Annotated in this window: 99 protein-coding genes and 1 pseudogene (2 of these 100 cut by a window edge); 33 read left to right on the top strand and 67 right to left on the bottom strand. The window is 70.8% G+C overall.

The window, feature by feature from the left end:
• Window positions 1-206, top strand: partial view of an alpha/beta hydrolase gene (locus KFLA_RS14690; protein ID WP_012920586.1) — the end only. 1501 nt of this gene lie to the left of the window's left edge; only the last 206 of its 1707 coding nucleotides appear in the window; its start codon lies off the left edge, out of view; the stop codon is at window positions 204-206.
• A gap of 501 nt (window positions 207-707) precedes the next feature.
• Here KFLA_RS14690 and KFLA_RS14685 read toward each other — a convergent pair.
• From KFLA_RS14685 to KFLA_RS14620, 14 genes are all read right to left on the bottom strand, one after another.
• Window positions 708-3200 (bottom strand): ATP-binding protein, encoded by a 2493-nt coding sequence (locus KFLA_RS14685; protein WP_012920585.1) that lies wholly within the window; start codon window positions 3198-3200, stop codon window positions 708-710.
• 164 nt (window positions 3201-3364) lie between these two features.
• A complete protein-coding gene (locus KFLA_RS14680; protein ID WP_012920584.1) occupies window positions 3365-3805 on the bottom strand; it encodes a tetratricopeptide repeat protein in 441 nt (146 codons plus the stop codon).
• A gap of 12 nt (window positions 3806-3817) precedes the next feature.
• Window positions 3818-4564, bottom strand: a complete 747-nt coding sequence (gene dapB / locus KFLA_RS14675; protein WP_012920583.1) for a 4-hydroxy-tetrahydrodipicolinate reductase — start codon at window positions 4562-4564, stop codon at window positions 3818-3820.
• An 87-nt stretch (window positions 4565-4651) separates the two neighbouring features.
• Window positions 4652-5098, bottom strand: coding sequence for a GNAT family N-acetyltransferase (locus KFLA_RS14670; protein ID WP_012920582.1), 447 nt, complete (start codon window positions 5096-5098; stop codon window positions 4652-4654).
• Window positions 5099-5103: 5 nt separating this feature from the next.
• Window positions 5104-6105: an ABC transporter ATP-binding protein gene (locus KFLA_RS14665; protein WP_012920581.1), complete on the bottom strand. Its 1002-nt coding sequence runs from the start codon at window positions 6103-6105 to the stop codon at window positions 5104-5106.
• Complete coding sequence (locus KFLA_RS14660; RefSeq protein ID WP_012920580.1) at window positions 6102-7100, bottom strand: ABC transporter ATP-binding protein; 999 nt, start codon at window positions 7098-7100, stop codon at window positions 6102-6104. The genes KFLA_RS14665 and KFLA_RS14660 overlap by 4 nt, the downstream gene beginning before the upstream one ends.
• Window positions 7097-7993, bottom strand: a complete 897-nt coding sequence (locus KFLA_RS14655) for an ABC transporter permease (protein WP_012920579.1) — start codon at window positions 7991-7993, stop codon at window positions 7097-7099. The genes KFLA_RS14660 and KFLA_RS14655 overlap by 4 nt, the downstream gene beginning before the upstream one ends.
• A complete protein-coding gene (locus KFLA_RS14650; RefSeq protein WP_012920578.1) occupies window positions 7986-8912 on the bottom strand; it encodes an ABC transporter permease in 927 nt (308 codons plus the stop codon). Before KFLA_RS14650 ends, KFLA_RS14655 begins: the two co-directional genes overlap by 8 nt.
• On the bottom strand, window positions 8909-10513 hold the full coding sequence (locus tag KFLA_RS14645) for a peptide ABC transporter substrate-binding protein (RefSeq protein ID WP_237706808.1): 1605 nt from the start codon (window positions 10511-10513) through the stop codon (window positions 8909-8911). Before KFLA_RS14645 ends, KFLA_RS14650 begins: the two co-directional genes overlap by 4 nt.
• Window positions 10514-10813: 300 nt before the next feature.
• A complete protein-coding gene (locus tag KFLA_RS14640; RefSeq protein ID WP_012920576.1) occupies window positions 10814-12565 on the bottom strand; it encodes an ATP-binding cassette domain-containing protein in 1752 nt (583 codons plus the stop codon).
• A gap of 70 nt (window positions 12566-12635) precedes the next feature.
• The gene (locus KFLA_RS14635) at window positions 12636-13949 is read right to left on the bottom strand and encodes a M16 family metallopeptidase (protein ID WP_012920575.1); all 1314 of its coding nucleotides are present in this window, start codon (window positions 13947-13949) and stop codon (window positions 12636-12638) included.
• Window positions 13946-16174 (bottom strand): polyribonucleotide nucleotidyltransferase, encoded by a 2229-nt coding sequence (locus tag KFLA_RS14630; RefSeq protein WP_041289329.1) that lies wholly within the window; start codon window positions 16172-16174, stop codon window positions 13946-13948. Before KFLA_RS14630 ends, KFLA_RS14635 begins: the two co-directional genes overlap by 4 nt.
• A 288-nt stretch (window positions 16175-16462) precedes the next feature.
• On the bottom strand, window positions 16463-16735 hold the full coding sequence (gene rpsO, locus KFLA_RS14625) for a 30S ribosomal protein S15 (protein ID WP_012920573.1): 273 nt from the start codon (window positions 16733-16735) through the stop codon (window positions 16463-16465).
• Window positions 16736-16904: 169 nt separating this feature from the next.
• Entirely contained in the window at window positions 16905-17876 is a 972-nt protein-coding gene (locus KFLA_RS14620; RefSeq protein WP_012920572.1) for a bifunctional riboflavin kinase/FAD synthetase, read from the bottom strand.
• Between the two features lie 116 nt (window positions 17877-17992).
• Here KFLA_RS14620 and KFLA_RS14615 point away from each other — a divergent pair, with 116 nt between their 5' ends.
• Window positions 17993-19024: an SGNH/GDSL hydrolase family protein gene (locus KFLA_RS14615; protein ID WP_012920571.1), complete on the top strand. Its 1032-nt coding sequence runs from the start codon at window positions 17993-17995 to the stop codon at window positions 19022-19024.
• A gap of 196 nt (window positions 19025-19220) precedes the next feature.
• Here KFLA_RS14615 and KFLA_RS14610 read toward each other — a convergent pair whose 3' ends face one another.
• From KFLA_RS14610 to KFLA_RS14600, 3 genes are all read right to left on the bottom strand, one after another.
• The gene (locus KFLA_RS14610; protein ID WP_012920570.1) at window positions 19221-20105 is read right to left on the bottom strand and encodes an NAD-dependent protein deacetylase; all 885 of its coding nucleotides are present in this window, start codon (window positions 20103-20105) and stop codon (window positions 19221-19223) included.
• Between the two features lie 76 nt (window positions 20106-20181).
• Window positions 20182-20829, bottom strand: coding sequence for a hypothetical protein (locus KFLA_RS14605; RefSeq protein WP_012920569.1), 648 nt, complete (start codon window positions 20827-20829; stop codon window positions 20182-20184).
• Complete coding sequence (locus KFLA_RS14600) at window positions 20826-21398, bottom strand: hypothetical protein (RefSeq protein WP_041290111.1); 573 nt, start codon at window positions 21396-21398, stop codon at window positions 20826-20828. Before KFLA_RS14600 ends, KFLA_RS14605 begins: the two co-directional genes overlap by 4 nt.
• A 433-nt stretch (window positions 21399-21831) precedes the next feature.
• On the opposite strand from KFLA_RS14600, the gene KFLA_RS39315 reads away from it, so the two are divergent.
• The 3 genes from KFLA_RS39315 (at window position 21832) to KFLA_RS14585 (ending at window position 25078) form a co-directional block, all read left to right on the top strand.
• On the top strand, window positions 21832-23016 hold the full coding sequence (locus KFLA_RS39315; protein WP_012920567.1) for an ice-binding family protein: 1185 nt from the start codon (window positions 21832-21834) through the stop codon (window positions 23014-23016).
• 143 nt (window positions 23017-23159) lie between these two features.
• Complete coding sequence (locus KFLA_RS36675) at window positions 23160-23780, top strand: class F sortase (protein WP_202797125.1); 621 nt, start codon at window positions 23160-23162, stop codon at window positions 23778-23780.
• Between the two features lie 71 nt (window positions 23781-23851).
• Entirely contained in the window at window positions 23852-25078 is a 1227-nt protein-coding gene (locus KFLA_RS14585; RefSeq protein WP_012920565.1) for a PEP/pyruvate-binding domain-containing protein, read from the top strand.
• Here KFLA_RS14585 and KFLA_RS14580 read toward each other — a convergent pair.
• The 7 genes from KFLA_RS14580 to rimP all read right to left on the bottom strand — a co-directional run bounded on the left by KFLA_RS14580 (window position 25050) and on the right by rimP (window position 32822).
• Window positions 25050-25994 (bottom strand): phosphotransferase family protein, encoded by a 945-nt coding sequence (locus tag KFLA_RS14580; RefSeq protein WP_012920564.1) that lies wholly within the window; start codon window positions 25992-25994, stop codon window positions 25050-25052. The two genes, KFLA_RS14585 and KFLA_RS14580, sit on opposite strands and share 29 nt — an antisense overlap.
• Window positions 25995-26105: 111 nt before the next feature.
• Window positions 26106-27005: a tRNA pseudouridine(55) synthase TruB gene (gene truB / locus KFLA_RS14575; protein ID WP_012920563.1), complete on the bottom strand. Its 900-nt coding sequence runs from the start codon at window positions 27003-27005 to the stop codon at window positions 26106-26108.
• Window positions 26992-27423, bottom strand: a complete 432-nt coding sequence (gene rbfA / locus KFLA_RS14570) for a 30S ribosome-binding factor RbfA (protein WP_012920562.1) — start codon at window positions 27421-27423, stop codon at window positions 26992-26994. The genes truB and rbfA overlap by 14 nt, the downstream gene beginning before the upstream one ends.
• A 119-nt stretch (window positions 27424-27542) precedes the next feature.
• Complete coding sequence (gene infB / locus KFLA_RS36670) at window positions 27543-30800, bottom strand: translation initiation factor IF-2 (protein WP_012920561.1); 3258 nt, start codon at window positions 30798-30800, stop codon at window positions 27543-27545.
• A 173-nt stretch (window positions 30801-30973) separates the two neighbouring features.
• Window positions 30974-31249, bottom strand: coding sequence for a YlxR family protein (locus KFLA_RS14560; RefSeq protein WP_012920560.1), 276 nt, complete (start codon window positions 31247-31249; stop codon window positions 30974-30976).
• A 44-nt stretch (window positions 31250-31293) separates the two neighbouring features.
• Window positions 31294-32286, bottom strand: a complete 993-nt coding sequence (gene nusA, locus KFLA_RS14555) for a transcription termination factor NusA (protein ID WP_012920559.1) — start codon at window positions 32284-32286, stop codon at window positions 31294-31296.
• Window positions 32286-32822, bottom strand: a complete 537-nt coding sequence (rimP, locus tag KFLA_RS14550) for a ribosome maturation factor RimP (protein ID WP_012920558.1) — start codon at window positions 32820-32822, stop codon at window positions 32286-32288. Before rimP ends, nusA begins: the two co-directional genes overlap by 1 nt.
• A 174-nt stretch (window positions 32823-32996) precedes the next feature.
• Here rimP and KFLA_RS14545 point away from each other — a divergent pair, with 174 nt between their 5' ends.
• From KFLA_RS14545 to KFLA_RS14500, 9 genes are all read left to right on the top strand, one after another.
• Entirely contained in the window at window positions 32997-33545 is a 549-nt protein-coding gene (locus KFLA_RS14545; RefSeq protein ID WP_012920557.1) for a hypothetical protein, read from the top strand.
• A complete protein-coding gene (locus KFLA_RS14540; protein WP_012920556.1) occupies window positions 33542-33964 on the top strand; it encodes a ferritin-like domain-containing protein in 423 nt (140 codons plus the stop codon). The genes KFLA_RS14545 and KFLA_RS14540 overlap by 4 nt, the downstream gene beginning before the upstream one ends.
• A gap of 324 nt (window positions 33965-34288) precedes the next feature.
• Window positions 34289-34681 (top strand): cupin domain-containing protein, encoded by a 393-nt coding sequence (locus KFLA_RS14535; RefSeq protein WP_012920555.1) that lies wholly within the window; start codon window positions 34289-34291, stop codon window positions 34679-34681.
• Window positions 34674-36179, top strand: a complete 1506-nt coding sequence (locus tag KFLA_RS14530; RefSeq protein WP_012920554.1) for a class I tRNA ligase family protein — start codon at window positions 34674-34676, stop codon at window positions 36177-36179. The genes KFLA_RS14535 and KFLA_RS14530 overlap by 8 nt, the downstream gene beginning before the upstream one ends.
• A 3-nt stretch (window positions 36180-36182) precedes the next feature.
• The gene (locus KFLA_RS38330; protein WP_012920553.1) at window positions 36183-38576 is read left to right on the top strand and encodes an FAD-dependent oxidoreductase; all 2394 of its coding nucleotides are present in this window, start codon (window positions 36183-36185) and stop codon (window positions 38574-38576) included.
• Window positions 38573-38950, top strand: coding sequence for an avidin-fold protein (locus KFLA_RS14515; RefSeq protein ID WP_012920552.1), 378 nt, complete (start codon window positions 38573-38575; stop codon window positions 38948-38950). The genes KFLA_RS38330 and KFLA_RS14515 overlap by 4 nt, the downstream gene beginning before the upstream one ends.
• 1 nt (window position 38951) lies before the next feature.
• Window positions 38952-40223 carry an ATP-grasp domain-containing protein gene (locus KFLA_RS14510; protein ID WP_012920551.1) on the top strand — a complete coding sequence of 424 codons (1272 nt, stop codon included), beginning with the start codon at window positions 38952-38954 and terminating at the stop codon, window positions 40221-40223.
• Window positions 40220-41521 carry an MFS transporter gene (locus KFLA_RS14505; RefSeq protein ID WP_012920550.1) on the top strand — a complete coding sequence of 434 codons (1302 nt, stop codon included), beginning with the start codon at window positions 40220-40222 and terminating at the stop codon, window positions 41519-41521. Before KFLA_RS14510 ends, KFLA_RS14505 begins: the two co-directional genes overlap by 4 nt.
• Before the next feature lie 9 nt (window positions 41522-41530).
• Entirely contained in the window at window positions 41531-42775 is a 1245-nt protein-coding gene (locus KFLA_RS14500) for an ATP-grasp domain-containing protein (protein WP_012920549.1), read from the top strand.
• 156 nt (window positions 42776-42931) lie between these two features.
• Here KFLA_RS14500 and KFLA_RS14495 read toward each other — a convergent pair whose 3' ends face one another.
• From KFLA_RS14495 to hisD, 9 genes are all read right to left on the bottom strand, one after another.
• Window positions 42932-43978 (bottom strand): LacI family DNA-binding transcriptional regulator, encoded by a 1047-nt coding sequence (locus tag KFLA_RS14495; protein WP_012920548.1) that lies wholly within the window; start codon window positions 43976-43978, stop codon window positions 42932-42934.
• A gap of 76 nt (window positions 43979-44054) precedes the next feature.
• Window positions 44055-45317, bottom strand: coding sequence for a multiple monosaccharide ABC transporter permease (mmsB, locus tag KFLA_RS14490; protein ID WP_012920547.1), 1263 nt, complete (start codon window positions 45315-45317; stop codon window positions 44055-44057).
• Window positions 45314-46852 carry a multiple monosaccharide ABC transporter ATP-binding protein gene (mmsA, locus tag KFLA_RS14485; protein ID WP_012920546.1) on the bottom strand — a complete coding sequence of 513 codons (1539 nt, stop codon included), beginning with the start codon at window positions 46850-46852 and terminating at the stop codon, window positions 45314-45316. Before mmsA ends, mmsB begins: the two co-directional genes overlap by 4 nt.
• A gap of 29 nt (window positions 46853-46881) precedes the next feature.
• A complete protein-coding gene (gene chvE / locus KFLA_RS14480) occupies window positions 46882-48021 on the bottom strand; it encodes a multiple monosaccharide ABC transporter substrate-binding protein (protein ID WP_012920545.1) in 1140 nt (379 codons plus the stop codon).
• Between the two features lie 434 nt (window positions 48022-48455).
• Complete coding sequence (locus KFLA_RS14475; protein ID WP_012920544.1) at window positions 48456-49877, bottom strand: alkaline phosphatase PhoX; 1422 nt, start codon at window positions 49875-49877, stop codon at window positions 48456-48458.
• 149 nt (window positions 49878-50026) lie between these two features.
• Window positions 50027-50668 carry an imidazole glycerol phosphate synthase subunit HisH gene (hisH, locus tag KFLA_RS14470; RefSeq protein WP_012920543.1) on the bottom strand — a complete coding sequence of 214 codons (642 nt, stop codon included), beginning with the start codon at window positions 50666-50668 and terminating at the stop codon, window positions 50027-50029.
• Window positions 50665-51264 carry an imidazoleglycerol-phosphate dehydratase HisB gene (gene hisB / locus KFLA_RS14465; protein ID WP_012920542.1) on the bottom strand — a complete coding sequence of 200 codons (600 nt, stop codon included), beginning with the start codon at window positions 51262-51264 and terminating at the stop codon, window positions 50665-50667. Before hisB ends, hisH begins: the two co-directional genes overlap by 4 nt.
• A gap of 67 nt (window positions 51265-51331) precedes the next feature.
• Window positions 51332-52453: a histidinol-phosphate transaminase gene (locus KFLA_RS14460; protein ID WP_012920541.1), complete on the bottom strand. Its 1122-nt coding sequence runs from the start codon at window positions 52451-52453 to the stop codon at window positions 51332-51334.
• Complete coding sequence (gene hisD / locus KFLA_RS14455) at window positions 52453-53778, bottom strand: histidinol dehydrogenase (RefSeq protein WP_012920540.1); 1326 nt, start codon at window positions 53776-53778, stop codon at window positions 52453-52455. Before hisD ends, KFLA_RS14460 begins: the two co-directional genes overlap by 1 nt.
• A 217-nt stretch (window positions 53779-53995) precedes the next feature.
• Here hisD and KFLA_RS14450 point away from each other — a divergent pair, with 217 nt between their 5' ends.
• From KFLA_RS14450 to KFLA_RS14440, 3 genes are read left to right on the top strand one after another with little or no spacing between them, the layout of a single operon-like run.
• A complete protein-coding gene (locus tag KFLA_RS14450; protein ID WP_012920539.1) occupies window positions 53996-54664 on the top strand; it encodes an LON peptidase substrate-binding domain-containing protein in 669 nt (222 codons plus the stop codon).
• Between the two features lie 50 nt (window positions 54665-54714).
• Window positions 54715-54951, top strand: a complete 237-nt coding sequence (locus KFLA_RS14445; protein WP_012920538.1) for a ribbon-helix-helix domain-containing protein — start codon at window positions 54715-54717, stop codon at window positions 54949-54951.
• Entirely contained in the window at window positions 54951-55256 is a 306-nt protein-coding gene (locus tag KFLA_RS14440; protein ID WP_012920537.1) for a type II toxin-antitoxin system PemK/MazF family toxin, read from the top strand. Before KFLA_RS14445 ends, KFLA_RS14440 begins: the two co-directional genes overlap by 1 nt.
• 72 nt (window positions 55257-55328) lie before the next feature.
• Here the strand turns inward: KFLA_RS14440 and ilvD are convergent, their stop codons facing one another.
• Window positions 55329-57179, bottom strand: a complete 1851-nt coding sequence (gene ilvD / locus KFLA_RS14435) for a dihydroxy-acid dehydratase (protein ID WP_012920536.1) — start codon at window positions 57177-57179, stop codon at window positions 55329-55331.
• Window positions 57180-57329: 150 nt separating this feature from the next.
• Between ilvD and KFLA_RS14430 the strand changes: the two genes are divergently transcribed.
• The 6 genes from KFLA_RS14430 to KFLA_RS14410 all read left to right on the top strand — a co-directional run bounded on the left by KFLA_RS14430 (window position 57330) and on the right by KFLA_RS14410 (window position 65093).
• Complete coding sequence (locus KFLA_RS14430; protein ID WP_041289326.1) at window positions 57330-58184, top strand: AraC family transcriptional regulator; 855 nt, start codon at window positions 57330-57332, stop codon at window positions 58182-58184.
• Window positions 58181-58600 carry a VOC family protein gene (locus KFLA_RS14425; protein ID WP_012920534.1) on the top strand — a complete coding sequence of 140 codons (420 nt, stop codon included), beginning with the start codon at window positions 58181-58183 and terminating at the stop codon, window positions 58598-58600. Before KFLA_RS14430 ends, KFLA_RS14425 begins: the two co-directional genes overlap by 4 nt.
• A 116-nt stretch (window positions 58601-58716) precedes the next feature.
• Window positions 58717-62040, top strand: a complete 3324-nt coding sequence (locus KFLA_RS14420; protein ID WP_012920533.1) for a S8 family serine peptidase — start codon at window positions 58717-58719, stop codon at window positions 62038-62040.
• Between the two features lie 124 nt (window positions 62041-62164).
• On the top strand, window positions 62165-64003 hold the full coding sequence (gene recQ, locus KFLA_RS14415; RefSeq protein WP_012920532.1) for a DNA helicase RecQ: 1839 nt from the start codon (window positions 62165-62167) through the stop codon (window positions 64001-64003).
• Between the two features lie 116 nt (window positions 64004-64119).
• Window positions 64120-64284, top strand: coding sequence for a hypothetical protein (locus KFLA_RS37940; RefSeq protein ID WP_012920531.1), 165 nt, complete (start codon window positions 64120-64122; stop codon window positions 64282-64284).
• Window positions 64284-65093, top strand: coding sequence for an amidase (locus KFLA_RS14410; protein ID WP_012920530.1), 810 nt, complete (start codon window positions 64284-64286; stop codon window positions 65091-65093). Before KFLA_RS37940 ends, KFLA_RS14410 begins: the two co-directional genes overlap by 1 nt.
• A gap of 9 nt (window positions 65094-65102) precedes the next feature.
• Here the strand turns inward: KFLA_RS14410 and KFLA_RS14405 are convergent, their stop codons facing one another.
• Both KFLA_RS14405 and KFLA_RS37450 read right to left on the bottom strand, forming a co-directional pair.
• Entirely contained in the window at window positions 65103-65474 is a 372-nt protein-coding gene (locus tag KFLA_RS14405; protein ID WP_012920529.1) for a VOC family protein, read from the bottom strand.
• 89 nt (window positions 65475-65563) lie between these two features.
• Window positions 65564-66400: a helix-turn-helix transcriptional regulator gene (locus KFLA_RS37450; protein ID WP_012920528.1), complete on the bottom strand. Its 837-nt coding sequence runs from the start codon at window positions 66398-66400 to the stop codon at window positions 65564-65566.
• Window positions 66401-66478: 78 nt separating this feature from the next.
• Here KFLA_RS37450 and KFLA_RS14395 point away from each other — a divergent pair, with 78 nt between their 5' ends.
• Both KFLA_RS14395 and KFLA_RS14390 read left to right on the top strand, forming a co-directional pair.
• Window positions 66479-67687 carry an MFS transporter gene (locus KFLA_RS14395; RefSeq protein WP_012920527.1) on the top strand — a complete coding sequence of 403 codons (1209 nt, stop codon included), beginning with the start codon at window positions 66479-66481 and terminating at the stop codon, window positions 67685-67687.
• A 10-nt stretch (window positions 67688-67697) separates the two neighbouring features.
• Window positions 67698-68498, top strand: a complete 801-nt coding sequence (locus tag KFLA_RS14390) for an alpha/beta fold hydrolase (protein WP_041289325.1) — start codon at window positions 67698-67700, stop codon at window positions 68496-68498.
• Here KFLA_RS14390 and KFLA_RS14385 read toward each other — a convergent pair.
• Genes KFLA_RS14385 through dnaE form a run of 3 tightly spaced genes read right to left on the bottom strand, consistent with a single transcriptional unit; the run spans window position 68473 to window position 74606 of the window.
• Entirely contained in the window at window positions 68473-70320 is a 1848-nt protein-coding gene (locus KFLA_RS14385; RefSeq protein ID WP_012920525.1) for a DUF3352 domain-containing protein, read from the bottom strand. The two genes, KFLA_RS14390 and KFLA_RS14385, sit on opposite strands and share 26 nt — an antisense overlap.
• A 46-nt stretch (window positions 70321-70366) precedes the next feature.
• Entirely contained in the window at window positions 70367-71011 is a 645-nt protein-coding gene (locus KFLA_RS14380) for a hypothetical protein (RefSeq protein WP_202797123.1), read from the bottom strand.
• A 46-nt stretch (window positions 71012-71057) separates the two neighbouring features.
• Window positions 71058-74606, bottom strand: coding sequence for a DNA polymerase III subunit alpha (dnaE, locus tag KFLA_RS14375; protein WP_012920523.1), 3549 nt, complete (start codon window positions 74604-74606; stop codon window positions 71058-71060).
• A 142-nt stretch (window positions 74607-74748) separates the two neighbouring features.
• Here dnaE and KFLA_RS14370 point away from each other — a divergent pair, with 142 nt between their 5' ends.
• The 3 genes from KFLA_RS14370 (at window position 74749) to KFLA_RS14360 (ending at window position 76727) form a co-directional block, all read left to right on the top strand.
• Entirely contained in the window at window positions 74749-75570 is an 822-nt protein-coding gene (locus KFLA_RS14370; protein WP_041290097.1) for an alpha/beta hydrolase, read from the top strand.
• 68 nt (window positions 75571-75638) lie between these two features.
• Window positions 75639-76262, top strand: a complete 624-nt coding sequence (locus KFLA_RS14365) for a DJ-1/PfpI family protein (protein WP_083792856.1) — start codon at window positions 75639-75641, stop codon at window positions 76260-76262.
• Between the two features lie 3 nt (window positions 76263-76265).
• Window positions 76266-76727 carry a MarR family winged helix-turn-helix transcriptional regulator gene (locus KFLA_RS14360; protein ID WP_012920520.1) on the top strand — a complete coding sequence of 154 codons (462 nt, stop codon included), beginning with the start codon at window positions 76266-76268 and terminating at the stop codon, window positions 76725-76727.
• Between the two features lie 53 nt (window positions 76728-76780).
• Here KFLA_RS14360 and KFLA_RS14355 read toward each other — a convergent pair whose 3' ends face one another.
• Genes KFLA_RS14355 through KFLA_RS14345 form a run of 3 tightly spaced genes read right to left on the bottom strand, consistent with a single transcriptional unit; the run spans window position 76781 to window position 78908 of the window.
• Complete coding sequence (locus KFLA_RS14355) at window positions 76781-77689, bottom strand: RluA family pseudouridine synthase (RefSeq protein WP_041289324.1); 909 nt, start codon at window positions 77687-77689, stop codon at window positions 76781-76783.
• Between the two features lie 17 nt (window positions 77690-77706).
• Window positions 77707-78483: a signal peptidase II gene (lspA, locus tag KFLA_RS14350; protein WP_012920518.1), complete on the bottom strand. Its 777-nt coding sequence runs from the start codon at window positions 78481-78483 to the stop codon at window positions 77707-77709.
• Window positions 78456-78908: a TraR/DksA family transcriptional regulator gene (locus tag KFLA_RS14345; protein ID WP_049797339.1), complete on the bottom strand. Its 453-nt coding sequence runs from the start codon at window positions 78906-78908 to the stop codon at window positions 78456-78458. The genes lspA and KFLA_RS14345 overlap by 28 nt, the downstream gene beginning before the upstream one ends.
• Here KFLA_RS14345 and KFLA_RS38325 point away from each other — a divergent pair.
• Window positions 78907-79080, top strand: coding sequence for a hypothetical protein (locus KFLA_RS38325; protein WP_202797122.1), 174 nt, complete (start codon window positions 78907-78909; stop codon window positions 79078-79080). The genes KFLA_RS14345 and KFLA_RS38325 overlap by 2 nt on opposite strands.
• 481 nt (window positions 79081-79561) lie before the next feature.
• Entirely contained in the window at window positions 79562-82711 is a 3150-nt protein-coding gene (ileS, locus tag KFLA_RS14340; protein WP_012920516.1) for an isoleucine--tRNA ligase, read from the top strand.
• Window positions 82712-82902: 191 nt separating this feature from the next.
• Here ileS and KFLA_RS14335 read toward each other — a convergent pair whose 3' ends face one another.
• From KFLA_RS14335 to mraZ, 18 genes and pseudogenes are all read right to left on the bottom strand, one after another.
• The gene (locus KFLA_RS14335) at window positions 82903-83667 is read right to left on the bottom strand and encodes a DivIVA domain-containing protein (RefSeq protein WP_012920515.1); all 765 of its coding nucleotides are present in this window, start codon (window positions 83665-83667) and stop codon (window positions 82903-82905) included.
• A gap of 208 nt (window positions 83668-83875) precedes the next feature.
• Window positions 83876-84181, bottom strand: coding sequence for a YggT family protein (locus tag KFLA_RS14330; protein ID WP_012920514.1), 306 nt, complete (start codon window positions 84179-84181; stop codon window positions 83876-83878).
• A gap of 38 nt (window positions 84182-84219) precedes the next feature.
• On the bottom strand, window positions 84220-84783 hold the full coding sequence (locus tag KFLA_RS14325) for a cell division protein SepF (RefSeq protein ID WP_012920513.1): 564 nt from the start codon (window positions 84781-84783) through the stop codon (window positions 84220-84222).
• A 72-nt stretch (window positions 84784-84855) separates the two neighbouring features.
• A complete protein-coding gene (locus KFLA_RS14320) occupies window positions 84856-85581 on the bottom strand; it encodes a YggS family pyridoxal phosphate-dependent enzyme (RefSeq protein ID WP_012920512.1) in 726 nt (241 codons plus the stop codon).
• On the bottom strand, window positions 85578-86309 hold the full coding sequence (gene pgeF / locus KFLA_RS14315) for a peptidoglycan editing factor PgeF (protein WP_012920511.1): 732 nt from the start codon (window positions 86307-86309) through the stop codon (window positions 85578-85580). Before pgeF ends, KFLA_RS14320 begins: the two co-directional genes overlap by 4 nt.
• A gap of 677 nt (window positions 86310-86986) precedes the next feature.
• Window positions 86987-87982: pseudogene (ftsZ, locus tag KFLA_RS38320) on the bottom strand (cell division protein FtsZ); the annotation flags it as partial.
• 199 nt (window positions 87983-88181) lie between these two features.
• The gene (locus KFLA_RS14305; RefSeq protein ID WP_012920509.1) at window positions 88182-88922 is read right to left on the bottom strand and encodes a cell division protein FtsQ/DivIB; all 741 of its coding nucleotides are present in this window, start codon (window positions 88920-88922) and stop codon (window positions 88182-88184) included.
• 27 nt (window positions 88923-88949) lie between these two features.
• Window positions 88950-90389 carry a UDP-N-acetylmuramate--L-alanine ligase gene (murC, locus tag KFLA_RS14300; protein WP_012920508.1) on the bottom strand — a complete coding sequence of 480 codons (1440 nt, stop codon included), beginning with the start codon at window positions 90387-90389 and terminating at the stop codon, window positions 88950-88952.
• Window positions 90386-92752, bottom strand: coding sequence for a putative lipid II flippase FtsW (gene ftsW / locus KFLA_RS39775; RefSeq protein WP_012920507.1), 2367 nt, complete (start codon window positions 92750-92752; stop codon window positions 90386-90388). The genes murC and ftsW overlap by 4 nt, the downstream gene beginning before the upstream one ends.
• A gap of 15 nt (window positions 92753-92767) precedes the next feature.
• Window positions 92768-94207, bottom strand: a complete 1440-nt coding sequence (gene murD / locus KFLA_RS14285) for a UDP-N-acetylmuramoyl-L-alanine--D-glutamate ligase (RefSeq protein ID WP_012920506.1) — start codon at window positions 94205-94207, stop codon at window positions 92768-92770.
• Window positions 94204-95280, bottom strand: a complete 1077-nt coding sequence (gene mraY / locus KFLA_RS14280; RefSeq protein ID WP_012920505.1) for a phospho-N-acetylmuramoyl-pentapeptide-transferase — start codon at window positions 95278-95280, stop codon at window positions 94204-94206. Before mraY ends, murD begins: the two co-directional genes overlap by 4 nt.
• A complete protein-coding gene (locus KFLA_RS14275) occupies window positions 95277-96689 on the bottom strand; it encodes a UDP-N-acetylmuramoyl-tripeptide--D-alanyl-D-alanine ligase (RefSeq protein ID WP_012920504.1) in 1413 nt (470 codons plus the stop codon). Before KFLA_RS14275 ends, mraY begins: the two co-directional genes overlap by 4 nt.
• Entirely contained in the window at window positions 96686-98215 is a 1530-nt protein-coding gene (locus KFLA_RS14270) for a UDP-N-acetylmuramoyl-L-alanyl-D-glutamate--2,6-diaminopimelate ligase (RefSeq protein ID WP_148256636.1), read from the bottom strand. The genes KFLA_RS14275 and KFLA_RS14270 overlap by 4 nt, the downstream gene beginning before the upstream one ends.
• Window positions 98216-98280: 65 nt before the next feature.
• A complete protein-coding gene (locus tag KFLA_RS14265; protein WP_012920502.1) occupies window positions 98281-99309 on the bottom strand; it encodes a TRM11 family methyltransferase in 1029 nt (342 codons plus the stop codon).
• 68 nt (window positions 99310-99377) lie between these two features.
• Window positions 99378-101234, bottom strand: coding sequence for a peptidoglycan D,D-transpeptidase FtsI family protein (locus KFLA_RS14260; RefSeq protein ID WP_012920501.1), 1857 nt, complete (start codon window positions 101232-101234; stop codon window positions 99378-99380).
• Window positions 101235-101799: 565 nt separating this feature from the next.
• A complete protein-coding gene (gene ftsL, locus KFLA_RS35595) occupies window positions 101800-102423 on the bottom strand; it encodes a cell division protein FtsL (protein WP_012920500.1) in 624 nt (207 codons plus the stop codon).
• Window positions 102423-103397: a 16S rRNA (cytosine(1402)-N(4))-methyltransferase RsmH gene (rsmH, locus tag KFLA_RS14250; RefSeq protein ID WP_012920499.1), complete on the bottom strand. Its 975-nt coding sequence runs from the start codon at window positions 103395-103397 to the stop codon at window positions 102423-102425. The genes ftsL and rsmH overlap by 1 nt, the downstream gene beginning before the upstream one ends.
• Window positions 103398-103784: 387 nt before the next feature.
• On the bottom strand, window positions 103785-104216 hold the full coding sequence (gene mraZ / locus KFLA_RS14245; RefSeq protein ID WP_012920498.1) for a division/cell wall cluster transcriptional repressor MraZ: 432 nt from the start codon (window positions 104214-104216) through the stop codon (window positions 103785-103787).
• Window positions 104217-104535: 319 nt separating this feature from the next.
• Between mraZ and KFLA_RS14240 the strand changes: the two genes are divergently transcribed.
• The 3 genes from KFLA_RS14240 to KFLA_RS14230 are packed head-to-tail and all read left to right on the top strand — an operon-like array spanning window position 104536 to window position 109152.
• Complete coding sequence (locus KFLA_RS14240; RefSeq protein WP_420167160.1) at window positions 104536-105474, top strand: AAA family ATPase; 939 nt, start codon at window positions 104536-104538, stop codon at window positions 105472-105474.
• A 2-nt stretch (window positions 105475-105476) separates the two neighbouring features.
• Window positions 105477-106763, top strand: coding sequence for a DUF58 domain-containing protein (locus KFLA_RS14235; protein WP_012920496.1), 1287 nt, complete (start codon window positions 105477-105479; stop codon window positions 106761-106763).
• 22 nt (window positions 106764-106785) lie between these two features.
• Complete coding sequence (locus tag KFLA_RS14230) at window positions 106786-109152, top strand: transglutaminase TgpA family protein (protein WP_012920495.1); 2367 nt, start codon at window positions 106786-106788, stop codon at window positions 109150-109152.
• A gap of 132 nt (window positions 109153-109284) precedes the next feature.
• On the opposite strand, the gene KFLA_RS38315 is transcribed toward KFLA_RS14230, so the two are convergent.
• From KFLA_RS38315 to KFLA_RS14195, 7 genes are all read right to left on the bottom strand, one after another.
• On the bottom strand, window positions 109285-109764 hold the full coding sequence (locus tag KFLA_RS38315; protein WP_012920494.1) for a DUF6458 family protein: 480 nt from the start codon (window positions 109762-109764) through the stop codon (window positions 109285-109287).
• 209 nt (window positions 109765-109973) lie between these two features.
• Window positions 109974-110450, bottom strand: a complete 477-nt coding sequence (locus tag KFLA_RS14220; protein WP_237706806.1) for a DUF3040 domain-containing protein — start codon at window positions 110448-110450, stop codon at window positions 109974-109976.
• Between the two features lie 300 nt (window positions 110451-110750).
• On the bottom strand, window positions 110751-111497 hold the full coding sequence (locus tag KFLA_RS14215; protein ID WP_012920492.1) for a class I SAM-dependent methyltransferase: 747 nt from the start codon (window positions 111495-111497) through the stop codon (window positions 110751-110753).
• 796 nt (window positions 111498-112293) lie between these two features.
• Window positions 112294-113307 carry a hypothetical protein gene (locus KFLA_RS14210; RefSeq protein WP_012920491.1) on the bottom strand — a complete coding sequence of 338 codons (1014 nt, stop codon included), beginning with the start codon at window positions 113305-113307 and terminating at the stop codon, window positions 112294-112296.
• Window positions 113304-113858 (bottom strand): RNA polymerase sigma factor, encoded by a 555-nt coding sequence (locus KFLA_RS14205; RefSeq protein WP_237706805.1) that lies wholly within the window; start codon window positions 113856-113858, stop codon window positions 113304-113306. The genes KFLA_RS14210 and KFLA_RS14205 overlap by 4 nt, the downstream gene beginning before the upstream one ends.
• A gap of 944 nt (window positions 113859-114802) precedes the next feature.
• Window positions 114803-115276, bottom strand: coding sequence for an SAV_6107 family HEPN domain-containing protein (locus KFLA_RS14200; RefSeq protein WP_012920489.1), 474 nt, complete (start codon window positions 115274-115276; stop codon window positions 114803-114805).
• A protein-coding gene (locus KFLA_RS14195) for a DUF6504 family protein (protein WP_012920488.1) crosses the window boundary here: on the bottom strand, window positions 115273-115343 show its 3' portion. The gene runs 286 nt beyond the window's last position; only the last 71 of its 357 coding nucleotides appear in the window; its start codon lies beyond the right edge, outside the window; its stop codon occupies window positions 115273-115275. Before KFLA_RS14195 ends, KFLA_RS14200 begins: the two co-directional genes overlap by 4 nt.

Below are 115343 nucleotides of genomic sequence, written 5' to 3'. Positions count from 1 at the left end.
ACGGTGTCTACGGCGGCGTGAACAAGTGCGCCGACCGGCTCGTCGACGCGTTCCTCGCGACCGGCCGCGCCCCGGCCGACGACACCACCTGCCAGGGCGAAGGCCTGCCGGGGCCGCAGATGCCCCACCCGGACGGCGGCGGTGACGGTGCGCCACTGCACCGGATCGCCGGCTTCACCCGGCAGGTGTCCGGCTACCTGCGCTGAGCAGCTCGGCGCCCGGGCCGAACCCGGTCACAGCGCGGTACGAAACACCACTCTGAACCGGGCGATGTCGGCGCAGATTCGGGCACCGAACGGCAGACTCCGGTCACGCTGCGCGAAAACCAGGCGGCGCCTTCGTTGTCAGCACCTGGTTGTCAGGGCGATGTCAGGGTAACGTCCCTGTGCCACAGAGCGTCACCAGGACAACCTGGAGTCAGCGCGGGAGAACCGATCGTCGAAGGGGGCTCGACGGGAGGGGACGTCGCCGACGCGGCTTCGGCCGGCTGTGGAGTGGGGGGACTGCCTGGGGGGTCAGACAGAACACAGCCGGCCGGGACCCGTCGACGTCGGACGGTCCTGCCAACGGTCCCTCGCGGGGTACCTTCGATCCCCCAGGTCGTGGTGCTCCGCGAGGCTGGCTTCGGAGCCGGCGGGGCGGCCGGCTCCGAACCACCGGCCTGGGTCGTGCGTCCTGGTGGTCGCACGACCCAGGACCGGGTCGAGCTACAGCCTGGTGGAGCGGTCCGGGGCCGCGGCCGGGCCGGGATAGCCGTCGGCGACAGCCGAGAGCGGCGTCGCGCGGCCTGCGGACCAGGCGGCCCGGAACGCGCGGCGGTCCAGGGCCCGCTCGATCGCCTGCCGGGTGGCCTGGTGGTCGGCCTTCTCGATCTCCGGCACCGGAGCGCCGATCACCTCGCGGATGCCGTCCGCCGCCCCGAGCAGGAACGCGGCGTACTCCGTGCGGTGGCGTTGCTGAGCGACGGTCGCCAGCTCCTCCAGCACGCTCGCCGAGCGCCAGCGATCACCGAGATCGCGGTGCTCGGCCAGGCTTTCGTCGAGCAGGTGGACCGCGCGTTCGGTGAACCCGCGCCGGCGCTCCACGATGCCGAGCTGGTTGAGCGACCAGGCGACGCCTTCGCGGTACCCGAGCCGTTGGGACAGCGCGAGACTCTCCTGCAGCAGGTCCTCGGCCTCGGTCAGGTCACCGGCGTACTGCGCGATCGCGCCGAGGCTGATCAGTGCCCACGCCAGCCCTTCGCCGTCGCCGAGCACCCGGAAGCTGTCCCGCGCCTTCCGGCAGCGCCGGGCCGCGACCTCCAGGTCCCCGCGCAGCCAGGCGACGAACCCGAGCTGGTTGTGCGCCCAGGCCATGCCCGACCGGTCGCCCAGACTCTCGAACAGGTCGTAGCTGCGGCAGTGCAGGCTTTCCGCGGTCAGATAGTCACCCCGCTCCCGGGCGACGCAGCCGAGCCGCTGCATCACCAGCGCAGTACCGGCGGTGTCGCCGAGTTCCTCGTACTGCGCGAGCGCGGACTTGAGGCGGGTGGTCGCGATCTCGTACTCACACTGCAAGAAGGCGAGCATGCCCGCGCCGAGTTGGGCCTTCGCCTTCGCGGACCGCAGGCCGGGCGCGTCCTCGGCCAGCACGAGCGACCGCTCCAGCCACTCGCTGCCCTCCGAGTAGTGCCCGCGCAGGTAGCAGAACAGCCAGAGCGCACCGGCCAGCCGCACCGCGTCGGCACTGGCCTTGGCCCGCAGCGCCCAGCTCATCGCCGCGCGCAGGTTGTCGAGCTCGCCCTCGAGCCGGTCGAGCCAAGCGCCCTGGTTCGCGCCGCGCAAGTGGGTCTCGGCCTCCTCGGCGAGCGCGAGGAAGAAGGCGGCGTGGTTGCGGGCCACCTCGTCGCCGCGCCCGCTCTCCGCCAACCGGCCGGCTGCGAACTCGCGGATCACCGCGAGCATGTCGTAGCGCGCGATACCGCCCTCGCGGCTGACCCGGATCAGCGACTTGTCCACCAGCCGGCTGGTCAGGTCGAGCGTTTGGGCGCGTTCCAGCGGTCCGGGCGTCGCCGTGCCGGCGAGCACCGCCGCCGCCGCGTTCAGCGTCCAGCCGCCGACGAACACCGACAACTCGGCGAACAGGGTCCGTTCCGGTGCGGTCAGCAGGTCGTGGCTCCAGCCGATCGCGTCGGCCAGCGACTGCTGGCGCGGTTCCGCCGTGCTGGAGACGCCGGCGAGAATGCCGAACGACGTCTCCAGCTCGGCGGCGAGCTCCTCGACCGTCAGCACGTTGGTCCGGGCCGCGGCCAGCTCGATCGCCAGCGGCATGCCCTCCAACCGGCGGACCACCCGGGCCACCTGCTCGATCTGCCCGGTCGGCTTGTTCCCGCGCGCGCTCGCCCGGTCGACGAACAGCCGGACGGCCGGCGACGACTCGGGCTGCTGCTCGACGGCCGGCAACGCCAGCGGTGGTACGACGTACACGCTCTCGCCCGGCACCCGGAGCAGTTCGCGGCTGGTCGCCAGGATCGACAGGTTCGGGCACGACTCCAGCAGCGCGGCGCAGATCCGCGCAGCCTCGGCGACCAGGTGCTCGCAGTTGTCCAGCACCAGCAGGATCCTGCGGCGGCCGAGCTGCTCGGCGACCTCCTCGACCAGGCGGGCACCCTCGATCGGGTGCAGACCGGTCGCGGCGGCGATGGTCGGCGCGATCGCGGCCTGGTCGGCGATCGGCGCGAGCGGCACCCAGCAGACGCCGTCGTCGAACTTGGGCCCGATGCCGCCGGTCAACGCGAGCGCGAGCTGCGTCTTGCCGACCCCGCCGGGCCCGGTCAGGGTGAGCAGGCGGGTCACCCGCTCGCCGAGCCGCCGGCCGGTCTCGGTCAGCTCGTCGCCCCGGCCGATCAGCCGGTTCGCCGGGACCGGCGGCGGGCGCAGCGTCGAGCGGCTGGGGTCGCCGTCGCGCCGGGCGGCCGCGGTGAGCTGGGCCCGGTCGGGCGCACCGAGCCGGAGAGCGTCTCCGAGCAACCTCAGGGTGTGCGGCCTGGGCGCGCGGCGACGACCTCGTTCGAGGGCCGCGATCGCGTCGACGCTCAGACCGGCGAGCTCGGCCAACCCTTCCTGCGACAGTCCGGCGTCTCGCCGGTGCCGGCGCAGCAGATCACCGAACCCCGTTCCCTGAACGTCGTCCGAGCCACGGCGAGACCCGTCAGATGGCACAGGACGGCTCCACCCAGTCTCCGACCCGTGCACGGCGGTCGCCGCGCACCCCTCGAAAGTAGCCTCTCCGCCGCAGGATTGTCAGGCGGTGGAGGCGGTTCGCGCCCAACTGCTGCGAATCCGCGCACGGCCCGCGACCGACGCAATCGTTTGATCGACCGGGCTCAGACGCCGTCGTGGCGGGAGATCGCGGTCCGCATCGACGCCCGGGCCCGTTTGCGGTCGCCGGCCGCGTCGTACGCCGTGGAGAGCCGGAACCAGGCCCGCCAGTCGTCCGGCGCCGCCTCGACCGCCACCTTGTACTGCGTGAACGCGGCATCCGCGGCGGCCCGGTCCACCCGTCCGGAGGGCCGGCGCGGCAGGTCGTCCACCGGCAGGCCACCTTCCAGGTCGAGCTCGTGCGCGAGCTGCTCGGTCCGGCGGCCGAACTGCAGCTCCCGCCAGACCAGGTACGCGCCGACCACCGGGATCACCAGCACCGCGACCCCGAGCCCGATCGCGACCGGCTCCCCGGTACCGATCAGCAGCACGCCGCGCCAGCCGAGCAGCACGGCGTACACGACGAAGACGGCCGCGATCACGAGCGCCGCGCGTTTGCTGGTCATCGGTCGCGGATCTCAGTCGAGGTCGAGGAAGTGCTCGAGACCGACCGTCAGCCCGGGGGTGTCGACGATCCGCCGGACGCCGAGCAGGACACCGGCCATGAACGACTCGCGGTGCATCGAGTCGTGCCGGATCGTCAGCGTCTCGCCGGCGTCGCCGAACAGCACCTCCTGGTGCGCGACCAGTCCCCGCAGCCGGACGCCGTGCACCCGGATTCCGTCGACCTCGGCCCCGCGGGCGCCGTCGAGCGCGGTCGTGGTGGCGTCCGGGACGGGGGCGGCGCCGGCCTCCCGGCGGGCTGCGGCGATCAGCTCGGCGGTGCGGCGCGCCGTACCGGAGGGGGCGTCGACCTTGTCGGGATGGTGCAGCTCGATGATCTCGACCGACTCGTAGTACTTGGCGGCCTGGGCGGCGAACCGCATCATCAGCACCGCGCCGATCGAGAAGTTGGCCGCGATCAGCACCCCGCTCGCCGGCTGCGCGCCGAGCTGGTCGCGCAGCGTCGCCAGCCGCTCGTCGTCGAACCCGGTCGTGCCGACGACGGCGTCGACGCCGTGCCCGATGCACCACTCGAGGTTGCCCATCACCACCTCGGGCCGGGTGAAGTCGACGACCACCTGGGCGCCGGCCTTCGTCAGCTCCGCCAGGTCGTCACCCTGATCGAGCCGGGCCACCAGCTCCAGCCCGTCCGCGTCCTCCACCGCCAGACACGTCTGGGACCCCATCTTGCCCTTGGCCCCCAGCACCCCGACCTTGATCATCCGCACCCTTTCCACACCGTTGCGTCCCGCCCAAGGATGTCACCCACCGTCAGTGGCCGGTCGGCACCCCGGGCGCTGGGAGCACGGTCACGGGAGAGGCTTGGCGTAGCAGAGGGCGGTGGGCTCGTCGACGTACTTGCCGTACGCCGGGATGGGCCGGTAGCCGAGGGACTCGTACAGGCTGACGGCCTCCGGCTGGCGGACACCGGTGGCCAGGCGGAGGGCGGTGGCGCCGCGGTGCCGGGCGACGGCCTCCGCGGAGCCGATCAGGCGGCGGGCGACACCCCGGCCGCGGTGCTCGGGGCGCACGTACATGCGCTTGATCTCGCCGACGCCGTGCACGACCGGCATCAGGCCGATACAGCCGACCGCGTCGCCCCCGGCGCCCGCAACCAGGAACGAGGTGTCCGGGTGGACCGGGTGCGACGTGCTCGCCGGGTACCGGATGAAGAGCTCCTGCAGGGCCAGATCGAGCAGCAGGACCAGACCGAGGTCGTCGCGCGGGCGCGGCTCGATCAGCAGTTGGCTTTGCACGCCGCTCAGGATGGCACGCCCGAGGTGTACGCCGCCTGCGCCCGTTCGGCGAAGTGGCACGCCACGTGCTGCCCGGACTCGATCACCCGCAACTGCGGGACGTCGACCGAGCACCGCGCCTCCGCCTGCAGGCACCGGGTGTGGAACCGGCAGCCCGACGGTGGCGACACCGGCGACGGCGGATCGCCGGCCAGCACGATCCGGCGACGGCCCTGCCGTGCCAGCCCTGGCTCGGCCGAGAGCAACGCCTGCGTGTACGGATGTGCCGGTACGTCGTACACCTGGTGGTGCTCCCCCAGCTCCGCCACCTTGCCGAGGTACATCACCGCCACCCGGTCGGACACGTGCCGCACCACCGACAGGTCGTGCGCGACGAAGATGATGCTCAGCCCGAGCTCACGCTGCAGCCGCATCAGCAGGTTCACCACCTGGGCCTGCACCGACAGGTCCAGCGCCGACACCGGTTCGTCGCACAGCAGCACGTCCGGGTTGAGCGCGATCGCCCGCGCGATCCCGATCCGCTGCCGCTGCCCGCCGGAGAACTGGTGCGGGAACTTCGTCTCGTCCTCGGCCCGGAGGCCGACCAGCTCCAGCAGCTCGCGGACCCGCTTGCGGACGTCCAGGCCCTTCGCGACGTCCACGTGCACGTCCAGCGGTTCGGCGACGATCTCGCCGACCCGCATCCGCGGGTTCAGGCTGGAGTACGGGTCCTGGAACACGACCTGGACGTTGCGCCGCCAGCGCCGCAGCTCCCGGCCCTTCAGCTTGGCCACGTCGACGCCGTCGTACCAGAGCTCGCCGGCGGTCGGCTTCTCCAGCGCGGCGAGCAGCCGGACCAGCGTCGACTTGCCGCAGCCGGACTCGCCGACGATGCCGAGCGACTCACCCTTGCGCAGTACGAGATCGACGCCGTCCACCGCGCGGACCAGCGTCTTGGTCCCGAACGACAACGCCGGGCTGATGTCGTAGTGCTTCACCAAGTTTGTTGCTACCAGCAACTCAGTCATCGGACCGTCTCCTTCACGGCGTTGCCGGTCCGCCGGATGCACGCGGCGTCCCGGCCGGGGGCGACGGTCAGCAGCGGCGGCACCTCCAGCGCGCACTCGTCGATCGCGAGCCGGCACCGGGTCCGGAACGCGCAGCCGGACGGGATCGCCCGCAGCGACGGCGGCGTCCCGGGAATGGTCGGCAGCTCCTGGCCCTTGAGGTCCGCCGACGGCATCGAGCCGAGCAGTCCCTCGGTGTACGGGTGCATCGGCTGCTCCAGCGCGGCGGCCGTCGTGGCCCGCTCGACCACGTGGCCGGCGTACATCACCACCACGTTGTCGGCGACGTCCGCGACCACGCCGAGGTCGTGCGTGATCAGCACGACGCCCATGTCCCGCTCGGCCTGCAGCTCCGCGATCAGCTCCAGGATCTGCGCCTGCACGGTCACGTCCAGCGCGGTCGTCGGCTCGTCCGCGATCAGCACGTCGGGATCCAGCGCGAGCGCCATCGCGAGCATCACCCGCTGCCGCATGCCGCCGGAGAACTCGTGCGGGTAGTCGTGCACCCGCTTGGCCGCGGCCGGGATCCGCACCCGGTCGAGCATCTCGGCGGCCCGCTTCATCGCCGCGCCCTTGGACAGGCCGCGGTGCACCCGGTAGCACTCCGCGATCTGCCTGCCCACCGACTGGACCGGGTTCAGCGCCGACAGCGAGTCCTGGAACACCATCGTGATCCGGTCCCCGACGATCCGCCGGCGCTGCTTGACCGACATAGTGATCAGGTCGTCGCCGCGGTACTTCGCCGTACCGGACACGATCCGCCCGGGCGGCATCTCCAGGATCCCGGTCAGCGCCTGGGTGGACACGCTCTTGCCCGACCCCGACTCGCCCAGGATCGCCAGCGTCTCCCCCGCCCGCACCTGCCAGGAAACCCCGTCCACCGCCCGGACCGGCCCCCGCGGCGTGTCGAACTCCACGCTGAGGTCCTCGACCCGCAGCAGTACTTCGCTCTTCATCGGATCAACTTCGGGTCGAGGGCGTCGCGGATCGAGTCGCCGATGATCATGAACGAGATCGTCATCGTCGAGATGAACAGCGCCGGCCAGATGAACAGGTGCGGGGTGTCGCGGTACGAGGCCGCGACCCCGAACTGCGAGCCCCAGGAGATCGACGGCGGCTGCAGACCGACGCCGAGAAAGGTCAGTGCCGCCTCCAGGCCGACCATGCCGCCGATGCCGAGCGTGGTCATCGCCAGCAGCGGCGCCATCGCGTTCGGGAACACGTGCTTGCGCAGGATCCGCAACGGCGGCACCCCGATCGACCGGGCCGCCAGCACGTACTCGCGGTTGCGGACCGAGAACACCGTCGAGCGCATCAGCCGCATCCCGCCCGGCCAGCCGATCACCAGGATGACGCCGACGATCACCCAGATGCTGCGGTTCGGCACCGAGTTCAGGATGACGATCAGCATCACGATGCCCGGCACGGCGAACAGCACGTCCGCCGTCCGCGAGATCAGCGCGTCGACCGCGCCCGGGAAGTACCCGGCGAGCAGGCCGAGGCCGCCGGCCAGCACGAAGATGCCGAAGCTGGCGATGATGCTGACCAGCACCGACGGCCGGGCCCCGTGCACGACGTTCGCGAAGTAGTCGCAGCCCTGGATGTCGTAGCCGAAAGGGTGCCCGTCGCTGCGCGGCTGCCGGCTCTTGGCCAGCTCGCAGAACCGCGGGTCGACCGAGGTGAACAGCTTCGGGAACGCCGCCATCGTGAAGAACACCAGCAGCAGCAACGAGCAGAGCACGAACTGCGGTTTGCGCAGCAGCGCCCGCAGCAGTTCCCGGTTCGACAGCGCCCGGCCGTCCCCGAGGTCCTGCGCCTCGGCGCTGACGACCGCCTGGACCTCAGACATTGCGCACCCGCGGGTCGAGCAGGCCGTACAGGATGTCGACGAGCAGGTTGATCACGATGAAGGAGACGAACGCCAGGGTCGACAGCAGCACCACGACACCACCTTCCTTCAGCTTGATCGCCTGGAACATGAACTGGCCGAGCCCAGGCAGGTTGAAGATGCTCTCGGTGATGATCGCCCCGCCGAACATGCCGGCCAGGTCGATCCCGATGAACGTCACCACCGGCAGCAGCGCGTTCGGCAGGATGTGCCGCCACAGCACCCGCTGCTCCCCCAGGCCCTTGGCCCGGGCGGTCTTCACGAAGTCGGCGTTCACCGTCTCCACGATCGACGTCCGCATCAGCCGGGCCAGCCCCGCGAACCCGAGCAGGCCGATCACCAGTGCGGGCAGCAGGTACGAGCGCGGGAAGCCCTCCAGCACACCCGACACCGGGAACCACTTGAGTTCCACCCCGAACACGTACTGCGCCGCGAAGTACGCCACCAGCCCCGGTACGGCGAGCAGCACCAACGTGACCAGGAGCAGCGACCGGTCGATCAGCCCGTTGCGCTTGAACCCGGCGTAGATGCCGAAGAACAGGCCCAGCGTCCACTGGACCGCGTTCGCCAGCAGGGTGAGCTTCAGCGTCACCGGAATCCGGAGCCGCAACTGGTCGGCGATGTCCGCGCCGGCGAACGTCGTGCCGAAGTTGCCGGTCAGGATGTCCTTCATCGACAGCAGGTACTGCACGATGAACGGCTGGTCCAGGTGGAACTGGGCGCGCTTCGCCGCCAGCACCGCGGCCGGGATCGGCTTGTCGCCGGCCATTTCGCGCAGGGGGTCCCCGGGCATCGCGAAGACGAGCGCGAAGACCCCCAGCGTGACGATCAGGCCGATCGGGATGGCCGCGAGTCCGCGGCGCAGGACGAACCGGATCACTTGAACGTGGCGTAGAGCGCCGAGACGCCGGTGTACTTCGACACCCGGGGCTCGATCTTGGCCGAGTGCAGGTACGCGTTCTGCTTGTGGATCAGCGGAATCAGCGGCATGTCCTCCAGCGCGATGTCCTCGGCCTCCTGGTACAGCTTGATCGCCTTGTCCGGGTCCGGCTCGGAGTCACCCTTGGCCAGCACCTGGTCGAGGGCGGGGTTGCTGTAGCCGGAGAAGTTGGCGTCGCCGGTGGACTTGAACATCGGCGTCAGGTAGTCCTCGATCGACGGGTAGTCGTGACCCCAGCCGCTGAACCGCAGGCCGTCCAGCTTGCGGGTGTCGGCCAGCTCGCCGATCTCCGAGCCCTGCTTGCCGGTGTACTTCACCTCGAGGCCGAGGTTCTGCCGCAGCATGTTGCCGATCGCCTCGGCGAAGATCTGGCCGGTCGCCGAGCTGGTGTTGTAGTTGATGTTCACCGGGCCGGAGAAGCCGCCGGCCTCCTGCAGCAGCTGCTTGGCCTTGGTCGCGTCGAAGGTGCAGTACTTGCAGGCGTCGGCGCGGTAGCCGTTGATGTCCGGCGCGATCAGCCCGTTCGCCGGGGTGGCCAGACCGACCAGGTCGCCGTAGGCCTTCCGGTCGATCGCCATCGAGAACGCGTGCCGCAGCTTCGGGTTCTTGAACCGCTGGTCCCAGGCCGGGATGACCAGGTAGTTGGCGCCGGAACTCTCCGCAGTCACCCACTGGTCCGGCGCGTCGGTCTTGAACGTCTTGATCTTGGTCGACGGCACGTCCACGAAGTCGACGGTGCCGGCCAGGAACTCGTTGTACGCCGTGTCGGCGTTCGGGATGAACCGGTACGTCAGCGCGTCAGCCTCCGGCGGGTTCGGGCCCTTGTAGCCGTCCCACTTGGCCAGCTTGATGTCGTCACCGGGGTTCCAGTCGGCGGCCAGCTTGTACGGGCCGTTGCCGATCGGCTTGCGCTTGTAGGCGTCCGGGTTCTTCCGGACCTCCTCCGGCAGCGGCGCCAGGCCGAGGTACTGCAGGGTCAGCCCGAACTGGGAGAACGGCACCTTCAACTTCACCGTGAAGGTCAGCTCGTCGACCAGCTTGAGCCCGCTGAGCGTCTTCACCGAGGTCGGCTTCGGCGTCGCACCCTCCGGGGTCGGCGGGTTCAGCGCCTCGTAGCCCTCGACCTTGGAGAAGAAGCCGTTGTTGTCCCAGGCGGTCGAGCCCTGCGCGGTCAGGTTCCAGCTGTCGACGTAGTCCTTGGCGGTCAGGGGTTGGCCGTTCTGGAACGTGTGGCCCGGCTTGAGCTTGACCGTCCAGGTCTGGCTGGTCCGGTCCGGCGTGACGGACTCGGCCAGCACGTTGACGGTCTTGCCGGTGTTCGGGTCGGTGGTCACCAGCGGGGCCCACATCGCCATCGCGATCTGGATGCCCGGGCTGCCGTTCTCGTTCAGCGGGTTGATGTACTCCAGCGGGTCGGCGGCGATCGCGATGGTCGCGCTCTTGGCGCCACCGGTTCCCGAGCCGTCCCCACTGCTGCTGCCGTCTCCACAGGCGCCGAGCACCAGGGCGAGCCCCAGCGTCGCCCCCAGAACACCAGTCACACGTCGCACGTCGAACCAACTTCCTCGGCGGAGGGCCGCTAGGCGGGCGGATGTGCACGCCATGTTGGCTGGTTGTTACTGCGCATGTCAACGTTGTCAGTAACAAAACGCGAGCAAGTAATACACGCGTTACTTGCGAAGACCTCAGAGCACCTAGCCGTTTCACCGGCCGGAACATCGAGACTAGCGCCGGAACCGGGGATAAGTCATCAGACCATAGTCACGTTTCTGCGTTCTCACTTCGAGCACAACTGCACAAAGGGGCTGCGTACGCACTGTGCCGGGCTCTTGACGGAGCGCTCAATCGTCGCCGCGGGCCTGCCCCGCGAAGATCCGCGCGAACCGGCCGTCCCGGACGCCGAGCAGCTGCTCGTACCGGCCCTGCTGCACAACCACTCCGTCGTCGAGCACATAGATCCGGTCCATCTCCCGCAAGGTCCAGGCCCGGTGCGACACCACGATGGTGATCCGCTCGTGCCGGGTCCGCCGGAGCTCGGTGAAGATCTCCCGCTCCGCCTCGGCGTCGATCGCCGACGTCGGCTCGTCGAGAATCCAGATCCCGGCCGCTCGCAAGTAGATCCTGGCCAGCGCCAGCCGTTGCCACTGTCCGCCGGAGACGCCGGTGCCACCCCACTGCTGACCGAGCTGGCTGCTCAGACCGTCGGCCAGCCGCCGGGTGAACGTCTCTGCCTCGGCCGACACCAGCGCCCGCCGTACGCCGTCGTCGTCGACCGGGCCGGGCGCCCCCAGCCCGACCACCTCACGCAAGGAGAACTCGAACTTGCCGAACTCCTGCACCAGCAGCCCGAAGTGCCCCAGCCGCTCGCTCTCACTGAGCACCGCGGCGTCCCGGCCGTCGATCAGCACCCGGCCGGAGCTCGGCGTCAGCATGCCGACCAGGACGTTCACCGCTGTCGTCTTACCTGCCCCGTTGACGCCGACCAGAGCAATCATCTCGCCCCGCTCTGCCCTGATCGACACGCCCCGCAGCGCCTCCTGATCAGCTCCGGGGTAGCTGAACCCGACGTTCTCCAGGCAGACCGACCCGACGTCGCGGACCACGGTCTGCGGCACGGACGCCGGCACGGACGCCACGAACCGCCGGTAGATCCGCGCCTGCGGAGCCGCCGTGATGATGGTGCCGAAGGCGTAGCCGCACAGCCGGATCGCGTTCAGCCCGGAGATCGTGCCGGCGACCGCCGCGGCGGCTCCGGCGCCGGAGGCTCCACCGGCCACGAGTGCGACCAGTGCGGCACCGAACAGTACGGCGGTCGCGAGCGCGGCCGCGAGTTCCCAGAGCATCGCCTTGCCGACCATGCGATCCAGCACCGTTGTCGCCGCGCCTCGCCGGAGCCCCACCAGGGCGGCAACCTTCCGTCCGGAACCCAGCACGGCCAGCTCGGTCCCCGAGCGCTGCTGCACCAGCTGCTCCGTCGCGTACGCCGCGCGGCGGTCCGCCGCAGCGACGTCGGGCCAGCCGCGGGCCTCCATCCGCGCGATCGCGGTGAACGCGAGCACGGTCGGCACCAGCGCGGCGGCGACGAGCAGGCCGGACAGCGGGTTGATCTGCCACACCACCGCGCAGAGCACCACCGCTGTCACCGCGGCGCCGAGCACCTGCAACGTCCGGCCGGCCACGCCGTCCATCGCCGTCGTCGCGTTCTGACTGGCTTCCAGGTCCGTCGTCACATCAGGCCGAGCCAACCGGCTGGGCGGGAGCCGCGCGGCCGCGTAGGCCAATTCGGTGCGGTACTGCAGCCGCAGCCGCAACGCCATCCGCTGGGTCGCCGCGAGCGCGACCTGGCCCAGCGGGTACATCAGGCCCACCACCGCAGTCAGCCCCAGCAACGGCGCCCAGCTCGTACGGCCCTCCGACAGCATCTCCACCACCCGCTCCAGCAGCACGACCTGTGCGCCGGGCAGCACGGCTTGAGCCAGCAGCAAGGCGGCGGAGATCACCAACCACCGCGGCGTACCGGTCGCGGCGTCGGTCAGCGACTCGCCGGCGGTTCGGACGGCGTCCCGGAGGGATGCACGGGTCGAAAGCTCCATCGGGTGTCCCCTGTCATCGCAGGTCGGCTCCCCTGCCGATGCAGCGGCGTCACACGAACCAAGCTTTCGGTCAGAGGGTGAACTTGTCCGTGTTCTCCGCGAACGGGCCCATCACGGTGAGCGCGGGCGTGCCGGCGTACAGCTCGGCGGCCAGAGCGTGCACGTCGTCGAGGGTGACGGCGTCGATGCGGCCGAGGATCTCGTCGACGGTGGGCAGCTCGCCGTAGACCAGTTCGGCCTTGGCGATCCGGGTCATCTTGGCGCCGGTGTCCTCCAGGCCCATCACGACCGAGCCGCGCATCTGGCCCTTGCCGCGGAGCAACTCGTCGGGGGTGATACCGCCGGCGGCCAGCGTGGCGAGTTCGCCCCGAATCACGTCGAGCACCTCGGGCGCCTTCTTCGGCAGGCAGCCGGCGTACACACCGACCATGCCGGAGTCCGCGTACGCCGAACCGAAGGTGAAAACCGAGTACGCGAGCCCGCGCTTCTCCCGGACCTCCTGGAACAGCCGCGACGACATCCCGCCACCGACGATGCCGTGCAGCACCCCGGCGACGTACCGGCGGTCGTCGTTGCGCACCAGCCCGGGCATGCCCAGCACCAGGTGCGCCTGCTCGACGTCCCGGCGGTGCACCCGCACTCCCCCGTACGTCGGGACCCGGCGCCCCGATCCGCGGCGTACCGGCGCGGGCGCCGACTCGGCGCTGACCCAGTGCCGCTCGAACGCCTTGCGGACCAGCCGGACGACGTCCGCGTGCTCGACGTTGCCGGCGACCGAGACGACGATGTTGTCGGGGGTGTAGCGGCGGCGGTACCAGCCGACGACCTGGCGGCGGGTCAGCCCGGCCACCGACTCCGGCGTACCGGTGATCGAGCGGCCGAGCGGGGACGAGCCCCACAGCTGCTCGGCGAACAGGTCGTGGATGTGGTCCGAGGTCTCGTCGGCGTGCATCGCGATCTCCTCGTCGATGACGTCGCGCTCGCTCTCGACGTCCTCCGGCGTCAGCGTCGCCGAGGTGATCATGTCGCAGATCACGTCGACGGCCAGCGGGAGGTCGGAGTCCAGCACCCGCGCGTAGTAGCAGGTGTACTCCTTGCCGGTGAACGCGTTCATCTCGCCACCGACCGCATCCAGGGACGCGGAGATCTCCAGCGCGTCGCGCCGCTCGGTGCCCTTGAACAGCAGGTGCTCGAGGAAGTGCGTGGCGCCGGACAGCTGCACCGGCTCGTCCCGCGAGCCGACGCCGACCCAGACGCCGAAGGTGACCGAGCGAAAGCCCGGCACGGACTGGGAAAGCACGCGGAGCCCGGAGGGCAGGACGGTCCGTTTGACCGGACCGCCCTGCTCCGGGCTCAGCAGAGTGCTGGTGGTGGCTCGTGTCACTCGGCGGGCGCGGCCTCGGACTCGTCGGCCTTGTCGCTGCCGCCGTCCTCACCCTCGACGACCGGGATCAGCGACAGCTTGCCGCGGTCGTCGATCTCGGCGATCTCGACCTGGAGCTTCTGGCCGACGGACAGGATGTCCTCGACCGCCTCCACCCGCTTGCCGCCGGCCAGGCCGCGCAGCTTCGAGATGTGCAGCAGGCCGTCCTTGCCGGGCAGCAGGGAGATGAACGCACCGAAGTTGGTCGTCTTCACGACCGTGCCCAGGTAGCGCTCGCCCTTCTCCGGCATGGTCGGGTTCGCGATCGCGTTGATCGCGGCCCGGGCCGCCTCGGCCGAGGGGCCGTCGGTGGCGCCGATGTACACCGTGCCGTCGTCCTCGATCGAGATGTCGGCACCGGTGTCCTCGGTGATCTGGTTGATCATCTTGCCCTTGGGGCCGATGACCTCGCCGATCTTGTCGACCGGCACCTTCACCGAGATGACCCGCGGCGCGAACTCGCTCATCTCACCCGGGGCGTCGATGGCCTTGGCCATCACGTCCAGGATGGTGAGGCGGGCTTCCTTGGCCTGGGTCAGCGCGCCGGCGAGCACGCTGGCCGGGATGCCGTCCAGCTTGGTGTCCAGCTGCAGGGCGGTGACGAAGTCCTTGGTGCCGGCGACCTTGAAGTCCATGTCGCCGAACGCGTCCTCCGCGCCCAGGATGTCGGTCAGCGCGACGTACTCGGTCTTGCCGTCGACCTCACCGGAGATCAGGCCCATCGCGATGCCCGCGACCGGCGCCTTCAGCGGCACACCGGCCGACAGCAGCGACAGCGTCGAGGCGCAGACCGAACCCATCGAGGTGGAGCCGTTCGAGCCGAGCGCCTCGGACACCTGACGCAGCGCGTACGGGAAGTCCTCCCGCGACGGCAGCACCGGCACCAGGGCCCGCTCGGCGAGCGCGCCGTGACCGATCTCGCGACGCTTCGGCGAACCGACCCGGCCGGTCTCACCGGTCGAGTACGGCGGGAAGTTGTAGTTGTGCATGTAGCGCTTGCGGGTCTCCGGCGACAGCGTGTCCAGCTGCTGCTCCATCCGGAGCATGTTCAGCGTGGTGACCCCGAGGATCTGGGTCTCGCCGCGCTCGAACAGCGCCGAGCCGTGCACCCGCGGCAGCACCTTGACCTGCGCCTTGAGCGGCCGGATGTCGGCCAGCCCGCGGCCGTCCATGCGCACCTTGTCCCGCAGCACCCGCTGCCGGACCAGCTTCTTGGTCAGCGACCGGAACGCCGCAGACAGCTCCTTCTCGCGGCCCTCGAAGTCGGCGGCCAGCTTGTCCACCACGGCGGCCTTGACGGCCTCGGTGGCTTCCTCGCGCTCCTGCTTGCCGGTGATGGTCAGCGCCTGCGTGAGCTCTTCGGTGGCGGCAGCCTGGACAGCGGCGAACGCGTCGTCGGCGTAGTCCGGGAAGATCGGGAACTCGCCGGTCGGCTTCGACGCCTTGGCGGCCAGCGCGGACTGCGCCTCGACCAGGGTCTTGATGAAGCCCTTCGCGGCCTCGAGGCCCTCGGCGACGATCTCCTCGGTCGGGGCCTGCTTGCCGGCCGCGACCGCGTCGAAGGTGCCCGGGGTGGACTCGGCCTCGACCATCATGATCGCGACGTCACCGCTGTCGGTGACCCGGCCCGCGACCACCATGTCGAACACGGCGTCCTCGAGCTCGCTGTGGGTCGGGAACGCGACCCACTGCTTGTCGATCAGCGCGACGCGGGTGGCGCCGATCGGGCCCGAGAACGGCAGCCCGGCGATCTGGGTGGACATCGACGCGGCGTTGATCGCCAGGACGTCGTACAGCTTGTCCGGGTTGAGCGCCAGGACCGTGATGACGACCTGGATCTCGTTGCGCAGGCCGGACACGAACGACGGCCGCAGCGGGCGGTCGATCAGCCGGCAGGTCAGGATGGCCTCCTCGGAGGGACGGCCCTCCCGGCGGAAGAACGAGCCGGGGATCCGGCCCGCGGCGTACATCCGCTCCTCGACGTCCACCGTCAGCGGGAAGAAGTCGAACTGGTCCTTGGGCTTCTTGCTGGCCGTCGTGGCCGACAGCACCATCGTGTCGCCGTCGAGGTAGGCGGCGGCGGAGCCGGCGGCCTGCTGGGCCAGCCGGCCCGTCTCGAAGCGAATGGTGCGGGTGCCGAAGCTGCCGTTGTCGATCACGGCTTCGGCGTAGTCTGCGCCCTCCATGGGCGCGTTGGTGGATCCCGACACGGGATACCCCTCTCTCACAGTCGACGACCGCGAGCGCGAGCTTCCGGGGTGCCGGTCTTCGATCGAGGCCCGCGGGTGCCGCGCCGTCGTGCCGACGGCTGCTCCCGAAAGCCACTACCGAGGACCGGTCGTCCTCCCGCCACGCGCTCCGCGTCGTCTGGTGGTCGTTGCTTGATTCTGACGATGTTCAGTTGTGCCGCGCCCACCGGGCACGGATACGCGAGAAGCGGCCACCCGGGATGCGGGAGGCCGCTTCTCACGACGTCATCGGCGCAGGCCGAGCCGCTCGATCAGGGACCGGTAGCGGTTGATGTCCTTCTTGGCCAGGTAGTTCAGCAGGCGGCGACGCTGACCGACCAGCAGCAGCAGACCACGACGGCTGTGGTGGTCGTGCTTGTGCTCCTTCAGGTGCTCGGTCAGGTCCGCGATGCGGTGCGTGAGCAGTGCGACCTGGACCTCGGGGGAACCGGTGTCGCCCTCGGTCAGGGCGTACTCGCCGATGATCTTCTTCTTCGCCTCAGGATTGGCTGACGACACGTGCGATCCTCTCGATGTCCGTTGCGCGGCGCACCGGGGCTTGGGTCACCCGGGCACTCTCGATCCGCGGCCGTTCAGACGGCAGCGTCCACAGTATCAGCCTGTGGACAGCGCGACGAATTCCCCGGGCCGGTGGCCTGTCGCCGCTGCGGCGGCGCGTCGCCGCTGGTCACTGCGGCGTGTCGCCGGTGAGCAGCCGGCGCGCGGCGTCCACGTCGGCCTTCATCTGCACCAGCAGGTCGTCGATCGAGTCGAACCGGATCTGCGAGCCGCGCAGCCGGGCGACGAAGTCCACCGCGATCCGCGACCCGTACAGCTCGAGGTCGTCGCGGTCCAGCACGTAGGACTCGACCCGGCGGTCGACGCCGTCGAAGGTCGGGTTGCTGCCGACGCTGATCGCCGCCGGGAACGGATCGCCGTACGCCGGGGCGCCCGGTGCCGGGTCGAGCACGGTCAGCCAGCCGGCGTACACGCCGTCGAGCGGGACCGCGGCGCCCGGCTCGGCCGGGATGTTCGCCGTCGGGTAGCCGAGCTCGCGGCCGCGCTTGTCGCCCTCGACGACCCGCCCGGTGACCCGCAACGGCCGGCCCAGCGCCGTCGCGGCGCCCTCGACGTCACCCGCGGCGACGAGCTCGCGGATCGCGGTCGACGACCACGGCTGCCCGTCGCCCTTGAGCGCCAGTCCCTCGACCTGGAAGCCGGCCACCGCACCGGCCTCGACCAGCGTGTCGACGTGCCCGGCGGCCCGGTGCCCGAAGCGGAAGTTCTCGCCCACCACGACCGCCTTGGCCTGCAGTGTGCCGACCAGGACCCGGTCGATGAACTCCTGCGGCGACCAGTTCGAGGTCTCCTTGTCGAACGGCAGGATCAGCACCGCGTCCGCGCCCGCGTCGCCGAGCAGCCGGGCTCGCTCGGCCGGCTCGCTGATCGTCGCCGGCGCGCGGTCGGGCCGCAGGACCGCGATCGGGTGCGGGTCGAAGGTGAGCGCGACGACCGGCAGCCCACCGAGCTGCTCGGCCCGGGCCCGGGCGTGCGCCAGCACCTCCTGGTGGCCGCGGTGCACACCGTCGAAGTTGCCGATGGTGACCACCGACGGACCGTAGTCGGGGCCCACCTCGTCCAAACCGTGCCAGACACGCATAGCAGAAGGATTCCACGTCGCCCGGCGGGTCGGTGCAGCAGGTCCGCGATCACCCCTTGTAATCGGTCGGTGACTCAACTTACTGTGGGCCGCACTGCCACTCCCCCGGAGGTCCTGTGAAGATCCACCGCGTAGCCGCCGCCTTCACCGCGCTGGCCACCCTCGGCGCGCTCTCCCTCGCCGCGCCGGCCCAGGCCGCCGCCCCGACCACCGTCGCCCCGGCGTACCAGAAGTACGTCGCGCTCGGCGACTCCTACACCTCGGCGCCGCTGGTGCCGCTGCCCGAGCTGCTGTCGCTCGGGTGCCTGCGGTCGACCAGCAACTACCCGAAGCTGCTCGCCGGGCTGCTGCGCGTGCAGCGCTTCACCGATGTGAGCTGCGGTGGCGCCGACACCACCAACATGACTCAGCCGCAGCAGACCCCGCTCGGCACGTTCCCGCCGCAGTTCAACGCGCTGACCGCCGACACCGACCTGGTCACGCTCGGGATCGGCGGCAACGACTTCGGAGTGTTCGGCAAGATCGTCGACACCTGCCCGAAGCTGCGCGCCCGGGACACCACCGGCGCCCCGTGCCAGGCGCACTTCACCGTCGACGGGGTGGACACGCTGAAGGCCGACATCGCCAAGACCCAGGCGCGGATCACCGAGGTCGCCCAGGCGATCAAGGTCAAGGCGCCGAAGGCCACCGTCGTACTCGTCGGCTACCCGAAGATCGCGCCGGAGCAGGGCACCTGCCCGGCGATCCTGCCGTTCGCCGACGGCGACTACCGCTACCTGTACTCGGTCGAGCAGGCGCTCAACCAGGCCGTCGAGAACGCGGCGAAGGCGGCGGGCGCGCAGTACCTGGACACCTTCGGCCCGTCCACCGGCCACGACGCCTGCGCCCCGAACGGCCAGGCCTGGATCCAGGGCAAGGACACCAACCTGATCCGCGCGCTCAGCTACCACCCGCGCTTCGAAGGTCAGGCGGCGGTGGCGGCGCTGACCGTCAAGAAGCTCACCGGCCAGCCGCAGACCATCACGTCCGCCGAGCAGACTCGGTTCACCCGCCAGGCCCACGAACTGAGCCGGCAGGCCGGCAAGTCCGGCCTACCTGACACCTACCGGGCCACCCTGAACCGCCTACGGACCGGCGCGCAACGCTGACCCTTTCCATCCGTACGGCGGACGCCGGGCCGCCCCACTTCACGCGTGGGGCGACCCGGCGGTCTTCGTGGCGTGGCGGGTGGTCTCCCCCCGGCCCCCGCCGCCGGCGCGTTCCCTCAGCGCTGGCAGCTTCTTCCACCGATAGCGCCGTGCAAGGCGTCAGTCGTCACCTTGCACGCCAGCCACCGGCGGAGGGTCAGGCCAGCGCCGAGGTGAGGGTGGTGAGGGCGTGGCCCAGGGGGAGGTTGACTCGGTGGGTGGCGTGGGGATCGCCGCGGGTGATGCCCTGGTTGATGATCAGGACCGGTTTCCCGGCCTTCGCGGCGTACCGGACGAAGCGGAAACCCGACATCACGGTCAACGACGATCCCAGCACCAGCATCGCCTCCGCCTCGTCGATCAGGCGGTAGCAGCGTTCGACGCGCGGTTTCGGGACGTTCTCGCCGAAGAACACCACATCCGGCTTCAGCAACGGCGACCCGCACCTGCGGCACGGAACCAGCCGGAACCCCTCGACCGCCTCGTCCGGCAGCTCCACGTCGCCGTCCGGGTTGATCCGCAGGGCCCGCCCCTCGAACGCCGGGTTGGCGGCGCGCAGCCGCCGGTCGAGATCCTCGCGGGGACTCGTCTCGTGGCAGTCCAGGCAGATCACCCGGTCGAGGTTCCCGTGCAGCTCGATCACGTCGCGCGCGCCGGCGGACTGGTGCAGACCGTCGACGTTCTGCGTGATCACGGCGGTCAGGTAGCCGCGCGCCTGCAGCGTCGCGACGGCCCGGTGCCCGGCGTTGGGATCGGCCCGGGCGATCGTCCGCCAGCCGAGGTGGCTGCGCGCCCAGTAGCGTCGCCGCCCGGCCTCGCTGCCGACGAAGTCGCCGTACGTCATCGGGGTGTGGGTCCGCAGACTGCCCGACGCCCCGCGGTAGTCCGGGATGCCGGACTCGGTCGAGATGCCCGCGCCCGACAGCACCACGACTCCCCCGGCCGCGACCACGTCGGCCACCGGCCGCAGATCCGTCGTACCAGGCGCAAGCGCCAGCACCTCAGGACCAGGGGTCCAGCTCAACGTGGGACGGGAACGCACAACTCCCAGAATACGTGGGCGCACCACCACAGACCCTGGGAGAACGCGCCCCGACGCCTTGCCGGCGACTGGAGGGTCAGGCGTTCGGCGGGTACTCCGTACCCCGGGTGAGGTTGAGGGTGGCGATCAGGTCCTCGTGGAGCTCGAACCAGACGGTGTGGCAGGAGTCGATGCCGGTGCCGTCGACCCAGCGGCCGTCTCCGGCGGAGGCTCGGTCCAGGGCGGCCGCGAATCTGCGGTCGTAGCCGCCGAAGCGTTCGAGGGCCGTGCACAACCGGTCGGAGAGCAGGCCGAGTTGCTGGGCCAGGGAAGCCAACTCCTCGATGACCCGTCGATCCCACGCGGGATCGGTGTGGTCGTTGGCGGCGAGCGGGTCGCCGGGCGACGGCCTGAGCTGCCACTGCGTGCAGGCCTGCTGCAGCCGGTCGTTGAGGGGAAGGAAGTCCCGGTAGACCTCATCGACCACAGCCGTCCCGGGCGTTCGGCTCAGCTCGGACGACAGTTGCTGCTCGTTCTTCGCTCGGCCGGACTCGGTGAGCGACCAGCCCCCGGTCCCGGCGAACTCGCTCCAGGTGATCCAGCCGAAGGCCTGGAAGTCGAGCAACAGCTCGTTGGTCGCCGCCGGGTCGAGCGCGAACCGATCGGCGACGGCCAGGTCGTCCGCCATGCCTTTGAGGCGTACGGCGTGCAGCGCCAGCAGGTCGGCGGCCGACGGGCGCGTCACGTCGCCGGCCCGTCGGTTGCGCGGGCGCCCCGCGAGGTGAGCCGGTCGAGGCGCTGCTGACACGCCTGCGGCGAGTTCAGGCCGAGGGCCTGGGCCATCTGCCCCCAGGTGAGCCCGAGGCCGCGCGCCGTGAACAGCAGCCCGGTCTCGAGCTGGTCGAGCTCCGCCCGGGCCACCGGCAACAACCGCAACGCCGCCAGCGCCGCCTCCCTGAGATCGGCCTCCGCCGGTACGCCGTACGCCGCCGCGGCGCGTGCCCCAGGCGTCGCAGTGGTTGCCTCCGGCGTGCGAGTGCTTGCTTCCGGCGTGGTGGTGCTTGCCTCCGGCGCCTTCCGGTCACCCTTCACCCGGTACGCCGTCGGGGCCTCCAGGGCCTGCTCGGCTGCGACGCTCGACCGCCACAGGAAGAAGTGGATCAGATCCGCGGCCGACGGCGGGATCGGAGCCGGCTGCCACGGACGACGCTCCAGGCCATCGGCTCCCAGCGCCAGCAGTTCCCGGCGCGCCTGGCGCTCACGCTCGGCTGACGCCCGGTCATCGGCGCCCGCAGAATCTCGTCTGTCACGCACGCCGCCACCCTTCCGCATCAACAGATCGTTGTCAACATTCTGTTGATGTCCTCCAGGAGGGGCGAGCATTAGTTGAACGAGGCAACCACTTCCTCTTGGTTGCCGCGCGCACCCATGAGCTGTTGACAGCAAGAACTCCTTCACCTAACGTCATTTTTCAGTTACGAATCGTGATCGGTCGAGACGGCCTCTCTGGACCGCCGTCGATCACCGGGGTGCACACACACACCAGCAAGAGGGCAGAACCCAAGCGTCCTGCCGCTCCTGGTGGTCTCCCGATGTCCTGTCGCCGGGCCTGGACCCGCCCGGAACCACTCGATGTCGTTCTCACGGCCGCCGATCGCCCTGTGCGACGAACTGCTCGGGTAACAAGCCGCGCCGATTCCTGGGGGCAGGCGGCGGCTTTCGATGGACTGAGGGTGGAAAACCGATCATGAAACTATCCACGTACGCGCCGGCCGCGGGCCGGTTGCGACTGAGTGCACTGGCGGTCGCGGCAGCGGTCGTCGTCTCCGCGGGCGGCCTGCTGGTCACCGGCAACGCGGCGCGAGCGGCGGCCGTACCGGTCCCGTTGGGCACCGCCGAGAGCTTCGTCGTGCTGGCCGGGGCGGGCATCACCAACACGGGTCCGACGGTGCTGACCGGGGACATCGGCAGCTTCCCGAACCCCTCGATCACCGGCACCGCAACGATGACGATCACCGGCACCAACCACGCCGGCGACAACGTCACCCAGGGAGCGAAGGACGACCTGGTCACGGCGTACAACGTCGCCGCCGGGGAGTCGCCGCCGACGCCGATCACCGACGACCTGGGCGGCAAGACCCTGAAGCAGGGCGTCTACAACTCGGCCTCCACGATGGGGCTGACCGGCGCGCTGACGCTGGACGCGGAGGGCGACGCGGGAGCGGTCTTCGTGTTCCAGGTGGGATCCAGCCTCACCACGGCGACCAGCAGCAGCGTCGTGCTGACCAACGGCGCCCGGTCCTGCAACGTGTTCTGGCAGGTGGGCAGCTCGGCGACGATCGGTACGGCGACCCAGTTCCGCGGGACCGTGCTGGCGCTGACGTCCATCACGATGAACACCGGCGCCACCGCCGTCGGCCGGATGCTGGCGCGCAACGGGTCCGTGACGCTGGACACCAACACCCTCACCAAACCGTCCTGCGACTCCGTCCCGCCCACGTCCCCGCCGACCTCACCTCCCACGTCCCCGCCGACTTCCCCGCCCACTTCCCCGCCCACCTCCCCGCCGACCTCGCCGCCAACTTCCCCGCCCACCTCACCCCCGACCTCGCCGCCGACTTCCCCGCCCACCACACCCCCGACTTCCTCGCCGACTTCGCCGCCCACCACACCTCCGACCTCACCGCCCACATCTCCGCCGACGTCCCCGCCCACATCTCCGCCCACGTCGCCTCCCACGATCCCGCCGACGTCACCGCCGCCCACCACACCGACCTCGCCGCCGATCCCACCGTCCTCCCCCCGGCCGCCACAGGTACCGCAGACCCCCGAGGGCCCGGTGGGAACAGGTGACGCCGCCGGCCTGGCGATCTGCCTCATCGAACCCCCGACAGCCACCTGGTTCGGCTGGATCGGAGACGACGCCCGATGAGGACCGGCGCAGCGGTTCTGCTCCTGGCGTCCGCGCTGACGGTGACCGGGTGTGCCACTGAGTCGGGCACGGGGCCGACTCAGCCCGGCCCCGTCGCGCCCGGTGCCACGACGAGCGGGGCCGCTGCGCCCACCACCGTGCTCATGCCCCTACCCACGCGCGCGACCGGCCAGCCCACCACCAAGGCGGCGAAGCCCCCCATCCGGACGCCGCAACGCCCCACCGCCGGCACGCCGAGTCCCGAACTCCGCCCGACGCCGTCCGCCGAACCGTCCCGGCCATCAACTCCCGGCCGGACCCGCAAGCAGGCGGCGCCGCTGCGGAGGTCCACCCCGATGCGGGTCACGATTCCATCGATCGGGATGGACTCCCACCTGATGCGGCTCGGTCTCACCGCGGACGGCTCCCTGCAGGTCCCGCCGAACGCCTTCCCGGCCGGCTGGTTCACCGGCGCCCCGACCCCGGGCGAACGCGGTCCGGCGGTCATCGCCGGCCACGTCCGCTGGTCCGGCCGGGCCGGCGTCTTCGCCCGCCTGGCCCGCCTGAAGCCCGGCGACACGGTCACGGTGACCCGGCAGGACCGCTCGACGGCGGTCTTCCGGGTCAACCGGGTCCAGCAGTACGCGAAGTCCAGGTTCCCGAGCGCCGCGGTGTACGGCGACATCAGGCACGCCGGCTTGCGGCTGATCACGTGCGGTGGCTACGACCCCGCGTCGAGGGAGTACGAAGCGAACCTGGTCGCGTTCGCCGACCTGATCGCCTAGGGCTTGCGTCCGGCGAGCGAACCACCGATCATCAACAGACTGTTGTCAACATCCTGTTGAAGGGCCTTCCGGTGATCATCAGCCTCACGGACTCCACCATCGCGAGCTCCGGAGCCAAAGCGGCCGGCCTGGGAACCCTGCTCCGGGCCGGTCTTCCCGTCCCGGACGGCTTCGTGATCCCCACCGCGGCGTACCGCGCCGTCGCCGACGACCTCGCCCTGCCGACGCTGCTCGCCGAGCACGGCCCGACCGCGGTACGTCAAGAGCTCGAAGCCCGGCCGTTGCCCCAGGCCCTGATCTCCGCACTGACCACCGCGTTGTCCGAACTGGGCGAGGGCCCGGTCGCCGTACGCTCCTCGGCCGCCGACGAGGACTCCTCCACCGCATCCGCCGCCGGTCAGTACGACAGCTTCCTGGCCGTCGTCGGTCCAGCGGCCGTCGCCGCCAGGGTCCGCGCGACCTGGGCCTCAGCCTGGTCCCCGCGCGCCGTCGCGTACCAGCGTACGGAGGGCTCGCTGGATCGGCCGGAGATCGCCGTCGTCGTCCAGCGGCATCTCGACGCCGAGGTCGCCGGCGTGCTGTTCACGAACGGGCGTGAGGCAACGGTCGAGGCTTCCTGGGGGCTCGGCGAGAGCGTGGTGCAAGGCCTGGTGACCCCGGACGCCTACACGGTCGCCGCCGACGGCACGATCACCTCCCGTCTCGGCGACAAGCAGACCCGCATCGACCGCGGGCCGGCCGGAACAGTCAGTACGCCGGTCCCGCGCGACCTTCGGCGGCACCCGTGCCTCACCGATCCTCAACTCCGGAAGCTGCAGCAACTGGGGCACGAGGTCGCCGGTCTGTTCGGCGGTGCCCAGGACATCGAGTTCGCCGTCACAGGCGGCGAGATCTGGCTTCTGCAAGCACGTCCGGTCACCGCCGAGCTTCCAGCGGCCATCCCCGGCGTCACTGCCTCACATCCCGAGGAACTGCAGGGAACGCCCGGAAGCCGAGGCCAGGCGACCGGCACCGCCCGCCTCGTCCACGGCCCACAGGACTTCCACCGCGTCCGTCCCGGCGACGTCCTCGTCTGCCGCTACACCGACCCGGCCTGGACCCCTCTGTTCACCGTCATTGCCGGAGTAGCCACCGAACAAGGCGGCCGCCTCTCCCACGCCGCCATCGTCGCCCGCGAACGCCAGATCCCCGCGGTCCTGGGCGTCCCGAACCTGATGACCGCCGTGCAGGACGGTCGGCACCTCACCATCGACGGCACCACCGGGACCGTCAGGCAGAACGGCCCATCAGGGCGGTGACATAGGCATCCAACCGTTCCGCCACGACGCGCGTCGTCAGCTCCGTCCTTCCGGCCTCTCTCCAGGGCTGCGAGATCAGATCCACTTCTTCCGAGGCCGCCATCCCGTCCCGGACCTGCCAGTACAGCCGCTCGCTCGCAGACGCCGCCAGGACCCCGCCGGCATCCTCGTACGCCGCAGCGAACCGCAGCCCCCAGGCCGGGCCGTGCAGAAGCGCGAGCCCGACCGAGCAGTGCGCCACATCAAGATCCGCCGGCCCCCACGAGGCGGCGGCCCAATCGACGACGCCGGTGATCCGGGCACCTACCGGCCGCACGTCCAGCAACACGTTGCCCGGCTGGAAGTCCCGGTGCAGGAATCGCCCTTCGTACGGCGGCGCGGGCTTGCGGATCACGTCGATCGCCGCCATCCACACCGCCCGGTCGGCGCCCTCGGGGATCACCACGGTGTCGGCGGTCGTCAACGCCACATATTCGCGGGGCCGCTCAGCGGGACGCACTGCATGGATCGCGACGAGCTGACGGGCCAACGCAGGGACGCGGGTCTGCAATCCCTCATCACCGAGCACCGGTCGGCCCGGCAGATGCGTCATGAGGAGCGACGGATACTCGCACTGCGCGCCGGTCGGGTCGACCGCGACCAGACCAGGAGCCGGTACGCCGGTTCCCGCGAGCAGATCCAGGGCGTCGGCCTCCCTGCTCAGCCACTCCTCGGCCTGCTCCACCTCGACAAAGCTCCGCAGCACCAGCTGACGGCTGCCACCGTCCCGCGTGCCGATGGTCAGTTTCCGCATCTCAGCGGTGATACCGCCGTGCAGCGCCTCAACCCGAACGATCCGCTCGCCGCCCTCCAACTGCCGCCGCACCCAAGCCAACGTCAACGGCCGCACAGCCACCGGCTCGCCGTCGTTGGTCACCGAGCCACCTCATCACCCGAACGGCACCCGCGCGAACGGTTTATTGGCGCCTCCGGTGCCGACCTGCCACGGAGAAGGGCCCGCCTGGGGGCGAAGTACTCCCCGAACCGACTACCCCACAAACACCGCAGTCGGCTTGGCGAGTGGACCGTGGGCTTCGTACAGCGCCAGGAACGTCCCGTCCGGCCCGAACATCGCCGTCGGCCCCGCGCCCAGCTTCAACCCCGCCAACGGCCGCCCGGTCCTGATCGCCGTTGCCTGCTCGGCGTCCGCGTCGTACCGCGGAAACGTCTCCCCCGCGACGTCGGCGATCGGTAGCCAGCGGAAGTCCTCGCCGAGCTCCTCCAGCGTGTACGCCGCCGAGAGGTCGAAGCTCCCCACCCGGGTCCGCCGCAGCATCGTCAGGTGACCCCCGACACCGAGCTCGACGCCGAGATCCCGCGCCAGCGCCCGGATGTAGGTCCCGCTGGAGCAGTCGACCGAGATGTCCACCTCGATCGCCTGCGCCGCACTGCGCACGTCCAGTACGTCGTACCGGCTGACGGTCACCTCGCGGGCCTTCAGCGCGACCTCCTCGCCCGCGCGGACCCGCTCGTACGCGCGCCGCCCGTCGACCTTGATCGCGGAGACCTTCGACGGCACCTGCGAGATCCGCCCACGGAACCCGGCGACGGCCTTCTCGATCGCCTCCGCGGTGACCTCACCCAGCGCCGCCGGGGAGGCGGTCGTTTGGATCTCGCCCTCGGCGTCGTCGGTGGTCGTGGTCGCGCCGAGCAGCACGGTCGCGTCGTACGACTTGTCGGCCAGCTGGAGGTGGCCGAGCAGCCGGGTGGCCCGGTTCAGCCCGACCACCAGGATGCCGGTGGCCATCGGGTCCAGCGTGCCGGCGTGCCCGACCTTGCGGGTGCCGGCGAGCCGCCGGATCCGGGCGACCACGGTGTGCGAGGTCAGCCCGGCCGGCTTGTCGACGACGACGATGCCGTCGGCAACGTTCGGCTCACTCGTCGTCATCGTCCTCGCGGCGCTTGTACGGGTCGGGGTCGCCGGCCGGCTTGGCGCGGGCCGCGGCCTTGGCCACCTCGGCGTCGGCCTCGCGGGCCTTGGCCAGCAGCTCCTCGATCTGGCCGGCGTTCTCCGGGACGGCGTCCAGGAAGAACGCCAGGCTCGGCGTGTGCCGCAGCCCGAGCGCCTTGCCGACCTCGCTGCGGATCAGTCCGCGGGCCGACTCCAGCGCGGCGGCCGTGGACGCCCGCTCCTGCTCGCCGCCGTACACCGTGTAGAACACACTCGCCTCGCGCAGGTCTCCGGTCAGCCGCGCGTCGGTCACGGTGACGAAGCCGAGCCGCGGGTCCTTGACCCGGCGTTCCAGCAGTTCCGCGACCAGGACCTGGATCCGGTCGGCCAGCTGCTTCGCCCTTGCTTCACCCATCAGGGCTCACTCCCTCATTCCTGCGGAACGTCCGGCGCGACGGCTGTGACACCGCCACTGCGACGTTACTCCGCGAGCCGGCGCCGGGACCCCGTGGGATCCCGGCGCACGACCGGTGGTCAGCTGCGCGGCTTCTCGCGCAGCTCGAACGCCTCGACGACATCGCCGATCTTGATGTCGTTGTAGCCCTGGATGGTCAGACCGCACTCGAAGCCCTCACGGACCTCGGACGCGTCGTCCTTGAACCGCTTGAGCGACGACAGGTCGGTGTTGTCGACCACCACCGCGCCGTCCCGGATCAACCGGACCTTCGCGTTGCGGCGGAGCAGACCACTGGTGACCCAGCAACCGGCGATGTTTCCGACCTTCGAGGAGCGGAAGATCTCGCGGATCTCCGCCTGGCCGAGCACGACCTCCTCGTAGATCGGCTTGAGCATGCCCTTCAGGGCCGCCTCGATGTCGTCGATCGCCGAGTAGATGACCGAGTAGTACCGGACATCGACGCCCTCGCGCTCGGCCACGTCTCCGGCCTTGCCCGCCGGCCGCACGTTGAAGCCGATGATGACGGCGTTCGACGCGATGGCCAGGTTGACGTCGTTCTCGTTGATCGCGCCGACACCGCGGTCGATCACCCGCAGGTTGACCTCGTCGCCGACCTCGATCCGGACCAGCGCGTCTTCCAGCGCCTCGACCGAACCGGACACGTCGCCCTTCAGGATGAGCAGCAGTTCCTGCGTCTCGCCCTTCTCCATCGAGGCCATGAAGTCCTCGAGGGTACGACGGGCGCGCCGCTTGGCGTTGGCCGCCGCCCGAGCGCGGGCTTCGCGCTTCTCGGCGATCTGCCGGGCCATCCGGTCGTCGTCGACCACCAGGAACTTGTCGCCCGCTCCGGGGACCGCGGTCAGACCGAGGACCAGGACCGGACGCGACGGGGTGGCTTCCTCGACCGCGTCGCCGTGCTCGTCGAGCATGGCCCGGACCCGGCCGTACGCCGGTCCGGCCACCATCGAGTCGCCGACCCGCAGCGTTCCGCGCTGCACCAGCACGGTCGCCACCGGACCACGGCCCTTGTCCAGGTTGGCCTCGATCGCGATGCCCTGGGCCGGCATGTTCGGGTTGGCCCGCAGATCCAGCGCGGCGTCCGCGGTGAGCACGACGCTCTCCAGCAGACCCTCGATGTTGATCCGGGACTTCGCCGACACGTCGACGAACATCGTGTCGCCGCCGTACTCCTCGGGCACCAGGCCGTACTCGGTCAGCTGACCGCGCACCTTGGTCGGGTCCGCGTTCGGCACGTCGATCTTGTTCACCGCGACCACGATCGGCACGTTCGCCGCCCGGGCGTGGTTCAGCGCCTCGATCGTCTGCGGCATCACGCCGTCGTCGGCCGCGACCACCAGGATGACGATGTCGGTGGCCTGCGCACCACGGGCACGCATGGCGGTGAACGCCTCGTGACCGGGGGTGTCGACGAAGGTGATCGCCCGCTGCTGGCCGTCGACCTCGGTGGTCACCTGGTAGGCACCGATGTGCTGGGTGATGCCACCGGCTTCCTTGGCCACCACGTTCGCCTGCCGGACCGCGTCCAGCAGCTTGGTCTTACCGTGGTCGACGTGACCCATCACGGTCACCACCGGCGGCCGCTTGACCAGGTCGTCCTCGTCGCCCTCGTCGGCGCCGAAGTCGATGTCGAACGACTGCAGCAGCTCGCGGTCCTCGTCCTCCGGGGACACGATCTGTACGTCGTACTCCAGCTCGGTGCCGAGCAGCTGCAGCGTCTCCTCGTTGACCGACTGGGTCGCGGTCACCATCTCACCGAGGTGGAACAGCACCTGCACCAGCGACGCCGGATCCGCGCCGACCTTCTCGGCGAAGTCCGTCAGCGAGGCACCACGGGCGAGCTTGACGACCTCGCCGTTGCCGTGCCGGACGCGCACGCCGCCGACGGCCGGAGCCTGCATGTTGTCGAATTCCTGGCGCTTGGCGCGCTTGGACTTGCGACCACGACGGGCCGGACCGCCCGGACGCCCGAAGGCACCCTGTGTCCCGCCCCGGCCCCGGTTGCCCGGGCCCGGACGACCGCCGCCACCACCGGGGGGACCGCTCGGGCCACCACCGGGACGGAAGCCGCCGCCACCGCCACCGCCGCCACCGCGCGGACCGGCACCCGGTCCACCCGGACCGCCGCCGCCGCCGGGACGGCCGCGTCCACCGCCGCCACCGCCACCGGCGGGCGCGGACGGACGGCCGGTGAACGTACCGGCCGAGGACTTCGGCATCATCGCCGGGTTCGGCCGCGGCGCACCGGGCACACCGCCCGGACGCGGACGGTCGTTCCCGCCACCGCTGCGGGCCTGCGGAGGCCGCGGCGGCATACCGGCCGGGCTCGCACCCGCCGGCGAAGACGATCCACCCGGACCAGGACGCGCGCCACCGCGCTGCATGCCCTGGGTCGAGCTGAACGGGTTGTTGCCCGGCCGCGGAGCGCCCGGACGGGGACCACCGGAACCACCGGCACCACCCGGACGGCCGCCACCCGGACGCGGAGCGCCGGGACGCGGCGCGCCACCGGGACGCGGCGCGGAGCCGGACGCACCCGGACGGGGCGCCGAACCCGGACGCGGACCGGCGCCCGGCGTGCCCGGACGCGGCGACGGACGGGAGTCCGCACCGTCGGCGGGACGCGGCGCGCGAGCGGCCGGAGCCTCAGCGGCCGGACGCTCCTGCGCCGGAGCGGCCGGAGCAGCCGGGGTCTCCGGCTGGGCCGGAGCAGCCTTCGCGGCCGGGGCCTCGAAGGCCGGCTCAGAAGTCTCCCGCTGAGTCGGAGCCGGGGCGCTCTCGGTGCGCGGACCGGGCCGGGGGCCCGGACGCGGACCAGGCCGGGCCGCGCCGGACGGCGCCGGGGTGGCACCGCCTGCCGCGGGACGGGCCGGGGTGCTCTGCTGGGCCGGAGCCTCGGCGGCCGGAGCGGCCGGGGCCTGCGCCGCGGGGGCGGAAACCTCGGGAGCCTTCGGCGCGGCCGGGGCCGGCGTGGGGCGCTCGGCCGGGGACTCGGCAGCCGGCGCCTGGCGCTCGGCCGGAGCGGCCGGTGCCGGACGGTCGGCCGGAGCCGCCGGGGCCTGCCCGTTGGCGGGCTCGGCCGGGGTGACCGGCGCGGTCGCCTGCGGAGCTGCGGACGTGCTGGCGGCGGCCTTCTTGGCCGCGCGCTTCTTCGGCGGGTTCTTCTCGAACTCCTCCGCCAACCGACGGACCACAGGAGCCTCGATCGTCGACGACGCCGATCGAACGAACTCTCCCATGTCGTTCAGCCTGGTCAGGACGACCTTGCTGGTAACTCCGAGCTCTTTCGCGAGCTCGTAGACTCGGACCTTTGCCACTACTCTCCCTCTGGTCCGAGCCTGGGGCGCGGACCGTTAGTTGACGTACATGCTCATCGCATTGCACTCATCGTTCGACACTCATCGAGTGGTCATGAGTCGATGACCCGCCTTCATGTCGTCACGGCTCATGCCGTGGGCGGCCGGGCGGCCGCACTTGGTGCTGAAGTCGCTCACTGCTCGACCTGTGCCCGCACGAGCGTCAGGTCCAGCGGACCCGGGACCTTGAAGGCCCGCGGGAACGCCTTGCGTCGCTCGGCGAGGTCGAGACACTCGGTCACCGGGTGCAAGTGCGCCCCGCGGCCGGGTGCCCGATGAGCGGGATCCGGGAGGACACGTCCTCCGGACACCGTCATCCGCAGCAGGTCGGACGGACTGTCTCGTTTCCGGCACCCGATACAGGTGCGCTCCCGAAGCTTCTCAGGGCGCGCGTCTGCAGTCTCTGTCACAGTTCCTCAGGGTGTGGTGACGACTCAGTCGACCGACCGAGAGATCAGTCTACCTTCTCGTCCCCACGAGTCACATCGGTATCCGGCCGGATATCGATCCGCCAGCCGGTCAGCCGGGCGGCGAGGCGGGCGTTCTGGCCCTCCTTGCCGATCGCCAGCGACAGCTGGTAGTCGGGTACGACGACCCGCGCGGCCCGCGCGGCGGCGTCGACGACCTCCACCGAGGAGACCTGCGCGGGTGAGAGCGCGTTCCCGACGAACGTCGCCGGGTCGTCGCTGTGGTCGATGATGTCGATCTTCTCACCGTGCAGCTCGTGCATGATGTTGCGCACCCGCTGGCCCATCGGGCCGATGCAGGCGCCCTTGCCGTTCACCGACGGGTTCAGCGTGCGGACCGCGATCTTGGTCCGGTGGCCGGCCTCGCGGGCGATCGCGGTGATCTCCACGGTGCCGTCGGCGATCTCCGGCACCTCCAGCGCGAACAGCTTCTTGACCAGGTTCGGGTGCGTCCGGGAGACGGTGATCTGCGGGCCCTTGAAGCCCTTGCGGACGCCGACCACGTAGACCCGCAGCCGGGAGCCGTGCTCGTACTTCTCCCCCGGCACCTGCTCCGGACCGGGCAGCACGGCCTCGATCTTGCCGAGATCGACCATCACCGAGCGCGGGTCGCGGCCCTGCTGGACGACGCCGGAGACGATGTCGCCCTCCTTGCCGGAGAACTCGCCGTAGCGCACCTCGTCCTCGGCGTCGCGCAGCCGCTGCAGGATGACCTGCTTGGCGGTGGTCGCCGCGATCCGGCCGAAGTCGGCGGGAGTGTCGTCGTACTCGCGGACCAGGGTGCCGTCGGGGCCCATCTCCCGGGCGAACACGGTGACGTGCCCGGTCTTGCGGTCGAGCTCGGCGCGGGCGTGCTGCTGGGCCCCCTCGGTGCGGTGGTACGCGACCAGCAGGGCCTGCTCGATCGCCTCCACCACCACCTCGAAGGCGATGTCCTTCTCCCGCTCCAGGGACCGCAGAACGGCCATGTCGATGTCCATCAGTTCTCCTCCACCGTGCCGTCAGCAGCATCGCCGGCTGTGTCTGGGGCAGGTTCGTCGTTGCCGGCAGGCCGGTTGAACTCGATCTGGACCTTGGCCTTGTCCACGTCGGCGTAGGCCACCGTGCGGAGCGTGCCGTCGACGTCCAGGTCGGCGGTCTCGTCGGAGACCGTCTTGATCCGGCCGGTCAGCTTGTCGCCGCTGTGCAGCGTGACCGCGACCAGCCGGGAGATGTTGCGCCGCCAGTGCCGCGGCAGGGTGAGCGGCCGGTCGACCCCGGGGCTGGAGACCTCGAGGGTGTAGGCGCCGTCGCCCATCACGTCGTCGGCGTCGAGTGCCTTGGAGATCGCCCGGGTCACGTCGGCGACGTCGTCCAGGCTGATGCCGCCGTCGCGGTCGACCAGGACGCGCAGCAGCCGGCGCCGGCCGGCCGGGGTGACCTCGGCGGCCTCCAGGTCGCAGCCGAACTGCTCGACGAGCGGCCGCAGGAAGTTCTCGAGGCTCGTGGTGTCCGTGTGGTCAGTCTTTCGGCTCACAGGTAAACCTGCCTCTCTCCAGTTGTGCACCCGTAACGCCCTGTCCGCAGGGCAGTAGCCCACCTTATCCGGCCCGGCGCCCGCTCCCTACCAGCGGCTCGGCCGAACCGGCCGGGCGGCGGGGTCCGGTGCGGGTCGCCGGTCGGGGCCCGGGGAGCGGATAGGGTTTCGGCCGTGCCGAACGATGCCCGCCGACTGTCGCGCCGTACCGCGCTCCGGACCGCCGCCCTGGTGGCGGGCGCCGCCGCGCTGGCCAGCGGGTGCGACGACGAACCCGACCGCAGCGGTACGCCGGGCGCGTCGACCGGCCCGGACGGATCGGTCCAGGCGCCGGAGCCCAGCGCGGACCCGGAGGTCGTCGCGGCGCTCACCACGGCCGCCACCCAGATCCAGCAGCTGGCCCTCCGCTACAGCTCCACGAGCCAGACGTTCCCCGCCTTGCGCACGCGGCTGTCGTCCGGCGTGCGCAGCCACGCGGCTCATGTCGCGAAGCTCAAGGAGCTCGGCGGCTTCGAGCCACCGCAGCCCGGCAAGCTCCCGCCGCTGCCGAAGGCCTCGGCGGCCGCGCTGGCCGATCTGGCGAGCCGGGAGCAGCGACTGTCCGTCGCGCACGCCACCGCCGCGGCGAAGCTGACCGGCCCGCCGGCTCGGTTGCTGGCCACGATCGCCGCGTCGGAGAGCCAGCTCGCCGCCGTGCTGACCGCGAAGAAGGCTGCTTCGTGAGCACGTCCCAGACCGAGGCGGAGGCGCTCCAGGCCGCGATCGCCGGCGAGCACGCCGCCCTGTACGGCGTCGGCGTGGCCGGCGGCAAACTCAGCGGCGCCCGGTTCCGCGCGGCGACCACCTTGTACGAGCAGCACCGCAAACGCCGCGACCTGCTCGCCGACCTGCTGGTCCAGAGCGGCCAGACCCCGGCCGCGGCCGAACCGGCGTACGACCTGCCGCAGGTCGTGACCGATCCGGCGACGGCGGTCGCGCTCGTTCTGGGCATCGAACGCCGGCTCGGCGCGGTGTACGCCGACCTCGTCGAGGCGGCCGAGCAGGACGGGCCGCGCACGTTCGCCGTTCAGGCGCTGATCGCGACCGCGCGTGAGCAGCTGGCGTGGGGTGGCCGCCCCGAGGCCTTCCCCGGCCAGACCTGAGCTCGCCTGCCACGCCGGGCCGCCGGTCGCTGCCCGTGTCCGGCTCAGCACGGTCTGCGCCCGAAGACCATGCACAACGAATGATTTCCGGTGCAGTTACGGCTTTTGGGCAATTCGTTGTGTACTGCCCTTTACTCCGAGCGTGACCTTCCCTATATTTTCGGCCACGGAGACTGGGGGGTCGCCGGGCTTTCACTCTCGCCGCGCGTCGTCGCTGCGCGGGTGATCATCCAAGGCTGAAGCAAAGCGTCTGTTCCGTACCTTCATTTGTTACGCCCAACTTCTTGAGTCGTGCCTGGCCGCGACTACGGAGGGTAGTGAAGCATGCGTACATTCGACTTGGTCACCGGCGAAAGCCTCTTCGTGAACGATCTGCGGGTGGTCCGCTGGGAGCAGTACGGCCTCGGAACGGCGATGCCTTTCCAGGCCATGTGGTACAGCGTTCCGCCGGGCGACGAGAGCCCGATCGACCAGCACCCCGAGCTGGAACTGTCGATCGTCGTCGCCGGCACCGCGCACGTCACCGTCGGCGACACCGTGCACGAGGTGCCGCACGGCAACGCGTTCCTGCTGAACAGCCTGGAGGCGCACGTCGTCCAGAACCGTTCGGCCGACGAGGTGCTGACCGTCTTCAGCGCCTACTGGTACCCCGAGGCCGCGACCGCGGCGGCGGAGGCACTCGCCGGCCGGTCGGCCGTGGCGGTCGGCCATGACTGATCCGGTCACCGGCGCGCGCACCGATCGCGTCACCGTCGTCACCTTCCCGCAGCCCACGGTGAACGGCCCTTTGCACGTCGGCCACCTGTCCGGCCCGTACCTTGCCGCCGACACCGCCGCCCGCGCCGCGCGGGCCCGGGGCGAGCGGGTGGTGGTCACCTCCGGTCTCGACGTGCACCAGAACTACGTGCTGACCCGGGCCGAGCGCGAAGGTCTCGACGTCGGCGCGATGACGACCGAGTTCCGCGCGGACATCAAGGAGACCTACCGGCAGGCGCGGATCGGGTACGACCGGTTCAGCGACCCGCTCGGCGACGAGCACGCGCCGATCGTCCGCGCCCTGATGAACCACCTGATCGCGTCCGGCGCGACCCCGCTGCGCGAGGTGACCCTGCACGGCTGCGCCGACTGCGGCCGCACGTTGCACGAGTCGTACCTGGTCGGCCTCTGCGCAACCTGCGAGGCGCCGGCCGCCGGTGGCGCGTGCGAGCAGTGCGGCAGCTTCACGCGGGTCGACACCATGGTCGATCCGGTCTGCGGCCGGTGCGGTGGTCCGCCGCGCGCGTTCCGGGCGACGGTGCCGGTGCTGCGGATGGAGGAGCACCGCGCCGCGCTCACCGACGCCTGGCTGCGGGCGCAGTTCCCGCCGGCCGTGCGCGCGGTGATCGGGCGGCAACTGGCTGCCGGACTGCCCGAGATCGCGCTCGCCTACCCGACCAACTGGGGCATCGAGGGCGACCAGGCGCTGTCCGGCCTGCGGATCGGGCCGTACACCGAGGTGGCACTCACCGACCTCTACAACATCGCCCGCGCGGTCGACCCGGCCGCCACCGACCTGCCCGGCTACCGGGCCGCGCTCGGCCGGATCGACAATCTGTGGCATTTCCTCGGCCTGGACAACGCGTACTGGTACGCGGTCTACTGGCAGGCTGTCTGGGCCGCCTGCGGCGTGTTTCCTTTACCTATTTCCGGGCTGGTGGTCAACCAGTTCTACACCTTGGACGGGGAAAAGTTCTCGACCAGCAGGAATCACGCCATCTGGGCCACCGAACTGCTGCGGGCGCAGGATCCGTCAATCGTTCGTTTGTTCCTCGCCTGGGACCGTCCGGACCGCTACCAGAGCGATTTCACCTGGAATTCCTTCCGCGCTTTCGCGGCCCGGGTGGAACCGCTGCTGAACGGCAGCCACCAGGTCACCGAGCCGCTCGCCCCGGCCCTGGCCGCGCGCGAACTGGCGCGCGGCCAAGCAGCCCTGCGACCGGCCGGCTTCGACCCCGCGCTCGCCGCCCGCTGCCTGATCACCCTGCTCTCCGGCGGCGCGGACGTGGGCCATCTCCGGACCGCGCTGACCGGGCTCGACGACGCCGTCGCCGACGCCCCGCGCGCGGTGCTGGCCGAGGCCGGCGCGGTCCTGCAAGCCGCCGCGCCCAGCCTCGGCACGGTGGACGGCGCCGGCGTCGACCGGCCGGGACCGCTCCTGGCCGGGAAGGGCGAGTAGCAGATGCGGATCTGCGTGATCGGAGCCGGCATCGCCGGCACGCTGCTGGCCTGGCGGCTGAGCGCCTACCCGGCGGTCTCGGTCGACCTCGTCACCGGCGTACCGGGACGGGACGCCACCGCTGCTTCCGGTGGTGGGGTCCGGGGCTTCGAGACCCATCCGGAGCAGCGCCGGCTCGCGATCGAGAGCCTGGCGGAACTGTTCGAGTCCCCCGGCCTGCTCGACCGGGCCGGCTACACCGAGACCGGCTCGACCTACCTGCTCGCGCGGCAGGCCGGGCTGGAGGAAGCCGTCGCCGAGGTGGAGCACGCGCACCCCGGATCCACCGAGATCGTCGACGGCAGCACGCTGCGTGGCCTCGGCTGGCACGCACTGCCCGACGGCACGGTCGGCGTACTGGAGAAGCGGGCCGGGTTCATCCGGCCCGACCAACTACGGGCACTGGTGATCGACCAGTTGGCCCGCGGCACCAGCAGCAGGGTCGTGACCGGCCCTGTGCTCGGACTGGTTCCCCACCCCGACGGCTCGGTCAGCTGCCGCACACCCGGCGGCAGCGACCGGTACGACGTGGTCGTGGTGGCGGCCGGTCCGTGGACGCCCGGACTGCTCACCGGCAACGCGTTGCCGGCCGATCCGTACCGGACGAAGGCGATCCAGGTCGCCGTGTACAGCGTGGCCGGCGCCCTGCCGACCATGTTCGTCGACGAGACCAGCGACCTGTACGGGCGCCCGACGGCAGACGGCGGTCTGCTGCTGGGCGTCGACACGCACCGCTGGTCCGTCCCACCCGGCAGCAGCGCGCCGGTCAGCGACCTGACGGCCCGAGCCGTCCGGATCGCCGGCGAGCGGCTGCCACACCTCAGGCTGTTGCAGGCCGCGCACACGGTCAACAACGCCGACTGCTATGCCGATCCGCCGGTACTGACCCTGTGGTCGGTGCTCGGCAGCACACATCGGCTCTTCACCTTCACCGGTGGGTCCGGCGGCAGCGTGAAAACCGCGCTGGCCGCGAGCCGGACGGCCGCGAGCGACCTGCTCGGGCCACTCGTCACCGGTGGAACCACGCGCACCACCACTTCGCGGACGGAGAACAAGCGCATGACCATCACGGAACCAGGCACCAGACGAACCAGCGACAGCCTGACCCGCTACCACACCATCGGCATCGGAGCCGGGCCGTCGAACCTCTCGCTGGCCGCCCTGTACAAGAACGTCACCACCGAGAAGCTGGCCCTGTTCGACTCCCGGCCGGTGGCCGGCTGGCACACGCCGCTGCTCTACCCCGGCGTCCGGATGCAGACCGGCTGGATGAAGGACCTGGTGTCGCTGGTCGACCCTCGGCACGAACTGACGTTCCTCAACTACCTGGTCACCTCCGGGCGGCTCTATGCGCTGATCAACTCCCAGTTCGACGCGCTCCCGCGGATCGAGTACGAGCGCTACCTGGCCTGGGCCACCGAGCGGCTCGGCGTGGTGAACTTCAGCTCCCGGGTGGACTCGATCGCGATCACCGACGAGGGCTTCGAGGTCAGCGTCGACGGTGAGCCGGTGGCGGTCTCCGAGCACCTCGTGCTCGGCCTCGGCACCCGCCCGGTGTGGCCCGAGTACGTGCGCGACCTGCCGTCCGCGCGGGCCTTCATCGCCGACGAGCTCGGTGTCCGGATGCCCGACCTGGAGGCGCACAAGGCCGACCCGATCGCCGTCGTCGGCGGCGGGCAGACCGGCCTGGAGTGCGTGCTGCGGCTGCTGGGCTCCGGCTTCACCGACATCCGCTGGATGGGCCGCAACCAGTGGTTCCGCAGCATCGACGACTCCCCGATGGCCAACGAGCTGTACCGGCCGTCGCACATCCAGTTCCTGCAGGGCCTGAACCGGACCAAGCGCCGGGAGATGATCGTCGACTCCCGGTACAGCGGCGACGCGATCACTCCTGGTGGGCTCCGGGCGCTCTACCAGGCCAACTACGACGGTCTGCTGACGCTGGGCCGGTTCCCCGTCACGCTGCTGCCGGGCCGCGACGTCACCTCGTCGGAGCTGCTCGAGGACGGCATGCTGCGGCTGCGCTGCTCGACCACGGCCGCGCCGGAGGAGCACGACGTCCGCCACGTCGTGGTCGCCGCCGGACGCGAGCACGTCCAGGCGCCGTTCAGCGACGACCTGCGGGAGCGGATCGACTACGACGACGACGGCGAGATGCTGGTCGAGCCGGACTACTCGGTGCGCTGGAAGGGCATGAACGGGCACCGGATCTACTCGTTCAACGCGAGCCGGTACAGCCACGGCCTGACCAACGCCGGCCTGACCCAGCTGCCGGTCCGCGCCGCGATCGTGCTGAACTCGATGTTCGACCGGGAGATCTACCCGATCTCCGACGAGCTCTGCGCGGTGAAGTGGTGAGCGCCGCGCCGGCCGAGCGGCCGTTCGTGCCGGACGTCGACGGCGTCTGGTTCCAGCTCGTGGTCGACGACCCCGCCGCGGGCGCGCCGTACGGGCAGTACCACCGCGAGGACGACCTGGTCTGGGCCGAGTTCTACGCCGGCGGCTCGCTGCGCAGCGGCCGGCTGGTCGGCCACCTGCAGCCGGACGGCTCGATCAAGGCCGCCTACTGCCTGCTCACCGCGACCGGCGACGTGGTCAGCGGCGAGTGCCTCAGCATCCCCGAGCTCGATGCCCGGGGCAACATCCGGATCGCCGACCACTTCCGCCGCAGCGACGGCAGCAGCGGAGTCACCTACATCGAGCAGATCCCCGCTCCGGTCCGGGAGGCCTGAGATGAACCCGACGACCGAACGACCGCACCTGCTCGTGGTGGCCACCGGAATGCGGCTGTTCCGCGAGTACATCCTGCGCTCGATCGCCCCGCAGTACCGGATCCACATGTTCCTGCACGCCGAGCCGACCTGGGAGAAGGAGTACATCGAGGCCTGGACCGTGCTGGACAGCACCCTGGACGCCGACGCGCTGGTCGCCGCCGCGCAGAAGCTGCACGCCGAGCAGCCGATCGACGGCGTGCTCTGCTGGGACGAGGCCCGGATCCTGCAGACCGCGCACGTCGCCGCAGCGCTCGGCCTGCCCGGCGGTGACGTCGAGATGGTGAACCGGTGCCGCGACAAGCACCTGACCCGTACGGCGCTCGCCGAGCACGGCGTGCCGCAGCCGGAGTCCGTGCTGGTGGACACCGTCGACGAGGCCCTCGTCACGGCCGAGAAGCTCGGCTACCCGGTGATCCTCAAGCCCCGCGCGCTGGCCGCCAGCCTCGGCGTGGTCAAGGTGAACTCGGCCGACGAGCTGCGGGCCAACTGGGCCTTCGCGCACGACACGACCGTGCCGGAGGCGCCGCACTACGACGTCAAGGTGCTGGTCGAGGAGTTCGCGGACGGCTACGAGATCAGCATCGACTCGGCGGTCTTGTCCGGTCAGGTGACGCCGTTCTGCCTGGCCCGCAAGGAGATCGGCTACCCGCCGTACGCCGAGGAGATCGGGCACTTCGTCGACGCGGCCGACCCGTTGCTGGCCGACGAGCAGCTGTTCCAGGTGCTCGTCGACGCGCACGCCGCGATCGCCTTCACCGACGGCGTCACCCACACCGAGATCATGATGACCGCCGACGGCCCGAAGGTGATCGAGATCAACGCCCGGATCGGCGGCGACATGATCCCGTACCTCGGGCTGCAGGCGACCGGCGCCGACCCGGGCCTGGCCGCGGCCGCCGTCGCCACCGGGCGCACGCCCGAGCTGGTGCCGGACCGCACGATGGTCGGCGGGGTCCGGTTCTTCTACGTCGACGAGAACGACACCGTGCTGGACTCGGTCGAGTTCGACCCGACCGACCTGCCCGGCACGATCGACCAGCTGGTCCCGCTGATGGAGGCCGGTCAGACCACCAGTCCCCCGCCGGTCGGCACGCTGTGGGGCCGGATCGCCTACGCGACCGTCGTCGCCACCTCGTTGGACGACTGCCGGGCCGGGCTGGACGCGGCCGAGAAGGCGCTGCGCTGGTCGGGCAAGGTGAAGGCCAAGGAGCCAGAGGAGGCAGCGTCATGACGTCGGCTGCTCCGGGCACGACCGACGACAGCACCGGCATCTGGGCGACCATCCGGGACGCGCCGCTGGCGGTGAAGGCGCTGCTGGTCGGCGTCTTCGTGAACAAGCTCGGCTGGTTCCTGCAGGTCTTCCTGGTGCTGTTCCTGACCACCTCGAAGGGGTTCACCGACGTCCAGGCCGGCACCGCGCTGGGCGTCTACGGCGCGGGGTCGGTGGTCGGCCTGATCATCGGCGGCTCGCTGTCCGACAAGGTCGGGCCGCGCGCCGCGGTGATGATCAGCATGTTCGGCATGGCGGGCTTCGTGCTCGCGATCGCCTACGTGCCGAGCTACCCGGCCGTGGTGGTCGTGGTCGCGCTGGCCGGTGCGGTCGGGCAGTTCTACCGCCCGGCCTCGGCGGCGCTGCTGACCGAGCTGACGCCGAAGAACCGTCAGGTGATGATCTTCGCGGTCTACCGGCTGGCGATGAACCTGGGCACCACCGCGGCCCCGCTGATCGGCGCCGCGCTGGTGTCGATCTCCTGGAACCTGCTGTTCATCGGCGAGGCGCTGGCCGCGCTGGCGTACGCCGTGGTGGCGATCGTCGCGCTGCCCAAGCGCCGTCCGGTGGCCGACACCCCGGCCGACCCGGTCACCGGTGAGGCGGTGGCGCCGGAACCCACCGGCGGGTACCTGGCCGTGCTGCGGGACTACAAGTACGTGCTGTTCCTGCTGTGCATGTTCATCAACGCGGCGATCTACATGCAGTACCTGGCCGTGCTGCCGCTGCACATGAAGGCGGACGGGTTGTCCACCTGGTGGTTCAGCGCGGTGGTCGCGCTGAACGGCTTCATCGTGATCACCTGCGAGCTGCTGGTGACCAAGGTGGTGCAGCACTGGCCGGCCCGGATGGTCGCGATCATCGGCTTCGTGCTGCTCGGCGGCGGCCTCGCGTTCTACGCGCTGCCGGGCGGCATCGCGATCTTCGTGGTCGGCACGCTGCTGTGGACGCTGGCCGAGATCATCGCCGGGCCGACCATGTTCGCCTATCCCGGGATGGCCGCGCCGCAACCGCTGCTCGGCCGGTACGTCGGGTCGGCGCACGCGATGTTCGGTCTCGGGTCCGCGCTCGGTCCGTTCCTCGGCGTCTGGCTGTGGAACTCCGTCGGCCCCCAGGTCTGGCTGTGGTGCGGCCTGGCCGGAGCCGTCGGTGTCGTCGCCGCGTACTTCGGGATGTCGAGCGGCACGGACGAACCGGCCGAAGAACCCGTTCTGGACATCACCCCGGCCGCCGAGCCGTTGCCGAGCGAGAGCTCGTAGGAGAACCTCATGACACAGTCGAAGTACACGATCATCGTGGACCCCCTGTCCACCGGGCAGGAGTACCCGGCCGCCTTCAAGGAGGCCGGGCAGATCCCGGTCGCCGTGCTCAGCGGGCTCGAGCCGCCGCCGGCGTACACCACCAGCTGGCACCCGGACGACTTCGAGCACGTGCACTACTTCACCGGGGACGTGGCCGCGCTGGCCGAGGAGCTGCGGCAGTACGGGCCGGAGTACCTCGTCCCGGGTGCGGAGAGCGGGGTCGAGTTGTGCGACCAGCTGACCGAGATCCTGGTCCCGGGCACCGGCAACGTGCCGGAGCTGGCGTCGGCCCGCCGGGACAAGTGGGAGATGGCCGAGGCGCTGCGCGTCGCGGGTGTGCCCCGGCTCCGGCAGATCAGGACCGCCGACCCGGCCGAGGCCGAGCGGTGGCTGAAGGAGAACGACCTGCTCGGCCGGCGGCTGGTGATCAAGCCGCCGAAGAGCGCCGCCGGTGACGAGGTGTACGTCGTGTTCGAGCACGGCGACTGGCGGGAACGGTTCGACCGGGTGCTCGGCCGGACCAACAAGATGGGCCTCACCAACGACGCCGTGCTGATCCAGGAGTACGCCGAAGGCACGGAGTACCTGGTCGACAGCTACACCGTCGACGGCAAGCACTCGCTGGTCGACGTCTGCCGCTACACCAAGATCAGCCGCGGCGACAAGATCGGCATCTACCACCGGATCGACTTCCTGGCCGAGGACGACCCGGAGGTGCAGGCGCTGTGGCCGTACACCCAGCAGGTGCTCGACGCGGTCGGCATCCGGGTCGGCTGCGGGCACGCCGAGGTGATGATGACCGCTGACGGGCCCCGGCTGATCGAGGTGGCCGCCCGGCCCGCGGGTGGCGGGCACCAGATGGTCAGCGAGCTGGCCACCGGCGACAACCACATCAAGCGGACGGTCGCGCACCGGGTCCGTGGTGAGGTGCGGGACGGGTTCGACCTGGTCCAGCACCTGCGCGGCATCTTCGTCTCCGCCTACCGCGACGGCTACTTCCGCAACCGCGAGGTCTTCGACGGCATCGAGAGCCTGAAGTCCTTCCACTGGATGAAGATCCTGCACGACGAGGACGCGGTCGTGCCGGAGACCGTCGACCTGTTCACCTGCCTGGCCTGGGTGATCCTGATCCACAGCGACGCCCAGACCCTCGACGACGACTACCACCGGGTGCTGGAGATGGAGGCCGCGATCGTCATCGACGCCCCCTGACCGCCGCGCTCAGCCACGACCCCCCAGTCCCCGGCTGAGCCCGACCCCTCGGTCGTGGGCACGGACGTTCCCCCAAACGCCCGTGTCCGCGGCTGTTCACCGGTCGAGAAGGCGCAACGCAGCACCATCCCCCGGGTGCCCTGCCGGTCGCGCCGCCTAGCGAGTACGGCGACCCGCTGTGGTGCGGCGAGGAGGCGGCGCTGTACTGGTGCGGACCAGCAGGTGCGGTTGCACCGGCTCAGGCTTGATCGACGTACCGCCGATGCGGGCGAGGGCCACCTGGATGACACGGCGGCCCAGTTCGGCGAAGTCCTGCCGGACCGTCGTCAGCGGTGGCGCGTAGTACGCCGCCTCCGGGACGTCGTCGAACCCGACCACACTGATGTCGTCCGGTACCCGGATCCCGCCTTCGGCGAAAGCCCGGAGCAACCCGAGAGCCATCTGGTCGTTGGCGGCGAAGACAGCGGTGATTTCCTCTCCCCCGCGGCGACGTGCGACGAGTTCACGACCGGCCAGGTAACCGGTCGGTGGCCACCAGTCACCGGGCAGCACGGGCGGGACCACCGCGCCGGCCGCTTCGAGCTCGCCGCGCCAGCGGCGTTCCCGGGCGTCCGCCTCGAGCGCGTTCGCCGGCCCGCGCAGATGGTGGACCGTACGGTGGCCGAGCTCGAGCAGGTGCCGGGTCGCGAGCGCAGCCCCGGCCTCTTGGTCGACCCAGACCGCGCTGTCCTGTCCGCCGTCCTCGGCCTGAACGGCGATCATCGGCACCCTGGGACTCAGATCCGGCAACGCGCGGACGGCACCCTCGTACGTGCTCAGCGCGACGATCGCGTCGACGGACTGGGTCGCCAGCCGTTCGACGGCCTCGATCATGTCGCCGGCGGTGTCGTCGTCGAGCACCGACACGGTCAGGAAGTAGCCGGCCTCGCGGGCCGCGCGTTCCAGGCCGAGCATCGTCTGCGCGGGCCCGTACTGGCTGATGTTGGCGATCGCGAGTCCGATCGTGCGCGACGACCCGGTCACCAGTGCCCGTGCCGCGCTGTTCGGACGGTAGCCGAGCTCGGCGATCGCCTCCAGCACCTTCTTCCGGGTCGCCGCCGCCACGTTCGGGTGACCGTTGATGACCCTCGACACCGTCTGGTGCGACACCCCGGCGTGCGCGGCGACGTCCGACATGCCCAGGGACCGGATCGTCCCTACCACCGCGATTCCGTCGTCCCCGAGATCTGCTGCTCCCGAATCCGCACCAGGCCCCCCATGGCTGACTCCGACTCCCGCGTCAGCGGGATGCGCCGGCGCGACGTTTATTGTAGATGTCGAAGGCAACGGCGAGCAGCAGCACCATGCCCTTCACAACGGACTGCGTCGACTGGTCGATGCCCATCAGCTGCATCCCGTTGCTCATCACCGCCATGATCAGACCGCCGACCATCGCCCCGACCACCGTGCCGACACCGCCCGCGACGGCCGCGCCGCCGATGAAGGCCGCGGCGATGGCGTCGAGCTCGAACATGTTGCCGGCGGCCGGCTGGGCGCCGTTGGACCGCGACGAGTAGATGACGCCGGCCACGCCGGCCAGGAATCCCATGTTGACGAAGATCCAGAAGTTGACCTTGCGGACCTTGACCCCGGACAGCATCGCGGCCGGCAGGTTGCCGCCGATCGCGTAGACCTGGCGGCCGAAGACGGTGTTCTTCGTCATCAGCCCGTAGGCGATCACCAGCACCGCCAGGATGATCAGGACGATCGGCAGGCCGCGGGCGTGGGCGAGCTGCCAGGCGAAGTACATGACGACCGCGGCGACCAGGACGACGCGGGTGACGAACAGCGGGAACGACTCCACCGGCTGCTCGTAGCGGACCCGCGCCAGCCGGGTGCGGAACACGCTGACGGCGTACCCGGCGGAGGCGATCGCGGCGATCAGCAGCGTGAAGGCGTCGTAGCCCTGCCCGCCGAGCAGGCCGTTCAGGAAGCCGCTGGCGACCTGCTGGTACTCGCCCGGGAACGGCGACAGTGAGACGTTGTCCAGGACCTGCAACGTCAGACCGCGGAACAGCAACATCCCCGCGAGCGTCACGATGAACGCCGGCATGCCGACGTACGCGACCCAGAAGCCGTGCCAGGCGCCGACCAGGCAGCCCACCGCGACGGCGGCCAGCACGCCGATCCACCACGGCTGGTCGTTCTGGATCACCAGCACCGCCGACACCGCACCGGTCAGTGCGACGATCGACCCGACCGACAGGTCGATGTGTCCGGCGATGATCAGGATCACCATGCCGATCGCGAGCACCAGGATGTAGGAGTACTGGAGCACGATGTTGGTGATGTTGCCCGGGCTGAGCAGCACACCGTCGGTCAGGAACGCGAACAGGGCCACGATGACGACGAAGGCGATGTAGATGCCGCTCTGCCGCAGGTTGCGCCTGATCAGGGTGAGCGGATCACCGGTGCCGACGTGCAGCGCGGCCGCCGGGGCGCCCTCGGCGGCCGTGGGCTCCGCCGCGTCCTGGGGACCTGGGGACGGTTTCGTGCTGGTCATCCGGCGAACTCCTTCTCCGTCGTCATGAGCGCCATCAGGCTTTCCTGGGTCGCCTGGCCGACCGGCAGCTCACCGGTGATCCGCCCGGCCGACAGGGTGTAGATCCGGTCGCACATGCCCAGCAGCTCCGGCAGTTCGGAGGAGATCAGGACGACTGCCTTGCCCTGGGCGACGAGCCGGTTGACGATCGTGTAGATCTCGAACTTCGCTCCGACGTCGATACCGCGGGTGGGTTCGTCCAGGATCAGCACGTCCGGATCGGTGAACAGCCACTTGGACAGCACGACCTTCTGCTGGTTGCCGCCGGACAGGGTGCCGACGGGATCCAGCACGGTGCGGGTCTTGATGTTCATCTCCCGCCGTCCCTGCTCGGCGACCTTGACCTCTTCGTTGGTGTTGACCCAGCCGGCCCGGGCCAGCTTGCTCAGCGCCGCGGCGGACACGTTGGCCCGGACGTCGGCGATCAGGTTGAGCCCGTACCGCTTGCGATCCTCGGTGGCGTAGGCGATGCCGTGGCCGATCGCCTCGGACACGGTGCGGGCCCGAACCTCCTCACCGTGCAGGTACAGCCGGCCGCTGATGTTGCGACCGTACGAGCGACCGAACACGCTCATCGCGAGCTCGGTCCGTCCGGCGCCCATCAGCCCGGCGATCCCGACCACCTCTCCGGCCCGTACGTCGAGCGAGGCGCCGTCGACCACCTTGCGCTGCTGGGTCGGGTGCCACACCGTCCAGTCCTCGATCCGCAGCACCTCCGGCCCCGGATCGCAGACCCGGTCGGGGTAGAAGCTGTCGAGATCGCGCCCCACCATGCCGCGGATGATCCTGTCCTGGGTCACTCCCGCGGCGCCCATGTCGAGGGTCTCGACCGTGCGGCCGTCCCGGATCACCGTCGTGGAGTCGGCGATCGCGGTGATCTCGCTCAGCTTGTGGGAGATCATGATGCAGGTGATCCCCTGGTCCCGCAGCCGCCGCAGCAGATCGAGCAGGTGGGCCGAGTCGACGTCGTTCAGCGCGGCGGTCGGCTCGTCGAGGATCAGCAGCCGGACCTCCTTGGACAACGCCTTGGCGATCTCGACCAGCTGCTGCTTGCCGACCCCGAGCTGGATCACCGGCGAGACCGGGTTCTCGTCCAGGCCGACGGAGAGCAGCAGCTTGCGGGCCTCGGCGTTGGACCGGTTCCAGTCGATCAGGCCCCCGCGGCCCCGCCGTTCGTTGCCCAGGAAGAGGTTCTCCGCGATCGACAGGTGCGGAACCAGCGCGAGCTCCTGATGAATGATGACGATGCCGACCGCCTCGGAGTCCCGGATGCCACCGAAGTGGACCGGCGTCCCGTCGAACCTGATCTCGCCGTCGTAACTCCCGGTCGGGTACACCCCGGACAGCACCTTCATCAGGGTCGACTTGCCGGCCCCGTTCTCTCCGCAGATGGCGTGGATCTCCCCGCGCCGGACCCTCAGCGAGACGTCCTCGAGAGCCTTGACCCCGGGGAACCGCTTGGTGATCCCGCGCATCTCGAGCAGGACGTCGTCCATGGCTCCTCCCCCGCGCTCGGGCCGCTCGATCACTTCGCCTGGCCGGCGGCGACCTCGGCGGCCGTGTAGTAACCGGTGTCGACGAGTTGCTTCTTGATGTCTTCCTTGAACACGGTCTGGATCGGCAGCAGGTACGCCGGTACGACCTTCGTCCCGTTGTCGTAGGTCTTGGTGTCGTTGGCCTCCGGCTCCTTCTTCTGCAGGAAGGCCTCGGCGGCGTTGACGGCCTGCTCGGCCAGCAGCCGGGTGTCCTTGAAGATCGTCGAGCTCTGCACGCCGGTGTCGATCAGCTTGACCGAGGCGATCTCCGCGTCCTGACCGGTGATCACCGGGGTGGGGTTGGCCGGTGTGCCGTAACCCGCGTTGTGCAGGGCGGTGATGATGCCGCGCGAGATCCCGTCGTACGGGGACAGAACGCCGCCCACCTTGGCGCCGTCGTTGTAGCTCGAGGTCAGCAGGTCCTCCATCCGCTTCTGCGCCGCCTCCTGCTGCCAGCGCAGAGTCGCGACCTGCTCCATGCCGGTCTGCTTGGACTTGACCACCAGCGAGCCGTTGTCGAAGTACGGCTTGAGGGTCTGCATGGCGCCCCCGAAGAAGTACTGGGTGTTGTTGTCGTCCAGCGAGCCGGCGAACAACTCGATGTTGACCGGCCCGGTCTTGCTGCCCTTCGAGCCGTCCGGCGTCTCCAGGCCGAGACCTCGCAGCAGCGCCTTCGCCTGGGCCACGCCGACCTTGAAGTTGTCGAAGCTGACGTAGAAGTTCACGTTCTTGCTGCCACGGATCAGCCGGTCGTAGGCGACCACCGGGATCGACTTGTCGGCCGCGGCCTGCAGTTGGCTGCTGAGCGCGGTCCCGTCGATCGCGGCGATGATCAGTACGTCGGCGCCGCGGGTGATCATCTGGTCGACCTGCTGGGACTGGGTCGGGATGTCGTCGTTGGCATACTGCAGATCGACCTGGTAGCCCTTGGCCTCGAGCTTCTCCTTCACCGCCTTGCCGTCCGCGATCCACCGCTCCGACGTCTGCGTCGGCATCGACACCCCGATGGTCAGGTCCTCGGGCTTGTCCGCGGCGGCGTCGGTACCACCGCCGGCTCCCTGCCCACCGCACGCCCCGAGACCGAGTACCAGTAGGACGCCACTCAGAACCACCACAAGCTTGTTCTTCACGAACTGTTCCCCTCCGGGAGAGGTGTCACTCCCGCATCTCACGCCCCGCATGGCTGTTGGCGCTCACAGTGTTAGCGTTCACATAGGAGGCGGTCAAGACATCGGCCCGGCATCCAGCAGTCACGGTCGGGTAACGAGAAGTTTCGACGGGGAGACGAGAGATCCCTTTGTTCGGGAGCGTTCTGGCCGCCACCCTCGGTGCGGTGCGCGGCCGGAGCAGCACACGCCCGGACGGCTGCCCTTGAGCGCGCTAACAATCACCGGCGCCGGAGCGGCCTGCTGCCGACAGCGTGGCGAAGTCCGCCAGTTCCGGGCCTACTCCCGCTTCATCCACCAAGTAGTCGCTCCACCCGTCCGGAGAGAGCGGGTGGAGCTCAAAGGATGTGGTTGGGGCCGTCAGCCCGGGGCTGCCGGGCCGACGGCCTGTCCGGCAGTTACCGGCGCCGGCGCCAGGGGCCGGTGATGGCATAGGTGATGCCGGGGGTGTAGACGTTGAAGAACATCGTGCGGCCGTCGGCGGAGAAGCCGGCGCCGGCGAGCTCGCCGTACTCGGGCTGCTCGGGGGTGCCGTTGTTCACCCGGTTGCGGGCGAACTTGAAGACCTCGCCGTCCTCGGTGGTGCCGAGGATGTGCTGCTCGCCCAGCCCGTCCTCGCACATCATCAGCCCGCCGTACGGCGACATCGTGATGTTGTCGGGGGCATCGAACTCCGGGTCGTCCGAGCCGGGCTTCGGCCGGGTGAAGATCACCATCAGCTTCAGCGTCTTGCGCCGCGGGTCGTAGCGCCAGACCTGTCCGTCGTGGTCGACCTTCGGACCGAGCTCGGTGCGCGCGAACGACGACACGAAGTACACGCACCGGTCCAGCGCGCCCCACCAGCAGCCCTCGAGCTTGTACCCGCCGGTGATCAGCTTGGCGTAGTCCTGCGAGCGGACCGACTCCGTGGTGGCCAGCGGGTCGGGCACCTTCACCCACTGCACGCCGCGGAACTCCGTGCCCGCCTCCTGGACCACCGACAGGTCCGGCAGGTCCGGGATGTGCATGGCCTGCAGCTCGCCGCCGGCCCGCAGGCTGCCCCAGCCGCCGCACGGGCGGTTCGGCAGGAACCGGTAGAAGCCGCCGAGCGGCGCGACGAACGCGTCCTCGGTCTCGTACACGATGCCGGTCGCCGGATCGATCGCGACCGCCTCGTGCTGGAACCGGCCCATCTCCTTCAGCGGCGTCGGGTGCACGTTGCGCCGGTCGTCGTACGGGTCGACCTCGAAGATGTAGCCGTGGTCCTTGGTGTAGCCGCGGGTGCCGGCCTTGTCCTCGGTCTCCTCGCAGGTCAGCCAGGTGCGCCACGGCGTGATGCCGCCGGAGCAGTTGATCGCCGAGCCGCCGAGGCTGGTGAACTCCTTGACGGTGTTGTTGTGCCGGTCGACCACCAGCGTGCTGGTGCCGCCGGCCGCGGCCGGGTCGTAGGTGCGCTCGGCCGGCGCCTTCACCGGAATCGTCGCGGTCGGGCTGCACTCGTGGTTGCGGACCAGGCGGTTGCCGCCGTGCCGGTCCGGGAAGGTGCCCATCCCGTCGAACCGGCTCGGGACCTGCAGCCCGTCCTTGCGGACGGCACCCTCCCGCGACAGCACCTTGTAGCTGAAGCCCCGGGGCAGGTCGAGCATGCCCTGCGGGTCCTCGATCAGGGGCCCGTAGCCGAGCTTCGGACCGGATGTGCCCAGCGCCGGCTGCGCCGTGTACAGCGCTTCGACCGACCCCACCACACTGACGGCGACACCCGCCGCTGCCGCACGGGCGACGAACTGCCGCCGGGACAGCGGCTGCGGATCCACGGACTGGGACTGCGACTCAACGGACACGGGCGGTGCCTCCTTGTCTGCACATGCAGTGGACGCCAGTGAACGTACGGTAAACAACTCCCCAACGGCAAGAGAACGAGTGTCAGGTACTCACAGTCACCGCCGCAGTTCGGCCGTCGTCCGGCCGCAGTCCCCGCCGTGGTGCGGACCTACAGCGAGCGGACCCAGTTGGCCAGGAGTTCGGCGCCGGCGTCGCCGGACTTCTCCGGGTGGAACTGGGTGGCGGCGAGCGGGCCGTTCTCGACGGCGGCGACGAAGCGGTCGCCGCCGTACGACGTCCAGGTGACCTTCGGCGCGACCGAGGCGCGGGCGTCGGTGAGCTGCCACTCCCGCACGCCGTAGGAGTGCACGAAGTAGAAGCGCTCCTTCTCGATGCCCTCGAACAACTGGCTGCCGGCCGGTACGTCGACCGTGTTCCAGCCCATGTGCGGGACCGGCTCCTCGCTTTGCGGGCGCAGGCGCTCGACCGTGCCCGGCCACTGCTCGCAGCCCGCGGTCTCGACGCCGTGCTCGATGCCCTTCGCGAACAGGATCTGCATGCCGACGCAGATGCCGAGCACCGGGCGCCCGCCGGTCAGCCGCCGGTCGACGACGGCGTCGCCGCGGACCGCCTTGAGCCCGGTCATGCAGGCCTCGAACGCGCCCACGCCGGGAACCAGCAGGCCGTCGGCGTTCAGGGCCTGGTCGTAGTCGGCCGTCACGGTGACGTCGGCACCGACCCGCTGCAGCGCTCGTTCGCCGGAGCGGATGTTGCCCGAGCCGTAGTCCAGCAGGACGACCTTCTTGCTCACAGCGCGCCCTTGGTCGACGGGATGCCCGGCTGCCGCGGGTCGAGCTCGGCCGCGTCGCGCAGCGCCCGCGCGAACGCCTTGAACTGCGCCTCCACGATGTGGTGCGGGTCGCGCCCGGACAGCACCCGGACGTGCACGCAGATCGCCGCGTTGAACGCGAGCGTCTCGAACACGTGCTGGGTCAGCGAACCGGCGTAGTCGCCACCGATGATCGCGTAGACCTGCCCCTCGGGCTCGCCGGTGTGCACGCAGTACGGCCGGCCGGACAGGTCGACCGTGCAGTGCACGAGGGCCTCGTCCAGCGGCACCGTCGCGTCGCCGAAGCGGCGGATCCCGCGCTTGTCGCCGAGCGCCTGCTTCAGCGCCTGGCCGAGGCCGATCGCGGTGTCCTCGACGGTGTGGTGCGCGTCGATCTCCAGGTCGCCGACCGTGGTGACGTGCAGGTCGAGCAGTGCGTGCTTGGCCAGCGCGTTCAGCATGTGGTCGTAGAAGCCCACGCCGGTCGAGATCTCGGCCCGGCCGGTGCCGTCCAGGTCGAGCTCGACCAGCACCTTGGACTCACTGGTCTCCCGGTCGATCCGGCCAGTGCGGCTCATCCACGTCCTCGCTTCGCTCCGGGCGCGGACGAGGCACTGTCCGCGCTGTGCTGTCCGATGAGCTCGCTCATGATTGCCTTCCCCCGTCGGTCTTCAGAACTTTCTCCAGCGACGCCCGGAACGCGGCCATCTCGGCGCCGGTGCCGATCGACACCCGCAGCCAGCCGTCGGGCCCGGTCTCGCGGATCAGCACGCCGTCGTCCAGCAGGGCCTGCCAGACCGCGTGCCGGTCGCGGAACGTGCCGAACAGCACGAAGTTGGCGTCGGAGTCGACCGCCCGCAGCCCCTGGGCCCGCAGCCAGTCGACGGTCTCGTCCCGCTCGGCCCGCAGCTGCCCGACCCGGGCGAGCAACTCGTCGGAGTGCCGCAGCGCGGCCCGGGCGACCGCCTGGGTCACCGCGGACAGGTGGTACGGCAGCCGGACGATGCGCAGCGCGTCGACCAGCTGCTTGCTCGCCGCCAGGTAGCCGACCCGAGCACCGGCGAGCGCGAACGCCTTCGAGGTCGTCCGCGCGACCGCCAGATTCGGGTACGACGGCAGCAGCGTGACCGCGCTCGGCGTGCCGGCCCGGCGGAACTCCGCGTACGCCTCGTCGACCACCAGCACCGCGCCGATTCCCGCCGTCCGGGCGGCCAGCGCCTCGACCAGCTGGATCGGCAGTGCCGTCCCGGTCGGGTTGTTCGGCGAGGCGAGCAGCACGACCGACGGCCGGTGCCGGGAGATCGCCGCCAGCGCCTTGCTCTGGTCCAGGGTGAAGTCCTCGGACCGCCGGCCGACCACCCAGCCCGTGTTCGTGTCGCGGGCGTACTCCGGGTACATCGAGTACGTCGGGGCGAACGACAGCGCCGTCCGGCCCGGGCCGCCGAAGGCCTGCAGCAGGTGCAGCATCACCTCGTTCGACCCGTTGGCCGCCCAGACCTGCTCGGCGGTCAGCCGCGCCCCCGACTCCCGGCCCAGGTACGCCGCGAGGTCGGCGCGCAGGGCGAGGAACTCGCGGTCGGGATACCGGTTGAGTCCGCGGGCCGCCTCGGCCACCGACGCGGTGATGTCCGCGACGGTCGCCTCGCTCGGCGGGTACGGGTTCTCGTTGACGTTGAGCAGCACCGGGACGTCGAGCTGCGGCGCGCCGTACGGCTCGAAGTTCCTCAGCTCGTCGCGGATCGGCAGCCCGTCGAAGCGGCGGCCCATCAGCTGTCCCCGGGGAACCGGATCGACACCGCGGCGCCGTGCCCGGGCAGGTCCTCGGCGTTCGCGAGCGCGACCACGTGCCCGGCGACCTCCTGGAGCGCGTCGCGGGTGTAGTTCACGACGTGCATCGCGCGCAGGAAGCTGCGCACGGACAGGCCCGAGGAGTGGCAGGCGCAGCCGGCCGTGGGCAGCACGTGGTTCGACCCGGCGCAATAGTCGCCGAGCGACACCGGCGACCAGCCGCCGACGAAGATCGCGCCCGCGTTGTTGATCAGCGCGGCCCGCTGCTCGGCGTCCTCGGTCTGGATCTCCAGGTGCTCGGCGGCGTAGGCGTCCACCAGCGCGGTGCCCTGGTCCAGGTCGTCGACCAGCACGATGGCGGACTGCTGCCCACCGAGCGCCTCGGTGATGCGCTCGCTGTGCTTGGTCCGGGCGACCTGCACGGGCAGCTCGGCCTCGACCGCCGCCGCCAGTGACTCGCTCGGCGTCACCAGCACGCTGGCCGCCATCGGGTCGTGCTCGGCCTGGCTGATCAGGTCGGCCGCGACGTGCGCCGGGTCGGCGGTGGCGTCGGCCAGGACGGCGATCTCGGTCGGGCCGGCCTCGGAGTCGATGCCGACCTGGCCGAGCAGGAAGCGCTTGGCCGCGACGACGTAGATGTTGCCGGGGCCGGTGATCAGGTTGACCTTGCGGCAGCCCTCGAAGCCGTACGCGAACCCGGCGATCGCCTGCGCGCCGCCGATCGCATACACCTCGTCGACACCGAGCATCGCGCAGACCGCGAGCACGGTCGGGTGCGGCAGACCACCGAACTCTTTCTGCGGCGGGGACGCCACAGCCAGCGACGGCACCCCGGCCACCTGGGCCGGGACGACGTTCATCACCACGCTGGACGCGAGCGGCGCGCGGCCGCCCGGCACGTACAGCCCGACGCGCTGGACCGGGACCAGCCGCTGGGTGACCCGGCCACCCGGCGCCGGCTCGGACTCGACGTCGCCGCCGAGCTCGTCCTCGCTCACCTCGCGGACGCGCCGGATCGACTCCTCGAACGCGCTGCGCACGGTCGGGTCGAGCTCCTCCAGCGCCGTCTTCAGCGCCTCGGCCGGAACCCGGACGTCGTCGAGGTGCACCCCGTCGAACCGCTCGCCGTACTCCCGGATCGCCTCGAGACCGCGATGGCGGACGTCCAGGCAGATCGGTCGGACGACGTCGAGAGCCTTCTCGACGTCGAACACGGCTCGGGGCACCAGGGCGTGAACATCGGCAGGGAGATCAACGAGCTCTCCGGCCGCCACTCGGCCCCGCAGGTCGACGCGGCGAATCATGGCTCCAGTCTAGTGGTCGCCGCCGTCCCGTCCGGCCCGGTGTCCACAGCTCCGCCTCGACCGTGAACCAGCTCACCACCAGCGGCTTTCCCGGACTCCGGATCGCCCGTCCCGACCCGCGGACGAGGGCCGCCTCCTACTCCGCCGTCGGCTGGGCCGGCCGCCCGCCCAGTGGTGCGGCGTACGGCGGTGGGGTCGTTGCCCTAGGCTCGTCGGTATGGACTCCCGTCTGCCCTTGCTCACTGTGGAGACGGTGGTCTTCCCGGGGCTGGTGCTACCGCTGCCGATCACGGACACGCAGGGCCGTGCCGTGGTCCGGGACCTGGTCGAGAACGGCGGCGAGCTGGTCTGCGGCGCGATCGCGGTGCGGGACGGCTACGAGCTCGGCGACCGGGTCTTCCGCTCGCTGTACGGCACCGGCTGCGCCGCGACGATCTCCGAGATCACTTTGGAGGCCGGCGACGACGGGCCGGTCGAGATCACGCTCACCGGCAACCGGCGGTTCAAGGTGGACCAGCTCGACAGCACCGGCGACTACCTGCTCGCCGACGTCGAGTGGCTGCCCGAGGAGCTCGGCGACGACCCGCTCGGTACGGCGACCATCGCGGTCGAACGCTTCCGCCGGTACGCCGCAGCGGTGACCGAGATCAGCCGGCCCGGCCTGCACATCGGCTCGCTGCCCGACGACCCCGGCACCCTGTCGTACCTGATGTCGGCCGCGACCACCCTGCTGACGCCCGAGCGCCAGAAGCTGCTCGAAGCTCCGGACACCACGACCCGGCTGGCACAGCTGATCGGCCTGCTCGACAGCGAACTGGCCGCGATCACGGCCATCCCGTCACTACCGGACACCGACATGTCGTGGTCCACGATGCACCCGAACTGAGTCCACACCACGCCATACCAGCCTGAATCCCACAGTGGTATCTTCGGGGGATGAGCAAGCAGATCACTGTGCGGTTGCCGGACGAGCTGGTGGAGTTCATGGACCAGCTCGTCGACGCCAACAAGGCATCCTCCCGGGCCTCCGTGGTGGCCCGGGCGATGGAGCGTGAGCGGCGGCGGGAGCTGGCCGCGCGGGATCTCGCGTTGCTGGCCGCGCACGGCGAGCCCGACGATCTCGACGGGCTCGCCGCGGCCGCCGGCGGTACCGTGCTGTCCGACCTCGACTGATGCGGCCCATCCACATCGCCCGGCTGGACAAACCCCGCCCGGTGGTGGTGCTCACCCGCGAGCTGATTCGCCCCCGGCTGACGAACGTCACCGTCGCCCCGATCACCAGCACCGTGCGCGGCCTGTCCACCGAGGTCCTGGTCGGCCCGCAGAACGGTCTCGACCACCCGAGCGCGATCAGCTGCGACAACATCCAGACGATCCCGAAGCTCCAGCTCGGCCGCCTGATCGGCTACCTGCTGCCCGACCAGGAACCAGCCCTCACCGAAGCCGTCACGCTGGCCTTCGACCTCGATCTCCGGTGAGGCCGCGCCGACGTCCGAAGAACCTCAGCGGCTGGACGCGAGGTTCCTCGGACGCTACGTCTTCGCGGGTCGTCAGCCGAGCTTGCTGACGTCCCGGACCGCTCCCTTGTCGGCGCTGGTGGCCATCGCGGCGTAGGCGCGCAGGGCCTGGGAGACCTTGCGCTCGCGGGACTTCGGGGCGTAGACGCCGCCGAGGACCTCCCGCCGCCGGGCCAGCTCGTCGTCGGGCACCAGCAGCTCGATCGAACGGTTCGGGATGTCGATCCGGATCTGGTCGCCGTCCTGGACCAGCGCGATCGTGCCGCCGGACGCCGCCTCCGGGGACGCGTGGCCGATCGACAGACCGGAGGTACCGCCGGAGAAACGCCCGTCGGTGACGAGCGCGCAGACCTTGCCCAGTCCCCGGCCCTTCAGGAACGACGTCGGGTAGAGCATCTCCTGCATTCCGGGACCACCCTTCGGGCCCTCGTAGCGAATCACCACGACGTCACCCGGCTGGACCTGCTTGGCCAGGATCTTCTCGACCGCCTCCTCCTGCGACTCGCAGACGACGGCCGGGCCCTGGAAGGTCCAGATCGACTCGTCGACGCCCGCGGTCTTCACGACGCAGCCGTCCTCGGCCAGGTTGCCCTTCAGCACGGCCAGGCCGCCGTCGGCGGAGTACGCGTGCTCGAGGTCGCGGATGCACCCGCCGGCCGCGTCGGTGTCGAGGGTCTCCCACCGCTCGGACTGCGAGAACGCCGTCGCCGACCGCTTGCAGCCCGGCGCCGCGTGCCACAGCTCGATCGCCTCGGCGGACGGCGAGCCTCCGCGCAGATCCCAGTTCTTCAGCCACTCGTCGATCGAGGCGCTGTGCACGGTGTGAATGTCCTCGTTCAGCAGACCGGCCCGGTACAGCTCGCCCAGGATGGCCGGGATGCCGCCGGCCCGGTGCACGTCCTCCATGTAGTAGGTGCCGCCCGGCGCCACGTTCGGCGCGACCTTCGCCAGGCACGGCACCCGGCGCGAGACCGCGTTGATGTCGTCCAGCCCGAAGTCGACCTCCGCCTCCTGGGCCGCGGCCAGCAGGTGCAGGATCGTGTTCGTCGAGCCGCCCATCGCGATGTCCAGCGCCATCGCGTTCTCGAACGCCGCGCGCGAGGCGACCCGTCGCGGCAGCACCGTCTCGTCGTCCTGCTCGTAGTACCGCTGGGTGATCTCGACGACCGTCCGGCCGGCGTTCTCGTACAGCGCCTTGCGGGCGGTGTGGGTGGCCAGCACCGAACCGTTGCCGGGCAGCGCCAGACCGATCGCCTCGGCCAGGCAGTTCATCGAGTTCGCGGTGAACATGCCCGAGCACGAGCCGCAGGTCGGGCAGGCGTTCTCCTCGATCCGCTGGATGTCGGCGTCGGAGACGTTCTCGTTGACCGCCTCGGACATCGCGTCGATCAGGTCCAGCTTGCGCACGGTGCCGTCGACCAGAGTGGCCCGGCCGGCCTCCATCGGGCCGCCGGAGACGAACACGGTCGGAATGTTCAGCCGCAGCGCGGCCATCAGCATGCCGGGGGTGATCTTGTCGCAGTTCGAGATGCAGATCAGCGCGTCGGCGCAGTGCGCCTCGACCATGTACTCCACCGAGTCCGCGATCAGGTCCCGCGACGGCAGGCTGTACAGCATGCCGCCGTGCCCCATCGCGATGCCGTCGTCGACCGCAATCGTGTTGAACTCACGGGCGATGCCGCCGGCCGCGTGAATCGCCTCGGACACGATCCGGCCGACCGGCTGCAGGTGGGTGTGGCCGGGCACGAACTCGGTGAAGCTGTTGGCCACGGCGACGATCGGTTTGCCGAAGTCCTCCCGAGCTACCCCGGAGGCCTGCATCAGGGCGCGGGCGCCCGCCATGTTGCGGCCGTGGGTGACGGTTCGGGACCTCAATGCAGGCACGACGGTGTCTCCTCGCTACTCGGACTGACCCACAGCATGGTGCCACCCGATGTCCGGATGCCGAAACGGTGGTCCCACATGGCGGCCGGTACGCCGGGGTCGGCGGCGCGCGCGTCGATTCTGTCGGAGCGCGCGCCTAGCCTGGGAACCATGGCCGAGCAGCAGCTTCGGTTCGACTACCACAGCCGCGCGGCGCATCCCGCCCTGCGGCCGTTCGTGGCCGGCCTGATGGGCTACGCGTACCGGGGCGACCCACCCGAGCTGCACCGGGGCCTGCCGTCGCCGTTCCTGACCGTCGTGATCAGCTTGGACGAGCCGCTCGGGCTGGCCTGGCCCGGTGCGCCGGTGGAGAAGTTCCACACGCTGGCCAGCGGGCTGCACCCGGCCGCCGTCCGGATCGGCGACTCCCCCAACCGGTCCGGCATCCAGCTCGCGCTGACTCCGTCCGGCAGCCGTGCCCTGCTCGGCCTTCCGTCCAGCGAGCTGACCTCGACCGCGGTTCCCCTCGACGCTGTGCTCGGCCGACCGGCCGGGGAGCTCGCCGAGCGGCTGCGCGAAGTACCGGGGTGGGAAGAGCGTTTCACACTGGTGGAGCGACTGCTGCTGAAAGCCTGGCGGGACGAGCCGGCGGCCGGTCCGGGGGCGGAGCTCGGCTGGGCGTGGCGCCGGCTCGAGCAGACCGCCGGGGGCATCGGCGTCCAGGAACTGGCGGCAGAGGTCGGGTGGTCGCGGCGGCACTTGACCGAGCGGTTCCGGCGAGAGTACGGGCTGGCGCCGAAGGTGGCGGCCCGGGTGTTCCGCTTCGAGCAGGCAGTGCGCCGGCTGAAGCAGCAGCCCCGGACCAAACTGGCCGATCTCGCCGCCGGCCTCGGGTACGCCGACCAGGCCCACCTCACCCGCGAGTGGAACGCGCTGGCCGGCTGCTCGCCGCGGCAGTGGATGGCCGAGGAGCTCCCATCCGTACAAGACAGGACCGGCGACCAGGGCGCACAGTCGCGGGTATGAACACGACGAAGAACGACACCGCGATCGGCGTCTGGCCGACGCTGGTCTACCGCGACGGGCAAGCCGCCCTGACGTTCCTCACCGAGGGGCTGGGATTCACACTGGTCGCCGCGCACCCGGGCGCGGCCGAGGGATCGATCGCGCACGCGGAGCTGACCTGGCCGGCCGGTGGCGGCGTGATGGTCAGCTCGATCGACCGCAACGCCGAGCCGAACGAGTTCGACCAGCTCGCCGGCCAGCGGCAGGCGGTCTACCTGGTGCACAGCGATCCCGACACGGTCTACGAACGCGTGCTCGCCGCCGGCGCGACCCTGCTGCGGGAGATGCGCGAGGAGGACTACGGATCGCGCGGTTTCAGCGTCACCGATCCCGAGGACAACGTCTGGAGCATCGGCACGTACGCAGGTGAGCGCTGACCTGCGACGACCGCCAACTGTTCGACCCACGGTGAAAGGTTCCCGGCCAGGCATCCTCCCGACCTTGCGTTCCGTCTCCCGATCGTCATTCAGACGTCCGGCACAGGGAGCGTTTCGTGAGACGACGAGTTGTGAGGGTCCTGCTGGCTGCCGTCCTGCTGGCCGGTGCCGTCCCGCCGACCGGCGCGACCGGCGCAAGACCACCCGACCCCACCGGCAGGAAGGACGCCCACGTCGTCACGCTGGTCACCGGTGATCGGGTGCAGGTGTCGCGAGGCGGCGCCCAGGTCGAGATCCACCCGGCCGAGGGGCGCGAGAAGGTCGGGGTCTCGATCCGCCGGATCGACGGCCAGCTGTACGCCGTACCGGCCGACGTCGCGGACCTGGTCGCGAGCGGCCGGCTGGACCGGCGCTTGTTCGATCTGACCACCCTGATCGCGGCCGGCTACGACGACGGGCGCAGCTCGGACCTGCCGCTGATCGTGGCGTCGGGGACAAGCCGCGTCCCAGGCCTCCCCCGGCGGGACGGCCTGCGGACCACCCGGGCGCTGCCGACCGCGGGCAGCGTCGCGGTCACCGCCCGCAAGCAGAACCTCGCGGCAACGTGGCGCTCGCTGGCCCCGGGGCAGGGCGGCATCGGCAAGGTCTGGCTCGACGGCCTGCGTCAGGTGTCGCTGGATCGCAGCGTGCCCCAGATCGGCGCGCCGGCCGCCTGGCGCTCGGGTTACACCGGCACCGGAGCGACGGTGGCCGTCCTGGACACCGGCATCGACACCTCGCACCCCGACCTGACCGGCCAGGTGAAAGCGGCGAAAAACTTCACCGGCGACCCGACAGGCGACCTGGTCGGCCACGGAACGCACGTCGCGTCGACCATCGCCGGCACCGGCAAGGCGTCGGCCGGCCGGTACCGCGGGGTGGCACCGGGAGCCGAGCTGCTGGACGCCAAGGTCTGCCAGTTCCGCGGCTGCCAGGAGTCGGCGGTCCTGGCCGCGATGGAGTGGGCGGCGGTCGAGCAGGACGCCGACGTGGTGAACCTCAGCCTCGGCGGCCCGGACACTCCCGGTGTGGACCCGATCGAAGCCGCTGTGAACACCTTGACCGCCCGCACCGGCGCGCTCTTCGTCGTCGCGTCCGGCAACAGCGGGCCGTTCGGCCGGACCGTGTCGTCACCCGCCTCGGCGGACGCGGCGCTGGCGGTCGGCGCGGTCGACCGGTACGACGAGCTGGCGCCGTTCTCCGGCCGCGGTCCCCGGATCGGCGACGGCGCGGTGAAGCCCGACGTCACCGCCCCCGGCGTGGCAATCACCGCCGCGCTGGCAAACGCCCGGCCGGGAGGAGCGGCGTACACCGCGATGTCAGGCACGTCGATGGCGACGCCGCACGTAGCAGGCGCCGCCGCGCTCCTGGTCCAGCGCAGGCCGGACTGGACCGCGGACCGGCTGAAGGCTGCGCTGACGGCCTCGGCCCGGCCTGCCGTGAACCAGTCGGTGTACGAGCAGGGTGCGGGCCGGATCGACGTCGCCGGGGCGATCACGCAGACCGTCTTCAGCGTGCCGGGCAGCCTGATGTTCGGCACGCAACGCTGGCCGCACACCGACGACCGGCTCGTCACCCGGCAAGCCACGTTCCACAACGACGGCACCAAGCCGGTCGCCCTCGCTCTGGACGCCGCGCTGACCGGTCCCACCGGACGCCGGGCGCCGGCCGGCACGGTCAGCCTCTCGACCCGTCGGCTCGTGGTCCCGGCCGGCGGCACCGCCTCGGTGGCGGTCCGGATCAGCACCCGGCACGCCGGCCCGGACGGTCTGTACTCCGGCCGGATCACCGCCACGGCGAACGGCAAGCGCGTCGCGTCGACCCTGCTGCAGGTCGACAAGGAGGTCGAGAGCTACGACCTGACGTTGCGCACGCTCGACCGCGACGGCAAGCAGGCGGACGCGACGAACGTCCTGGTCGGTACCGACCGGGACGTGCTGGAGGCGCCGTACGACCCCGACGGCGAGACAGTGGTCCGGGTCCCGAAGGGCCGCTATCTCGTCGAGTCGCTGGTGTACGCCGCCGATGCCGACCGTGGACGCCTGTACTGGACCGTGCAGCCCGCGCTCGTCGTGGACCGCGCCCGCACGGTGGTCGTGGACGCCCGGAAGACCCGACCGATGAGGGTTTCCGTCGAGCAACCGGGCTCCATTCCCGCGATGGCGAACGTCGGGCTGGTGCAGCCGCGCGGAGGCAGCGGGACGGAGCCCTACCTGTCCTCGATCTGGAACGGCGATCTCGACTCCCACTTCACCGCCCAGCTCGGGCCGTCGGCCGCGGGTACCGGCTTCTTCTCCTTCGTGCAGAGCCACCTGGGCCGGGAAAGCGACGGCTCCTACGACAACTCCCCGTACACGTACTCGTTGTCCGACCAGCGCCGCGGGGCCTTCTTCACCGGGTACGACCGGCACTTCCGCGATCGCGAGCTGGCCAGGATCGTGCACCGCTTCGCCGTCGACGGGCCGCAACCGGAGGTGGGCCTGCACTTCATCGGGCATCTGGCGCACGTCACCGGCCTGCCGACGAGTCCTCGCATCCTCTTCGGGTACACCAAGCTTCCGCCGTCCATCGTGCAGTATGCGACGGCGGATCCGGACGTCCGGTGGTCCACCATCCTGCATGAGGGCTACACCGGGACGTCCCTGAACTCCGACAGCACGCCCAAGCGGCACCGGCCCGGGCGTTCGTCCACCGAGGTGTGGAGGACCGCGATCGCCGGACCCGCAACCAGGTTCGCTCAGCCGCGTGCAGCGCTGGAGTCCTACGATCAGCACGCCCGGCGGGTCGAGGACCAACTGTCGGTTCACCTGTCGCTGCACGCGGACGGCAGCGGCCACAGCAGCTTCTACACCCCCGAGTGGGGCCGGCCGGAAGCAGCCCGGACGACGCTCTACCGCAACGGCAAGCCGATCGCCGAGTCGCAGCAGGCCGGGCGGATCGCGGCCGAACTACCCGCCGGCAGTGCGCAGTACGAGCTGCGTACGTCCGCGGATCGGGCCGACCGCAAGGAGCTGTCCACCAAGGTGTCGGCGAGCTGGCGCTTCCGGTCCGCGTCGGCCGGGCGGCAGGGTGCGGTGCTGCCGCTCTGGGCGGTGCGCTTCGGTCTGCGGGCCGACGACCACGGCAGTGTGCCGCGGACGAAGCACACGGTCCTGCCGGTGACGGTCGAGCACCCGCCCGGAGCGAAGGCCGGCACCCTCACCCGGTTCAGGGTGCAGGTGTCCGGCGACGACGGGCTGCAGTGGACCGCGGCTCGAGTCCTGCCCAGCGGCAGGAATCGCTACCTGGCCGTCTTCGAGACACCCGCCACCGCGCAGTACGTCACGCTGCGCGCCACCGCCGCGGACAGTGCCGGCAACACGGTCGAGCAGACCATCGAGCGCGCGTACCGCCTGCGCTGACGGTACGCCGGTCCCATCCCCGTGGTGGGGTGGGACCGGCGGCGCGCGGGAACCGTGAGCTGCCGCAAGCCGCGGTATCCACAGGCGTCCCCCCGGGCGGCGCCGATCTCCGTAGAATCGCCAGGTGGCCGAGACGACCGAACTGCCTGAGTCCGAAGCTGTGCAGGTCCTGCGGCGAGTGTTCGGGTACGACGCTTTCCGCGGTGAGCAGCGCAAGATCATCGACACCGTCATCGGCGGCGGCGACGCGCTGGTGCTGATGCCGACCGGTGGCGGCAAGTCCCTGTGCTACCAGATCCCGGCGCTGGTCCGGTCGGGCGTCGGGGTGGTGATCTCGCCGCTGATCGCGTTGATGCAGGACCAGGTGGACGCCCTCACCGCGCTCGGCGTGCGAGCCGGCTTCCTGAACAGCACGCAGGACTTCGAGCAGCGCCGCGAGGTCGAGCAGGCCTTCCTGGCCGGCGAGCTGGACCTGCTCTACCTGGCCCCCGAGCGGCTCCGGGTCGAGGCGACCGTGCGGCTGCTCGACCAGGGCAAGATCTCGTTGTTCGCGATCGACGAGGCGCACTGCGTGTCCCAGTGGGGGCACGACTTCCGGCCCGACTACCTGATGCTGTCGCAGCTGCACGAGCGCTGGCCGGACGTGCCGCGGATCGCGCTGACCGCGACGGCGACCGAGGCGACCCACGCCGAGATCGCCACCCGGCTCAACCTGACCGACGCCAAGCACTTCGTCGCCAGCTTCGACCGGCCCAACATCCAGTACCGGATCGTGCCGAAGGACAACCCGCAGCGGCAGCTGCTCGACCTGCTGCGCACCGAGCACGCCGGGGACGCGGGCATCGTCTACTGCCTGTCCCGCAACGGCGTCGAGAAGACCGCCGCCTTCCTGACCCAGAACGGTATCGAAGCCGTGCCGTACCACGCCGGCCTGGACAGCCGGACCCGCGCCCGCAACCAGTCCCGGTTCCTGCGCGAGGACGGCCTGGTCGTGGTCGCGACGATCGCGTTCGGCATGGGCATCGACAAGCCGGACGTGCGGTTCGTCGCGCACCTGGACCTGCCGAAGTCGGTCGAGGGCTACTACCAGGAGACCGGCCGGGCCGGGCGGGACGGACTGCCCTCCACCGCCTGGCTGGCGTACGGGCTGCAGGACGTCGTGCAGCAGCGCAAGATGATCGACACCTCCGAGGGCGACGCGGCGCACCGCCGCCGGCTGGGCGCGCACCTCGACGCGATGCTCGCTCTGTGCGAGACCGTGCAGTGCCGGCGCGTCCAGCTGCTCGCGTACTTCGGCCAGCACGGCGAGCCCTGCGGCAACTGCGACACCTGCCTGACCCCGCCGGAGTCCTGGGACGGCACGATCCCGGCCCAGAAGCTGCTCTCCACCGTCTACCGGCTGCAGCACGAGCGGAACCAGAAGTTCGGCGCCGGCCAGGTGATCGACATCCTGCTCGGCAAGCCGACGGAGAAGGTCAAGCAGTTCCGGCACGACGACCTGAGCGTGTTCGGCATCGGCACCGAGCTCAAGGACACCGAGTGGCGCGGGGTGATCCGCCAACTGCTGGCGCAACGGCTGCTCACCGTCGAGGGTGACTACGGCACGCTCGTGCTCACGCCCGGCAGCGCCGAGGTGCTCGGCCGCCGGCGTGAGGTGATGATGCGCCGCGAGCCCGAGCGGGTCGGGCGGTCGAAGTCGTCGTCGTCCGGCGGCGGCAAGAAGAAGGTCGTCGACCTGCCGGCCGAGGCGGCGCCGGTGTTCGAGCGGTTGCGCGCGTGGCGGGCCGCAGTGGCGAAGGAGCAGGGCATGCCGGCGTACGTGATCTTCCACGACGCGACGCTGCGGCAGATCGCCACCGACCGGCCGTCGTCGCTCGCCGAGCTCGGCACGATCAGCGGCGTCGGCGAGAACAAGCTCGCCAAGTACGGCGACGGAGTGCTGGAGGCTTTGGCGGAGATCTAAAAGGTGGTCAGGTCCGCCCGCGGGCCGGACAGTGTTGTGTGCACCTGTCCGGAGGTTCGCGGTACGGCACCGCGGTGCTCCGGCGCAGTCCGCCCACTGTTCGAAGGAGCACGTTCATGCAAACCTCCGCCCAGCTCCAGCTCGCCCGCCGGCGCCTCCTGCTCGGCGTGCCGGCCGTCGTCGTGGCCGCCGCGCTCGCTCCCCACGCCGCCTCTGCCGCACCCCGCCCCCGGCGTCCCAAGGTCCTGGAGTGCGCCGCCGACCTGTTCCAGGCCTCCTGATGGCGACCATCCCGTGGCTCGCCGACGTACTGCGGGCCGCCGGCGTCCAGGTGATCGAGGAGGGCAACTGGCTCGGCCGGGCCGTCGCCGGGTCGTTCAACCCGATCGGCGTGCTCTGGCACCACACCGCGTCGTCGACGTCCAGCCCGAGCAACCCGCACCCGGCGCTGAACGTCGTCATCAACGGCCGGTCGGACCTGCAAGGCCCGTTGTCCCAGGCTCTGGTCGACTACAACGGCGTCTTCCACGTCATCTCGGCCGGCCGCTGCAACCACGCCGGCGCCGCCCGGGTCAGCGGCCCGATCCCGGCCGGTGACGGCAACACGATGCTGATCGGCTGGGAGATCGACTACAACGGCGTCAGCCAGCAGATGAGCCCGGCGCAGTACAGCGCCTCGCTGAAGGCGACCGCCGCCGTGCTCCGCCGGCTCGGCCGCGACGCCAGCTACGTCCGCGGTCACCGCGAGACGAGCACGACGGGCAAGATCGACCCGTACGCGGTCAACCTCGACTCGATGCGCGCCGAGGTGGCGAGCCTGCTCGGCGGCAGCCCGCCACCGACGTACAACTTCAGCACCTACGGCTCCGGCGTGAACGTCCGGGCCGACGCCCGGCTGAACGCACCGATCGTCGCGACCCTGGCCGGCCCGACCCAGGTGTTCGTCCAGTGCCAGAAGCAGGGTGACACCGTCACCGCGGAGGGACACACCAACAACTGGTGGTCCCGGCTACGGGACCAGGGCGGCTACATCACCAACATCTACATCGACCACCCGGACGCGAAGCTGCCCGGCATCCCCAACTGCTGACACACCGCCTCACTGCTCGACGAGGTAGAGCCGGTTGTGGTCGGGGTCCTGGAAGCTGAACATCGGTGGGACGCCTGGCCAGCTGAGCAGGTCGGCGACGCCGACACCTTGGCTGGCCAGGGCGGTGTGGGCGGCGGCCGCGTCGGGCGTGCTGAGGCGGATGCCGGTGTCGGTGCCGGCGGGGGTCTGGTCCGAGGCGGGCTGCAGGGCGATCGAGGTGGTGGAGCCGGGCGGGGCGACGACGATCCACCGGCCGTCGAGCTGCGGGAGCGCGGCGTCCATCCGCAGCTCGAAGCCGAGCGTGCCGACGTAGAAGGCGACGGCACGGTCCTGGTCGGTGACGGGGATCGCGACCGTGCCGATGGCGGTGATGTGGTTCATCCGGAAGTCCTTTCGGGTTGCTGTACTTCCGGAGGTAGAAGCCGGCCCGGCGCTTTCGACATCGCCCGCGAGGAAATTTCCGCCTGGGGTCAGGCGTCGGTGAGGAGGTGGCGCATGTGGTCGGCGGCGGCGGGTGGGAAGGAGTAGACGATCAGCCACTGGTTGGGTGCGTCGAGCAGTGCGGTGACGTCGTAGCCGATGGTGAGCGGGCCGAGGGTGGGGTGGTTCAGGTTCTTGTCGCCGGTGACGCGTTCGCGCACGTCGCGGCGGGACCAGCGGGCGGCGAAGTCGGGGCTGGCGGCGGTGAGTTCCTCGACGAGGGTGCGGACGGTGGGATCGTCGACGAGGTGGCCGGCGGCGGAGCGGAGGTGGGCGACGGCGTCGTCGGCGACCTCCGGCCAGTCGGCGAACAGGTCCCGAGCGGACGGGTCGGTGAAGATGTAGCGGGCGTTGTTGGCGCTGGGGCCCGGCCGCTCCCCCGGCGGCGGCAGCCGGCCCGGGAAGAGCAGCGTCGCCGAGCGGTTCCACCCGAGCACGTCGCCGGTCCGGCCGAGAACGACAACGGCGGTGGGCGGTGCGAAGAGGTCCAGCAAGCGCGACGCGGACCGGGAGATGCGCTGCTCGGCGGCGGCGCTGGTGACCGTCGGATCTGTCAGCGCGTTCAGGTGGCGGGACTCGTCCTCGGTCAGCCGCAACGTCCGAGCCAGCGCGTCGAGCACGCTGGCCGAGGGGTGGTGGGCGTGACCTTGTTCCAGCCGGGTGTAGTAGCCGACGCTGAGCCCGGCCAGCTCCGCGACCTCCTCGCGGCGCAGCCCCGGCGTACGGCGTGGGACGTCCGGGAGCCCGGCCTGAGTGGGCGTGAGCCGGTTGCGACGCTCGCGCAGGAACGCGCCGAGCTCGCGGGCCCGGTCGGCGTACCGCGACATCGGCGACCTCCTGACTGTCCCTGACAGGTGCACCCGGCAACCTTTTCCGGCGGCCGGCAGCATCCCACGGTAGTAGGTGTGCGCGTATCCACCCAGCCGGTCCTCGCCCTGAGCGCGGCCGCCTCCTCGTTCTTCCTGATCACCCTCAACTCCTCGCTGGTGACCACGGCGCTGCCCTCCGTCGGCCGCGAGCTCGGCACCGGTCCGGCCCTCGCCTGGGTACTGACCGGCTACTCCCTCGTGTTCGCGGTGTGCCTGCTTCCGGCCGGCGCCTGGTCGGACCGGATCGGCGCCCGCCGCACCTTCGGGCTCGGCATGGTCGCGTTCGTGATCACCTCGGCCGTCTGCGCCCTCGCCGACACCCTCGCCCTCCTCCTCGCAGCGCGCGCTGTCCAGGGCGCGGCCGCGGCGGCGATCCTCCCGTCCGGCCTGGCCATGCTGACCGCCGCCGCCCCGGACCAGGTACGCCGTACCCGGGCGATCGCGCACTGGACGGCCGCAGGTGCCGTCGCCCTGGTCGTCGGCTCTCCCGTCGGCGGCGCGATCACCACGGCGTTCGGCTGGCCGGCCACCTTTTGGCTCAACGTCGTCCTCGGCATCGCCGTTCTGGTGACCGCGCTCGCTCTCCGCCCCGCCGACCACCCGGTACGCCGGCCGGCCGGCGCCGGCACGAAGCTCCGGTCCCGTGCGGTGGTGGTCAGCGCCGTCACCGGGTTCACGGTCAACTTCGCCTCGTACGGCGCGATCTTCGTCGTCACGTTGTTCGTGCAGCAACTGCTCGACCGGTCCGCGTGGACCAGCGGGCTCGTGTTCGTCCCGATGACCCTGCTGATCATCCCGGCGAACCTGCTGGCCGCCCGGCTGACCACCCGCCACGGCGCCACCCGGGTCCTGGTCCTTGGTCAGACCTTGATGCTGGTCGGTCTGCTCGGGCTGTGCTCGGTCGACGACCGGATCGCGCTCTGGGTCGTGATCGGCTGGCTGCTGCCGATCGGCGCCGGCGCGGGTCTGGTCGCTCCGGCGATGACGGCGATGATGCTGGACGGCGTACCGAGCAGCCGGGCCGGCTTCGGCGCCGGCTTGCTCAACGCCAGCCGGCAGACCGGAAGCGGAGCTGCGGCTGCACTTTTCGGCCTGCTGCTCGGTGGGAGCCAGTTTCTGACCGGGCTGCGGACCAGCCTGGTGCTGGCCGCCGCCGTCGTCGCCGTCAGCACACTCACCGCCGTGGGTCGCCGCAAGGTGCACCTGACGGGTGTACCCACCCGGTCCCCGGATCGGGAAAGCTGAAGCCGTGCCAATGATTGCCATCGACAACAGACAGGTCCACTACGAGGACGCCGGCGGCGACGGTACGCCGGTTCTCGCGCTGCACGGCGTGTTCGGCCGCGGTCGCACGTTCGCCCAGGTGGCGCGTCGGCTGGCCCCGGCGTACCGGGTGATCGCTCCGGACCTGCGCGGTCACGGGCTGACGACCGGTCCTGCCGACGACTTCGGCCGGGACGCCTTCGTCGCCGACGCGGCGGCGTTCGTCGAGCGGCTGTTACCGGCGCCGGCTCTGGTGATGGGGCACTCGCTCGGCGGCGTCACGGCGTACCAGCTGGCGGCGCGGCGCCCCGAGCTCGTTCGCGCGGTGGTCGTCGAGGACGTCGGCGCGGTCACCGACGAGTCGGCGCTGGACCGGCCGGTGCTCGACGTGACCAGCTGGCCGCGGCACTTCGCGACCCGGGCCGACGCGGTCGACTTCTTCGCGGCCACCCCTGCCCCGGACTACTTCCTCGAGAGCGTGGTCGAGCGGACCGGCCGGTGGCAGCTGCTCTTCGACCCGGACGTCATGATGGCGGTGCAGCACGGCAACGCCGGTGACTGGTGGCACGACTGGCTGGCCGCCGCACAGCCAATTCTGTTGCTTCGCGCAGCGAACAGCTTTCTGCTGAGCGAGCCGCTGGCGGCCGAGATGGTCCGCCGGCGGCCGGCGACCCAGCTGGTCACGGTCGGCCCGACCGGGCACTGGATCCATCGAAAAGACCCGAACAGCCTGGCAGCGGCGGTCCGGGTCTTCTTCGACCGGGTGCTTACTTCGCAACCACCCGCAGAGTGAACTCGGCCTGGCCCTCACCGGTCTGGCGAGCCGTCACACCGGCCGACCGCAGCGCCGAGGCGTCCTTGTTCGAGCTGATCTCGTCGCTCAGCGACGCGGCCGCCTCGAAGTCGACGAAGCCGACCATCACCGCGCCCTTGCTGTCCGGCACGGCCTGCTTGAAGTTCTCGGACTGGCCGAGGTTGCCGCCCTTGAGCACCTGGTCGGCGTAGGCCTGGTCGGTCGCGATCACCAGGGTGTCCTCGTCCTTGGCCTTCTCGACCGGGACCCGCACCGCGGACCGGGTCCGGACCAGGTTCATCAGCTTGTCCACGACCTGCTCGGCCTTGGCCGGGTCGGACTCCATCCGGGCCGCGATCTTCGGGCCGCTCTCGTCGTCCTTGTCCATCGCGACGGCCAGGTTACGGCCCAGCAGCGGCTTCAGGTCGTCCGGCAGCTTCAGCCCGTACTCGGCGGTGAAGTTCTTCGTCAGCTCGTCGAGGTTCAGCTCGCTCGACGACTTCTGCAGCTGGGCCCACATCGTGTCGACCATTTCGGCGCCACCCGACAGCGCGAACGCCCCGGCGGTGGTGTCCGGCAGCTGCGACACCAGCTCGCCGGCATCCGTCGACCCGGTCTTGACCTTCTCGTCGCTGCGCACGACCCCCTTCAGCTCGACGTACTGCGCGTCGAACCGGACCGCCGCCGCCATCGAACCGGCCGGCATCGCCTTGCGCTGCTGCTCGGTGAGGTCGTCCTGGGCAAGCAAGCTCAGTCCGGCGGTGTCGGCCCAGAACGACGCGAAGCCCTGCTCCCCGAGCGCCGACATGTCGCCGTCGAACTTCGCGTTCTCGCTCAACGGGCTGTCCTTGGCCGTGGAGGCCGCCGCGTCGACGATCGCCTGGTTGTCCCCCAGCAGCACGTAGCCGTCGGTGAAGACCCGCCCCGGCTTGTCGGTCTCCTTGGCGAACAGCTTGTCCAGGCCCTTCGTGGCCTTGTCCTCGTCCTTCACCTGGACCGCGACCACGACGTCGGGCTTCTCGCGGTCACCGGACGGCGGCAGCGCGGCCAGTCCGGCCCGGTCGCCGAGCCACGGCTTGACGTCCTTGTCGAAGTCGACGTCGGCCAGGTCGTCGCCGGCTTCGGTCTTGATCAGCTCGAACAGCTTCTGCCGCAGGTCGTCGTTCTCGCCGGTCAGCCCGATCCGCTCCTTGGCCGACGGGAACTTCATCAGGTACCGCAGCGCGGCGACCCGCTGGCCGGCCGACGGGTTCAGGTCGACTCGGGCGTAGGCGACCGCCGTGCCGGGCAGGACCTCGGCAGGCTGGCCACCGCCACCGTTGAGCCGCGCGTACGCGAACAGGCCACCGCCGCCGATGACGGCGAGCACAGCCAGCACCGCGACCAGCGGGATCAGCTTGCCGCGCTTCTTGCGCGGCTCCGGCTGCCACTGCTGGGCGGCCGGAAAACCCGGCCCGTACGGCGGCTGACCGCCGCCGGCCTGCGGACCGCCGTACTGCGCCTGCCCCTGGTGCTGGCCCTGGTACCCGGTCTGGCTCTGGTACGGCGGCTGCCCCGGGTACGGCTGCTGCGCCGGTCCACCCTGGTACGGCGGCCGGCCCTGGTACTGGCCGCCACCCTGGTACGGCGGCTGCCCGGCCGGCTGCTGCCACGGTCCCTGGTTGCCCTGAGCACCGAACTGGTTGCTTTGCGCACCGGTCCCCGGCTGCTGCGGACCGAACCGCGGGTCCTGCGGAGCGGAGTACGGCCCGTTCGGGCCCTGCGGACCGCCGGCGGCACCAGGATGGTGCGGGTGAACCGGCGGGTTCGTCTGGTCGGACATCTAGCCCCCTCGCGTCACCGGTGGGAAGCCACCGGGCCGGAACAGGCTATTTCACCTGCGCCGAGGATTCTGACGTCGCAGGTACCGATGTGGTTGCAACTGGTTCCGCGCGCCAGGTGAGCGCGGAGATGATCGCTGCGGCCAGCGCCGCGCCGACCAGCCAGGCCGCCAACGGGGTCCAGGTGTGCAGCTCGAGCGGCGCGTCCAGCAGGTCGCCGGGTTTGGCCGCCTCGAGCCGCGGCTGCAACGGGTCGTGCCCGAGCAGCATGCCGACGCCCCAGGCCACGGCCGCTCCGATCAGCGCGCCCACCGAGACGACCCCGACCGCCCACGGCCCGTAGTCACGCAGCCACCAGAACAGCGCGCCGCCGAGCACCAGCGCGGTCAGGAACCCGATCGACACGTACATGCCGTCCGGCCCGAACACCCGCGTCATCTGCTGCTCGCCCAGGGCGCCGCCGTTCTCGTCGACGGTGTACTGCGCGAGCGGCGCGAACTGCTGCCACGCCCAGCCGGCGATCGCCCCGGCGACCAGGAACACCGCCACCGTCACCGCGATCGCGCGGCTCCACGGCAGCTTCGGCGCCGGCACCGGCGGCGCGCCGTACGACGCCCCGAACGGCTGCGGCGCGTACGGGCTGGACTGCCCCGGCCCGTAGTGACCCTGACCTGGCTGAGGTGACTGACTCACCGGGCCAGTGTGACGTACCGGGGCAACGCGCTCGTCCACCGGTGCCTCAGCCGGCCAGGCACGAGGGGCCGAGCAACGCCTTCAGGTCCGCCATCAGCGACGACGTCGGCGTGACCCGGAACCGGTCACCGATCCGCATCACCGTCGTCTTCCGGCTGGCCTGCAGCCGCAGCTGCACCTCGGTCATGCCCGGGTGGGACTGCAGCACGTCGCGCAGCTGCTCGACCACCGGCGGGGTGCAGCGGTTCACCGGCATCGTGATCACCACCGGCCCGCTCAGCCCCTCGGTCAGGTCCGGCACGGTCACCTCGGACCCGCTCAGCTCCAGCCGGTCCTCGCGGCGCCGGACCCGGCCCTTCATCAAGATGATCGCGTCGTTGGTCAGCAGGTGTGCGTGCAGCTGGTACGCCGAGGAGAACATCATCACCTCGATCGAACCTTCCAGGTCCTCGATGGTGACGATCGCGTAGATGTCGCCGCGCTTGTTCACCTTGCGCTGCACCGCGGTGACCAGACCACCGATGGTGACCTGGCTGCCGTCCGGCCGGTCCTCGTCGGCGAGCAGCTGACCGATCGTGCAGTCGGTACCGTTGGTGAGCACGTGCTCGACGCCGAACAGCGGGTGGTCGGACACGTACAGGCCGAGCATGTCGCGCTCGTGGGCCAGCTTGGTCGCCTTGTCCCACTCCTCGATCTCCGGCACCGTCACAGTCAGCCGGCGGTTGCCCTCGCCGTCCTCGGCGTCGTCGTCGCCCATGCTGAACAGGTCGAACTGGCCGTGCGCCTCGTTGCGCTTGAGATCGATCGCCTCGTCCACCGCCTGCTCGTGCACCGCGACCACCGCGCGCCGGGCGTGGTTCATCGAGTCGAACGAGCCGGCCTTGGCCAGCGACTCGATCACCCGCTTGTTGCAGACCGGCAGCGGCACCTTGTCGATGAAGTCGACGAAGTCGGTGAACCGGCCCTTCTCCTCGCGGGCCGCGACGATCTCGGCGACCACGTTGACGCCGACGTTGCGGATCGCGGACAGGCCGAAGCGGATGTCGGTGCCGACCGGGGTGAAGTTCGAGTCGGACTCGTTCACGTCCGGCGGCAGCACCTTGATGCCCATCCGGCGGCACTCGTTCAGGTAGATGGCCATCTTGTCCTTGTCGTCCTTCACCGACGTCAGGACAGCGGCCATGTACTCCGCGGGGTAGTTCGCCTTCAGGTAGGCGGTCCAGTACGAGACCAGCCCGTACGCCGCCGAGTGCGCCTTGTTGAACGCGTAGTCGGAGAACGGGACCAGCACGTCCCACAGCGCCTTGATCGAGGCGTCGGAGAAGCCTCCTGCCTTCATGCCCTCCGAGAAGCCGACGTACTCCGCGTCCAGCACCTCGCGTTTCTTCTTGCCCATCGCGCGGCGCAGCAGGTCCGCCTTGCCGAGCGTGTAGCCCGCCAGCTGCTGCGCGATCGCCATCACCTGCTCCTGGTACACGATCAGGCCGTACGTCGTGCCCAGGATCGGCTCGAGCGCGACCGCGAGCTCGTCGTGCGGGTAGCTGATCTCCTGCTGCTTGTTCTTGCGCAGGGCGTAGTTGGTGTGGCTGTTCGCACCCATCGGGCCGGGCCGGTAGAGCGCGCCGACCGCGGAGATGTCCTCGAAGTTGTCCGGCTTCATCAGCCGCAGCAGGGCCCGCATCGGGCCGCCGTCGAACTGGAACACGCCGAGCGTGTCACCACGGCCGAGCAGCTCGAAGGTGGCCTTGTCGTCGAGCGTCTTGGCCAGCTCGTCCAGGTCCAGCGTGATGCCGCGGCTGGCCTCGACGTTCTTGACCGCGTCGTCCATGATCGTCAGGTTGCGCAGGCCGAGGAAGTCCATCTTGACCAGACCCAGCGTCTCGCAGCTCGGGTAGTCGAACTGGGTGATCACCTGGCCGTCCTGCTCGCGGCGCATGATCGGGATCAGCTCGATCAGCGGCTCGCTGGACATGATCACGCCGGCCGCGTGCACACCCCACTGGCGCTTCAGGTTCTCCAGGCCGCGGGCGGTGTCGACGATCTTGCGCACGTCGGCGTCGGACTCGTACAGCTGGCGGAACTCGCCGGCCTCGGAGTACCGCTTGTGCTGGGGGTCGAAGATGCCGGACAGCGGCACGTCCTTGCCCATCACCGCCGGTGGCATCGCCTTGGTGATCCGGTCGCCCATCGCGAACGGGTAGTCCAGCACCCGGCCGGCGTCCTTGATCGCCTGCTTGGCCTTGATCGTGCCGTAGGTGACGATCATCGCGACCCGGTCGTCGCCGTACTTCTCGGTGACGTAGCGGATCACCTCGGGGCGGCGGCGGTCGTCGAAGTCGATGTCGAAGTCGGGCATCGACATTCGCTCGGGGTTGAGGAAGCGCTCGAAGATCAGGCCGTGCTGCAGCGGGTCCAGGTCGGTGATCCGCATCGCGTACGCGCACATCGAGCCGGCGCCGGACCCACGGCCCGGACCGACCCGGATGCCGTGCTCCTTGGCCCAGTTGATGAAGTCGGCGACGACCAGGAAGTAGCCGGCGTAGCCCTTCGAGGTGATCACCTCGATCTCGTACTCCGCCTGCTTGCGGACGTGGTCCGGGACGCCGTCGGGGTAGCGCCGGTGCAGGCCGGTCTCCACCTCGGCGACGAACCACGACTCCTCGTTGTGGCCCTCGGGGCAGGGGAAGCGCGGCATGAACCGGCCCTCGCCCTCGGTGAAGCTGACGTCGCACTGCTCCGCGATCAGCAGCGTGTTGTCGCAGGCCTCGGGCAGGTCCTTCCAGACCTCGCGCATCTCGGCCGCGGTCTTCACGTAGAACTCGTTCGCGTCGAACTTGAACCGGTTCGGGTCGGACAGCGTGGAGCCGGACTGCACGCACAGCAGCGCGGCGTGCGCGGTCGCGTCCTCGGGCTTGGTGTAGTGCAGGTCGTTGGTGGCGACCAGCGGCAGGCCCAGCTCCCGGGCCAGCTTGAGCAGGTCCTGCTGGACGTTGCGCTCGATGCCGAGACCGTGGTCCATCAGTTCGCAGTAGTAGTTCTCCGCACCGAAGATGTCGCGGAACTCCGCGGCGGCCTCGACCGCCTCCTTGTACTGCCCGAGCCGCAGCCGGGTCTGCACCTCGCCGGACGGGCAGCCGGTCGTCGCGATCAGGCCCTGGCCGTAGGTCTGCAGCAGCTCGCGGTCCATCCGGGGCTTGAAGTAGTAGCCCTCCAGGCTGGCCAGCGAGCTCATCTTGAACAGGTTGTGCATGCCGGAGGTGTTCTTCGCCAGCAGCGTCATGTGCGTGTACGCACCGGAGCCGGAGACGTCGTCGCGGCCCGAGTTCGCGTCGCCCCACTTGACCCGCTTGCGCTCGCTGCGGTGCGTGTGCGGGGTCAGGTAGGCCTCGACGCCGATGATCGGCTTGACGTCGTACTTCTTCGCGGTCTTCCAGAACTCGTACGCCCCGAACACGTAGCCGTGGTCGGTGGTCGCGATCGCCGGCATGCCCATCTCCTGGGCGGTTTTGAACAACTCGTCGATCCGCGCGGCGCCGTCCAGCATGGAGTACTCGGTGTGCACGTGTAGATGCACGAAACTGTCGCTGGACGCCATGTCTGCGCAGACCTCCCAGGGCGTGAGTGAGCGGGACCAGCCCACCTTATGTCGGCCCTCCGACAGTCCTCGAACCGGCGCTCCGATGGCTCCCCCGGGCGCCCGCTATGCGGTCGGCCGGCCCACCGCGCACACTGGGAACGTGGTGCGCTTCGCGGTCGTCGTGGCAGTGGTGCTGGCGCTGGTGCTCGCCGCGATCTGGGGATTCCAGCGGCGCCTCATCTACCTGCCCGACTCGGCCGAGCCCGGATCGGCGGCGACGGCCCTGCCCGGTGCCCGGGACGTCGTACTCGATGCCGGTGACGGCGTACGTCTCGGCGCCTGGCTCGTCCCGGCCGGCGGCCCGGACCGGAGCGTCGCAGTACTGGTCGCGGCGGGCAATGCCGGCAACCGGGCCTCGCGAGCACCGTTGGCGCGGGCGCTCGCGGCCGAGGGGCTGACCGTTCTCCTCTTCGACTACCGCGGCTACGGCGGCAGCGACGGGCGTCCCAGCGAGCGCGGCCTGGCCCAGGACGTCCGGGCCGCCCAGCGCTACCTCGCCGAGCAGGCAGGCTTCCCGCCCAGCCGCACCCTGTACTACGGCGAGAGCCTCGGCGCGGCGGTCGTCACCGAGCTGGCCACCGAGATCGCGCCGGGCGGACTGGTCCTGCGATCGCCGTTCGTCGATCTCGCCTCGGTCGGAAAGGTCCACTACCCCTTCCTCCCGATGCGGCTGCTGCTCCGCGACAAGTTCCCACTCGCCGAGCAGCTCGCCACGGTGAAGGTGCCGGTCACAGTGGTACTCGGAAGCGAGGACTCCATCGTTCCGCCGGACCAGAGCCGAGCCGTGGCAGCCGCCGCGCCGGACCTGAAGAGCTTGGTCGAGGTCACCGGCGCGGACCACAACGACCCTGATCTCGTGCACGGCAAACAGCTGGCAGCAGCCGTCGCCACCCTCGCCGACACGGTCGCCGCGGGCAGCTGACCTCAGGTGTCAGGACGTCGTGAGCTCGATCTATTGACAACAAGTTGTCATCATGACAGCATCTTGTCATGACCGAGAAGAGCATGCGCACCGTTCACGTCGCCGTTCACGACACGCTGGCCGACTGGGAGATCGGATTCGTCACCGCCCACGTCAACAGCCCGGCCTGGCACCGGACGCCCGGCCGGTTCCAGATCCGCACGGTCAGTGCGAGTCCCGATCCGGTCACCACGATGGGTGGATTGCGAGTGCTGCCCGACCTGACGCTCGACGAGCTGAGCGCCGACGAGAGCGCGATGCTCGTGCTGCCGGGCAACGACCTGTGGCCGACCGAGGCGTACCAGCCGTACGTAGCCAAGGCGCGGGAGTTCCGGGCGGCCGGCGTACCGGTCGCGGCGATCTGCGGCGCCACCGGCGGCCTGGCGCTGGCCGGCCTGCTGGACGACCATGCGCACACCAGCAACGCGAAGGAGTTCCTGGTCGGGCTCGGGTACGGCGGGGCCGAGCTGTACCGCGACGAGCCGGCGGTGAACGACCGCGGCCTGATCACCGGCGGGGCGCAGGCGCCGGTCGAGTTCGCTCGGGCGATCTTCGCCGAGCTCGGCATCTACGAGCCGGCGGTGCTCGATTCCTGGTACAAGTTGTACGGCCGGCAGGACCCGGCCGGCTTCTACGAGCTGATGAGCGCCTGATCGATGAACCGTGACCAGGAGCTGCTGAGCGCGGCAGCGCTGACCGCCTTCAAGCTCAACGGCCAGTTCCTCGAGCTGGCCGAAGGGCTGGCGAAGCCGGTCGGTCTGACTGCGGCCTGGTGGCAGGTTCTCGGCGCCGTCCTGCAGGCGCCGTTGCCGGTTGCGGGCATCGCGCGGGAGATGGGCATCACCCGGCAGGCCGTGCAGCGCACCGCCGACGTACTGGTCGAGCGGGGCCTGGCGGAGTACCGCGACAATCCCGCGCACCGCCGCGCCAAGCTGGTCGCCGTCACCGACGAGGGCCTCGCTGCCGTGCGCGCGATCAACCCCGAGCACGCCGAAGCAGCCCAACGCCTGAGCGATCTGCTCGGCCAGGAGCAGTTGGCGCGAGCCGTCGACGCCCTGACCACCCTCTCCAAGGCGTTGGACGCACTCGACCGAACCAGCTCCCGCCGCGCCCCGTAGACCACCAGCACCTGGCCGCCCCGCACGGCCAGGTGCGGTACGCCGGTCGAGCTTCACTGGGCGTCGGCGAGGCGGTCCAAGGCCTGGTCGAGGTCGTCGGGGTACTGCGAGGTGAACTCGGTGTACTCGCCGGAGCCGGGGTGGGTGAAGCCGAGGCGCATGGCGTGCAGCCACTGGCGGGACAGCTCCAGCCGCTCGGCGAGCACCGGGTCGGCGCCGTAGGTGAGGTCGCCGCAGCAGGGGTGGCCGATCGCGGACATGTGCACGCGGATCTGGTGCGTCCGGCCGGTCTCCAGGGTGATCTCCAGCAGCGTCGCGTACCGGAACGCCTCGAGCGTCTCGTAGTGCGTGATGCTCGGCTTGCCGCCGGCCACCACGCCGAACTTGTAGTCGTGGTTCGGGTGCCGGTCGATCGGCGCGTCCACGGTCCCGGTGAACGGGTCCGGATGGCCCTGCACCAGCGCGTGGTAGATCTTTTTCACCGTGCGCTCCTTGAAGGCGCGCTTCAGCACGGTGTAGCTGTACTCCGTCTTGGCGACCACCATCAGCCCGGACGTGCCGACGTCGAGGCGGTGCACGATGCCCTTGCGCTCGGCCGCCCCACTGGTGGAGATGCTGAAGCCGGCACCGGCCAGGTGACCGATCACGGTCGGGCCGGTCCAGCCCGGGGACGGGTGCGCGGCGACGCCGACGGGCTTGTCGACGACCACGATCTCGTCGTCGTCGTGCACGATCCGCAGGTTCTCCACGGTCTCCGGCACGACGGTCACCTCACCGGGCGGCGCCGGCAGCTCGACGTCGAGCAGCACACCGGCCGAGACCCGGGCGGACTTGGCCGCAGGGGCTCCGTCGACCTGGACCAGGCCGGCCTCGATCAGTTCGGCGGCCTTCGTCCGGGAGACACCGAACAGCCGGGACAGCGCCGCGTCCAGCCGCTCGCCGGCCAGGCCGTCGGGCACCATCAGGGTCCTGGAGTCGCTCACTCGGCGCCCGGCTTCGGCTCGGCGGTGGTGCTGGTGTCGGTGTCCATCGGTTTGCTGCCCACGTCCTTGGTGCCGTCGAGGCGGATCCCGCGCAGGGTCTGGATCACCAGCAGCGCGGCCGCCGAGGTGACCGCCATGTCGGCGACGTTGAAGATGGCCCAGTTCGGGGTCTGCAGGAAGTCGACCACGTGGCCGTGGAACGGCGACGGCTCGCGGAAGATCCGGTCGGTGATGTTGCCGACCGCGCCACCGAACAGCAGCCCGAAGGCGACCGCCCAGCCGGCCGAGCCGACCCGCCGCGACAGCCAGATCACGCCGAGCGCGACGGTGATCTGGATCGCGCTGATCACCGGGGTGAAGTCGGAGCCGAGACTGAACGCGGCGCCGGGGTTGCGGATCAGGTTGAACCTGAGCAGCGAGCCGATCACGTTCACCGGCTCCCCCGGCGTCAGGTGCTGCAGAGCGAGCACCTTGGTGAGCTGGTCCAGCCCGAGCACCAGCAGCCCGACGATCGCGAACAGCGCGATCAGCCGCGGCCGTGGGTGCCGGGGCGGTGCCGCGTCGGCAGCCACCACGTCCGCCAGCTCGGCTCCTTCGGGAGTCCGCTCGTCCAGGCTGCCGTCGCCGCGCTCGGACGAGCGGTCACCGGCGGGAGCCGGAGACGACGGAGAACCGGCCGACGAGGAGTCGGCCGGTTCCGTCAGGTCTTCGGCGTCCCCGGGCGGGCGGGACGACTGGGAGTCGCTCAGCGGCGTTCTTCGCGTTCTTTGCATGACACGCACAGTGTCGCACGCGGGAACGCCTGCAGCCGCCCCTTGCCGATCGCCTTGCCGCAGCTCTCGCAGACGCCGTAGGTGCCGTCGTCGATCCGGGCCAGCGCCCGCTCGATCTGGTCCAGCATGTCCCGGGCGTTGTTGGCCAGCGACATCTCGTGGTCACGCTCGAGCGTGGTGGAGCCGACGTCGGCCTGGTCGTTGCCGGCCCCGTCGCCGCCGTCGCGCAGCAGCCCGACGATCTCCTTCTCGGCGTCGCGGATCTCCTCCTTGAGGTGCACCACGTCGGCTTCCAGCTCGGTCCGCAGCTCCGTCAGCTCGGCCGGGGTCCACGGCGTCTCGCCGTCGCGCACGGTCAGGTTCTCGGCCTTCTTGGGCGACTTGGCCGGCGCCGTTGCCGGGGTCCTGTTCTCATTGGTCTTCATGGCCACCCTCTTCGTCGGAGTCTTCTTGGCAGGGGTCGTGGAGTCGGCCGTGCCGGCCGGCTCGGTGGATGTCGCGGCACTCTTCTCGGCCGCGGTGGTGCGTTTACCGGGGGCGGACTTCTTTGCCGATGTAGCCATTGGTCGACTACCCCCTGCCTTCGTCGGAGACTGAAGCGGACTGGTCGCAAGACAGTAGGACACGTTGCGGCCACGTGCCAGCCCGACGCGCGACCGTGGACATACGGTAGTCGGTTCTTCAAGGCCGCTCGACGTTCCGCGCGTCACATCCACATCTCGGCCGGTTCTCGGCAGCACCGCCCGAAGTCCCGGCCCGACCGCAGCGTCATTGTCACCGCCGCCGCCGCGGCCCGCCACCGATTAACGATTCGTGGCCGGGTGGTACGGAGTCGTACACTTTTCCCGCCACCGCAAGGCAGTGATGGGGCCATCACCCCGGAGCCGCCGGAAGAACAGTCTCCCCCGGGAGACCCATTAGACCCGGCAGCGGAGCGCAACGAAGAGGGTGACCCCTGACCGGGGCGGTGGGGTGAGACGCATCGGTCACGTCATCAAGAAGGGTGGTACCGCGGAGCCCGGCGACGTCGCCGGTGCCTTCGTCCCTTCGCTGGAGCAGCAGCGACGAAGGACGGACAATGGCGGACAACCCCAGCACCCCGTGGCAGCAGGTCCCGGCTCAGGTCGACCTGCCCGCGATCGAGCGCGAGGTGCTCGCGCACTGGGCGGACCAGGACACCTTCGCCAAGAGCCTGGCGCAGACGGCCGGCGGCGAGCCCTGGACCTTCTTCGAGGGTCCCCCGACCGCCAACGGCATGCCCGGCACCCACCACATCGAGGCGCGCGTCTTCAAGGACGTCTTCCCGCGCTACCGGACGATGAAGGGCTTCTCGGTCGAGCGCAAGGCCGGCTGGGACTGCCACGGCCTGCCGGTCGAGGTGGCGGTCGAGAAGGAGCTCGGCTTCAGCGGCAAGAACGACATCGAGGCGTACGGCATCGCCGAGTTCAACGCGAAGTGCCGCGCATCGGTGCTGCGGCACGTCGACGCGTTCGCCGACCTGACCACCCGGATGGGCTACTGGGTCGACATGGACCACCCGTACCGGACGATGGACGCGCAGTACGTCGAGTCGGTCTGGTGGTCGCTCAAGCAGATCCACGCCAAGGGCCTGCTGGTCGAGGACTACCGGATCACGCCGTACTGCCCGCGCTGCGGTACCGGTCTGTCGGACCACGAGCTGGCCCAGGGCTACGAGACCGTCGTCGACCCGTCGGTGTACGTCCGGTTCCCGCTGACCTCGGGCCCGCTGGCCGGTCAGGCGTCGCTGCTGGTCTGGACGACGACTCCGTGGACCCTGGTGTCCAACACGGCCGTCGCCGTGCACCCTGACGTCGACTACGTGGTCGCCACCGACGGCACGGAGTCGCTGGTCGTCGCCGAGCCGCTGCTGGCCACGCTGGGCGAGGGCTGGACGGTCACCGCCACGTACGCCGGCCGTGACCTCGAGCGCTGGAACTACCAGCGCCCGTTCGAGCTGGTCGGCTTCGACGAGCCGGCGCACTTCGTCGTGCTCGCCGAGTACGTGACCACCGAGGACGGCACCGGTCTGGTGCACCAGTCCCCCGCCTTCGGCGCCGACGACCTCCAGGTCGCCCGGGCGTACGACCTGCCGGTGCTCAAGCCGGTCGGCCCGGACGGCCGCTTCGACGCGGACCTGCCGCTGGTCGGCGGCCAGTTCTTCAAGAAGGCCGACGAGGACCTGGTCAACGACCTGGCCGCGCGCGGCGTGCTGTTCAAGCACGTCCCGTACGAGCACCCCTACCCGCACTGCTGGCGCTGCCACACGCCGGTCATGTACTACGCGCTGCCGTCCTGGTACATCCGCACCACGCAGGTGAAGGACGCGCTGCTGCGGGAGAACGAGAAGACCAACTGGTTCCCCGACTCGGTCAAGTGGGGCCGGTACGGCGACTGGCTGCGCAACAACATCGACTGGGCGGTGTCCCGGTCCCGCTACTGGGGTACGCCGCTGCCGATCTGGCGCTGCGGCGAGGACCACCAGGTCTGCGTCGGCTCGCTGGCCGAGCTCGGCGAGCTGGCCGGCCGGGACCTGAGCAGCACCGACCCGCACCGGCCGTACGTCGACGACATCACCTTCGCCTGCCCGACCTGCGGCGGCGAGTCGCGCCGGGTCGCCGAGGTGATCGACGCCTGGTACGACTCCGGCTCGATGCCGTTCGCGCAGTGGGGCTACCCGTGGGTCGAGGGGTCGAAGGAGAAGTTCGAGCAGTCCTACCCGGCCGACTTCATCTCCGAGGCGATCGACCAGACCCGCGGCTGGTTCTACACGCTGATGGCGATCGGCACGCTGGTGTTCGACGAGTCGTCGTACCGCAACGTGGTGTGCCTGGGGCACATCCTGGCCGAGGACGGCCGGAAGATGTCCAAGCACCTGGGCAACATCCTGGAACCGATCCCGCTGATGGACGACCACAGCGCGGACGCGGTGCGCTGGTTCATGGCCTGCTCGGGCTCGCCGTGGAAGGCGCGCGGCATCGGCCCGAACGTGCTGAACGAGATCGTCCGCAAGGTGCTGCTGACGTACTGGAACACGGTCGCCTTCCACGCGCTCTACGCGCGGCTGGCCGACTGGGACCCGGCCGACGTGCCGCCGGTCGCCGAGCGGTCCGTGCTGGATCAGTGGCTCGTCAGCGAGACACACCGGCTGGTCCGGGACGCCGACGAGGCCTACGCCGGCTACGACACCCAGAAGCTGGGCGTGCTGATCAGCTCGTTCGTCGACACGCTGTCGAACTGGTACGTGCGGCGGTCGCGGCGGCGCTTCTGGGCCGGTGACGCCGGTGCGCTGGCGACGCTGCACGAGACGCTCGACGTGCTGACCCGGCTGATGGCGCCGCTGACCCCGTTCCTGACCGAGCGGGTCTGGCAGGACGTGTTCCGCCCGGTCACCCCCGGCCTGCCCGAGTCGGTGCACCTGGCCGCGTTCCCGGAGTACGACGCGGCGCTGATCGACGACACCCTGGCCACCCACGTGTCGATGGCCAAGCGCGTCGTCGAGCTCGGCCGCTCGGCCCGGGCCGAGGCGAAGGTCCGGACCCGGCAGCCGCTCAGCCGGGCGCTGGTCGGGTCGGCGGCGATCGCGGACCTGTCCGACGAGCTGCTGCGCGAGATCGCCGACGAGCTGAACGTCGGCTCGGTCGAGCCGCTGTCGTCGGCCGGCGCGGACCTGGTGGAGCACTCGGCGAAGGGCAACTTCCGCGAGCTCGGCAAGCGGTTCGCCAAGCAGACCCCGGTGGTCGCCAAGGCGATCGCCGCGGCGAACGCGGGCGAGCTGGCCGCGGCGCTCACGGCGACCGGCACGGCAACCGTGCTGGTCGACGGCGAGCCGATCGAGGTCGGCGCCGCCGAGGTGCTGATCTCGGAGCGGCCGCGGGAAGGCTGGTCGGTGGTGAACGAGCAGGGCGAGACCGTCGCGCTCGACCTGGAGGTCACCCCGGAGCTGAAGCAGGCCGGTCTGGCCCGTGAGGTCGTCCGCACGCTGCAGGAGGCGCGCAAGAACGCCGGCCTGGAGGTCTCCGACCGGATCCGCGTCTGGCTCGGCGCCGCCGACGGCGAGCTGGCCGATGCCCTGGGCAAGCACGCCGAGGACGTGGCCCGCGAGGTGCTGGCGACCGAGCTGGTCCAGTCGGCGCCGGAGGCGACCGAAGGGCTGGCCACCGGTTCGGACGAGGAACTGGGCCTGACCTACTGGCTGACGAAGGCCTGACAGTAAGCCCTGAGCACGCAGCGAGGCCCGGCCTGTGACAGGCCGGGCCTCCGCTGTGTTCGCTACCGGCGGCGGTGCTGGACCGCTGCTGCTGACTGTGCGTCACCCGAGGGGGACGGTCGGTCAGAAGTTCCCGGACATGACGAAGAGGCGGTGCCGCCGGAAAGCACCGCCTCCAAGTCCGAGGTAGATCAGACGCCGTGGCCGTGAGCCTGGGCGCGGGCCTCCGGGCGGAAGCCGTTGCGCGGGCTCAGGGTGTCGTCGCCGTTGCCGAGTGCCTTCAGCTGCTCGGTGAAGTACGTCTTCAGCCGGCTGCGGTACTCGCGCTCGTAGGCGTGCAGGTCGTCGATGGTGCGCTCGAGCTGGCCCTTCTGCTTCTCCAGGGTGCCCAGCATCTGCGCGCGCCGCTCGGCGATCTCGCCGTCGAGCTTCTCGGCGCGGGCCCGGGCCTCACCGGTCATCCGGTCGGCCTTGCCACGCGCCTCGTTCTCCAGCCGCTCGGCCTTGGCGCGGGCCTCGCCGATGATCTTGTCGGCGGTGTCCTTCGCCTCCTGGACCAGGTCGTCGGAGTGCTTGGTGGCCATCTCCAGCAGCCGCACCGCGGAGCTGGAGGCGTCGCCGACGGTTCCTGCTGCCGCAGCAGCCCCCGCGGCCGCTACAGCGGGAGCGACGACGGGCGGCTTCTCCTCGGGCTTCTCGACCACGACGGGAGCGGGCTTGGGCTGTTGCACGACGGGCGGGAGGGCGGCGGTCTGGTCGACCGGCCGGTCCTGTCCCGCACCAGCGCGCTGAGCCGCCGCCAGCTTCGCGCGCAGCTCCTCGTTCTCCGCAAGGAGTCGCTCGAGCTCGGCTTCCACCTCGTCGAGGAAGGAGTCGACCTCAGTGACGTCGTAACCCTCCCGCAATCGGACGGGCGTGAACTGCTTCGAGCGGACGTCATCCGGCGTCAGCGGCATCTTTCACCTCGTTTGTCTGTGTCTTGGCGGAGTCTGGGGGCACGAGACCCCGGCGACTCAGTAGATCACGTTATCGCTTCGTTGTGTTCTGGCGGAATCGGGGCCGGGCGACAACGTCCCCCCACGGTCCCTGCTCGGGTCTGGTCCTACCCCTCCCACCGCCTGCTCAAGCTCCGACTCCCGGCCTGGCGCACGGGTTCCGGCCCGGTCACAGCGACCGCAGCGCCGTCGAGTTGATCGACATCGCCAGCGAGACGAGCACGAACAACATCAGCATGGACAGGTCGACCCGGATCCCGCCGGCCCCGATCGGGGGCAGGATGCGGCGCAACGGCCGCAGGAACGGATCGGTGACGGAGTAGACCAGTTCGAACAGCAGCAGCAACGGTCCCTTCGGGTGCCACTGCGGGGCGAACATGACGATCAGGCTGAGGACGAAGCGCGCCACCAGGATGAGGAAGAAGGCGAGCAGCACCCAGCTGAGAACACTGAGGACGAGCGCGAGAGCAACCATGTCAGGAACGAGTGTAGAAGACCGGGGAAGTCACGCGGTCAGCTCTGGTTGTAGAACCCGTCCGCGGCGATCTTCTCCTTCTCCTCCGCGGCGACCGTCACGTTCGGCGGGCAGACCAGGAACACCTTGGTGGTGATGCGCTCGATCGAGCCGCGGCAGCAGAAGATCAGCCCGGCCGCGAAGTCCACCAGCCGCTTGGCGTCCGCGTGGTCCATCTCGGTCAGGTTCATGATGACGGGCGTGCCGTCGCGGAAGTGCTCACCGATCACCCGCGCCTCGTTGTAGCTGCGCGGGTGCACGGTGGTGATGCGGGCCAACTCGGTAACCTCCGGGGAAGGTGAGACTCCACGCCGATCTGGAAACTTGCTGACCGTGCCGCCCAGGTCCTCGCGGTCGTCGCGAACGTCGCGGCCTTCGCGGCCGTCCCGTCCGTCGCGCGCCTCGCGGGCCGGGACCGGCTCGGGCTCGTGGGACTCCCCGTCGACGCCTTCGTCCTCGTACTCGTCGTAGTCGTCGTACTCGTCGTCGTAGCGCGCGTTGTACCGCTCGCCGTCCTCGACCAAGCCGAGGTACACACCCATCTTGCGCAACGCGCCGCTCATGGCCCTCCAGCCCTCGGTCCGGTTCTTCGCCGACAAGTGAGCAGGTCTCGCAAAACCCGCTCGATGTCGACACTAGCCCAGAGGGGGACGCGTTCCGAGTAATGCGCGCCCGAGCCGAACGTGTGTCGCTCCCTGCCTGATCGCGGCGTCCAGGTCGCCGGTCATCCCGGCGGAGATCCAGCCGGCACCGGCATGCTCGGAGCGTAATCGGGAGGATACTGCACGAAGTGCGGCAAACGCCTCATCAGGGTCGGCTCCCAACGGCGCCACCGCCATCACTCCGCCGAGCTCGAGGCCGTCGGCCTCGGCGACCGCGGCGGCCAGTTCCGGTACGTCGGCCGGAGTTACGCCTCCCCTGCTGGTCCCGGTCGCGGCCTCGGCGGACCCGTACTCCGCGAGGCTCACCTGCAGCAGGCAACGCATCGTCTTCTGCTCGGCCACGGCGGCCTTGGAGAGCGCGGAGACCAACGACTTCCGGTCGACCGAGTGCACCACTTGCGCGAGCCTGACGACCGAGCGCGCCTTGTTCGACTGCAGCTGGCCGACGAAGTGCCAGGTGAGGTCCGAGGTGTCCGGAGCCTTCGCCTTGAGCTCCTGCTCGCGGTTCTCGCCGACGTCGGTGACACCGAGCGCGGCCAGCGTGCGGACGTCCTCGATCGGGAAGGTCTTGGTGATCGCCACCAGCGTGACGGAGTCCTCGGCCCTTCCGGCCGCCCGGCAGGCCGCGCCGATCCGGTCCCGCGCCTTCTGCAGGTTCTCCCGCAGCTCCGCCTGCCGGCCGTCGGTCCCGCTGCTCATGCGGTCAGCCTGACCAGTCCGGCCATCCGGCCGCTGACCGGACCCTCACGCCGGTAGGAGTACAAGTCCTCGGACTCGATCGTGCACCTGGTCGCGTCGACCACGTCGACGCCGTACTCGGCGAGCTGCGCGGTGACACCGGCCGCGACGTCGAGTGCCGGCGTACCCCAGCTGGTCTCCGAGTACGACGCCGGGACGCGGGCGGCGACCTCGGCGCGCATCTGCTCGGGCACCTCGTAGCACCGGCCGCACGCGTACGGGCCGAGCACGGCGGTGATCCGCTCGGCGCCCAGGCGGCGCATCGCTTCGACCGTGGCGGGCACCACGCCGAGGTACATGCCCGGACGTCCGGAGTGGGCGGCGCCGACGACGCCGTTGTCCTGGTCCGCGAGCAGCACCGGAAGGCAGTCGGCCGCGCGGACGGCGAGCACGACGTCCGTCCGGGTCGTGACGAGGGCGTCGGCGGACGGCTGGAGCTCCGGCGGCAGCGGGTCGTCCGGTCCGACGACGTGCACGTCACGGCCGTGCACCTGGCTCACCCGGAGCACCGCCTCCACGGGCAGGTCGAACGCCGCGGCGACCCGGCGGAAGTTCTCCGCGATCACGGCCGCGTCCTCGCCCTGGGCGCTGCCGAGGTTCAGCTCGCCGTACGGCGGTCGGCTGGCACCTCCGTAGCGATCGGTGAAGGCGAAGCGGACGTTGCCGAGAACCTCGTCGTAGCCGAACACGCCTGCAGATTACGTGACGGCCGGAGAACCGGCGAAGCCCCGGCCGTGACGGCCGGGGCTTCGGCGACTCACTTCAGGAAGTCGGGGATGTCGAGGTCGTCCTCGGGGTCCGGCTTGGGCCGGGCCGGGCGGGTCGGCGGCGTCTGCTGGGCCGGTGCCGCCGACGGCGTCGAGTACGGCGCCGGGTTGTGCTGGGCCGGCGGCGGGGTGCGGACCGGCTCGCCCGGCTGGGGCCGGGCCGAGTGGGTCGTGCCCGTGCCGGGACGGCTCTCGGTCGAGTTCGGCACCGGGACGGTATCGTCGCTGACCGGGGCGCCGAACGGAGCCTGGCTCACCTGGCCACCGCCGTCACCGGCCGGCGGCTGCGGCTGGGACTGGGTGGCGCCGGGATGCGGGTTGGCCGGGCTGAACGGAACGGTGCCCGGCACCTGCGGCGGAGCGCTCTGCGGCGACGTGGCGCCCTGACCGTTCTGCGGCTGACCGCCGAATCCGCCACTCGCCTGGTTGCCCGCGCCGTTGCCCGGCTGTGCGGTGGAGTAACCGCCACCGGTCTGACCGGGCGCGCCACCCGCCTGCCCCGGCGAGCCCGCGCCACCCGGCGTACCGCCGGTCTGGTGCATCGGGGCCGAGAAGGCGCCCTGGTCCTGGCGCTGCGGCGGAGCCTCGGCGCTGCCGGCCCGGTTCTGCGGGCGGGCGCTGCTCATCGCCTGCTCGCGGCGCTTGGGCATGCCGCCGTCGAAGCCGGCCGCGATCACCGTCACCCGGACCTCGTCGCCGAGCGCGTCGTCGATCACCGCGCCGAAGATGATGTTCGCGTCGGTGTGCGCCGACTCCGAGACCAGCTGGGCCGCCTCGTTGATCTCGAACAGGCCGAGGTCCGAGCCGCCCGCGATCGACAGCAGCACACCGTGCGCGCCCTCGATGCTTGCCTCGAGCAACGGCGAGGAGATGGCCGCCTCGGCCGCCGCGACCGCGCGGTCCTCGCCGCGGGACGAGCCGATGCCCATCAGCGCCGAGCCGGCGTTGGACATCACCGCCTTCACGTCGGCGAAGTCCACGTTGATCAGGCCGGGGGTGGTGATCAGGTCGGTGATGCCGGAGACACCCTGCAGCAGCACCTGGTCGGCCTGCTTGAACGCGTCCAGCACGGACACGGCCCGGTCGGAGATCGTCAGCAGCCGGTCGTTCGGGATGACGATCAGGGTGTCGACCTCTTCGCGCAGGGCCGCGATGCCGTCCTCGGCCTGGGTCGCGCGGCGCTTGCCCTCGAAGGAGAACGGCCGGGTCACCACACCGATCGTCAGCGCGCCGAGCGAGCGGGCGATCCGGGACACCACCGGGGCGCCGCCGGTGCCCGTGCCGCCGCCCTCACCCGCGGTGACGAAGACCATGTCGGCGCCCTTGAGCGCCTCCTCGATCTCCTCCGCGTGGTCCTCGGCGGCCTTCTGGCCGATGGCGGGGTTCGCACCGGCACCGAGTCCGCGGGTCTCCTCGCGGCCGATGTCGAGCTTGACGTCCGCGTCGCTCATCAACAGCGCCTGCGCGTCGGTGTTGATGGCGATGAACTCAACGCCCTTCAGACCGTGCTCGATCATCCGGTTGACGGCGTTCACGCCGCCTCCGCCGATACCGACGACCTTGATGAGTGCCAGGTAGTTCTGCGGTGCCGCCACGTCCGCGCCTCTCGCCTCGTTCTGTCCCGTTGTGACCAGTTGGCCGTGTTCCAGCGAAAGTTCCAGCGAAAAGACTGAACCTCAAGTGGATGCTTAGAGTTCTCTCAACTATAGATTGCGTCGCACGCTACGGGACGCGTTCGGGCAATGTCCACGCGCCTCGCCGCCGTGCCACGATGTGGCGCCCGGATGTGACGCGTTACCTCTTTTCCCCTTTGGTGACAGGGAGATCGGGCGCGGACACGTCGTACACCTTGGCCTGGCGCCGCATCAGCACGCTGAGTACCTCGGCCTTGCGCGCGCTGTCATCGGAACCGCCCCAGACCACCTTCACGCCATCCCCGAGGTTGAGGGTGATGGAGTCCGGCGACCCGGCCGAGATCGACCGTACCTCGGACCGCAGGGCGACCGGCAGCGCGGCCGAGACGGTCACCACCGAACGGATCGTCACGTCGCGGCGGCTGCCGACCACCAGGGCCTCAGGCAGGTTGTCCGGCCGGGTCGGCACCGTCTTGAACGACACCCCGGTGGCGTCCACCAGCTCGAACCGGCTGCCGTCGGTGACGACGACCACCGGCACCCGCTCGGTCACCACGATCTCCAGGTGGTTCGGCCAGGCCCGGGTGACCTGCGCGTCGGCGACCGCCTGGATGGTCCGCACCCGTTCCGCGATCGCGGGCAGGTCGACCTTGGCCAGCGGTGTCCCGAGCGGGGCCGCGGCGACCTGGGTCACCGTCGCCTCCGGCACCGTCTCGATCCCGGTGACCCGGACGCCCTCGACCGCCAGCGCGGAGGAGGAGTAGAACAGCCAGACGGTGATCGCGCCGAGAAGGACCAGTACGCCGCCGGCCGCCCACGGCAGCCAGCCCTTCCAGCGCACCAGCCGCTGCCGGCGCGCGAACCGCTGCTGGGCCCGGGCCAGGTCAGCGTTCGGGCTCATGCGGTCCACCACAGCGATTCAAAAGGCTCACTCGATCAGCGCGGCGTTGTGCGCCGCCCGCTCGGCCAGCAGCCCGACCACCTCGGGCCCGATCAGGGTCACGTCGCCGGCGCCGAGGGTGACCACCAGGTCACCGGGCAGCGCCAGGTCGGCGACCACCCGGGGCACCGCGGACCAGGACGGCTCGAAGCGCACCTGCTCGGGCTTCAGCGGCACGTGGTTGGCGATCAGCGCACCGGTGACGCCCGGCTCGGGGTCCTCACGGGCCGCGAACACGTCCATCACCACGACCTCGTCGGCCAGCGCGAGCGCTGCGGAGAACTCGGTCGCGAAGATCCTGGTCCGGCTGAACAGGTGCGGCTGGAAGCACGCGATCACGCGCCCCTCCCCCGCCACCTGCCGGGCCGCGGTCAGGTCCACGGCCAGCTCGGTCGGGTGGTGGGCGTAGGAGTCGTAGACCCGGACGCCGTCCTCCTGGCCCTTGAACTCGAACCGGCGGCCGGTCCCGGTGAACGACGCCAGTCCCTCGGCCAGGTCGGCCGCGGAGAAGCCCAGGCCGAGTCCGACGGCGAGCGCGGCCGACGCGTTCAGCGCGTTGTGCTTGCCGGCCTGCTGCAGGTTCACCACCGGCAGCTTGCGGCCCCGCCACACCGGCACGAACGACTGCACGGCGCCGGTCGCGGTGATCTCGGTGACCCGCAGGTCGGCGTCCGCGGACTCGCCGTACGTGCGGACGTCGATCCCGCGCTCGCGGGCGAACCCGGCCAGCCGGCGCGCGCCCGCGTCGTCGACGCAGATCACCAGGAAGCCGCCCGGCAGCACCCGGTCGCAGAAGTCCTCGAAGGCCTTGGTGTAGCTGGCCTCGTCGCCGTAGTTGTCCAGGTGGTCGGGCTCCACCGAGGTGACGATCGACACCTCGGGGCCGTAGGTGAGGAACGACTTGTCGGACTCGTCGGCCTCGGCCACGAACAGGTCGCCGGTGCCGTCGTGCGCGTTCGAGCCGGACTCGTTCAGGTTGCCGCCGATCGCGTACGACGGGTCGGCGGCGCAGTGCTGCAACGCGACGGTCAGCATCGACGTGGTGGTGGTCTTGCCGTGCGTGCCGGCCACCGCGATCGTGCGCCGGCCGGCCATCACCGAGGCCAGCGCGGCGGCGCGCGGCAGGATCGGGATGCCGGCGGCCTGCGCGGCCACCACCTCGGGATTGGTCTCCCGGATCGCGGTGGAGACCACCACGGTGTCGGCGTTCGCGACGTGCTCGGCGGCGTGGCCGACCCAGCAGGTGGCGCCGAGCGCCCGGAGTGCGGCCAGCACCTTGCCGTCCTTGGCGTCGGAGCCGGAGACCTCGATGCCGCGGGAGGCCATGATCCGGGCGATGCCGGACATGCCGGCGCCGCCGATGCCGACGAAGTGCACGCGGCCCAGCTTCTCGGCGGGCAGCAGGGTGTCAGGAGCGGTGACGATCACGAAGCAGACCTCACCACATCGAGGATCAACCGCGCCAACCGCTCGTCGGCGTCGGTCCGGATCACGCCCTGGGCAGCGGTGGACATGGCGGTCAGACGCTCGCGGTCGTGCAGAAGTTGCGGCACGGTCGCCCGGACCCAGTCCGGGGTCACCGCGGAGTTGTCGACCAGCAGTCCGCCGCCCACGTCGACCACGGGCTTGGCGTTCAGCCGCTGCTCACCGTTACCGTGCGGCAGCGGCACGTAGATGGCCGGCAGACCGACGCCGGACACCTCGGTGACCGTGTTCGATCCGGACCGGCAGACCACCAGGTCGGCCGCGGCGTAGGCGTAGTCCATCCGGTCGACGTACGAGAGCACCCGGTACGGGAGCGGGCCGGTCTGCTCGACCTCGAGCGAGTTCTTCGGGCCGATCGCGTGCAGGACCTGGATCCCGGCGGCCTGCAGGTCGGCGGCCGCACCCGCGAACGCCTCGTTCAGCTGGCGTGCGCCCTGGGAACCGCCGGTGACGAAGAGGGTGGGGGCGTCCGGGTCGAGCCCGAAGAACTGCCGGGCCTCGGCCCGCAGCGTGGCCCGGTCCATCGTGGAGATGGCCCGGCGGATCGGCAGACCGACGTACTGGGCGTGCGGCAGGTCGGTGCCCGGGAACGAGGTGATGACGGTGTCGGTGCAGTAGCGGGCGGCGAACTTGTTCGCGATGCCCGGGACCGCGTTGCCCTCGTGCACGACGATCGGCGTCTTGCGCCGCCAGGCCGCGACGTAGGCGGGGGTGGAGACGTAGCCGCCGAAGCCGACCAGGACGTCGGCCTTGGCGTCGTCGAGCACCTTGCGGGCCGCGCTCACCGAGGACAGCATCTTGCCCGGTACGGCGAACAGCGCCGGCGTCGGCTTGCGCGGCAGCGGCACCGGCGGAATCAGCTCCAGCCGGTAGCCGGCCTCGGGCACCACCTTGGTCTCCAGGCCACGCTCGGTCCCGAGGGCGACGATCTCGATCGTCGGGTCGATCCGGCGCAGTGCGTCGGCGGTGGCGATCAGGGGTGAGGTGTGGCCGGCGGTACCGCCGCCGGCCAGGACGATGCTGGGCACAGCTTTCAACGCTCCCGCGGTGTTCTCACGGCCGCTCGGGCCAGGTGTACGCCACGACGACATCCACCGGAGCAACGGCCGCCGGGTCTCCTTCAGGGCGGCCTGCGCGCCGGGCTCGGCCTTCGCGAAGGACAACAGCATGCCGACCGCGATCAGCGTCGGCAGCAGTGCGGACCCACCGTACGACAAAAGCGGGAGCGGGATGCCCACGATCGGCAGCAGCCCGATCACGGCGCCCAGGTTGACCAGCGTCTGGGCCATGATCCAGATCGTGATCCCGGCGGCGCAGTAGCGGATGAACGGCTCGGTGGTGCGGGTCGCGATCCGGACGCCGGCGTAGGCCAGGGTGAGGAACAGGCCGAGCACGGTGAGCGACCCGACCAGCCCGAGCTCCTCGCCGATCACCGCGAAGATGAAGTCGGTGTGCGCCTCGGGCAGGTTGCCCCACTTCTGCCGGCTGAAGCCGATGCCGACGCCCCACCAGCTGCCGGTGGACAGCGCGTACAGCGCGTGGTACGCCTGCCAGCCGACGCCGCTCGGGTCGGCGAACGGGTTCACGAAGTTGGTCAGCCGGTCCATCCGGTGCTGCTCGGTGGCGACGAAGTACGAGGCGATCGCGCCGACCACGACGATCGCGGTGACGAACAACCGGGTCGGCGCGCCGACCACCCAGATCATCCCGATCATGATCGCCATCAGGACCAAGGAGGTGCCCAGGTCGCGCTGGCCGACGATCAGCGCGATCACCAGGCCGCAGACCGGGACCATCGGGATCAGCAGGTGCTTCCACTGGGTGAGCAGCTTCTGCTTGCGCGCGTACAGGTCGGCGCACCACATCACGAGCGCCAGTTTGGCGAACTCGCTGGGCTGGATCTGCAGCGGTCCGCCGAACGACACCCAGTTGGTGTTGCCGTTCACGGTCTTGCCGAGTCCGGGCACGTAGGTGAGCACCAGCAGGAAGGTCGAGCCGAGCAGCGCGAGGTAGGCCAGCATCCGGAAGTGCCGCGGCGTCATCCGGGACGCGACGTAGGCCATCGGCAGGCCGACGCCGACCCAGATCAGCTGCCGGTTGAAGATCGTGAACTGGTTGTTGGTGGTGTTGTACGACAGCACGCTCGAGGCCGACAGCACCATCATCAAGCCGAGCACCATCAGCAGCCCGGTGGCGCCGACCACCAGGTGGTACGACGTCAGCGGGCGGTCCAGGAGGTTGCGCAGCGACACCAGCCAGCTGTTCTCCGCGGCCTTCTCGCCCGGCCGGTCCACGATCGACGTCACCCGATCACCTCCGGATCAGCGGTCGCCAAGCCGTCGGACGGCTGCGGCGAAGGCGTCTCCGCGGGCTCCGTAGTTGGCGAACATGTCCCACGAAGCGCAGCCGGGCGCGAGCAGCACGGTGTCCCCCACCTGCGCAAGCTTCGCCGCCTCCCCCACCACGGTCTCCATGGCTCCAGTGTCCGTTGCCTCGACAGTGATCACCGGGACATCGGGCGCGTGTCGGGCAAGTGCTTGCGCGATCACGGCCTTGTCCTGGCCGAGCAGCACCACGCCGCGCAGCCGCGACCGGGCCGCGGTCACCAGTTCGTCGAAGGTGGCGCCCTTGGCCTGCCCGCCGGCGATCCAGACCACGTGCTCGTAGGCCAGCAGCGAGGCCTGCGCGGCGTGCGGGTTGGTCGCCTTGGAGTCGTCCACGTAGTTGACTGCGGCAACCTCCGCGACGTGCGCGATCCGGTGCGCGTCCGGCCGGAACCCGCGCAGCCCGTCGCGGACCGCCGTCGCCGGTACGCCGAACGCCCGGGCCAGCGCGGCCGCCGCGAGCGCGTTCGCCACGTTGTGCGGAGCCGGCGGGGTGATGTCGGCCAAGGTGGCCAGCTCCAGCGCCGAGGTGGCCCGCTGCTCGACGAACGCGCGGTCCACCAGGTACTCGTCGACCAGCCCGAGCATCGACAGCCCCGGCGTACCGAGGGTGAAGCCGATCGCCCGGCAGCCCTCGACCACGTCGGCCTGCTCGACCAGCTTCTCGGTGGCCGCGTCGGCGACGTTGTAGACGCAGGCGACCTGGCAGTTCTCGAAGATCCTGCCCTTGTCGGCCGCGTAGGCCTCCAGCGAACCGTGCCAGTCGACGTGGTCCGGCGCGAGGTTGAGCACGGCCGCGGAGTGCGCGGACATCGAGTGGGTGAAGTGCAGCTGGTAGCTGGACAGCTCGACCGCGATCACGTCGTACGGCTCGGGGTCCATCACCGCCTCCAGCAGCGGCAGCCCGACGTTGCCGGCGGCAACGGCACGGTGGCCGGCCGCGGTCAGCATCGCGGTCAGCATCTGGACCGTGGTGGTCTTGCCGTTGGTCCCGGTGACGCACAGCCAGGGCGCGGCGTTCGCCGGGTCGCGCAGCCGCCAGGCCAGCTCGATCTCGCTCCAGACCGGAACGTCGCGCTCGGCCGCCGCGGCCAGCAGCGGCGCGTGCGGCGGGATGCCCGGCGAGGTGACGACGACCTCGACACCCGCGGGCAGCTCGGCCGTGCTGCCCGGGCCGAGCCGGATCTCCGCGCCGAGCGTGCCGAGGATCTGCGCCTTCTCCCGCAGCTGCTCGGTGTCCCGGTCGTCCAGGACGACGACGTGCTCGGCGCCGGCCTGCAGCAACGAGTCGGCGCACGCGTAGCCCGCCGTACCGAACCCGAGGACGACGAACCGCGTGGTCTGCCAGCCGTCGTCGGTCCTTGTGGTGACACTCATCCGGCGACCCACTCTGCGTAGAAGAGACCCAGGCCGGTGGCGACGCACAGGCCGGAGATGATCCAGAAGCGGATCACCACGTTGACCTGTTCCCAGCCGAGCATCTCGAAGTGGTGCTGCAGCGGCGCCATCCGGAACAGGCGTTTGCCCACGCCGCCGGTGCGCTTGGTGATCTTGAACCAGCCGACCTGCAGGATCACCGAGGCGGTGATGATGACGAACAGGCCGCCGAGCAGCAGCACCAGCAGCTCGGTCCGGGTCATCACGGCGAAGCCGGCCACCGCGCCACCCAGCGACAGCGAGCCGGTGTCACCCATGAAGATCTTGGCCGGCGACGCGTTCCACCACAGGAAGCCGAACAAGGCGCCGGTCAGCGCCGCCGCGACCACGGCCAGGTCGAGCGGGTCGCGGACCTCGTAGCACTTCGACCCGGGCGAGGTGGCGCAGCTCTGGTTGGACTGCCAGATGCAGATCAGCGTGTAGGCGCCGAACACCATCATCGAGGCGCCGGTGGCCAGGCCGTCCAGGCCGTCGGCCAGGTTCACGCCGTTCGACATCCCGGCGATCAGCAGCAGGATCCAGATCACCACGAGCACCGGCGCCAGCTGCAGCCAGTTGATGTCGCGGATGAACGAGATGAACGGCGAGGCCGGGTTCTGGCCGCGCTCGTCGGGGAACTGCAGCGCCAGGATCGCGAACGCCACCGCGACCAGCGTCTGCCCGGCCAGCTTCGCCTTGCTGCGCAGCCCCAGGCTGCGCTGGCGGAAGATCTTGATGAAGTCGTCCAGGAAGCCGACCGCGCCCATCCCGGCGAACAGGAACAGCACCAGCAGCGCCGAGGCGCTCGGCGGCTCCATCGTGATCAGCTTCGCGGCGAAGTAGCCGACGATCGTCGCAGTGATGAAGACCGTGCCGCCCATCGTCGGCGTACCGCGCTTGGTGTGGTGCGAGGTCGGGCCGTCGTCGCGGATCTCCTGGCCGTAGCCGCGCTTGGACAGCACGGAGATCGCCAGCCGGGTACCGAGCAGCGTGAGCACCATCGAGACGGCGCCCGCGAACAGGATCGAGATCACTGAGCGGCTCCCTCGCCGGCCGGCGCGGTCTCGAGCAGGGCGTCGGCCAGGCTGCGCAGGTTGGCCGCCTTGGAGGACTTCACCAGGACGACGTCACCGCTGCGCAGTTCACCGCGGAGCAGCTCCAGCGCCTCGGCGATCGTCGCGACGTACGCCGACTCGTTGCCCCAGGACCCCTCCAGCGACGCGCCCAGGTGGATCGGCTTGGCTCCCTCGCCGACCGCGAGCAGCCGGTTCACGTCGAGCCGCACCGCGAGCCGGCCGACCGCGTCGTGCTCGGTGGCCGAGGAGTCGCCGAGCTCCAGCATCTCGCCGAGCACCGCCCAGGTCCGCGCCTCGCGGGCCCGGCCGATCGCGACCAGCGCCTTCAGCGCGGCCCGGACCGAGTCGGGGTTGGCGTTGTAGGCGTCGTTGATGACGGTCACGCCGTCGGGCCGCTCGACGACCTCCATCCGGGCCTGCGAGACCCGGGCGGCCGCGTTCAGCCCGTCCGCGACCTGCTCGGGCGTCAGGCCGACGGCCAGCGCGGCGGTCGCCGCCGCCAGCGCGTTGGACACGTTGTGCTCGCCGATCAGCTGCAGCTGGACCGGGAAGCTCTGCCCGTCCGCGTGCAGGGTGAAGCCCGGCCGGCCTTCGCCGTCGACCTCGAGGTCGGTGGCGCGGACGTCGGCCTCGGGTGCCTCGCCGAAGGTCCGGATCGTCTGCTCGGTGCGGCTCGCCATCGCGGCCACCCGCGGGTCGTCGGCGTTCAGCACCGCCGTACCGCCGGGCGCGACGTTCGCGATCATCTCGCCCTTGGCCTGCGCGATCGCGTCCCGGCTGCCGAACTCGCCGATGTGGGAGTAGCCGACGTTCAGCACCAGGCCGACCTTCGGCGGCGTGATCCGGCACAGGTAGGCGATGTCGCCGAGGTGCCGGGCGCCCATTTCGGCGACCAGGTACCGGGTGTCGCGGTCGGCCTGCAGCGCGGTCAGCGGGTGGCCGATCTCGTTGTTGAACGAGCCGGTCGGCGCCACCGTCGGACCGTACGGCGCGACCAGCTGGGCGATCAGGTCCTTGGTGCTGGTCTTGCCCTGCGAGCCGGTCAGGCCGATCACGGTCAGCTCGGGCAGCTGCGCCACGACGTACCGGGCCAGCTCGCCGAGCGCGACCTGGGTGTCGGCGACCACGATGCAGGGGCAACCGTCGACCGGCCGGGTGGTCAGCGAGACGGTCGCGCCGGCCTCGGTGACGGCCGGCACGTAGTCGTGCCCGTCGACGCGTTCACCGGGCAGCGCGACGAACAGCCCGCCGGCGACCACCTCGCGCGAGTCCTTCGCCACCGCGCCGGTGACGACGGCCGCCGGGTCGATCCCGGCGAGCTCACCGCCCACGGCGTCAGCGATCTGGCCGCAACTGACAGGGATCACCGGGTCTCCTCCAACAACTCACGCACTGTCTGACGGTCGTCGAACGGGTGGATCACGCCGCCCACGTCCTGGCCGGTCTCGTGGCCCTTGCCCAGCACGACCACGGTGTCCCCGGGGCCGGCCAGCTCGATCGCGGTCCGGATCGCCGCGCGCCGGTCGCCGACCTCGCGCAGCTCCACGTCCGGTACGGCGGCCCGCGCGCCCTCGACGGCGGCGGCGCGGATCGTCGCCGGGTCCTCGCCGCGCGGGTTGTCGTCGGTGACGATCACCGTGTCGGCGGCCCGGGCCGCGGCGGCGCCCATCGCCGGGCGCTTGCCCGGGTCGCGGTCGCCGCCGCAGCCGACCACGGCGTACAGGCGGCCCTTGGTCGCGCCGCGGGCGGCGCGCAGCGCCAGCTCGACGGCGTCCGGGGTGTGCGCGAAGTCGACGATCACCGCGAGGCCGTCGGGCCGCAGGAAGGTCTCCATCCGGCCGGGCACCCGTGCGGTCCGCAGCCCGGCGGCGATCTCGTCCGCCGGGACGTCGACCTGGCGCAGCATGGCGACCGCGAGCAACGCGTTGGCCACGTTGAAGTCGCCCGGCAGCACGATCTCGACGGTCAGTGCCTCCCCCGGCCCCCGGATGTCGATCACGGTGCCGCCGTGCTCGGACTGGTGGGTGCCGGCGACCGTCCAGTCGGCGTCACGGGTGGTGGAGACGGTGACGAGCGGGACCACGGTCTGCGCGGCCAGCCGGCGGCCGTACTTGTCGTCGATGTTCACCACGGCCAGATCACACCGCTCCGGGGTGAACAGCGACGCCTTGGCGGCGAAGTACTGCTCGAACGTCTTGTGGAAATCCAGGTGGTCCTGGCTCAGGTTGGTGAACCCCGCCACGGAGTACCGGGCGCCGTCCACCCGGCCCTTGGCCAGCGCGTGGCTGGAGACCTCCATCGCGCACCACGCGACGCCCTGCTCGCGCATCACCGCGAACAGCGCCTGCAGATCCGTTGCCTCCGGCGTGGTCATCGCGCTCTTCACGACCTGGTCGCCGATCCGGGTCTCGATCGTGCCGACCAACGCGGCCGGGCCGAGCCGGCGCAGCACCGCGTCGAGCAGGAAGCTGGTGGTCGTCTTGCCGTTGGTGCCGGTGATGCCGAGCAGCTGCAGGTCCTTGGTCGGCTCGCCGTACACCGTGGCGGCGACGTCGCCGAGCACCGCGCGCGGGTCGGGAACCACCAGCAGCGGCAGGCCGGCCGTCAGCGCGCGCTCGACCCCGGCGGGATCGGTCAGGACGGCGACCGCTCCGCTCGCCTGCGCGCCGGCGACGAAGGCCGCGCCGTGCGTCGCCGCGCCCGGCAGCGCGGCGTACAGGTCGCCGGGCCGGATCGAGCGGGAGTCGAGGGAGACGCCGGTGACGAGGACTTCGGCGGCGCCGGCCGGGACCGGGGCTCCGGCGGTGCGGGCCAGGTCGGCGAGAGCGACCGGTTCGGTGTGCCGCGGCCGGATCGCGGCAACAGCTCCGCCTGCGGCGGTTGGGGTGGACACGGCCTCAGAGGCTACCGGTCCGGGCGGGGCGACACCTATTTCACCGCCGGCCACGGGCGTCCGGGTCATCGCCGGTCCCCCGTCCGTCGCGACCGGGCACCGACCTGGGCGCTGGCGGGATGGCCGTTGACCAGCAGTTCGTGCGACTGCGCGAGCTCCAGACCGGCCGTCTTCCACAGGCGCGCGGTCACGTCCGCCACGCGCCGGGACACCAGCAGCACCAGCCGACCGCGCTCCGGGTCGAGCACCCGGTCGAACGACTGCATCATCTGCCGGGCGAACGTGCTCAGGTCGACGTCCAGCTCGTCGTACTCGCCCCACGGCGGGTCGGTCACGATCGCGGACACCGACCCGGTCGGCACCGACGGCAGTTCCAACGCGTCCTCCGTCAGCAGCGTGACCCGCTTGCCACGCCGCAGCTCCGGCAGGATCTGCACCTGCGGCTCACCAGCGGCGAGGTCGGAGTAGATCAGCCGCCTGTACGCCGACGCCATCCGCGCGCTGACGATCGCCCCACTGCCCGCGAACGGGTCGAGGAAAACGTCGTCCGGTGCCGGCTCGGACGCCTTGACCAGCAACGTCGCCAGGTCGGCCCCGAGACTGCCGGCCGCGCCCTGCTTGACCCCGCTGGTCAGCCGTTGGCAGAACAGCATCGACGACAGGTCCCGCCGGCCGATCACCCAGTACTCCGCACCGGCGCCGCCGCGCGCGTTGACCCGGGCGCCGGTGGCCTTGCCGATCGCCGACTCCAGCCGCAGCTTGGCCGGCCGCGGCAGGCCGACCAGCTTGCCGTCGACACTGACCATCGTCCGGAAACTCGTCACCCGGCCCTGGCCGCGCAGCATCGGGGTCGTTTGCACCTGCTCGGCGAACCGCTCGGCCGCCTTCTGCGGCGTCGACCGCGGTACGGAGCCCAGCACGGTGAACGCGTTCTTCAGGTAGCCCAGACCGCCGACCTTGGCGCGGTCGCTCCGGCTGTCGAAGAGCAGGCTGCTGTCGTCGGAGCTGATGACCTGCACCCCTGCCAGATCCCGCCGCAGGCTGTCGATCACGAGCTCACCGAGCCCAGCCCGGTACTGGGCAAAGTAACGCATTCACCGCACGCTACCGCAGCCGCTCGGCGGGAACTCCGCCGCGGCACCGGCCCCGGAAACCGTCGTGCTCACCAGGTGATCGGCACGGACGGCTGCTTCGCGCCGGTCGGCGGCACGGCGTACTTCTGCAGGGCGTAGCTCATCACGTCACGGAACACCAGGCCCCCTTGTTCGCCACCGCTGCGCCCGTTGGTCGGGTCCTGCAGTACGACGTAGGTCACGAACCGCGGGTTGTCGGCGGGAGCGAATCCCGCGAACGAGGTGGCCCACTTGCGGTAGCAGCCGCAGGCCGAGTCGACCTGCTGGGCCGTTCCCGTCTTACCAGCCACCCGGTATCCGGGGATCGCTGCCTTCGTCGCCGTACCGCCCTTGGCGGTGACCGCCTCCATCATCGTGGAGACCTGCCGGGCCGCCGACTCGCTGACCACCCGGCGCGGCTCGGCGCCCTGGTTCGGGGTGACGTTGCCGTCGGCGTCGATCCAGTCCTTGACCAGCTTCGGCGGCATGTAGACGCCGCCGTTGGCGACCGCGTTGACCGCGGCGGTCATCTGCACGGCGTTCGCGGACAGCCCTTGGCCGAACGCGACGTTCGACCGGGTCAGCTCGCTCCACTCGTCGCCCGGCGGCATCAGGCCGCGGCTCTCGCCGGGAAAGTCGAGCCCGGTCGGCTCGCCGAAGCCGAACTTCTTCAGGTAGTGCACGAAGTCGCGGATCGGCATCTGCTGGGCCGCCATGATCGTGCCGACGTTCGACGACTTGGCGATCACGCCGGCCATCGTCAGGTTCAGGATGCCGTGCTCGAAGTGGTCGCCGATCTTTCGCCGCTGCACGGTGTACGAGCCGGGCACCTTCAGCTTGGTGTCCAGCGAGATCAGACCGGCGTCGGCCAGCGCCGCCATCGTGACGACCTTCTGCACGCTGCCCGGCTCGTAGACCTGCTCCAGCGCGCGGTTCTTCAGCGCCTCGGCCTTCACCGGCTTGTTCGGGTCGAAGGTCGGGTAGTTGGCCATCGCGAGCAGTTGACCGGTCTTGGTGTCCATCGTGACCACCGTGCCGGAGCTGGCCTTGTACTGCTTGACCGCCTGCTCGATCCGCCGCTCGGCGAACCACTGCAGGTCCGCGTCCAGGGTGAGCTGGGCCGAGACGCCCGGTTTGGGCTCCTCGACGGTGTGGTCGGCGTTCGGGATCTTGTTGCCCTTGGCGTCCACCTCGTACATGGCCTTGCCGTCCTGCCCGGACAGCTTGTCGTTCAGGCCGTACTCCAGCCCGGCCAGACCCTTGCCCTCGGCACCGACCACGCCGACCACGGTGGCGGCGATGGTGCCGTTCGGGTGGCTGCGGACCGGGTCGGCCTCGGTGTAGAGACCGGCCAGCAGCGGCTTGCGCTGATCTTCCGGCAGGCCCTTGTTCTGCTCCTTGATCGCGGCGTTGCGCCGCTTGATCTCCTCGGTGATCTCGTTCCAGGTCTGCGGGCTGACCTGGTGCGCGAGCATCACGTAGCGGCCCTTGCGGGTCAGGTTCTCGAACAGCTCGGCGTAGCTGGTACCGGTCAGCTTCGGCGCCAGGACGCCGGCCAACTGGTCGGCGACCTTGCCGGTCAGGGTCGGGTCGGCGGTGATCGCCACCGCTTCCTCCGACACCGACAGCGGCACGCCGTTGCGGTCCAGGATCGCGCCGCGGGAGGCGTGCAGCACGAAGGGCTTGGTGTTCTCCTTGGACGCCGCCAGTGCGTAGGAGTCCGGGTCGACGCCCTGCAGCAGCACCAGCCGGCCGGCGAACAGCGACAGCACGAACGCCATCACGCCGAACGTCACCCGCAGCCGCAGCGCGGGGCGCCCGAGCTTGAGCGTGCGCGGCGGCCGCTTCGGCCTCGGCTTGCTCGCCGCCGGCGGGCGCCGCTTCTGCGGTGGCCGCTTCCTGGGCATCGCTTGCCGGCCGACCGGCCGTCCGTCCGTCCGCCGAGGCTCCGGCCGCCCGTCCACCGTCTTGCGCGGCCTGTTCGGTGCGGCCTTCTTCGCGGCCGGCCGCCCGTCGGGGCCGACCCTCCGCGGCGACGCAGCCTTCTTGGCCGTCGGCCGTCCGTCGGTCGCGACCCGCGGCTCGCCCCGTCCGTCGACTGCCCTCCGAGGCCGGTTCGGTGCCGCCTTCTTCGCGGCCCGCCGCGGCGCGTCACCGACGCGCTCCGCCGACTCGACCCGGCCGTCACGCGTACGGCGTTCACCATCCGCCCGCGGGCCGGAGCCCGTGCCAGCACGCTTCGCACTTCCGGCGCCGGGGCGCTTCCCGCTCGCCGCGTCTCCGCGTGCCGAGCCCGCGCCTCTGGGTGCCTGCCGCTCGTCGGACGCCGGACGGCGGGGACGCTGCGGAGTTGCCCGGCCGCTTTCGGTAGCCGGGCGGCGGGACGACGGAGTTTTGCGAGGCGGGTTGTCCCGCTCCGGTTCGCCGCCACGGCCGCGTGGCGGTTCACTTCCCCGTCGTTCCGTCATCCGATCATCCCCCGGTCGGTGTCGTGGTCCCTGGACTCACCGGCGTGCGCGGTGTGCCGGTCTGGCCGGCCCGCGGCGTCGTGCCGTCGGCCGGCGGCTTGGTCGTCGTGGCAACCGGCGGCTTCGTCGTCGTCGCGGCCGGCGGCTTGGTGGTGGTGGCGGCCGGCGGCTCAGGCGGGGCGGCGGGCTTCGGCTTGGCCGGCGCGTCTCCGAACATCGCCGCCCCGGTTCCCGGCCGGCCCTCGGCCGGTACGCCGAGCACCTGGCCGTCCGACAGCCGCAGGAAGACCGGGTTCGGGTTCGGCACCATGCCCATCCGCAGTGCCCGGTCGGCCAGGTTCTGCGGCGACTCGAGCGTGCGGGTCTGCCGCTCCAGCTGCTCCTGCTGGTCGCGCAGCTGGTCGGCTCGCTGGTTGAGGTCCGTCACCTGGAACGCCCCGCGCTGCAGCTCGGTGTTGAGCAGCAGCAGGCCGACCAGCCCGGCCGCCAGCAGCGACACGACGAAGATGACGAACGGCATCCGCGGCGGCCGGAACGGCGCGCCGTACACGATCCGCAGCTTCGGCTCGGGCCTCGACGCCGGCGCCGGGGTGACCCGCGCCTTCGACGGGCTGAAGACAGTACTCATCAGGCCACCAACCCCTTCGCCCGGACTCGCTCGGCGGCCCGGACCCGGGCCGAGGCGGCCCGCGGGTTCTCCGCCACTTCGTCCTCGGTCGGCCGTTCGGCGCCGCGAGTCAGCAACTTGAGGTACGGCTCGTGCCCGGCCGGGATCACCGGCAGGTCGTCCGGTACGTCGGACCGGGTGGCGGCCGCGAGCGTCTGCTTGGTGATCCGGTCCTCCAGCGAGTGGTAGCTCATCACCACGATGCGGCCGTGCAGCGCGAGCGCGCCGAGCGCGGCCGGCAGCGCGCGGCGCAGCACGTCCAGCTCGCTGTTCACCTCGATCCGCAGCGCCTGGAAGGTCCGCTTGGCCGGGTGTCCCCCGGTCCGCCGGGCCGCCTGCGGGATCGCGTCGCGGACCAGCTCGGACAGCCGCGCGCTGTGGCTGAACGGCTCGGTCTCCCGGGCCCGGACGATCCGGTCGGCGATCTTGCGGGCGAACTTCTCCTCGCCGTACTGGAACAGGATCCGGGCCAGGTCGGCCGCGCTGTAGGTGTTCAGGACGTCCGCGGCCGTGGTCGGCGCGGTCGGGTCCATCCGCATGTCCAGCGGCGCGTCCTGGGCGTAGGCGAACCCGCGGTCTGCCTCGTCCAGCTGCATCGACGACACCCCGAGGTCGAACAGGATCCCGTCGATCGCGGGCACGCCGAGCTCGTCGAGGACCCGCGGCAGCTCGTCGTACACGGCGTGCACCAGCGTGGTGCGTCCGGCGTACGGCGCGAGCCGCTCGCCGGCCAGCCGGAGCGCGGCGGGGTCACGGTCGAGGCCGATCAGCCGGGCCTCGGGGCAGCGCTGCAGGAACGCCTCGGAGTGCCCACCGAGACCGAGAGTGGCGTCGACGAGCACTGACCCGGGCTGCTGGAGCGCGGGAGCGAGCAGCGCGACGACCCGGTCGAGCATCACGGGCACGTGGCGCTCGGACGGCTCAGGCCCTGTCATCGGACCTCCCGTCCCGGACCGGCCGGCGGCGCGGCGACAGAACGGTCATGGCCATCGGCCAGCCGTTCCCTGCGCACCGCTCGGCACCGTCCATCTCGACCCTTCCGTAGCCGCGGGAGCGACCCTGCCCCCGCGGGTTCTCGACTGCTGTCCTGCTGGTGCCGACTGGTCGGCGGGGGCGGTTGTGGAGCGAAGTGGAGCATCGGGTGGAGCACAGAGGTGCACAGTCGTCCGGTCAGATCGCGGGTACGCCTCCCGGGGAAGTACCTGCGGCCTTGGCGCCGGGGAAGTGGCGCCAACACCCAGGTCGGAAGTCGGACCCGTGATCTCACCGGACGTCCGGTGACCACGTGGTCTTGCTCGGTCGGCTCGTGCTCAGGTCCCTGCTCAGAAGATCCCGGGCAGTACCTCCTCGGACAGGTCGGCGAAGGCCTGCTCCTGCTCCGCGGAGTACCGGTTCCAGTTCTCCGTGTTCCAGATCTCCACCCTGTTCATCGCCCCGATGACGACACAGTCGCGATCCAGTCCCGCGTAATCGCGCAGCATCGGCGGGATGGTGACCCGGCCCTGCTTGTCCGGCACCTCGTTGGAGGCTCCGGCGAACAGCATCCGCAGGTAGTCCCGAGCACCCTTGTTGGTGATCGGCGCCTGCTTCAGCTGCTCGGTCAGTTGTACGAACTCCGCTTCGGGCCACACGGACAGCGACCGCTCCTGTCCGCGGGTGATCACCAGACCCTCCGCCAGTTCGTCGCGGAACTTCGCCGGCAGGAACAGCCGTCCCTTGTCGTCGAGCTTGGGGAAGTGCGTTCCGAGGAACACGCTCCACCTCCCCGTTGCGGACTCTCCGACTCAGGTCGAGCTGATTTCCACCACATCCGTACCACTGCGCTCCACCTTACTCCACTTTGCCCCACGGTCAACCAAATCCGCCCCGTTTCGCTCCCCCGTACGCTGGAGGTCACGCATCAGCACCGCCGGGTGAGGGATCACGTCGATGAATGCCGAAACGCGGGGTAACGAAATTCCCGCAGGGCTAGGCCGGACCCCCACGCCGGGTCAGAATGATTCGGCCATCAACCAATGGGGAGGACTCAGGGTGAGCACCACCGCGACCAGCTCGGCCATGGACTTCGACGAGCTGACGGAGGTGGCGGGACGGGTCCGCCGAGCCATCGAGCAGGTCATCGAGGGCAAACCCGATGTCGTCGAGACAGCCGTCACCGTGCTGCTCGCCGAAGGTCATCTGCTGATCGAGGACGTACCGGGCGTCGGCAAGACGATGCTGGCCAAGGCGCTGGCCCGCTCCATCGACTGCACCGTGCGCCGGATCCAGTTCACGCCGGACCTGCTGCCGTCGGACATCACCGGCGTGTCGGTGTTCAACCAGGAGGTCCGCGACTTCGAGTTCAAGCCCGGCGCGGTGTTCGCCAACATCGTCGTCGGCGACGAGATCAACCGCGCCTCGCCGAAGACCCAGGCCGCCCTGCTGGAGTCGATGGAGGAACGCCAGGTCACCGTCGACACCACGACGTACCACCTCGAGGCGCCGTTCATGGTGATCGCGACGCAGAACCCGATCGAGATGGAGGGCACCTATCCCCTCCCCGAGGCGCAGCGTGACCGCTTCATGGCCCGGGTCTCGATGGGCTACCCGGAGCCGGCCGCCGAGCTGCGGATGCTCGACGGGCACTCTGCCACCGACCCGCTGAACAACCTGCAGCCGGTGACCGACAGCCAGCAGGTTCTGCGACTGGTGAAGACAGTGCACTCCGTGCACGTCTCGGAGTCCGTCAAGGAGTACGCCGTGGCGCTGGTCGGGGCGACCCGTCGTTCCCAGGAGCTGCGGCTCGGCGCCAGCCCGCGGGCGACGCTGCACCTCATCCGCGCCGCGCGCGCCGCCGCCGCGCTGGACTCGCGCGAGTTCGTGCTACCGGACGATCTGCAGGAGCTCGCCGTTCCGGTGCTGGCTCACCGGGTGCTTCCGGCGGCCGAGGCTCACCTGGGCGGGCGCAGCGCAGCCGACATCATCTCCGGGCTGGTGGCCTCCGTGCCGCTGCCCCGAACTCGCCGGGACTGACCATGAGGCAGGCACTGCGCGGACTGACCACCCGCGGACGAGCTTTTGTCGCAGCCGGGATCACAGCGTCGCTGTGCGCTCTGCTGCTCGGCCAGAAGGACCTGCTGCGCGTCGGCGTCCTGCTGGTCGCTCTGCCGCTGGTGGCCGCTCTGGTGGTCGGCCGGACCAGGCTGAGGCTGCAGGTGCGGCGCAGCCTGTCTCCGGATCAGGTCCCGGTCGGGACCCAGGCCACGGTGGAGCTCGCGCTCAGCAACCAGGGCCGGATGCCGGCTGGGCTGTTACTGCTGGAGGACAGGATCCCGTACGTGCTCGGTCACCGGCCGCGGTTCGTCGTCGACCGGGTCAGCCCGAACTGGAAGCGCACGGTCACCTACCCGATCAAGTCGGACGTGCGCGGGCTGTTCCAGGTGGGGCCGCTGATGCTCACCGTCGCCGACCCCTTCGGTCTGGTCGAGACCAGCCGTACCTTCGCGCGCAGCCAGCACCTGCTGGTCACGCCGCGCGTGCAGAAGTTGCCCGAGGTCCGGCTGGGCTCCGACCGGGCCGGCTCGGGCGAGAACCGGCCGCGGGCGATCGCCGCGGCCGGCGAGGAGGACGCAACCGTGCGCGAGTACCGCGACGGTGACGACCTGCGCCGCGTGCACTGGCGCTCCACCGCTCGGCGTGGCTCGCTGATGGTGCGCCGGGAGGAGCAGCCGTGGCAGAGCCGGTGCTCGATCTTCCTGGACGCCCGGACCGTCTCCCACCACGGGCACGGGCCGTCGTCCAGCCTGGAGTGGTCGGTCAGCGCGGCCGCCTCGATCGGCGCGGACCGGATCCACCGCGGCTACGTCACCACCCTGCTCGGCGGACCGACCACGCTGTCGGCCATCGCCCACCGCAGCTCGACCGCCGTCCACCAGCCGCTCACCACGCAGCAACTGCTGACCGAGTGCGCGACGGTGGAGGAGCACAAGTACGCCGAGATCAGCCCGCTGCTCACCGTGGACCGGCACGTCCAGGAGCCGAGCCTGGCGATCGCTATCGTCGGCGCCTGCAGCTCCGACGACATCGTCACCCTGAACCGCTGGCGGACCGGGCAGGCGACCGGCGTCGCGCTGCTGCTGGACGCGGCGACCTGGGCCGCCGGGGCCGAAGGCACCGAGAAGGCCGGCCGGCTCGCCACCGCCACCGACGTCACCGAGCAGGAGCTGCGCCGCAACGGCTGGCGGGTCGCCAGGGTGCGGCGCGGCGACCACCTGCCCACCGTGTGGTCCGGCCTCGGACTGCGCAGCGGACGGATCGCCTAGTGAGAAGCGGAAGGAAACCCCAGTGACCGGACACGTGAGGATCTCGATCGCCGCCTGGGTGGCGACGGTGCTCGGCTCGCTGGTGCTCGTGCCGGTGTTCTCCGGGCCGTTCGTGTTCATCAGCGCGTTCCTGTGCGCGATCGTCACCGGCGTCGGCATCGGCCTGCAGAACCTGCGGGCGCCGCGCATCGTCGTACCGATCGTGCAGCTCGTGGTGCTGGTCGAGGTGCTGGCGCTGATCTTCCTGCGCGACACGCTGCGGTTCGGCGTGGTGCCGTGGCGGGAGACCGCGCTCGAGTTCAACCAGCAGATGGTCGACGCGATGAACGCGATCAACCGCTTCAGCGCGCCGTTGCCGCCGGAGGACCACCTGACGCTGTTCGCCGCGTCGGTGATCGCTGCGACCGGGTTGCTGATTCATCTGATCGCCGTGCAGCTCCGTCAGGCCGCCTGGGCCGGTCTGCTGCTGCTCACCATGTACACAGTGCCGGCCGCGACGGTGCACGGCGGTCTGCCGGCGATGCTGTTCATCCCGCCGGCCGTCGGCTACATCGTGCTGCTGTCGGCCGAGGGCCGGACGAGGCTCAGCCGCTGGGGCCGGCGCATCTCCGGCGTCACCCACCTGGACGCTGCCGGACCGATCGAGGCATCGGCGCTCGGCCAGGCCGGTCGCCGGATCGGACTCAGCGTGGTCGCGCTGGCGACGGTGCTGCCCGCGCTGCTCCCGGCGCTGCCGGAAAGCGTGGTCGGCAACGGTCTGGCCGGCGGCGGCTCGGGCTCCGGGATCGGCGCGTCGATCTCGGCGACCGACCCGATGCTGGACATGGGCAAGAACCTCAAGCGCGGCGACAACGTGACCGCCCTGACCTACACCGGCGGGCCGGCCGGCGGCACGTACCTGCGGCTGACCGCGCTCGACGTGTTCGACGGCAACGCGTGGCGGATCTCGCACCGGACCCAGGGCCAGAAGATCACCAACGCCGATCTCAGCCCGCCGCCGGGCTACAACGGCGACCTGAGCAAGGTGCCGACCACCAAGATGAAGGTCGAGGTGACCCGGAACTTCCGGTCGTCCTTCGCGCCGGTGCCGTACCCGCTGCGGTCGATCTCGCTGAAGGACCGCTGGCGGTTCAACCCGAGCTCGCTGGACGTGGTCTCAGCCAACGGCGGAGTCGTCGGTGGTAAGGACTACAACCTGCAGGCCTACCAGCTGCAGCCCACGCCGGAGCAGCTGCAAGCCGCCGAACCGGGCGCCGAGCCCGACCAGTACACCAGCCAGGTGCCGTCGAGAGGCATGCAGCAGATCCAGGAGCTCACCAAGCAGGTCACGGCCGACGCGAACGGCAACTCGTTCCAGCAGGCGGTGCTGCTGCAGAACTGGTTCCGCAGCAGCGGCGACTTCACCTACAGCACGGAGACCAACCAGCAGAGCGGGATGCCCGCGCTGCGCAGCTTCCTGCTGAAGGACCGGGTCGGCTACTGCGAGCAGTTCGCCACCGGCATGGCGCTGATGGCGCGGGTGCTCGGTATCCCGTCCCGGGTCGGGATCGGCTTCCTGCCGGGCCAGGCCGGCAAGGACGGTGAGTACATCGTCCGGATGCACGACATGCACGCCTGGCCGGAGCTGTACTTCCAGGGCCTCGGCTGGATCCGTTTCGAGCCGACCCCGTCGGCCCGGGTGGCGACCACGCCGACCTGGACCGAGGCGGCCGCGCCCGTCCCGAACACGCCGACGACCGCCCCGACCACCGCACCCACCACGCCGGGCCAGTCCGAGAACCCGGACCTCGAGCGCGGCGGCGCCGACCGTGACCTTCCCGACGACAGCGGCGTCGCGGTGGTCGACACCGGCAACTGGTTCACCAACGGTGGCGCGAAGGCGATCGGCATCGGGCTGCTCGTCGTGCTGGTGCTGGGCATCCCCTGGCTGATCCGGGTACTGACCACGCGGCGGCGGTTCGCTCGTCCGCCGGGCCGGGTCGGGGTCGAGGGCCTGTGGGCGGAGATCCGCGACACCTGCCGCGATCTCGGTCTGGACTGGTCCGACGCCTCTACCCCGCGCCAGGTCGGCGACTGGCTGGCCGAACGAGTGCCGGCCGACGTACAGCCGCAGGCGCGGCGTCTCGCCCGCGGACTGGAAGCCGTCCGGTACGCCGGGCTGGCGGACGGCGCGGTGGATCTTCGCAGCGAGACCGCTGACGTGCGGAAGGCGCTGTGGAGCCAGGCGAAACTTGTGCAACGCTGGCGGGCCAGGCTGCTGCCGCCGTCGTGGCGCTGGTACCTGAACCGGGGCAGCGCGGAGGCGTCGGACCTGCTGGACGAGTTCGACCTGCTGCTGGCGCGGATCAGGTCGGTGCTGGTCCCCCGCCGCGGACGGCACGCCGACTGATCGGAACCACGAAGAACCCCCTGAGCCGGTTGTGGAGCAGTTCATTGGCTCAGGGGGTTATCTGCTGAGGAGTCCTTGTCGCTCCGCTCACCCTTGGGGCCGGCCGAGAGCCGGCTCGTTGACCGTGATCGATCAGCTGCGGCGGCGCGGCTGTTCCGGCAGGCCGCTGGCGCTGGGGTCCAGCTCGACGGTGCGCTCGGTCGCCACCGGCTCCTGGGACGCCGTGCCGGGGACCGGTTCGACCGGCTGCTGCACCGTCTCGGTGTGCCGGACGGTCTCCGTGGGTTGCACCGTGGGCTGCACCGCCGGCTTCGGCGTCGGGCGGCGGCCCTCCGGGTGATGCTCGATCCGGGTGTGGTGCTCGACGTGGTCGTGATCGTGCCCGGCCTCGATGGTCCGGTACTGCTCCTCGACCGCCGGATCGATCGCGTCGGTCCGGACCCGCCGCCGGTCGTTGGTGATCTTGTAGGACAGCCAGATCCCGGCCGCCCCCGCCAGCATCACGACCACCCCGACCACGGTCAGGTTGACCGCTCCCGCCTCGTCGTCCCGGATGCCGAAGGCGAGAATCGCGCCCACGGCGATCAGAAAGATCCCGACCCCGATACTCATGCTTCACTCCCTAACCGGCCACCGCGGCGGCCTCGGCCACCCTGTCGCGTGCGGTGGTCCGGTACCCACAGTGACCGGGAGTGATGTATCGGTCCCGCAGAGCGGACCGCCAGCCTCAGGCAGGAGTCGCTGGCAGAGACAGAATCACACCCGGCGCAGGTGCGCGGGTGTGGTCCGAGAGTGTGCTCAGCCGGTGAGCGGCTGCGCCGTCAGAGGTCCTCGTCGCGGCGGCGCCGCCAGCGGTCTTCCATCCGCTCCATGAAACTGCCGGACGAGTCGTGCCTGGTCCGGTGCTTCCTGGACGACGGAGGCGGAGGCGGCGGCAGGTCGTCGCTGTCGCTGGTGTTGCTGATCCGCTTCATGCTCAGCGCCGCGACGTACAGGCAGGCGACCATCACCACGAAGCCGATGACTCCGATGATGGTGTTGGGAATGATCGCGCCGGCCATCAGGATGGCGATGCCCAGCACGAATCCAACGCCGGCAAGAACTGCCCGGCGCTTGTAGTACAAGCGCACATTGGTGCCTCGCATGGCGGAAACGAACTTCGGGTCTTCCGCAGCGAGGGCACGTTCGAGCTGCTCGAACTGGCGCTGCTCTTCTTCCGAGAGGGGCACCGTCGATCCCTCCATGGTGAGCGCGATCTCGATAGGCCGAGTCCAGTCTAGGCCGCCGGTGCGGTCCACGAAACCCTGACCGCCTGTCCCGCGCGTCACGGTCCGGCAACTCCGGGCGGTGACGACTCGCCGAACAGCGTCGGAACCGCTTCCGCGCCCGATCCGCGGTGGGGTTTGCCGCCTGAAAAGCCGGTTGGTGCCTCTGCGGCACGGTCAGATCGCCGGGCGCCTCGGCGTGTCGCCCAGCACAGGCCGTAGCCGACACAGCAATGCCACCGACACCTCAGAGCCACCCTTCGGTCGTTACGTTGCGCCGACGACGTGAGTAAACGCGCCCGCCCGTCGTCCCTCAGCCGGTCGACGGCGCAGCTACCGGGTGGCGAGGATGTGGAGCTGCGGCGCGAGCGCCCGGAAGGCCGGGTGCTGGCTGGCGGCGCGTTCCAGGTCGGCGAGCGCCTCGGTGGCCCCGGGCTCGGAGTCGACGAACGCAGCGGGGACCAGGTCCGCGAACGTCCGTACGCCGTGCACCGTGTGCACCATGAAGCCGGCCTCGGCCAACTGCGCCACGATGCCCGCCTCGTCGAACCGCCGCGGCATCGGATCGGCCGGCCCCCATCGCCCGTCCGGGTCCTGCAGCGCCGTCCGGGCCTCGGCCAGGTGCCCCGCCAGGGCCCGGGCCAGCACCACAGCGTTGCGCTGGGCAACCAGAAGACTCAGCACCCCGCCGTCGCGCAGGACCGAACCCATCGCCTGCAACGCCTGCACCGGATCGTCGACGACCTCGAGCACGCCGTGACACAGCACCGCGTCGGCCGTCGACTTGCCGGCCACCTCGGGCAACTCCGCCGCGTCGCCCTGCACACCACGCACGAGTTCGCTGACGCCTTCGTCGCTGGCCCGGCGTTCCAGGGAGGCCAGCGCGTCCGGGCTCGGGTCGACCACCGTCACCCGGTGCCCCTCCACCGCCAGCGGCACCGCGAACCCGCCCGTACCGCCACCCAGGTCGACGATGTCGAGGCCCGCGGCGGGATCGGTCCGGATCCGCCCGGCCAGCGCAACCCGAAGCGCCTCGGCCACCAGCGCCGTCCGCATCGAACGCCGACGTCGGTCGCCCATCAGACACCCCTCCCAGTACCGGACACCTTGCGCCCCACACCCTACTTGCCCTGCGACAGCTGCATCCGCTCCCCCACACCACCGCTCGTCGAGCCACATCGGTGCTGCATCCCCCGGTATGGACCGGAACGCCGGACGAGGCGGCCGCGCTCGGTCTGACCTCGAACGGCGGCATCCATGGCGGCGAGGCGCGAGGGGCGCGAAGCGAGGCGCCGGGCGCGAGGTAGGTGCGCGCAGCGCAGGGCGCCGGGCGCGGGGTAGGCGCGCAAGGCGCGAGGTGCGCGAAGCGCAAGCCGCCGGGCGCGAGGTAGGCGCGCGCAGCGCAAGGCGTGAGGTGCGCAAGCCGCCGGGCGCGAGGTAGGTGCGCGCAGCCCGGCGCACGAGGTCCGCAGCGCAAGACGTGGAGTGCGCGCAGCGCAAGACGTGAAGTGCGCGAAGCGCAAGGCGCCCGGCGCGAGGTAGGTGCGCACAGCGCAACGCGGGGGGTGCGCGAACCGCAAGGCGCCGGGCGGAGGGTAGGTGCGCGCAGCGCAAGGTGTGAGGTGGCAAGGCGGCCGGCGCGAGGTAGGTGCGCGAAGGGCAAGGCGGGAGGTGCGCGAAGCGCAAGGCGCAAGGTAGGTGCGCGAAGCGCAAGGTGTTAGGTGGCAAGGCGGTCGGCGCGAGGTAGGGGCGCGGGGCGCGATGTGCTCAGTGCAGGGCGCGAGGGGCGCAGCGCAAGGCGCGAGCGGCGGATGCGAGGCGCTCAGCGCGCGACAGCGCGGCGCCTGGCGTGGCGCCGCGTTGTCAGGTGATGTCGTCAGCAGACGTTTGCCCAGCGCCTCGCCAGGTCTTTGCCCTTCACCAGGCCGTCTCCCAGATCCCAGATGCCGTCCGAATAGCGACCCCGGCGAGCCATCTCCTGCAGAACCTTCCAGGACCGGCTCCCCGCGAGAGCTGTGACGACCTCCTTCTCCTTGGCCTTGTCGCCGGTCTTCTTCGCAGCCAACCACTGCTCGTGCCAGGTGCAGGTGACCGCGTTGATGACCATCGCGCCGAACTGGTACCGCTCGAGCACGAGCACCTTGAGCAAGGGCGCGCGATCGAATCCCTTCGGAGTCGGAACGTCGGCGAGCATCTCGTCGACCACCCGCGGCGCGTCGGACTGCTTCACGATGGCGGCCGGCATCGCGTCCAGCCAGGTGTCGGTGTCGACGGTCTTCAGCTTCGCCGCCACGCTCCGGAACTTCGCCTCCGACCCGAGGTCGGCGCGGATGGTCAGGTAGTAGTCGCCCTTCGGTGGCAGGTAGGCCTCGAAGTCGGTGGACATGCCGCTCGAGTACAGCGGGCCGGTCTGGCCGAGCAGTGTGATCGTGCCGCGCGGCCCGACCTCCCCGCGCACGCCGTAGCCCTCCTTGGCACGCCAGTTCACCTGGAACATCTGCCGGCCCGACCTGAACTTGATCTCGCCCTCCTTGGCGGTGAACTGCGGTATGTCGGCGATCGTCCAGGCCGGATCGTCGATCAGCAGCCGGGGGGTGGCATCGGTCGCCGCCCGGAGCTCGGCGCCGTACGCCGAGACCGGCGCGGCCGGGTTGTTCTCGGGAAGGAACACTCCGGAGGCGGCGGCGATCACCGCAGCGGCTGCTGCCGCCGCGATCGCGATGAACGGCCTGCGCCGGGTGGCCGGCTTGAGTCTGGGTGCTGGTGCGTCGGTGTTCAGAATGGCCTCCAACAGCTCGGATGCGGCGGCCTCGTCCGGCACCTGCCGAAGATTGTCGGCGCCGTACGGGTTGGCACGCGCCACCAGACGGTCGAATTCGCTGTCGTTCACCGGTCCTCCTCGGCTGGTCGCGGGTGCTGCCGTTCCCGTACTTGTCCGTCACGGTCGAAGGCGTCTCCGATCAATCGCTGCAATCGGGCGCGCGCTCGGTGCAACCGAGTCCGGACCGTGCGTGCCGGTACGCCGAGCACGGTCGCTGCCTCCCGCGGTTCCAGTCCGTCCCAGGCGATGAGCATGAGCAGTTCGCGGTCGTCCTCACTCAACGCGGCCAACCCTTGCCGGACGATGGTGGTCGCGTCGGACAACGCCGCCGGATCCGGGGTGATCTCGGCGACCGAGTGGTGCAGACGGGCAGCCAACCGCCCTCGCCGGAGCTGACCGCGTCGGTGGTTGGCGACGACCCGGCGTGCCACGCCGTACAGCCACAACCGTGCGGTCCCGTCGTCGGGCACCTCGTCGATCCGGCGCCAGGCCACCAGCATCGTCTCCGCGACGACGTCCGCGGCGTCGTCGGGCGAAGCGACCCGCCGCAGCGCGTAGCCGAGCAACCCGCGGTACTGCTCGTCGAACAACTGCCGGAACCTGGCCTCGGACTCCGGCACGGCACGAATCTGCGCCACAGGTGGCGAACCGGATGTACTCGTCATGCCCACCCCATGTCCGGCAGCACCGCGGTCGTTACACCCCACCGACGGCTTCTTCTGCCTCGTTGGCGGACGGAGGTCGGGGGGTAAGGGTCCTGGATGGCGACATCGCCGCAGCTGGACACGTCGGGCGGTCGCTCATGCTCGAACTGGCGCCACTCGCCCGGTCCGAGCCGCCGCTCACGCTCGAACTGGCGCCACTCGGCCAAGCGTCCTGCGAGCCGACCGTGCACCTTCATCACGAACCGCACGTGGATGCGACGCCTTCGACGAGCGCCGAGTTCGATTCCCGGCCGACAAGCCGGTCTCCCCCATCGCGGACCAGCGGACGGCGTACTCCGGTCTTCCGAAGAATGTTGCTGAAGGCATCGCAAGGTTCGACTTGCGGCCGGTGATGCTGCGCGTGGTGGCCCCGCACCCGCAAGCAGTGTTCGAGCCGCCGGTGGAGTTGTGCGGCAGAGGCAGCAGTCGCGGGGCAGCTCGTTCAACGCAGGGCGGGCAAACTGCGGACAGGAGGCCACGACGTGCGGCCGTGTTTCAGTTCAGCGCCTAGGGGACTGCGATGCCCGGAAGTGGCGGGTGATTCAGCCTGGGCGGCGCAGTTCGGTGGTGTAGGGAACGCGCACGTGGGCTCGGTGGAACGGGTCGGGCCGGAGCACCGGATGTCGGCGGTGTTCATCTCTGCTCGTGCCGGAAGGCGTCGTGCTGATGGTCGAGCAACAGCGTCGGCCGCGAATGAGTGCCGGGCGCCCGAAAGGCCCCAAGCGGTTGGGCCGGGGGCCTTCGGGGAGCCGGGGGCGGGGCGGCGCCGACCGGCTGCTGGGGGTGGAGGTGGGGTTAGAGCTGAGGTTGTTGCCGTGGTCCTGTCCAGCATCTCGCCCAGGGCGCGTGCGCGGCTGCGATCAGCTGGCCTGCATCCAAGGCTGGGCCAGGACCGACTGGGGGTTGGAGTACTCGGGCAGGGTGGGCTGGGTGGCCAGGCGGAGGCTGGACTCGACCAGGTCGTAGAAGGTTTCCACGGCGCGGATCAGGTCGTCGGCCTCGCGGGTGGTGACGGCGCGTTCGAGGCCGGCTTCGGCGGCGGCGCGCTGGGCGGCGCCGGCGGCGAAGAAGGTGGCCCACTCGCCGAACTCCGGGGCGACCTCGGACAGCAGCACCCAGGCGTTGCGCTGGACCCGGCGGCGCGGGCCCGAGCGAACCGGCCGGGCGCGGACCGCCAGGACGGCGGCGGCGACGCGCAGGGCGGCGACGTGGGCGCTCGAATACTTGAGCAGGTGGTCGCTCGTCTCGCGGGCCTCGGCCAGGGCGGCCCGGGCGCGCGACAGGTCGCGGCTGGCCGAACCGGCGGCTGCCGGGGAAACCGGGGACACGGTCATCGATCACTCACCCTCTCCAGTTGCCAGCGGCCGGAGTCCGGGTCGTGCGCGAGGTCGAACATCTCGC

Source organism: Kribbella flavida DSM 17836 (assembly GCF_000024345.1).
In the GTDB taxonomy this organism is placed as follows: domain Bacteria; phylum Actinomycetota; class Actinomycetes; order Propionibacteriales; family Kribbellaceae; genus Kribbella; species Kribbella flavida.
This window is presented reverse-complemented; position numbering and strand designations above follow the sequence as displayed.

Bases quoted from the DNA above. Each gene is read 5' to 3' on its own strand.
- nusA (WP_012920559.1), bottom strand. From the start codon at position 32,286: ATGGACATCGACATGGCCGTTCTGCGGTCCCTGGAGCGGGAGAAGGAC.
- KFLA_RS14665 (WP_012920581.1), bottom strand. From the start codon at position 6,105: ATGACTGAGTTGCTGGTAGCAACAAACTTGGTGAAGCACTACGACATC.
- murD (WP_012920506.1), bottom strand. From the start codon at position 94,207: ATGAGTGTCACCACAAGGACCGACGACGGCTGGCAGACCACGCGGTTC.
- KFLA_RS14640 (WP_012920576.1), bottom strand. From the start codon at position 12,565: ATGGAGCTTTCGACCCGTGCATCCCTCCGGGACGCCGTCCGAACCGCC.
- KFLA_RS14305 (WP_012920509.1), bottom strand. From the start codon at position 88,922: ATGAGCCCGAACGCTGACCTGGCCCGGGCCCAGCAGCGGTTCGCGCGC.
- KFLA_RS14460 (WP_012920541.1), bottom strand. From the start codon at position 52,453: ATGGGCCGCCGCTTCGACGGGCTGCCGATCCGCGACGAGCTGAGGAAC.
- truB (WP_012920563.1), bottom strand. From the start codon at position 27,005: ATGACGACGAGTGAGCCGAACGTTGCCGACGGCATCGTCGTCGTCGAC.
- rsmH (WP_012920499.1), bottom strand. From the start codon at position 103,397: ATGACAGGGCCTGAGCCGTCCGAGCGCCACGTGCCCGTGATGCTCGAC.
- KFLA_RS39315 (WP_012920567.1), top strand. From the start codon at position 21,832: ATGAAACTATCCACGTACGCGCCGGCCGCGGGCCGGTTGCGACTGAGT.
- KFLA_RS14365 (WP_083792856.1), top strand. From the start codon at position 75,639: ATGACCGAGAAGAGCATGCGCACCGTTCACGTCGCCGTTCACGACACG.
- KFLA_RS14320 (WP_012920512.1), bottom strand. From the start codon at position 85,581: ATGAGCAGCGGGACCGACGGCCGGCAGGCGGAGCTGCGGGAGAACCTG.
- KFLA_RS37450 (WP_012920528.1), bottom strand. From the start codon at position 66,400: ATGTCGCGGTACGCCGACCGGGCCCGCGAGCTCGGCGCGTTCCTGCGC.
- KFLA_RS14535 (WP_012920555.1), top strand. From the start codon at position 34,289: ATGCGTACATTCGACTTGGTCACCGGCGAAAGCCTCTTCGTGAACGAT.
- KFLA_RS38330 (WP_012920553.1), top strand. From the start codon at position 36,183: ATGCGGATCTGCGTGATCGGAGCCGGCATCGCCGGCACGCTGCTGGCC.
- KFLA_RS14425 (WP_012920534.1), top strand. From the start codon at position 58,181: ATGAACACGACGAAGAACGACACCGCGATCGGCGTCTGGCCGACGCTG.
- KFLA_RS14410 (WP_012920530.1), top strand. From the start codon at position 64,284: ATGGCGACCATCCCGTGGCTCGCCGACGTACTGCGGGCCGCCGGCGTC.
- mmsB (WP_012920547.1), bottom strand. From the start codon at position 45,317: ATGACCAGCACGAAACCGTCCCCAGGTCCCCAGGACGCGGCGGAGCCC.
- KFLA_RS36675 (WP_202797125.1), top strand. From the start codon at position 23,160: ATGCCCCTACCCACGCGCGCGACCGGCCAGCCCACCACCAAGGCGGCG.
- KFLA_RS14330 (WP_012920514.1), bottom strand. From the start codon at position 84,181: ATGGTTGCTCTCGCGCTCGTCCTCAGTGTTCTCAGCTGGGTGCTGCTC.
- KFLA_RS14430 (WP_041289326.1), top strand. From the start codon at position 57,330: ATGGCCGAGCAGCAGCTTCGGTTCGACTACCACAGCCGCGCGGCGCAT.
- ileS (WP_012920516.1), top strand. From the start codon at position 79,562: ATGGCGGACAACCCCAGCACCCCGTGGCAGCAGGTCCCGGCTCAGGTC.
- KFLA_RS14355 (WP_041289324.1), bottom strand. From the start codon at position 77,689: ATGGTGCCCGACGGCCTGGCCGGCGAGCGGCTGGACGCGGCGCTGTCC.
- lspA (WP_012920518.1), bottom strand. From the start codon at position 78,483: ATGCAAAGAACGCGAAGAACGCCGCTGAGCGACTCCCAGTCGTCCCGC.
- rbfA (WP_012920562.1), bottom strand. From the start codon at position 27,423: ATGGGTGAAGCAAGGGCGAAGCAGCTGGCCGACCGGATCCAGGTCCTG.
- KFLA_RS37940 (WP_012920531.1), top strand. From the start codon at position 64,120: ATGCAAACCTCCGCCCAGCTCCAGCTCGCCCGCCGGCGCCTCCTGCTC.
- KFLA_RS14260 (WP_012920501.1), bottom strand. From the start codon at position 101,234: ATGCCCAGGAAGCGGCCACCGCAGAAGCGGCGCCCGCCGGCGGCGAGC.
- KFLA_RS14405 (WP_012920529.1), bottom strand. From the start codon at position 65,474: ATGAACCACATCACCGCCATCGGCACGGTCGCGATCCCCGTCACCGAC.
- KFLA_RS38325 (WP_202797122.1), top strand. From the start codon at position 78,907: ATGGCCACCCTCTTCGTCGGAGTCTTCTTGGCAGGGGTCGTGGAGTCG.
- KFLA_RS14450 (WP_012920539.1), top strand. From the start codon at position 53,996: ATGGACTCCCGTCTGCCCTTGCTCACTGTGGAGACGGTGGTCTTCCCG.
- KFLA_RS14530 (WP_012920554.1), top strand. From the start codon at position 34,674: ATGACTGATCCGGTCACCGGCGCGCGCACCGATCGCGTCACCGTCGTC.
- KFLA_RS14510 (WP_012920551.1), top strand. From the start codon at position 38,952: ATGAACCCGACGACCGAACGACCGCACCTGCTCGTGGTGGCCACCGGA.
- KFLA_RS14505 (WP_012920550.1), top strand. From the start codon at position 40,220: ATGACGTCGGCTGCTCCGGGCACGACCGACGACAGCACCGGCATCTGG.
- KFLA_RS14325 (WP_012920513.1), bottom strand. From the start codon at position 84,783: ATGAGCGGCGCGTTGCGCAAGATGGGTGTGTACCTCGGCTTGGTCGAG.
- KFLA_RS14660 (WP_012920580.1), bottom strand. From the start codon at position 7,100: ATGAAGAGCGAAGTACTGCTGCGGGTCGAGGACCTCAGCGTGGAGTTC.
- KFLA_RS14620 (WP_012920572.1), bottom strand. From the start codon at position 17,876: ATGCGTGTCTGGCACGGTTTGGACGAGGTGGGCCCCGACTACGGTCCG.
- dnaE (WP_012920523.1), bottom strand. From the start codon at position 74,606: ATGGCGTCCAGCGACAGTTTCGTGCATCTACACGTGCACACCGAGTAC.
- KFLA_RS14360 (WP_012920520.1), top strand. From the start codon at position 76,266: ATGAACCGTGACCAGGAGCTGCTGAGCGCGGCAGCGCTGACCGCCTTC.
- KFLA_RS14265 (WP_012920502.1), bottom strand. From the start codon at position 99,309: ATGCGTTACTTTGCCCAGTACCGGGCTGGGCTCGGTGAGCTCGTGATC.
- dapB (WP_012920583.1), bottom strand. From the start codon at position 4,564: ATGATCAAGGTCGGGGTGCTGGGGGCCAAGGGCAAGATGGGGTCCCAG.
- KFLA_RS38315 (WP_012920494.1), bottom strand. From the start codon at position 109,764: ATGAGTATCGGGGTCGGGATCTTTCTGATCGCCGTGGGCGCGATTCTC.
- KFLA_RS14655 (WP_012920579.1), bottom strand. From the start codon at position 7,993: ATGTCTGAGGTCCAGGCGGTCGTCAGCGCCGAGGCGCAGGACCTCGGG.
- KFLA_RS14390 (WP_041289325.1), top strand. From the start codon at position 67,698: ATGATTGCCATCGACAACAGACAGGTCCACTACGAGGACGCCGGCGGC.
- hisD (WP_012920540.1), bottom strand. From the start codon at position 53,778: ATGATTCGCCGCGTCGACCTGCGGGGCCGAGTGGCGGCCGGAGAGCTC.
- KFLA_RS14235 (WP_012920496.1), top strand. From the start codon at position 105,477: ATGAGGCAGGCACTGCGCGGACTGACCACCCGCGGACGAGCTTTTGTC.
- KFLA_RS14500 (WP_012920549.1), top strand. From the start codon at position 41,531: ATGACACAGTCGAAGTACACGATCATCGTGGACCCCCTGTCCACCGGG.
- hisB (WP_012920542.1), bottom strand. From the start codon at position 51,264: ATGAGCCGCACTGGCCGGATCGACCGGGAGACCAGTGAGTCCAAGGTG.
- KFLA_RS14345 (WP_049797339.1), bottom strand. From the start codon at position 78,908: ATGAAGACCAATGAGAACAGGACCCCGGCAACGGCGCCGGCCAAGTCG.
- ftsL (WP_012920500.1), bottom strand. From the start codon at position 102,423: ATGAGTACTGTCTTCAGCCCGTCGAAGGCGCGGGTCACCCCGGCGCCG.
- KFLA_RS14215 (WP_012920492.1), bottom strand. From the start codon at position 111,497: ATGGGCGACCGACGTCGGCGTTCGATGCGGACGGCGCTGGTGGCCGAG.
- KFLA_RS14200 (WP_012920489.1), bottom strand. From the start codon at position 115,276: ATGACCGTGTCCCCGGTTTCCCCGGCAGCCGCCGGTTCGGCCAGCCGC.
- mmsA (WP_012920546.1), bottom strand. From the start codon at position 46,852: ATGGACGACGTCCTGCTCGAGATGCGCGGGATCACCAAGCGGTTCCCC.
- KFLA_RS14630 (WP_041289329.1), bottom strand. From the start codon at position 16,174: ATGGAGGGCGCAGACTACGCCGAAGCCGTGATCGACAACGGCAGCTTC.
- KFLA_RS14335 (WP_012920515.1), bottom strand. From the start codon at position 83,667: ATGCCGCTGACGCCGGATGACGTCCGCTCGAAGCAGTTCACGCCCGTC.
- KFLA_RS14680 (WP_012920584.1), bottom strand. From the start codon at position 3,805: ATGACCAGCAAACGCGCGGCGCTCGTGATCGCGGCCGTCTTCGTCGTG.
- KFLA_RS14445 (WP_012920538.1), top strand. From the start codon at position 54,715: ATGAGCAAGCAGATCACTGTGCGGTTGCCGGACGAGCTGGTGGAGTTC.
- KFLA_RS14385 (WP_012920525.1), bottom strand. From the start codon at position 70,320: ATGTCCGACCAGACGAACCCGCCGGTTCACCCGCACCATCCTGGTGCC.
- KFLA_RS14440 (WP_012920537.1), top strand. From the start codon at position 54,951: ATGCGGCCCATCCACATCGCCCGGCTGGACAAACCCCGCCCGGTGGTG.